88 protein-coding genes and 2 tRNA genes are annotated in these 96,606 nt (G+C 52.3%); 49 read left to right on the top strand and 41 right to left on the bottom strand.

Features of this window, described 5'->3' with window-relative positions; genetic code table 11:
* Together ACPGUT_RS02870 and ACPGUT_RS02865 are read left to right on the top strand one after the other, a co-directional pair.
* On the top strand, nt 1–402 hold a 402-nt coding region (locus tag ACPGUT_RS02870), incomplete at its 5' end, for a transposase (protein WP_423988732.1).
* A 127-nt stretch (nt 403–529) separates the two neighbouring features.
* The gene (locus tag ACPGUT_RS02865; protein WP_423988731.1) at nt 530–1,486 is read left to right on the top strand and encodes a Hint domain-containing protein; all 957 of its coding nucleotides are present in this window, start codon (nt 530–532) and stop codon (nt 1,484–1,486) included.
* Between the two features lie 48 nt (nt 1,487–1,534).
* Here ACPGUT_RS02865 and ACPGUT_RS02860 read toward each other — a convergent pair whose 3' ends face one another.
* A complete protein-coding gene (locus ACPGUT_RS02860; RefSeq protein WP_423988730.1) occupies nt 1,535–3,949 on the bottom strand; it encodes a GcvT family protein in 2,415 nt (804 codons plus the stop codon).
* 299 nt (nt 3,950–4,248) lie between these two features.
* On the opposite strand from ACPGUT_RS02860, the gene ACPGUT_RS02855 reads away from it, so the two are divergent.
* Together ACPGUT_RS02855 and ACPGUT_RS02850 are read left to right on the top strand one after the other, a co-directional pair.
* Complete coding sequence (locus ACPGUT_RS02855; RefSeq protein WP_423988729.1) at nt 4,249–4,725, top strand: YceI family protein; 477 nt, start codon at nt 4,249–4,251, stop codon at nt 4,723–4,725.
* A gap of 92 nt (nt 4,726–4,817) precedes the next feature.
* Nucleotides 4,818–7,232: a GcvT family protein gene (locus tag ACPGUT_RS02850; protein WP_423988728.1), complete on the top strand. Its 2,415-nt coding sequence runs from the start codon at nt 4,818–4,820 to the stop codon at nt 7,230–7,232.
* A 95-nt stretch (nt 7,233–7,327) separates the two neighbouring features.
* On the opposite strand, the gene ACPGUT_RS02845 is transcribed toward ACPGUT_RS02850, so the two are convergent.
* The 5 genes from ACPGUT_RS02845 to ACPGUT_RS02825 form a co-directional block, all read right to left on the bottom strand.
* Complete coding sequence (locus ACPGUT_RS02845; protein WP_423988727.1) at nt 7,328–8,863, bottom strand: trimethylamine methyltransferase family protein; 1,536 nt, start codon at nt 8,861–8,863, stop codon at nt 7,328–7,330.
* A gap of 271 nt (nt 8,864–9,134) precedes the next feature.
* Nucleotides 9,135–10,103 (bottom strand): TPM domain-containing protein, encoded by a 969-nt coding sequence (locus ACPGUT_RS02840; protein WP_423988726.1) that lies wholly within the window; start codon nt 10,101–10,103, stop codon nt 9,135–9,137.
* Nucleotides 10,104–10,135: 32 nt separating this feature from the next.
* Nucleotides 10,136–10,948 (bottom strand): isocitrate lyase/PEP mutase family protein, encoded by an 813-nt coding sequence (locus ACPGUT_RS02835; RefSeq protein WP_423988725.1) that lies wholly within the window; start codon nt 10,946–10,948, stop codon nt 10,136–10,138.
* Nucleotides 10,945–12,003: a bifunctional transcriptional activator/DNA repair enzyme AdaA gene (locus ACPGUT_RS02830; protein ID WP_423988724.1), complete on the bottom strand. Its 1,059-nt coding sequence runs from the start codon at nt 12,001–12,003 to the stop codon at nt 10,945–10,947. The genes ACPGUT_RS02835 and ACPGUT_RS02830 overlap by 4 nt, the downstream gene beginning before the upstream one ends.
* A gap of 55 nt (nt 12,004–12,058) precedes the next feature.
* A complete protein-coding gene (locus tag ACPGUT_RS02825; protein WP_423988723.1) occupies nt 12,059–13,228 on the bottom strand; it encodes a pyridoxal phosphate-dependent aminotransferase in 1,170 nt (389 codons plus the stop codon).
* Nucleotides 13,229–13,332: 104 nt separating this feature from the next.
* On the opposite strand from ACPGUT_RS02825, the gene ACPGUT_RS02820 reads away from it, so the two are divergent.
* The 4 genes from ACPGUT_RS02820 (at nt 13,333) to ACPGUT_RS02805 (ending at nt 17,464) form a co-directional block, all read left to right on the top strand.
* Nucleotides 13,333–13,467 carry a hypothetical protein gene (locus ACPGUT_RS02820; protein ID WP_423988722.1) on the top strand — a complete coding sequence of 45 codons (135 nt, stop codon included), beginning with the start codon at nt 13,333–13,335 and terminating at the stop codon, nt 13,465–13,467.
* Nucleotides 13,468–13,542: 75 nt separating this feature from the next.
* Entirely contained in the window at nt 13,543–14,946 is a 1,404-nt protein-coding gene (cysS, locus tag ACPGUT_RS02815) for a cysteine--tRNA ligase (RefSeq protein ID WP_423988721.1), read from the top strand.
* A gap of 119 nt (nt 14,947–15,065) precedes the next feature.
* Nucleotides 15,066–16,688 carry a citramalate synthase gene (gene cimA, locus ACPGUT_RS02810; protein ID WP_423988720.1) on the top strand — a complete coding sequence of 541 codons (1,623 nt, stop codon included), beginning with the start codon at nt 15,066–15,068 and terminating at the stop codon, nt 16,686–16,688.
* Nucleotides 16,685–17,464: a squalene/phytoene synthase family protein gene (locus tag ACPGUT_RS02805; RefSeq protein ID WP_423988719.1), complete on the top strand. Its 780-nt coding sequence runs from the start codon at nt 16,685–16,687 to the stop codon at nt 17,462–17,464. Before cimA ends, ACPGUT_RS02805 begins: the two co-directional genes overlap by 4 nt.
* Nucleotides 17,465–17,526: 62 nt before the next feature.
* Here the strand turns inward: ACPGUT_RS02805 and ACPGUT_RS02800 are convergent, their stop codons facing one another.
* Complete coding sequence (locus tag ACPGUT_RS02800; protein ID WP_423988718.1) at nt 17,527–18,759, bottom strand: MFS transporter; 1,233 nt, start codon at nt 18,757–18,759, stop codon at nt 17,527–17,529.
* A 127-nt stretch (nt 18,760–18,886) separates the two neighbouring features.
* Here ACPGUT_RS02800 and ACPGUT_RS02795 point away from each other — a divergent pair, with 127 nt between their 5' ends.
* The 3 genes from ACPGUT_RS02795 to ACPGUT_RS02785 all read left to right on the top strand — a co-directional run bounded on the left by ACPGUT_RS02795 (nt 18,887) and on the right by ACPGUT_RS02785 (nt 20,976).
* Entirely contained in the window at nt 18,887–19,522 is a 636-nt protein-coding gene (locus tag ACPGUT_RS02795) for a DNA-3-methyladenine glycosylase family protein (RefSeq protein ID WP_423988717.1), read from the top strand.
* 10 nt (nt 19,523–19,532) lie between these two features.
* On the top strand, nt 19,533–20,204 hold the full coding sequence (locus ACPGUT_RS02790) for an alpha/beta hydrolase (RefSeq protein WP_423988716.1): 672 nt from the start codon (nt 19,533–19,535) through the stop codon (nt 20,202–20,204).
* A 181-nt stretch (nt 20,205–20,385) separates the two neighbouring features.
* The gene (locus ACPGUT_RS02785) at nt 20,386–20,976 is read left to right on the top strand and encodes an HNH endonuclease (protein WP_423988715.1); all 591 of its coding nucleotides are present in this window, start codon (nt 20,386–20,388) and stop codon (nt 20,974–20,976) included.
* Here ACPGUT_RS02785 and ACPGUT_RS02780 read toward each other — a convergent pair.
* Complete coding sequence (locus ACPGUT_RS02780) at nt 20,973–21,923, bottom strand: radical SAM protein (RefSeq protein WP_423988714.1); 951 nt, start codon at nt 21,921–21,923, stop codon at nt 20,973–20,975. The genes ACPGUT_RS02785 and ACPGUT_RS02780 overlap by 4 nt on opposite strands.
* A gap of 232 nt (nt 21,924–22,155) precedes the next feature.
* Between ACPGUT_RS02780 and zwf the strand changes: the two genes are divergently transcribed.
* Genes zwf through pgi form a run of 3 tightly spaced genes read left to right on the top strand, consistent with a single transcriptional unit; the run spans nt 22,156 to nt 25,906 of the window.
* Nucleotides 22,156–23,607, top strand: a complete 1,452-nt coding sequence (zwf, locus tag ACPGUT_RS02775) for a glucose-6-phosphate dehydrogenase (RefSeq protein ID WP_423988713.1) — start codon at nt 22,156–22,158, stop codon at nt 23,605–23,607.
* Entirely contained in the window at nt 23,604–24,278 is a 675-nt protein-coding gene (gene pgl / locus ACPGUT_RS02770; protein ID WP_423988712.1) for a 6-phosphogluconolactonase, read from the top strand. The genes zwf and pgl overlap by 4 nt, the downstream gene beginning before the upstream one ends.
* A 23-nt stretch (nt 24,279–24,301) precedes the next feature.
* Nucleotides 24,302–25,906: a glucose-6-phosphate isomerase gene (gene pgi / locus ACPGUT_RS02765; RefSeq protein WP_423988711.1), complete on the top strand. Its 1,605-nt coding sequence runs from the start codon at nt 24,302–24,304 to the stop codon at nt 25,904–25,906.
* Here pgi and ACPGUT_RS02760 read toward each other — a convergent pair.
* From ACPGUT_RS02760 to ACPGUT_RS02740, 5 genes are all read right to left on the bottom strand, one after another.
* Complete coding sequence (locus ACPGUT_RS02760) at nt 25,903–26,382, bottom strand: acyl-CoA thioesterase (protein ID WP_423988710.1); 480 nt, start codon at nt 26,380–26,382, stop codon at nt 25,903–25,905. The genes pgi and ACPGUT_RS02760 overlap by 4 nt on opposite strands.
* A gap of 92 nt (nt 26,383–26,474) precedes the next feature.
* Nucleotides 26,475–27,344, bottom strand: coding sequence for a calcium-binding protein (locus tag ACPGUT_RS02755; protein ID WP_423988709.1), 870 nt, complete (start codon nt 27,342–27,344; stop codon nt 26,475–26,477).
* 96 nt (nt 27,345–27,440) lie between these two features.
* Nucleotides 27,441–27,514, bottom strand: a tRNA-Gly gene (locus ACPGUT_RS02750).
* A 268-nt stretch (nt 27,515–27,782) separates the two neighbouring features.
* On the bottom strand, nt 27,783–29,843 hold the full coding sequence (locus tag ACPGUT_RS02745) for an ASKHA domain-containing protein (RefSeq protein WP_423988708.1): 2,061 nt from the start codon (nt 29,841–29,843) through the stop codon (nt 27,783–27,785).
* A gap of 105 nt (nt 29,844–29,948) precedes the next feature.
* Nucleotides 29,949–30,929, bottom strand: coding sequence for a Hint domain-containing protein (locus ACPGUT_RS02740; RefSeq protein WP_423988707.1), 981 nt, complete (start codon nt 30,927–30,929; stop codon nt 29,949–29,951).
* Nucleotides 30,930–31,242: 313 nt separating this feature from the next.
* On the opposite strand from ACPGUT_RS02740, the gene ACPGUT_RS02735 reads away from it, so the two are divergent.
* Nucleotides 31,243–31,328, top strand: a tRNA-Leu gene (locus ACPGUT_RS02735).
* A 141-nt stretch (nt 31,329–31,469) separates the two neighbouring features.
* On the opposite strand, the gene ACPGUT_RS02730 is transcribed toward ACPGUT_RS02735, so the two are convergent.
* The 4 genes from ACPGUT_RS02730 to ACPGUT_RS02715 all read right to left on the bottom strand — a co-directional run bounded on the left by ACPGUT_RS02730 (nt 31,470) and on the right by ACPGUT_RS02715 (nt 34,766).
* Nucleotides 31,470–32,057, bottom strand: coding sequence for an SGNH/GDSL hydrolase family protein (locus ACPGUT_RS02730; RefSeq protein ID WP_423988706.1), 588 nt, complete (start codon nt 32,055–32,057; stop codon nt 31,470–31,472).
* Nucleotides 32,058–32,416: 359 nt separating this feature from the next.
* Complete coding sequence (locus tag ACPGUT_RS02725) at nt 32,417–33,484, bottom strand: methyltetrahydrofolate cobalamin methyltransferase (protein WP_423988705.1); 1,068 nt, start codon at nt 33,482–33,484, stop codon at nt 32,417–32,419.
* Nucleotides 33,485–33,493: 9 nt separating this feature from the next.
* The gene (locus ACPGUT_RS02720; RefSeq protein ID WP_423988704.1) at nt 33,494–34,423 is read right to left on the bottom strand and encodes a methylenetetrahydrofolate reductase; all 930 of its coding nucleotides are present in this window, start codon (nt 34,421–34,423) and stop codon (nt 33,494–33,496) included.
* Nucleotides 34,424–34,463: 40 nt separating this feature from the next.
* Entirely contained in the window at nt 34,464–34,766 is a 303-nt protein-coding gene (locus tag ACPGUT_RS02715) for a virulence factor (protein ID WP_423988703.1), read from the bottom strand.
* A gap of 343 nt (nt 34,767–35,109) precedes the next feature.
* Here ACPGUT_RS02715 and ACPGUT_RS02710 point away from each other — a divergent pair, with 343 nt between their 5' ends.
* From ACPGUT_RS02710 to ACPGUT_RS02690, 5 genes are all read left to right on the top strand, one after another.
* Entirely contained in the window at nt 35,110–35,805 is a 696-nt protein-coding gene (locus ACPGUT_RS02710) for an energy-coupling factor ABC transporter ATP-binding protein (protein WP_423988702.1), read from the top strand.
* Nucleotides 35,786–36,406 (top strand): energy-coupling factor transporter transmembrane component T family protein, encoded by a 621-nt coding sequence (locus ACPGUT_RS02705; RefSeq protein ID WP_423988701.1) that lies wholly within the window; start codon nt 35,786–35,788, stop codon nt 36,404–36,406. Before ACPGUT_RS02710 ends, ACPGUT_RS02705 begins: the two co-directional genes overlap by 20 nt.
* 74 nt (nt 36,407–36,480) lie before the next feature.
* Nucleotides 36,481–37,023, top strand: coding sequence for a biotin transporter BioY (locus ACPGUT_RS02700; protein WP_423988700.1), 543 nt, complete (start codon nt 36,481–36,483; stop codon nt 37,021–37,023).
* A 247-nt stretch (nt 37,024–37,270) separates the two neighbouring features.
* The gene (gene aroQ, locus ACPGUT_RS02695; RefSeq protein WP_423988699.1) at nt 37,271–37,714 is read left to right on the top strand and encodes a type II 3-dehydroquinate dehydratase; all 444 of its coding nucleotides are present in this window, start codon (nt 37,271–37,273) and stop codon (nt 37,712–37,714) included.
* A complete protein-coding gene (locus tag ACPGUT_RS02690; protein ID WP_423988698.1) occupies nt 37,711–38,463 on the top strand; it encodes a helix-turn-helix transcriptional regulator in 753 nt (250 codons plus the stop codon). Before aroQ ends, ACPGUT_RS02690 begins: the two co-directional genes overlap by 4 nt.
* Nucleotides 38,464–38,921: 458 nt before the next feature.
* Here ACPGUT_RS02690 and tsf read toward each other — a convergent pair whose 3' ends face one another.
* Together tsf and rpsB are read right to left on the bottom strand one after the other, a co-directional pair.
* Nucleotides 38,922–39,797, bottom strand: a complete 876-nt coding sequence (gene tsf / locus ACPGUT_RS02685; protein ID WP_423988697.1) for a translation elongation factor Ts — start codon at nt 39,795–39,797, stop codon at nt 38,922–38,924.
* 77 nt (nt 39,798–39,874) lie between these two features.
* Complete coding sequence (gene rpsB, locus ACPGUT_RS02680) at nt 39,875–40,645, bottom strand: 30S ribosomal protein S2 (protein WP_423988696.1); 771 nt, start codon at nt 40,643–40,645, stop codon at nt 39,875–39,877.
* 278 nt (nt 40,646–40,923) lie between these two features.
* On the opposite strand from rpsB, the gene ACPGUT_RS02675 reads away from it, so the two are divergent.
* The 3 genes from ACPGUT_RS02675 to ACPGUT_RS02665 are packed head-to-tail and all read left to right on the top strand — an operon-like array spanning nt 40,924 to nt 43,497.
* On the top strand, nt 40,924–41,832 hold the full coding sequence (locus ACPGUT_RS02675) for a PfkB family carbohydrate kinase (protein WP_423988738.1): 909 nt from the start codon (nt 40,924–40,926) through the stop codon (nt 41,830–41,832).
* 13 nt (nt 41,833–41,845) lie between these two features.
* Nucleotides 41,846–42,778, top strand: a complete 933-nt coding sequence (locus ACPGUT_RS02670; protein ID WP_423988695.1) for a pseudouridine-5'-phosphate glycosidase — start codon at nt 41,846–41,848, stop codon at nt 42,776–42,778.
* Nucleotides 42,779–42,807: 29 nt separating this feature from the next.
* Entirely contained in the window at nt 42,808–43,497 is a 690-nt protein-coding gene (locus ACPGUT_RS02665; RefSeq protein WP_423988694.1) for a DUF502 domain-containing protein, read from the top strand.
* A 29-nt stretch (nt 43,498–43,526) separates the two neighbouring features.
* Here ACPGUT_RS02665 and ACPGUT_RS02660 read toward each other — a convergent pair whose 3' ends face one another.
* Nucleotides 43,527–44,300, bottom strand: coding sequence for a 3-hydroxybutyrate dehydrogenase (locus ACPGUT_RS02660; protein WP_423988693.1), 774 nt, complete (start codon nt 44,298–44,300; stop codon nt 43,527–43,529).
* 275 nt (nt 44,301–44,575) lie between these two features.
* On the opposite strand from ACPGUT_RS02660, the gene ACPGUT_RS02655 reads away from it, so the two are divergent.
* From ACPGUT_RS02655 to ACPGUT_RS02630, 6 genes are all read left to right on the top strand, one after another.
* Nucleotides 44,576–46,393: an extracellular solute-binding protein gene (locus ACPGUT_RS02655; RefSeq protein ID WP_423988692.1), complete on the top strand. Its 1,818-nt coding sequence runs from the start codon at nt 44,576–44,578 to the stop codon at nt 46,391–46,393.
* Entirely contained in the window at nt 46,393–46,506 is a 114-nt protein-coding gene (locus ACPGUT_RS02650; protein ID WP_423988691.1) for an entericidin EcnA/B family protein, read from the top strand. Before ACPGUT_RS02655 ends, ACPGUT_RS02650 begins: the two co-directional genes overlap by 1 nt.
* A gap of 79 nt (nt 46,507–46,585) precedes the next feature.
* Nucleotides 46,586–48,109 (top strand): class I adenylate-forming enzyme family protein, encoded by a 1,524-nt coding sequence (locus tag ACPGUT_RS02645; RefSeq protein ID WP_423988690.1) that lies wholly within the window; start codon nt 46,586–46,588, stop codon nt 48,107–48,109.
* Nucleotides 48,106–48,780, top strand: coding sequence for a DsbA family oxidoreductase (locus ACPGUT_RS02640; RefSeq protein ID WP_423988689.1), 675 nt, complete (start codon nt 48,106–48,108; stop codon nt 48,778–48,780). The genes ACPGUT_RS02645 and ACPGUT_RS02640 overlap by 4 nt, the downstream gene beginning before the upstream one ends.
* Nucleotides 48,777–49,280, top strand: coding sequence for a metal-dependent hydrolase (locus ACPGUT_RS02635; RefSeq protein ID WP_423988688.1), 504 nt, complete (start codon nt 48,777–48,779; stop codon nt 49,278–49,280). Before ACPGUT_RS02640 ends, ACPGUT_RS02635 begins: the two co-directional genes overlap by 4 nt.
* Nucleotides 49,270–50,505, top strand: a complete 1,236-nt coding sequence (locus ACPGUT_RS02630) for a multidrug effflux MFS transporter (protein WP_423988687.1) — start codon at nt 49,270–49,272, stop codon at nt 50,503–50,505. Before ACPGUT_RS02635 ends, ACPGUT_RS02630 begins: the two co-directional genes overlap by 11 nt.
* Nucleotides 50,506–50,511: 6 nt before the next feature.
* Here the strand turns inward: ACPGUT_RS02630 and ACPGUT_RS02625 are convergent, their stop codons facing one another.
* The 3 genes from ACPGUT_RS02625 to ACPGUT_RS02615 form a co-directional block, all read right to left on the bottom strand.
* Nucleotides 50,512–50,769: an excalibur calcium-binding domain-containing protein gene (locus tag ACPGUT_RS02625; RefSeq protein ID WP_423988737.1), complete on the bottom strand. Its 258-nt coding sequence runs from the start codon at nt 50,767–50,769 to the stop codon at nt 50,512–50,514.
* Nucleotides 50,770–50,835: 66 nt separating this feature from the next.
* Nucleotides 50,836–54,309, bottom strand: coding sequence for a transcription-repair coupling factor (gene mfd / locus ACPGUT_RS02620; RefSeq protein ID WP_423988736.1), 3,474 nt, complete (start codon nt 54,307–54,309; stop codon nt 50,836–50,838).
* Between the two features lie 29 nt (nt 54,310–54,338).
* Entirely contained in the window at nt 54,339–54,887 is a 549-nt protein-coding gene (locus tag ACPGUT_RS02615) for a component of SufBCD complex (RefSeq protein ID WP_423988686.1), read from the bottom strand.
* Between the two features lie 124 nt (nt 54,888–55,011).
* Between ACPGUT_RS02615 and hemB the strand changes: the two genes are divergently transcribed.
* The 4 genes from hemB to ACPGUT_RS02595 all read left to right on the top strand — a co-directional run bounded on the left by hemB (nt 55,012) and on the right by ACPGUT_RS02595 (nt 58,920).
* Complete coding sequence (gene hemB, locus ACPGUT_RS02610; RefSeq protein ID WP_423988685.1) at nt 55,012–56,016, top strand: porphobilinogen synthase; 1,005 nt, start codon at nt 55,012–55,014, stop codon at nt 56,014–56,016.
* A 201-nt stretch (nt 56,017–56,217) separates the two neighbouring features.
* Complete coding sequence (locus tag ACPGUT_RS02605; protein WP_423988684.1) at nt 56,218–56,652, top strand: universal stress protein; 435 nt, start codon at nt 56,218–56,220, stop codon at nt 56,650–56,652.
* A gap of 22 nt (nt 56,653–56,674) precedes the next feature.
* Entirely contained in the window at nt 56,675–58,177 is a 1,503-nt protein-coding gene (locus tag ACPGUT_RS02600) for an alanine/glycine:cation symporter family protein (RefSeq protein WP_423988683.1), read from the top strand.
* A 173-nt stretch (nt 58,178–58,350) separates the two neighbouring features.
* The gene (locus ACPGUT_RS02595; RefSeq protein WP_423988682.1) at nt 58,351–58,920 is read left to right on the top strand and encodes a YSC84-related protein; all 570 of its coding nucleotides are present in this window, start codon (nt 58,351–58,353) and stop codon (nt 58,918–58,920) included.
* A gap of 53 nt (nt 58,921–58,973) precedes the next feature.
* Here ACPGUT_RS02595 and ACPGUT_RS02590 read toward each other — a convergent pair whose 3' ends face one another.
* Complete coding sequence (locus ACPGUT_RS02590; RefSeq protein WP_423988681.1) at nt 58,974–59,843, bottom strand: NAD(P)-dependent oxidoreductase; 870 nt, start codon at nt 59,841–59,843, stop codon at nt 58,974–58,976.
* A gap of 110 nt (nt 59,844–59,953) precedes the next feature.
* Between ACPGUT_RS02590 and ACPGUT_RS02585 the strand changes: the two genes are divergently transcribed.
* Nucleotides 59,954–62,506, top strand: coding sequence for a penicillin acylase family protein (locus ACPGUT_RS02585; RefSeq protein ID WP_423988680.1), 2,553 nt, complete (start codon nt 59,954–59,956; stop codon nt 62,504–62,506).
* Nucleotides 62,507–62,529: 23 nt separating this feature from the next.
* Here ACPGUT_RS02585 and hflX read toward each other — a convergent pair whose 3' ends face one another.
* The 9 genes from hflX to dusB all read right to left on the bottom strand — a co-directional run bounded on the left by hflX (nt 62,530) and on the right by dusB (nt 74,656).
* Nucleotides 62,530–63,816, bottom strand: a complete 1,287-nt coding sequence (hflX, locus tag ACPGUT_RS02580) for a GTPase HflX (protein WP_423988735.1) — start codon at nt 63,814–63,816, stop codon at nt 62,530–62,532.
* A gap of 9 nt (nt 63,817–63,825) precedes the next feature.
* Entirely contained in the window at nt 63,826–64,062 is a 237-nt protein-coding gene (hfq, locus tag ACPGUT_RS02575; protein WP_039018073.1) for an RNA chaperone Hfq, read from the bottom strand.
* A gap of 181 nt (nt 64,063–64,243) precedes the next feature.
* The gene (locus tag ACPGUT_RS02570) at nt 64,244–65,764 is read right to left on the bottom strand and encodes a TrkH family potassium uptake protein (RefSeq protein WP_423988679.1); all 1,521 of its coding nucleotides are present in this window, start codon (nt 65,762–65,764) and stop codon (nt 64,244–64,246) included.
* Between the two features lie 2 nt (nt 65,765–65,766).
* On the bottom strand, nt 65,767–67,143 hold the full coding sequence (gene trkA / locus ACPGUT_RS02565) for a Trk system potassium transporter TrkA (RefSeq protein WP_423988678.1): 1,377 nt from the start codon (nt 67,141–67,143) through the stop codon (nt 65,767–65,769).
* 88 nt (nt 67,144–67,231) lie between these two features.
* The gene (locus ACPGUT_RS02560) at nt 67,232–68,641 is read right to left on the bottom strand and encodes a sigma-54-dependent transcriptional regulator (protein ID WP_423988677.1); all 1,410 of its coding nucleotides are present in this window, start codon (nt 68,639–68,641) and stop codon (nt 67,232–67,234) included.
* 7 nt (nt 68,642–68,648) lie between these two features.
* Nucleotides 68,649–70,919 (bottom strand): ATP-binding protein, encoded by a 2,271-nt coding sequence (locus ACPGUT_RS02555; RefSeq protein WP_423988676.1) that lies wholly within the window; start codon nt 70,917–70,919, stop codon nt 68,649–68,651.
* Nucleotides 70,920–71,032: 113 nt separating this feature from the next.
* Nucleotides 71,033–72,553, bottom strand: coding sequence for a response regulator (locus tag ACPGUT_RS02550; RefSeq protein ID WP_423988675.1), 1,521 nt, complete (start codon nt 72,551–72,553; stop codon nt 71,033–71,035).
* Complete coding sequence (locus tag ACPGUT_RS02545) at nt 72,553–73,674, bottom strand: two-component system sensor histidine kinase NtrB (protein ID WP_423988674.1); 1,122 nt, start codon at nt 73,672–73,674, stop codon at nt 72,553–72,555. The genes ACPGUT_RS02550 and ACPGUT_RS02545 overlap by 1 nt, the downstream gene beginning before the upstream one ends.
* Nucleotides 73,661–74,656 (bottom strand): tRNA dihydrouridine synthase DusB, encoded by a 996-nt coding sequence (gene dusB / locus ACPGUT_RS02540; RefSeq protein ID WP_423988673.1) that lies wholly within the window; start codon nt 74,654–74,656, stop codon nt 73,661–73,663. Before dusB ends, ACPGUT_RS02545 begins: the two co-directional genes overlap by 14 nt.
* Nucleotides 74,657–74,868: 212 nt before the next feature.
* Between dusB and ispD the strand changes: the two genes are divergently transcribed.
* The 3 genes from ispD to ACPGUT_RS02525 are packed head-to-tail and all read left to right on the top strand — an operon-like array spanning nt 74,869 to nt 77,086.
* Nucleotides 74,869–76,062, top strand: a complete 1,194-nt coding sequence (gene ispD, locus ACPGUT_RS02535) for a 2-C-methyl-D-erythritol 4-phosphate cytidylyltransferase (RefSeq protein WP_423988672.1) — start codon at nt 74,869–74,871, stop codon at nt 76,060–76,062.
* Nucleotides 76,063–76,076: 14 nt separating this feature from the next.
* Nucleotides 76,077–76,580: a phosphatidylglycerophosphatase A family protein gene (locus ACPGUT_RS02530; RefSeq protein ID WP_423988671.1), complete on the top strand. Its 504-nt coding sequence runs from the start codon at nt 76,077–76,079 to the stop codon at nt 76,578–76,580.
* Nucleotides 76,577–77,086 carry a CinA family protein gene (locus ACPGUT_RS02525; protein ID WP_423988670.1) on the top strand — a complete coding sequence of 170 codons (510 nt, stop codon included), beginning with the start codon at nt 76,577–76,579 and terminating at the stop codon, nt 77,084–77,086. The genes ACPGUT_RS02530 and ACPGUT_RS02525 overlap by 4 nt, the downstream gene beginning before the upstream one ends.
* Before the next feature lie 299 nt (nt 77,087–77,385).
* Here ACPGUT_RS02525 and ACPGUT_RS02520 read toward each other — a convergent pair whose 3' ends face one another.
* Nucleotides 77,386–77,838 carry a type II toxin-antitoxin system RatA family toxin gene (locus ACPGUT_RS02520; protein ID WP_423988669.1) on the bottom strand — a complete coding sequence of 151 codons (453 nt, stop codon included), beginning with the start codon at nt 77,836–77,838 and terminating at the stop codon, nt 77,386–77,388.
* Between the two features lie 170 nt (nt 77,839–78,008).
* Here ACPGUT_RS02520 and hpt point away from each other — a divergent pair, with 170 nt between their 5' ends.
* Complete coding sequence (gene hpt, locus ACPGUT_RS02515) at nt 78,009–78,515, top strand: hypoxanthine phosphoribosyltransferase (protein WP_423988734.1); 507 nt, start codon at nt 78,009–78,011, stop codon at nt 78,513–78,515.
* Nucleotides 78,516–78,591: 76 nt separating this feature from the next.
* Here the strand turns inward: hpt and lipA are convergent, their stop codons facing one another.
* The gene (gene lipA / locus ACPGUT_RS02510) at nt 78,592–79,545 is read right to left on the bottom strand and encodes a lipoyl synthase (protein WP_423988668.1); all 954 of its coding nucleotides are present in this window, start codon (nt 79,543–79,545) and stop codon (nt 78,592–78,594) included.
* Nucleotides 79,546–79,742: 197 nt separating this feature from the next.
* Here lipA and ACPGUT_RS02505 point away from each other — a divergent pair, with 197 nt between their 5' ends.
* Complete coding sequence (locus ACPGUT_RS02505; RefSeq protein WP_423988733.1) at nt 79,743–80,276, top strand: peroxiredoxin; 534 nt, start codon at nt 79,743–79,745, stop codon at nt 80,274–80,276.
* Nucleotides 80,277–80,324: 48 nt separating this feature from the next.
* Here ACPGUT_RS02505 and ACPGUT_RS02500 read toward each other — a convergent pair whose 3' ends face one another.
* A complete protein-coding gene (locus tag ACPGUT_RS02500) occupies nt 80,325–81,509 on the bottom strand; it encodes a DUF6456 domain-containing protein (RefSeq protein WP_423988667.1) in 1,185 nt (394 codons plus the stop codon).
* A gap of 217 nt (nt 81,510–81,726) precedes the next feature.
* Between ACPGUT_RS02500 and ACPGUT_RS02495 the strand changes: the two genes are divergently transcribed.
* Nucleotides 81,727–82,017: a DUF6477 family protein gene (locus ACPGUT_RS02495; RefSeq protein ID WP_423988666.1), complete on the top strand. Its 291-nt coding sequence runs from the start codon at nt 81,727–81,729 to the stop codon at nt 82,015–82,017.
* A gap of 16 nt (nt 82,018–82,033) precedes the next feature.
* Here the strand turns inward: ACPGUT_RS02495 and ACPGUT_RS02490 are convergent, their stop codons facing one another.
* The gene (locus ACPGUT_RS02490; RefSeq protein WP_423988665.1) at nt 82,034–83,575 is read right to left on the bottom strand and encodes a trimethylamine methyltransferase family protein; all 1,542 of its coding nucleotides are present in this window, start codon (nt 83,573–83,575) and stop codon (nt 82,034–82,036) included.
* A gap of 138 nt (nt 83,576–83,713) precedes the next feature.
* A complete protein-coding gene (locus tag ACPGUT_RS02485) occupies nt 83,714–84,724 on the bottom strand; it encodes a Hint domain-containing protein (RefSeq protein WP_423988664.1) in 1,011 nt (336 codons plus the stop codon).
* A 211-nt stretch (nt 84,725–84,935) separates the two neighbouring features.
* Here ACPGUT_RS02485 and guaA point away from each other — a divergent pair, with 211 nt between their 5' ends.
* The 8 genes from guaA to ACPGUT_RS02445 all read left to right on the top strand — a co-directional run bounded on the left by guaA (nt 84,936) and on the right by ACPGUT_RS02445 (nt 92,685).
* Nucleotides 84,936–86,492 carry a glutamine-hydrolyzing GMP synthase gene (gene guaA, locus ACPGUT_RS02480; protein WP_423988663.1) on the top strand — a complete coding sequence of 519 codons (1,557 nt, stop codon included), beginning with the start codon at nt 84,936–84,938 and terminating at the stop codon, nt 86,490–86,492.
* Nucleotides 86,493–86,540: 48 nt separating this feature from the next.
* On the top strand, nt 86,541–86,822 hold the full coding sequence (locus tag ACPGUT_RS02475) for a putative quinol monooxygenase (protein ID WP_423988662.1): 282 nt from the start codon (nt 86,541–86,543) through the stop codon (nt 86,820–86,822).
* Nucleotides 86,819–87,490: a YdcF family protein gene (locus ACPGUT_RS02470; protein WP_423988661.1), complete on the top strand. Its 672-nt coding sequence runs from the start codon at nt 86,819–86,821 to the stop codon at nt 87,488–87,490. Before ACPGUT_RS02475 ends, ACPGUT_RS02470 begins: the two co-directional genes overlap by 4 nt.
* 93 nt (nt 87,491–87,583) lie before the next feature.
* Nucleotides 87,584–88,405 carry a DMT family transporter gene (locus ACPGUT_RS02465; RefSeq protein ID WP_423988660.1) on the top strand — a complete coding sequence of 274 codons (822 nt, stop codon included), beginning with the start codon at nt 87,584–87,586 and terminating at the stop codon, nt 88,403–88,405.
* 132 nt (nt 88,406–88,537) lie between these two features.
* Nucleotides 88,538–89,590 (top strand): OmpP1/FadL family transporter, encoded by a 1,053-nt coding sequence (locus tag ACPGUT_RS02460; RefSeq protein ID WP_423988659.1) that lies wholly within the window; start codon nt 88,538–88,540, stop codon nt 89,588–89,590.
* Between the two features lie 145 nt (nt 89,591–89,735).
* The gene (locus ACPGUT_RS02455) at nt 89,736–90,737 is read left to right on the top strand and encodes an ArsJ-associated glyceraldehyde-3-phosphate dehydrogenase (RefSeq protein ID WP_423988658.1); all 1,002 of its coding nucleotides are present in this window, start codon (nt 89,736–89,738) and stop codon (nt 90,735–90,737) included.
* Nucleotides 90,734–91,999: an organoarsenical effux MFS transporter ArsJ gene (arsJ, locus tag ACPGUT_RS02450; protein ID WP_423988657.1), complete on the top strand. Its 1,266-nt coding sequence runs from the start codon at nt 90,734–90,736 to the stop codon at nt 91,997–91,999. Before ACPGUT_RS02455 ends, arsJ begins: the two co-directional genes overlap by 4 nt.
* A 101-nt stretch (nt 92,000–92,100) precedes the next feature.
* Nucleotides 92,101–92,685 (top strand): hypothetical protein, encoded by a 585-nt coding sequence (locus ACPGUT_RS02445; protein ID WP_423988656.1) that lies wholly within the window; start codon nt 92,101–92,103, stop codon nt 92,683–92,685.
* Nucleotides 92,686–92,841: 156 nt separating this feature from the next.
* Here ACPGUT_RS02445 and guaB read toward each other — a convergent pair whose 3' ends face one another.
* Complete coding sequence (guaB, locus tag ACPGUT_RS02440; protein WP_423988655.1) at nt 92,842–94,296, bottom strand: IMP dehydrogenase; 1,455 nt, start codon at nt 94,294–94,296, stop codon at nt 92,842–92,844.
* Nucleotides 94,297–94,601: 305 nt separating this feature from the next.
* Nucleotides 94,602–95,387, bottom strand: a complete 786-nt coding sequence (locus ACPGUT_RS02435; protein ID WP_423988654.1) for an HpcH/HpaI aldolase family protein — start codon at nt 95,385–95,387, stop codon at nt 94,602–94,604.
* A 106-nt stretch (nt 95,388–95,493) separates the two neighbouring features.
* On the opposite strand from ACPGUT_RS02435, the gene ACPGUT_RS02430 reads away from it, so the two are divergent.
* The gene (locus ACPGUT_RS02430) at nt 95,494–96,165 is read left to right on the top strand and encodes a M50 family metallopeptidase (RefSeq protein ID WP_423988653.1); all 672 of its coding nucleotides are present in this window, start codon (nt 95,494–95,496) and stop codon (nt 96,163–96,165) included.
* Between the two features lie 78 nt (nt 96,166–96,243).
* On the opposite strand, the gene ACPGUT_RS02425 is transcribed toward ACPGUT_RS02430, so the two are convergent.
* The coding region (locus tag ACPGUT_RS02425) for a winged helix-turn-helix domain-containing protein (protein WP_423988652.1) at nt 96,244–96,606 on the bottom strand (363 nt) is incomplete at its 5' end.

Here is a 96,606-nt window from a genome sequence, read left to right as displayed (position 1 = left end):
GCAATCCACAACATCTGGCAGGCTGAGACCAAAGAAGATGCGACCAAGGCCTTCGATCTGTTCATCAGAACCTATGAGGCAAAGTATCCCAAGGCGACGCTGTGTCTGCAAAAGGACCGTGAGGAACTCATGGCATTCTTCGACTTCCCAGCACAGCACTGGCAAAGCATCCGCACCAGCAACCCGATCGAATCCGCCTTTGCCACCATCCGCCATCGAACCAAGCGATCCAAGGGCTGTCTGAACCGCGACGGTATGCTGGATATGATGTTCAAACTCGGGCAATGCGCTGAGCAAAACTGGAGGAGATTACGCGGCTTTGACTACCTCGCCAAAGTCATCACAGGCATCCCATTCAAAGACGGAATTGAAGCCACAAACCAAGACCAGATCGCCGCATGACCCACAATCCTCAAACACCAGATTTGACAATAACTCAGACACGGTCGGAGTGTCTGTCAGCACGCCGGACAGTTCCGGTGATGCTTTTTATTACCAAAGTTCGACGAACACTCTGTCAAGTTCGTCTGTGACAGAACCAACCAGCGTATTCATTACGTTTGATCAGGCCGTTACGAACTTGCATTTTGAAGTTTATGATGTTGATCAGGGATCAGGTTGGGATGATAAGGTGACGTTCATTGCACTGGACGCCCTCGGAGCCCCCGTTCCTGTCAATTTCTCAGATCTGATTGCCCACCACCAGGTCAATGCGAACACGGTTGAAGCCGGAGGCAATGATGATCCTGGTGTAGAAGGGTCAGGTGCCCCGGATACAGTTTCAGTGTCGATACCAGGTTCCATTGTCAGCCTTCAGATTATTCATGACAATGGCAGTGATGTGAGCGTTTCTGGTGTCGTCCGGGTGGGGCCGATTTGCTTTGACTTGGATACTACAGTTCCGTGTTTTGCGCCCGATACGATGATCCTAACGCCCACTGGTGAAAAGCGGATTGAAGAGCTGTCAAGCGGTGACAAAGTGATCACCCGTGACAATGGCGTTCAGAAAATCCGTTGGATCGGAAAGAAAACACTGGACTGGAAGCGTCTGTCTGACAGTCCGCATCTTCGCCCCATTGTTATATCAGCAGGAAGCCTTGGCGACGATCTACCTGAACGTGACCTGACCCTAAGCCCTAATCATCGTATATTGGTTTCTAATGATGTTACCTCGATGTACTTTGAAGATCGGGAAGTGCTCGCATCCTGTAAACATCTGGTGAACAACCATGGTATTTCCAAAGTAGACCCGATGTCCGTAACTTATATGCATTTCATATTTGACCGACATGAAATTGTATTGGCGGATGGCGTCTGGACCGAAAGTTTTCAACCCGGCGATTATGCGTTGAAAGGGATTGGAAATGTGCAACGGAAGGAAATTTTTGATATTTTTCCTGAGCTGAGATCATCTAAAGGGCGGGCCGACTATGTTGCAGCCAGAAAAGTGCTTAAGAAGCACGAAGCCAGCCTGATCGTTCCTTAAGGACACAGTTGTGTTTCCAGGACGCGGGATGCGCCCTGGAAGTTTCGTTTAACCACGCATTCGTGCACCATCTGCATCAAATAGGGGTGTCACAATTTGACGGGCTTTGCGCATATGGCCCAGAATTTCGATCTCTGCCTCATTGCCTTCGCGGGCCTGTTCTGCCGGGATCAGGGCCATGGCAATGGATTTCTGCGCATAGTGGCTGTAGCCGCCTGACGTACAGAACCCTTGCACTTCGCCATTGATCCAAACGGGTTCATAAGCATGAACATCGCAATCTTTGGCTTCGACCTCATAGGCGACAAGCGTACGGGCAGAGCCTTCTGCCTTTTCCTTTTCTGCAGCAGCACGACCAATGAAATCATCAGGTTTTTTGAAACTGATGAACCGATCAAGCCCGGTTTCACCTGCAGTATAATCAGGTGAAAATTCCGACAGCCAAGACCCAAAGAACTTATCCAAACGCAAGGACATCATGGCCCGCATCCCAAAGGGTTTCATGCCGTGTTTCTGGCCCTCAATCCACAGGGTGTTCCACAAAGCGCGTTGGTTCATGGCATCTGTATAGATCTCATACCCCAAATCACCCGTGTAACTGACACGCTGTACAATGCATGAAGACATTCCGATTGTGATTTGTTTTACATCAAGGAATTTGAACGCTTCCGCGGATACATCCGCCCGGGTCACCGCTTCTAGAACCTTGCGCGCATTGGGGCCAGCGATCTGGAACCCGGTGCGACGATCAGAGATGTTTTCAACAGTCACGCCGTCCTGTTCGTGTTGTTCAAACCAACGTGTGTGGAAATCTTGCGCGCCATAAGATGCGGTCAATTGGAAGTGATCTTCCGCAAGGCAAGACATGGTGAAATCGCCGATCAAACGCCCTGAATGTGCAAGCATTGGGGTCAGGGACAGGCGCCCAATTTTCGGCACACGACCGGCCATGATTTTGTTCAGCCAAGCGCGGGCATTGGGACCCTTCACATCATATTTACCAAAGTTCTGAACCTCATTGATTCCAACGGCTTCACGAACGGCCTTCACCTCACGCGCTGTGGCGTCAAAGGCGTTGGAACGGCGGAAAGACGGGGTTTCGTAGCGGGGTTCATCGCCTTCGGCGAAGTAATTTGCAACCTCAAGACCATTTTGCTGTCCAAACACCGCGCCCAGTTCCTTTTGGATGTCATACATGGGCGTTGTATTCATTGGACGCGCAGCGGGAAGTTCCTCATTCGGATATACCACGGAGAACCGGTTTTGGTAGTTTTCAATCACCTTTGGCAGGGTGTATCCCGGGGTGATCCATTTGCCAAAACGTGCCACATCCATCGCAAAGACATCGCGTTCAGGTTCGCCTTCGATCATCCATTGCGCCAAGGTCAGGCCAACGCCGCCACCTTGGCTGAAACCAGCCATGACGCCACAAGCAGACCAATAGTTTTTCTTACCCGGAACAGGCCCAACCAAAGGGTTGCCATCCGGTGCAAAGGTGAACGGCCCATGGATCACGGATTTAACGCCAACCTCGGCAAGGGCCGGGAAACGTTTGTAAGCGAACTCAATAGAATCCTCAATCTTATCAAAGTCATCCGGCAAAAGTTCATGGCCAAATTTCCACGGTGTTCCATCAACGGCCCAGGGGCGGCAGGGTTGTTCATAAAAGCCAATACACAGCCCACGACCTTCTTGCCGCAGATAGCTTTCGCCGGCCGGATCCATCACATGCGGATGTTCTTTATCCGCCTCATAGATCAGGGGGATGTCATCGGTGACGATGTATTGGTGCTCCATCGGGTGTAGCGGCAGGTAAACACCAGCCATTTCGCCAACTTCACGCGCCCAAAGACCGCCCGCGTTAACGATATGTTCCGCAATCACGGTGCCTTTGTCGGTCACAACCTCCCAGGTGCCATCGGGCAGTTGGTTGGTTTCTTTTACCATGCAATGTGTTTCAATTTCCGCGCCGCCCATTTTGGCCGCGCGCGCATAGGCGTGCGTCGTGCCGGAAGGGTCAAGGTGCCCATCAAGCGGATCATAAAGACCGCCCAAGATGCCGTCCACATTGGTCGCAGGCGCGATTTTGGCGATTTCTTCGGGGGACAGAATTTCTGTATCAAGGCCCATATGGCGATGCTTGGCACGTTCTGCCTTCAGCATATCCATGCGTTCCTGCGTATCTGCAATTGTCACGCCGCCCACATGGTGTAGGCCACAGGACATGCCTGTAATTTCTTCTAACTCTTTGTAAAGACGGATTGTATAGCCTTGCAAGGCAGCCATATTGGTGTCGCCATTGATGGTGTGGAAGCCACCCGCTGCGTGCCATGTTGAACCTGAAGTTAGTTCTGAGCGTTCCAGAAGCAACACATCAGACCAACCAAATTTCGTCAGGTGATACAGAACAGAGCAGCCGACAACGCCGCCGCCGATAACCACAACACGTGCATGGGTCTTCATGGAATTCCTCCTCAGATGTTTGAAACTTTTGGACAGATTGGCCCGGTTCAGAAAACGCGCATGTAAACCTGCGACAAATTAGGTCGCTTTTAGATAGTCTTCACGCCAACCAATCGACACGGGCTTGTGTCTTGTGAAAAAACAAAGACCTGCAACAATGCGATATGTTTAGATTCATCTCAGTCCATCTTCGCGCCACATGCCGCGATATCATTCGTAGTCCGCTTTTTCTGATTTCCTTTTGTGGACTTTTGGCAGGATCAGGCCCCGCTTTTGCTGCAAACGAAGCATTTCGTATCGTGAGTGATGGCAAAGCCCATTTCAGTTACCATCTGGCCGGACAGCGGACACGCGGATTTATCCCTATTGAATCCGCCGGTCTTCTGTTGGACTTGGATGCACCACAAGATGCTGAAATTATAGTGAACTTTAATGTCGCACGTGCGCGTGCTGGAAATGTACTGGCAACATCGGCCCTGCGTGAGGTAAAAGTTCTCAACATCAAGAGCTTTCCGAATGCACGCTTTGTAAGCCGTAGAATCATGCGCCTTAATGATGGCGCGCGTGTGACGGGTGATTTTACCTTGCGCGGAGAGACAAGAGAGATGGATCTGGATATTTCACTGTTGCGCGATGGTCGTGCCGATGCTGAGCCGTCCATTTTACGGGTGGTGGGGCAGTTTGACCGTCGTGAATATGGTGCAGATGGTTACCCGTGGCTTGTTGACCCGATGATCGAATTAGATTTTCAGCTGGAAATCATCCCTCTGCGTTAGATGGAAAACAATACGACATAAAATGTCGCAAACAGGCTTGGAATATCCGCTTTCCCCGAGGCACCCTATGCGCAACAAAACGGAGAATACCCATGCGCACAGAAGCCCAGGTTGTCGTCATCGGAGGCGGGCTGATCGGTTGCTCGATCCTTTATCATCTTGCAAAACTTGGATGGAAGGACTGCATCCTACTGGAACGCGATGAGCTAACGTCCGGGTCCACATGGCACGCGGCAGCGGGTATTCACGGGTTGCATGACAACAGTAATATCACACGAATTCAGCACTATACGATGAATCTGTATAAAGAACTGGAAGCTGAAACCGGGCAGGGCTGTGGTGTGTTTCAACCAGGTTCTTTGTACTTGGCCCAAACAGAAGCGCGTGAACATCAGCTGCGCCTACAGGAAGCCAAGGCCAAATATTACGGTATGAATTTCCATGAAGTATCCCGTGCAGAGGCTGAAAAACTGCACCCGCTGGTCAATTACGACGGCATCCGCTGTATCATGTATGAACCTGATGGCGGCAATGTTGACCCCTCGGGCGTGACGCAGGCCTATGCTGCCGGTGCCCGCGCAATGGGTGCACAGGTTGAACGGTTCTGCCCGGTTACCGCAACAGAACAACAGCCGGATGGCACATGGATTGTCCGTACCCCAAAGGGCGATATCAAGGCGGAATGGGTTGTGAACGCAGCGGGTCTTTGGGGCCGTGAAGTTGGTGCAATGGCGGGACTGAAACTGCCGCTGATCCCAACAGAACACCAGTATTTCGTGACCGAAGCGATTGCAGAAGTCAAAGCGCATGGCATGCGTTTGCCATCTGTTGCGGACCGTGACGGCGAATACTACCTGCGTCAGGAAGGCGATGGCCTACTGGTTGGTGCTTATGAAAAGAACATGAAGTTCTGGGCCGAAGATGGCACACCGCAGGGGTTTGGGCATGAATTGTTCGCTGACGATCTGGAACGGATCGAAGACAATATTATGCGTGCGATTGATCGTTTGTCTGTGGTCGGTGATGCGGGTATCAAACGTGTGATCAACGGCCCAATGATTTGGTCGCCGGATTCAAATGCGCTGTTTGGTACTGTGCCAGAACTGTCTAACTACTTCTGTTGTAACGGTATTATCCCTGGATTTTCACAATCCGGTGGATTAGGGCTTCTTGCCGCGCAATGGATCATTGAAGGTGAACCTCAATATGATATGTTCGCTTGGGATCTGGCGCGTTTTGGGGATTGGGCTGATGCGAAGTTCACCAAAGCCAAGGTGCAAGATCAATACGCCAACAGGTTCTCTATCCATTTCCCGAATGAGGAACGTTCTGCTGGTCGGCCAGCGCGTGTACGCCCAGCCTATGAAATGCAGAAAGACATGGGCGCGGTCTTTGGTCTGAACTGTGGCTGGGAACACCCGCTGTGGTTTGCCGATAAGCCTGGCGTGACTGATACCAATGGGTTTACCCGTCAGAACTGGTTTGAACCGGTCGCGAATGAAACCAAGATGCTACGCGATCATGTTGGTGTCATCGATATTTCCAACTTTGCCAATTACCGCATCACGGGGCCTGGCGCGCATGACTGGCTGGATGCTTTGCTGGCCAATACCATCCCAACGGAAATTGGGCGGTCTTGCCTTGCGCCACTGATTTCGGTGCGCGGCGGTATTGCGGGTGATTTCACGGTCACAATGCTGGGCGAGGGCGACTATATGATGGTCGGCTCTGGCATGGCGGAACGCTATCATCAGCGGTTCTTTAACGCGGTCCCATTGCCAGAAGGGACTGTGTTCAACAACGTCACGGACACCACCGCAGGGTTTAACATCGCAGGGCCAAAATCACGCGATCTGCTTGCGCGTATGACAAATGTGGATCTATCCCATGAAGCGTTCCGTTTCATGCGCTCACAACAAATCACAGTTGCGGGCGTGGATTGTCTTGCGATCCGTGTCAGCTTTACTGGTGACCTTGGTTGGGAATTGCACTGTGCTGAGGCGGATCAGGTCAAGCTGTATGACGCTTTGATCACTGAGGCGCGCGCAATGAAAGGTGGCCCGGTTGGCGGGCGTGCCTTGGGCGCCTTGCGGATCGAAAAAGGTTACGGGTCTTGGGGGCGCGAATACAGCCCGGAATATTTCCCACAAGAAGTTGGCCTGGAACGCTTGGTGAAACCTGCGAAAAACTTCCTGAACAAAGCCGCTTGGGAAACGATCAAGGACGAAGCGCCGCGTGAACATCTGGTTGGTTTCGAAATAGAGGTCACCAATGCAGACGCCAGCGGCGGTGAACCTGTGTTCATGCCGGATGGCACACCTGCTGGTCGGATCACATCTGGTGCATTTGGGGCATCCGTCGGTAAATCCTTGGCCCTTGGTTTTGTCAAAGCAGATACCGCAAAACCGGGTGACACTGTGGATGTTTTCATTCTAGGTGCACCCCACAAGGCACGCATTCTTGAGCAACCGGCCTTCGATCCCGAAGGCAAACGCCTACGCGGCTGATTTGATAAGGGCGGCAGTTGCAAAACCGCCGCCCTTTCATCTTGCCGGAAATACTCCGGGGGGGGGTGGGGGCTGGCCCCCACATAGCCGATATATCAGCCCAAATGGATCTTGAATTTTGAACGGATCTCTTGATCCAAGACCGGATCAAGGGCCGCACGGGACGGCTCTGCCAAGATCTCTTCTTTCTTCTTTGTCGCCGCTTTCACAAGGTTTGGCTTACCAACCTCAACCCATTCTTTCGGGGATAGACGTTCTGCTGTTTTCGGATAGACGTAATCGCTTTCCATCCGCGCCAGTGTTGCATCTGTTCCTAGGTAATGACCGGGTCCATCAAGGCAGACTTCGCGCATCTGATCCAGTGCCAGAGTCATATCATCCACTTCAATCCCACGTACACAACGCAGGGCATGACCGATAATATCGTCCCCCAAGATCAAGCTTTCATGGCAAAACCCAAGCAATGACGCATGCATGCCCGCTGATTCATAGACCATGTTCAAACCTGACAGCCCCCCCATGATGTTGGATGCCATAGCTTCCCAACCCGCTTGCATATCCGGCAGTTTTGCATCGGTCATGCCTGCTGGTGCTCCACCTGGCAGCCCGTAAAATTTGTGCATTTGTGCACAGGCTGCGGTCAGAAGCGCTTGTTCGCCCGAACCACCAGTCATTGCACCGGACCGCAGATCAAGGCCAAAGGGCCAGGTGCCAAAGATTGCTGGCGCGCCGGGTTTTACAGCGTTTACATAGACGATACCCGCCAGGCATTCTGCAACCGATTGCACTACAGCACCGGCAACGGTGGAAGGTGTCGTCGCACCTGCCATGCCCGCAGACAGCAGCAGGACAGGCATGCCACCTTCAATGACTTTCTCCATAACTTCGCAGCTTTCGGTTGCGAATTTCATCGGTGGAACCACAAAACAGTTGGAGTTGGACACGAAAGGACGCGCACGCCATTCTTCTTCGCCACCAGCAACCATATGCAGCATGTCCAAGCCGCCATCGACATAGCCTGGCTCTGTGAAAGATACTCCAACATGTTTGGTTGTGCCTGAAATCGTGGCGTAGATGGAATTCATATCCATCTCATAGTTGTCAGAAATATCACGGCAGACCATAGGGCGCTGCAGGAAGTGGATATTGTCCAAACGATCGGCGATTTTTGCGGCATCATGCAGATCCTGCACGGTGGAGTCGCGATATTCTTCGGTTTCTACATCAACCAAGCTGACCGCAGCACCCGCAGTGCCATAATGTACACGGTGACCGTTTAGATGCATGTCGTGTTTAGGATCGCGACCGTATAGCGTAACGTCTTTACAGGCTTTCGAAAGGGCATCATCGACCACGGCACGTGGAATGCGAATGCGGTTATCATCGCCGAGGATACAGCCAACACGCACCATGTGGTCGACACCGGATTGCGGTGCATCTGCGAAACCGATGGTTTCAAGTGCTTCAATCGCAGCTTCGTGGATCATGTTGATTTGTTTGTCGGAAAGAACCTTCAGGGACGCGCTTTCCATGCCTGGGCGTACGGAACGCGCTTCCATGGCAACGGGGGCTTCACGAAGGGCTTTACGGGCGGCGCGACCACCGGAACGGCGGGAGGTTTTTGCAGTCATTTTTTTGTCTCGTTTGTAGCAGTAAAGGGAAGGGGGCGTTAGTTCGCGCCCGGTCGTCCGCGTGCTGCGCGGCCCCGTTCTGCTCCAATCGTGATCACGATCAGGGAAATTTTCCAGTCAAGACAATGGACCACGTCGGGCTCCGTTTGAATCAGTTCGTCTGTGAAAAATGCCCCCGTTTTTTCACTGTGGCCCGCGCAATTACGACACAATGTCGCTTTCAGGAAATTTTCGTCTCTTTTTGGGGAATGTCTGGAAAATACATGTGATCCTACCAGCTGCCCGAAGCTCCTCCTCCGCTAGACCGGCCCCCGCCGAAAGAAGAGGAGGACGAGGAAGAGGAGGAAGAGCTGGATGAGGAAGAGGATGACGAAGATGTAGAAGTAGAAGTAGAAGTTGTATGCGCCATTCGACGAACAGCGGCTCTGCGCTGCGCTTGGTAGCTGAGTGTCGCATATGTCCGGGTGGTTTTATAATCGCAAGCTGGGCAGTATTTTATCTCAACATCGCTTCCGCCCTTTGTTTCGCTGGGCGGTGTCAGAACTTCATTTGTGGTGACAACCCCAACCTTTCTGCATTCGGGGCAACGGATACGATTTCGCCTAGCCTGGCGGACCAAGGCTACGATGGATACGAATAATGCAATGATGGATGCCCCCAGAATCTTGAAAAATGTGAGGATTCTCTGACCTTTGTCACGCTGGTAGGCGGCCTTTGACCAGGGTGCGTTTCCTCTACTCAGCGGGAGCGCAATACGATCGATTACCGCACTTGTTCCATTTGCAATCCCGCGGCTGTAGTTGCCGGATTTAAAATGAGGAAGGAACTTAGTTTCGATCACTTCTTTGGCAGTAAGGTCGAAATCCGGCGCATAACCTGAACCAAGTTCAATACGCATTTGGCGTTCTGTCTGTGCCACAAGGATCAGGACCCCATTATTCTGCTCTGCATCACCTATTCCCCAGGCATTGAACACCCCTGTGGTAAAGGCTTCGAACCGGGCCCTTTCTTCAAATTCACGCCAGCTATGCAGGGTTAGAACAGTGACTTCGACGCCAGTATTTTCCTTTAGCTCTGAAAGACTCTGACGGATCTCGCTTTCATCCTCTGGTGTGATCAGATCCGCGTAGTCATTCACGTATATATCTGAGTAATCAGGTATGTCCTGAGCCAGAGTTTGCGCAGGGATTCCTGCGCAAAATAATACCGCTGAAAACAAAAGGGATCTTAAAATAGACACTGGTTAACTCCGACAACGTTCAATGCTGATGCTCAGAACATCAGATTTTCAACAGCGTCGCCAGAAATAGATTTGCCCAGAGCAGAAAAATCACCATTTTCCAGCATATCCACGCCGATATCGCGGATCATACGATGGGTGGCACGCGCCAGAGCCGAACCAAGAGAGATGCGCGCAGCACCAGCCTTGGCAAACTCACTTATGGTCAGTTTTGTGCAGGGGCCTGCCGCAAGAACATTCACAGGTCTGGTAACCGATGCACAGATCCGCGCAAGATCCTTCGGATTGGCCGGCGTCGGCGTATACAAACCATCTGCACCCGCGGCCTCAAAGGCCTGAAGGCGGCGAATGGCTTCCTCCACGTCGTATTTCCCAGTCAGAACGCCATCAGCACGGGCAACAAGGAAGAAATCTTTGTTCAGGCCCCGCGCGGCGTCTGATGCAGCACGGATACGTTCAACGGCAAGATCAAATGCATAAGCTGTGTCAGCCGGCAGGGCTGTGTCTTCAATACAAATCCCCGCAAGGCCAATTTCACCAGCCATGCGTACGGTTTCAGCGCAGGTATCGGGATCTTCGCCAAAACCATTTTCAAAGTCACCGGATACGGGCACATTCACTGCGGCAATCAGATCTTGAGCATGTGCAAGGGACTGGTCGCGGGTGATATGCCCCATGTCCCGCGTGCCAAGAGTAAAGGCAAGCGCGGCAGAACTTGTCGCAATCGCCTTTGCCCCCATGCCCTGCAACATCAAAGCTGAACCCACATCCCAAGCATTGGCCAGAATGAATGGGTTTCCTGGTTGGTGCAATGTACGAAAGATTGTGCCGTGGCCAGTGGTCATGTTGGTGCTCCTGCATATTTCTTTTCGATTTCAATCAGTTGTTCTTTTCGCCAGATCCCACCACCATACCCGGTCAGATTGCCATCTGCACCAATCACCCGGTGGCAAGGAATTACAATCGCAATGGAATTTGCACCATTGGCGCGGGCAACGGCACGGGTGGCTTCGGGGCGTTGCAAATCTGCTGCCAGAGAAGAATAACTGCGGATCTCGCCTGCAGGGATTGCACGCAGCGCCTGCCAGACGTCTTTTTGAAAAGCTGTGCCATGCGGGGCAAGCGGGGTTGTGAATGTCGCAGATATACCATTGAAATAGGCATTCAGTTCATCTTTGATCTGACGGATCGGCGCGGGCGTACCAAACCCGATGCCACCAGGGCAATCTTTCATCAGGCGTTTTAATTCTGTCGGCAGGGCTTTGCGATCAGCGAACTCAAGCAGGTGCAGATGTCGGTTGTCGGCAATTGCGATCATGGGGCCAAGATCGGTTTGAAACCAATCTGCCTGTAGCAACGCATTCTTGCTGAATTCACCCGGGGCGGTTCCGATCAGTTTTGCGAAAGCTGCGCGAAAGGCGGATGGTGAATCAAACCCGGCTTCAAGCTGAGCATCAATTACCCGATGGCCTTCTGATAAAGTGGTAAAACCAGCAGCCAGACGGCGCTGGCGCGCCATTTCCAGAAAGGTCATGCCAAAGATCCGTTTGAAATTGCGTCGTACGGTAGAGGGATCATATCCCATCTGCACAATATCGTTTTCATACCAGCGTCTTGTTGGATCTTTCTCAAGTGCTTTCACTAGATCCGATATCATGGGATCATCCGATAGAACACCCAGGGGGTGACAGCGTTTGCAGGGGCGAAAGCCCGCTTCGATACATTCCGTGACCGAAGGCTTAAACGCACAGTTTTCAGGTTTCGGGTCACGGGCTGGACAACTGAGGCGACAGAAAATTCCGGTGGTGGCAACGCAGACCCAAGCCCGGCCATCCCAGGCTGGGTCGCGTTTTGTCAGGGCTCGATAAAGCACCTTATGATCAGGCAATTGAAACAACATATCGCCTTTCTAATGGCTTCCGGCGCGCGATGACGCCGGAAATCGGGCAGGGATGTTATTTATCCGCTGCAAATTTAATCAGACGTGCAAATGCGTCTTCGAACTGATCATCCGGGATAGTCATCGCCACGCGGATATGGCCGGCAGAAGCCGCACCAAAGCTTTCGCCCGGCATCACCGCGATCATTTCCTGATCCAGCAGGCCTTCTGCGAAGTCCTCGCCCGACAGACCCGTCGCACGGATATCCAGCATCAGATACATCGCACCGCCCGCAGGGATCAGCTTAACCGAGTTTTGCCCCTCCAGCAGAGATTTTGCAATTTCGCGACGACGACGGAAGGGATCTGCGATTTTTTCTTCAAAAGCCGTACCCTGTTCCAGCGCGAATTTGGCAGCGTCCTGAATGAACCCAGCCACACCGTAAGTCGTGTGCGTGGCAAGCGTGATCAGATTGGCAACCACAGCTTCTGGGCCGCAAATCCAACCAATACGTGAACCTGTCATAGCGTGAGATTTTGACATAGAACCAATGACTAATGTGCGTTCCTTCATGTCAAGTAAGGCGCGAGGTGAGATGTGTTCACCTTCCCAAATTTGCGTGTCATAGACTTCATCAGAGATCAGCCAAAGGTCGTGTTTCTTCGCGAAATCCGCAAGCCCTTCAAGGGTTTCACGAGAATAAACAACGCCTGTTGGATTATTGGGGCTGTTGATCATCAGGGATTTAACACCTGGTGTGATCGCAGCTTCTAGATCCGCGATATCAGGCTGGAAATCATTGCGTGACCGCGCCTGAACAGGCAAAGGCACAGCGCCAACACCACGGATCGTACCAGGATAGGTCGCGTAATAGGGGTCAATATACATGGCCGTGTCACCGTGATCGCAAACCGCTGCGTGGCTTGCAAATAGGGCGCTTTGGCCGCCAGGGGTGATCATGATGTTGGCGGGTGTTGTGGGCACACCTGTGCGTTCCTCAATCCGCTTTGCCACGGTTTCCCGCAGCGCATCGGTACCGGGAACCATAGCGTATCCCGTATGACCACCCGATGCTGCCGCATGCATCTTATCAAGGATGATCTGTTCCGTGCGATCGTCGTGTTCGCCAATGGTCAACTCCAGCACAGGCTTGCCAGCTGCTTTCATGCGGCGCGCCTTGATGAAAATGCCCCAGCCGTCGTCTCCGTCGCCGGTCAGTCCGGTGATGCGCTTTGAAAGATCCATATTTATCCCCGAAGTAAGTCGTTTTCGCGAGGCCACCATGGCAGGCCTGATTTGTCAAATAGGGATTAGAGGGGCAGCATATCAAAGTCTGTGATGAAAGCGTCATGAAAGCGCGAATTCGCACTGGACATATGGATTGGCAACGTTATGGTCACCGCTATGAACAAGAACATTTGCATTATCACCTGCATTATCCGCTGACATTGTCACGCGGGCGTTCTTTGTCGTTTTCATCTTGAAATGAAGTTGATATGCCCGCCGCAAGGCCGGTGGTTCCTGTGGACCCGTGCATTCGTATTTCGCTGTGAGGACCTATGACTGAGATTAAGCTGCATAACACAAAGACCCGTAAAAAAGAGGTCTTTACGCCGATTGATGCCAAAAACGTGCGGATGTATCTCTGTGGTCCGACGGTTTATGACCGCGCCCACCTTGGCAATGCGCGCCCGGTGGTGATGTTTGATGTGCTGAACCGTCTGCTGCGGCATGTGTACGGCGCGGATCACGTGACCTATGTGCGTAATTTCACCGATGTGGATGATAAGATCAACGCGACCGCCATGGCCCGCAAAGAAGCGGGTGCAGAAGGCACGTTGGAAGAATTGGTACGCGAACGAAGTGATGAAACCATCGCTTGGTATCTGGAAGATATGAAAGCGCTTGGCACAGATGAACCGGATCACATGCCACGTGCGACGGAATATATCACGCAAATGGTTGCAATGATTGAGGATTTGATCAGCAAAGGCCATGCTTATGAGGCGGAAGGCCATGTGTTGTTCGCGGTCGAAAGCTACAAGGAATACGGTGCGCTGTCGGGACGGTCTGTAGACGACATGATCGCGGGCGCGCGCGTAGAAGTCGCGCCTTATAAGCGCAATCCGATGGATTTTGTCCTGTGGAAGCCGTCAACCGATGATCTTCCTGGCTGGGAAAGCCTCTGGAGCCGTGGTCGCCCGGGCTGGCATATTGAATGTTCCGCCATGGCGGATGAATTGCTGGGTGCAAGCTTTGATATCCACGGCGGCGGCAATGATTTGCAATTCCCGCACCACGAAAACGAGATCGCCCAAAGCTGCTGCGCCAATCCGGATGCGGGCTTTGCGAATGTTTGGCTGCACAATGAGATGTTGCAGGTCGAAGGCAAGAAGATGTCTAAGAGCTTGGGTAATTTCTTCACGGTGCGTGATTTGCTAGACAAGGGGGTAACTGGTCATGTTATCCGTTTTGTATTCTTGCAAACACATTACCGTAAGCCAATGGACTGGACCGAAGAGAAGGCGGCACAGGCCTTGGTCGAGCTGGACAAGTGGCACAAGTTTATAGGGGAGACTGAAGCTGGTGATGTTTCTGAAAAGGTCATCGAAGCCGTTGCAAACGATCTAAATACCGCTGGAGCGATTGCAGAGTTAAGAAAACTTTATACCGAAGGCAATGCTGCAGGCTTGCTTGCTGGTTTGAACTTCCTTGGTCAGAAAACGCTGGATGCTGATGTGATCAATCAGGTCTTGATGAGCGAGCGTGAAACACTCGATGAACTGGCTCAGAAGTTACACGAAATCCGCAATGCGGCGATGGTGTCTAAAGATTTTGCGCCAGTTGACGCGCTGAAGGCCGCTCTCACCGAGGCAGGCGTTCAGATTAAGATGAGTAAAGAAGGGGTGGAGTTGGAACCAGGATCTGGTTTTGACGCTGCAAAATGCGAAATTCTGATTTGACTATGCACAATTAGCCATTCTCGCCCGGCTTGCCCGGGCAGCGCCCGACCCTCCCCACGGGAGGGCGCTTCGCACCCACCCAGGGCCGGGCGATGCCCTAATAATATTGAGAAGAGCCAATGACAAAAGAAAAGCTATTCCTCTACGACACGACTTTGCGCGATGGGCAGCAGACGCAGGGGGTTCAGTTCTCGACCGCTGAGAAACTGCAGATCGCGGCCGCGCTAGATGATCTTGGGATTGATCACATTGAAGGCGGCTGGCCCGGTGCGAACCCAACCGACAGCGAATTCTTTGAGGCCGCACCGAAATATAACGCCACGTTTACGGCCTTTGGCATGACCAAACGGGCAGGGCGTTCGGCTGAAAACGACGATATTCTTGCCGCCGTTATGAACGCCGGAACGCCTGCGGTGTGTCTGGTGGGCAAGGCCTCTGCGTTTCACGTCACCGACGCGCTTGGCATCAGCAAAGACGAAAACACCGAAAACGTGGCGGCCTCTATCGCGCATATCGTGAAAAACGGGCGCGAGGCCCTGTTTGACGCAGAACATTTCTTTGACGGCTATAAATTTGACGCGGATTATGCGCTGGAAAGCGTGCTGGCCGCCTATGGCGCCGGTGCCCGTTGGATCGTCTTATGTGACACAAACGGCGGCACGTTGCCCTCTGAGATATACGCAATTGTGAAAGCGGTGATTGCAGCTGGCGTGCCCGGAGATCATCTGGCAATTCACACCCATAACGACACGGAAAACGCGGTTGCCGGCAGTTTGGCGGCGATTGATGCAGGTGCGCGTCAGGTGCAGGGCACGCTGAATGGTCTGGGCGAACGTTGCGGCAATGCGAACCTCACGACCATCATTCCGACGTTGTTGTTAAAGCCGGAATATGCGGAAAAATTTGAACTGGGCATCAGTCTCGAAAGCCTGAAAAGCCTGACCCATCTGTCGCGCGCCTTGGATGAAATTCTGAACCGTGTGCCTGCGAAACAGGCGGCTTATGTGGGGGCCTCGGCCTTTGCGCATAAATCCGGTCTGCACGCCAGCGCGATTCTGAAAAACCCCATGACCTATGAACATGTGGATCCGGAAAGCGTTGGAAACACACGCATTATTCCCATGTCGAACCAGGCCGGTCAAAGCAATCTGATCAAACGTCTGGGCGATGCTGGTTATGCCGTTGAAAAAGGTGACCCGGCGCTTGGGCGCATTTTGGATCGCATCAAAGCGCGCGAAACCGCAGGCTATTCTTACGACACCGCGCAAGCCAGCTTTGAGCTGATGGCGCTGGATGAACTTGGCAAACTGCCCAAATTCTTTGATGTGGAACGTTATAAGGTGACGGTGGAGCGGCGCAAAAATATGCGCGGTGAAATGGTCACCGTATCTGAGGCCGTCGTGGTCGTGCAAATCGGTGCCGATCGCATGTTGTCGGTCTCCGAAAGCGTTGATGAAAACGGCAATGATCGCGGGCCGATAAACGCGCTGTCCAACGCATTGGCCAAGGATCTTGGCCCGTATCAAGATAGCATTGACGACATGCGTTTGGTCGATTTCAAGGTGCGCATCACTGATGGCGGCACCGAAGCTGTGACCCGCGTGATCATCGACAGCGAAGATAGCCTGGGCAACCGTTGGTCCACCGTCGGGGTCAGTCCGAACATAGTTGACGCCAGCTTCGAGGCGCTGCTTGAAGCGATCACATGGAAACTGGTGCATGACAAGGTGCGCGCGGCGTGAGCCCGCTGTCAGACGATATTAGCGCCTGTGCGGAGCTTGTGCAAAAATCGGATCCTGATCGATTTCTAGCAGTGATGAGCATCGCGCCAGAACAACGTGCGCCGCTTTTTGTACTTTATGCTTTCAATCTTGAAATCGCCCGTGCGGCCTGGGCCAGCCAGGAACCTATGGTCGGCCAAATGCGTCTGCAATTCTGGCGCGATGTTGTGGAAAGCGCTGCGGGTGACGCAGCCGCACGCGCCCACGACGTTGCCCGCCCCCTAACACAGCTGATCCGGGAAAAGAAACTGGATACAGAAGCGCTTGATCAGATGATTACGGCACGTTGGTGGGATCTCAACAAAGATGGTTTCGACAGCGAAGACGCATTTCAACAACACCTTCAGGCCACATATGGAAACCTTCTATGGTTGACAGCGCAAGCTCTGGGTGCGGGTGTTGATACCAAAGAGCTATTGATAAATCTTGGCGCAGCTTATGGTCTTGCCAGCTGGTTTCAGGCGGTGCCGGAACTTGAGAAACACAATCGTCAGCCGTTGTATGATGGGCGCCCGACGGCCATTGTGGAACTGGCTCAAACGGCCCTCACGGATTTGAAAACGGCAAAACCACCGCGCGCTCCTTGGGTAATGGCCCTGCGCACGGCCTGGCAGGCGGAACCGCTTCTGAAACTTGCGGGTAAAGAACCAAAGCGTGTAGCCGACGGCACGCTCGCTCTGTCCGAGTTCCACAAAAAAAGTCGCCTGTTTCTGAAAACAATGACAGGTCGCGCGTAACCTTTTTCATCTTTCTGAAAATACTCTGGGGGATCCAAAGGGGGCTAGCCCCCTTTGCCTGCTTAAACAGATACGTCCTCAGGATCGCGCAAGGCCAACCACAACAAGGCACCGCCCGCCAGCATTAGGAAAGGCGCCATTGCCAGGTTCACTGCCTGCCAACCTGCTTGGGCACCCCCACCAGAACAATTCATAAGACCACCAGATGCCAGTGACGCCATGGTGACACAGCCAAAAACGATCATATCGTTCAGGCCCTGCACACGTCCACGTTCCGCATCATCATACGCACCGGCAAGCATTGTGGTGGCGCCGATAAAGCCGAAGTTCCAGCCAATACCCAGCAAGACCAGCGCGATAAAGAAATTGGCAAGCGTCACACCGGACAAGGCAACAACGCCTGCGCCCAGCAAGATCACAAGGCCTGTGGCGACAATATTGCGTGTTCCAAAGCGGGCGATCAGATGGCCGGTGAAGAAGCTTGGCACATACATGGCCAGCACGTGTGCAGACACGATGTCCGCCTCTTCGCCGTTCACGAAACCGCAACCAACAACCGCCAGCGGTGTTGACGTCATCACAAGGTTCATCAAAGCGTAGGACACCATGGCGCAGATGATTGCGACAGCGATCACAGGGTCTTTCAACAATTCGCGTTTGCTGCGGCCCTTTGGGGCGTCTGCGGCAGGGGGAACGGGTTTGGGGATGCTAAGGAAGAAGAACAAAAGCGACCCGATCGCGTTTACCGCAATCACCCCCATATATGTGCCAGCGAACAAAACCGGCATGGCTTCCTTTGTGACTTTGACCAATTGTGGCCCAATGATTGCAGCCAATAGCCCACCTGCCATAACCCAAGAAATCGCTTTCGGGCGGAACTCAGCTGTCGCGGTATCGGCCGCAGCAAAGCGATAGAACCCGTGCGCAGACATATAGACGCCGGTAAAAAGTGAACCGAGACAGAAAATCAGGAAACTGCTTTCGTATAGCCCCCAGAGACTGATCGCGCCGCCAACACCGCCAAAGACAGCCCCGGTGAAAAATCCTGCTGCGCGCCCGCATTTCTGCATGAATGCGCTCATCGGTTGGGCAGCTAGCATTGATCCAAGAACGATCAATGTAATAGGGAGGGTCGCAAAGCAGGGGTTTGAAGCAAGCTGCTGTCCAGCAAGACCACCGACGGTAAAGATCATCGGCATTTGCGCCCCCAGGAAGGCTTGGGCGGCAATCAGGATGAAAACATTGCGTTTCACCTGCGGATCAATCGGGGCGGGGGCAGCGGATGCAGTATTCATGACGCAAGCCGTAGCCCGGATTGAAAGGAAGGAAAAGCGCAATTTATATGTACACCAGTGAAATCTTGTAATGAAGAATCTGAGACGTCTTCTATGATCGCGTTGGATTAAGTGTCCGGGGGATGGAATGACTGAAAAAATACGCAAAATAGGGTCAGATCAATGCGTGTCTGAAGGGGCGCAATGGTTGGCTGATATCGTGCCCGAATTTGCAACGGTTTTGCCGGACCTTGTTCCATTGCCTTTGCGTTTGCGCGCAGATGGATTTCCGGCGCTTGTCGATGCAATCATTGGCCAACAGATTTCCATATCAGCGGCCAGCGCTATTGCCCAACGTATGAAGGATGCAAATCTTACAGGCCCTGATCAAATCCTTGCGGCCAGTGATGAAGAATTGCGCGCAGCCGGGCAGTCTGTGCAAAAAATAAAATACCTACGCGCCCTGGCCAAGGCCGATCTGGATTATACATCTTTTCATGACATGACGTCGGTAGAGGTGATCAAAACCCTGACGGCTTTGCCGGGGATCGGTCCTTGGACTGCAGAAATATATACTATGTTTTCACTTGGGCATGCGGATGTGTTTCCTGCCGGGGATCTGGCACTTCAGGAGGCCGCAAAGGTTTTGTTTGATTTACCAGAACGTCCCAAGCCCACGGAAATGCGGGACATGGCGCAGGCTTGGTCCCCCTGGAGATCAGTTGCAGCGCGCCTTCTTTGGGCCTACTACCGAGATATTAAAAAACGTGATGGCATCAGATAAGGGCAGCGATATGCGGGAACTTGAATTCAAAAAGCGTGAGGCACACAGCGGTACCACGAAATCAGTTGTGATTTTTTTGCACGGATATGGTGCGGATGGCGCTGACCTTCTTGGGCTTGCAGATCCGCTGGGCCCGCATATGCCAGACACGACCTTCTATGCGCCTGACGCACCGGAACAGCCTGCGGGCATGCCTATGGGGCGTCAATGGTTTTCCATTCCATGGATCGATGGTTCCAGCGAAGAAGAGAGTGCCGCTGGCCTTGAACGCGCGGCAGACGATTTGAATGCCTTCATTGATATTGTCCTGCAGGCCGAAGAAATTACCCCGTCAGAACTGGTTCTGCTTGGGTTTTCTCAGGGCACAATGATGGCCCTGCATGTCGCGCCGCGTCGTGAATACAAAATGGCAGGTGTTGTCGGTTTTTCCGGGCGTCTGCTGGCTCCGGAACGGCTTGAGGCTGATTTCATTACCCGACCACCGGTTCTGCTGATCCACGGTGATCAAGATGACGTTGTGCCACCACAATCCATGGGAGAAGCGGGGGATGCGCTGCAAAATGCTGGTTTTGATGTATACGCCCACGTGATGGAAGGCACAGCACACGGGATTTCACAGGATGGGCTTTCTGTTGCCCTGACCTTCATGCGTGAAATGCTGGGGTATACCGACGCCGGGTAAATGTCACAAATCTGAAACTTCCGGATGGTATATTAAAACCCAGAGATACCATATAACGGGGTTGTCAGATACCTTACACCATATATAGTTGATCTGAGACGGGGCGGTGAACCCGCCCCAAAACCATCCGGTTTGGGGTCATTTGCAGCGGGTCCCGACCGGCAGACGGGCGGTGATACGAATGGACTGCGGGATAAGTGACAATAATGCAGGAAATGTGCAGGGCCTCAGAACGTTGGTTCTGAATGCGAATATGCAACCCCTGAGCTGGGCACCACTGTCGGTGTGGAGCTGGCAGACCGCCTTTGTTGCAGTGCATCAGGAACGCGTCATTCAGGTTAAAACCTATGATGACATCGAAGTTCATTCCGCCAATCAAAGCTTTGATGTTCCGGCTGTTGTTGCCCTTAAAAGTTACCATCAGCGCAAAAAGGCAGGATTTACACGATATAATCTGTTTTTACGGGATGAATTCCGTTGTCAGTATTGTGGGGAACGCTTTGCGGCAAAAGACCTGACATTTGATCACGTGGTTCCGCGCAGCAAAGGTGGCGGGTCAAACTGGCATAATATTGTGGCCTGTTGTTCCAGAGACAACCTTCGTAAAGCCAATAGAACACCCAAACAGGCGGGGATGAAGTTACTGCGTGAACCCTTTGAACCCAATGGGTTTCAACTGGATTCTGCTGCGCGCAGACAGCCACTTGCCAAGTCTGTGTTGCATAACAGCTGGATGGATTTTCTGTATTGGGACGCCGAATTGGAAAGCTAAGCTGAACAGCTTGCCCCGCCAAGTACACAGAACTTGGCGCAATGCGGATGGTTCAGGGATACATCCTGTTCCGCATCTTTCAGAGTTTCCCCAAGATCAAATCCCTCTGCATAGGGCAACAACGTGCAGGCGATTACTGACGGGGCCTGACCACGGCGTTTCACCACCATGCGAGAGTTTGAACACATGACGTCTGACGGGGATTTATTGAGAATCCCCCAGCAATCCACAGTAATTTCTGGTACATCTAATGTATCATCCATTTCTGGAAAAAGAACTGTTTTTCCAGGATTATACGGGTCAATGTTAAAGCATTCTTTTTTATATAATGCGGCATATCCCGCGCGGGCAGACGCATCATCTTCATTCCAAAGCTGACGTCCGGCGGCTGCAAGTTGCGCGCCAATGGAAGACAGCCAGCGCATGCCTTCAAGAGTTTTTTCAAAACTGCCCACGCCACGCATTTTATCATGATTTTCTGCGGCCCAGTGATCAAGGGATACACGGAATGTCAGCTTTTCGCCAAACTCCTGAACCAAAGATTCAATTCCAGATTTCACAGATTTCCGCATCATCGGACGCATGGCATTGGTCAGAACTAAGACTTCATAGCCCCGTTCCAGGGCCGCGCGGCACATGCTATTGAATTCAGGGTTCATATAGGGTTCGCCACCGGTAAAGGCAATTTCGCGCACACCCCAGTTGCGTGTTTCCAGCTGATCAAGATAATCCGTAACTTCGGCTTCACTCAGGTAGACAAGCGCGTCATTTGTCGGAGAACTCAGAATGTAACAATTCACACATTCGATATTGCACAGCGTGCCGGTATTGAACCACAGGGTTTGAGGGTTCTTCAGGGGCACAGTTGCACGTGTTTCACCCTTGGCGGTGTGCAGAGGATCCTGAAATTTGCCTGAAACTTCTAGCGTGATTGCTTGATCGTCCATATTACTTTTCGCCCCGGGAATTGTGCTTTTCTATTGATACCCTGGCATTTCACGGCCGAAAAGATGTTCCTGTGTCCATGACGCCATTGTGATGCCGGCTCAACCTGCTAAAGTCGCGGCAAAGCATGCGAATGCTGGCGGAAACTGTTACAACGTTTGCGCCAATATATTTGGTATGCGCAAATTGTAGCAGGGGATTTTTACCCCTGATTTCTGGAATATAGAGGTCAGAATGGTTTCACGCGTCATACCGGTAGAGGTTTTTGATCTGGTGATTTTCGGTGGTACAGGTGATCTGGCCCGACGCAAGATTCTACCTGGTCTGTATCGTCGCTTCCTTGCTGGTCAATTGCCTGAAGGTGCACGCATCATTGGGGCAGCGCGGGCGGATTTCGATGACGCGGGATATCGTCAATTTGTGAACGACGCGATCTGCGAATTTGTCAAAAGTTCGCGACATGACAAAGCCCATATTGATGAATTTCTAAGCCGTATCAAATATTTACCTGTAGATGCCTTGGGAGATGCGGGATGGCAGGGGCTTGCATCACTGATGCGACCAAATGTAATCCGCGCTTTCTATTTTTCCGTTGCACCAAGGCTGTTTGGCCCCTTGGCAGAACGTTTACATGATCACGGCATTGCGGATGCTGAAAGCCGGATCGTTGTGGAAAAACCATTTGGCCGTGACCTGAAATCAGCAAAGGCGCTGAACGCAGTTCTGGCCGAAAGTTTTGACGAACATCAGATCTATCGTATCGACCATTATCTTGGCAAAGAGACCGTTCAGAACCTGATGGCCGTTCGGTTTGGCAATATGCTGTTTGAACCACTTTGGAACAGCCAATACGTTGATCACATTCAGATTACTGTTGCCGAAAGCGTCGGGGTTGGCGGCCGCGGCAGTTATTACGACAAATCCGGTGCGATCCGCGATATGGTGCAGAACCACCTGATGCAATTGCTATGCCTGATCGCGATGGAACCCCCCAGTGAATTTGAACCGGATGCTGTGCGCGATGAAAAGCTGAAAGTTATCCGTGCCTTAGACGCACCCGATCAACAGGATATCGTACGTGGGCAGTACCGTTCTGGGGAAGACACACCGTCATATCGTGATGATGCGGAAAACGATGAAAGCACAACAGAAAGCTTTATTGCGATGAAGCTTGGGATTTCGAATTGGCGTTGGAAGGGGACCCCGATTTATCTGCGGACCGGCAAACGCCTGCGTGAACGGACCAGTGAAATCGCCGTTGTGTTCAAAGATCCACCACATTCCATTTTTGGCGAACAAGAGGGGCGTCGGGGCAATGTGTTGGTCATCCGTCTGCAGCCGAATGAAGGTATGAACCTGCGCGTTACGATCAAAGAACCGGGACCTGGCGGGATGCGCCTGATAGAAGTCCCGCTAGACATGAGTTTCGCAGAGGCCCTGGCCGATGGTGACGATATTCCTGATGCATATGAACGCCTTATCATGGATGTGATGCGAGGAAATCAAACCTTGTTCATGCGCGGGGATGAAGTCGAAGCTGCCTGGGCATGGACCGATCCAATCATTCAGGCCTGGGAAGATGCACGGAAAAAACCTGTAGAATATGACCCGGGCGGATCCGGCCCGGATGACAGCCTAATGTTACTGCACCGCGATGGGCGCCGCTGGAGAGAGATTAAAGCATGAAGATAATCAAATACGCAGACGCCGAAATGATGATGATCGAAGTGGCGCAGGAAATTGCTTCGGATTTGGAAACGGCGCTTGAAGCCAATGGCAAAGCGTCATTTGCGGTCCCCGGTGGCACCACGCCTGCGCCTTTGTTTGATGTGCTCTGTGCAGCAGATATTGACTGGGAAAATGTCACGATTGTTCAGACTGACGAACGCTGGGTACCGGACAGTTCGCCCCGTTCCAATGCAAAGCTGATCCGCGAACATCTTCTGGCAGATCGGGCAGCAAAAGCCAAATTTGTATCGCTTTATAATCATTGTGAAACGCCTTCAGACGAAATCGAAGACACCCGTGCAAAAGTTGCGGATCTGATGCCGCTGTCCGTTGTTCTTCTGGGCGTTGGGGCTGATATGCATACGGCAAGCCTGTTTCCTGGCGGGGATAACCTTGCTCTGGCAATCGATCCTGCCGCCCCCCTTGTGATGCCAATGCAGGTTGCCAATCAGGCAGAACCACGCATTACATTGACGGAACCAGCCCTGAATTCGGCGATGCACAAACATATTGTGGTGACCGGTGATGATAAACTGAACGCTTTAAAGCAGGCACAAGGTCTGTCCGCGATGAAGGCACCGGTCACCCGGATTTGGGGTGGTGCACGTATTCACTGGGCCCGTGACTAATTTAAAAAAAACGAGATAACCACATGTGGAATAAACTTAAATCCGAAGCAAACGCTGCGGAAAACATTCGTATTTCCGATTTGTTTTCTGAGACCGCGCGGGCAAACAAATTCTCTGTATCTGCGCTTGGTATGCTGTTTGACTATTCAAAAACGACCTTAAGGGAATCCAGTCTTTCCTGCCTGACCGACATGCTGGCCACCTGTGGTTTTCAGTCCAGACGTGAAGCTATGTTTTCAGGTGTTCATATAAACGAAACCGAAGACCGCGCCGTTTTGCATACAGCCTTGCGGGCAAATGCAGCGGACAAAATCACCGAAGATGGCGAAAATGTTGTGCCTGCTGTTCATAAAACTCTGTCTCGTATGCAGGCGTTTTCCAACAGTCTGCGTAACGGCAGCTTTCAGGGGCAGGGCGGAGCGATCACTGATGTGGTGAACATTGGGATCGGTGGATCCGACCTAGGCCCTGCGATGGCCTGTATTGCGCTGAAACCCTACCATGACGGCCCCCGCACCCATTTTGTTTCCAATGTGGATGGGGCGCATATTCATGAGGTTTTGCAGGATCTTGATCCAGAAACAACACTGATCCTTGTGGCGTCCAAAACATTCACCACCATCGAAACCATGACCAACGCGCAAACTGCGCGGGACTGGATGGCGCGCGATGTGCGTGATCCCGGTGCGCAATTCGCGGCTTTGTCTAGCAACCTGGAAAAAACGGCGGAATGGGGCATTCCGGCGGAACGTGTCTTTGGGTTTGAAGACTGGGTCGGCGGGCGGTATTCGCTTTGGGGGCCGATTGGCCTGACAATCATGATCGCGATTGGCGCGGACCGGTTTGCTGAGTTTTTGACAGGCGCCCGCGAGATGGATGATCATTTCCGAACGGCGCCATTGCTGGAAAACATGCCTGTGATGCTGGCTTTGACCGGGATTTGGCACAATCAGGGCCTAGGCTATGGCACTCGGGCGGTCTTGCCCTATGACCAACGCCTACAGCGTTTGCCTGCATACCTTCAACAGCTTGAGATGGAGAGCAACGGCAAATCTGTTTGTATGGGTGGTTCTGATACGCCGGTGCATACCGGGCCAGTTGTCTGGGGGGAACCCGGCACCAATGGTCAACACGCATTCTATCAGCTTATTCATCAGGGCACACGGGTTATTCCCTGTGAATTCCTGTTGGCGGCGAAAGGGCATGAAGAGGATCTTGCGCATCAACATGAGTTGCTGGTCGCCAATTGTCTGGCTCAATCCGAGGCATTGATGTTGGGGCGATCCCTTGACGTTGCACGGTCACGGATGGCGGCAAAAGGGTTTGAAGGTGCCGAACTGGAACGCCAAGCACGCCACCGGGTTTTCCCCGGAAACCGTCCTTCGACAACCTTGCTTTACCCACAACTCACACCTTCGATGCTTGGCAAAATCATTGCACTTTATGAACATCGGGTGTTTGTGGAAGGTGTCCTGCTTGGCATCAATTCATACGATCAATGGGGCGTGGAGCTGGGCAAAGAATTGGCCGTTGCTTTGCAACCTATTGTGTCTGGGGCAGAAGACAGCACTGGCAAAGACGCATCCACCATAGGTCTGGTGGATTACATTAAGGTGAACAGGAATTAAGCAGAGGGCAGGGCGCCATCCAAGGTGATAAAACGTTGTTTCAGATCATCTGACAGCGGGCGCTTACCACTGCCGTCGGGTTCAAGGGACACAACAACGGCTTCGCCCGTGGCCCGTAACCCATCAGACCAAAGCGCGTATTCCATTGTGAAACTAGTGTTTCTGAACTCTTTTGTCCGGGCGGTGACCAGATAGTCTTCGCCCATATGCATTTCCCGCTTATAGTCAGCCGAAACATTTTTAACCACAAGGCGCGGATTATCGGATGTTGCTGAATAATCCGAAAGGCCCCATTCCTGCATATAGCGGACACGTATGTTTTCAAACCAGGAGAAATACACCACATTGTTCACGTGGTTCAGGCTGTCAAGTTCGTGAAAATGAACCCGATCAGCCATGCCATAAGGCCATTCGCCTTCGCATCCAAAACGGGACATTTCAACAGGTGAAAGCGGTGTATGATAACGGGTTTCCATAGGGCGCAGTTAGCCTGGGAAGACAACGATTTTCAAGGGGCAAGAAGGGGTGCCTAATCGAAATTGGCAACCCTTGATTTTCTAACTGGATATTAGGCAACATCACTAGCAGAACGTTCTGCGGTTGAAAGCTTGACATCTACACTGTTAAAATCGATTCCAGTCAATATAACCGTCGGTTCTTTGTCGATCAGAACAGTTGTCGTGTTCACGTCGGGATCATAAGAAAAATCAATCATAGGTTCTGCTGTACCTTTTGGTATGCTGAAAATGATGTTTTCACTGGCTTCGTAATCCTCAATCGTCACGGGGTTCCCTGGCGTAATCCAATCTCCCACAACGAATGTATCCATTCCTTGTTCACCTTTGGCGACATCATTCCCACCCAGAATAAAAGTGTCGTCGCCTTTGCCGCCATCCACTATATCTTTTTCTTGGTCCGCATTGTCCGGATCAAAAAGGCCTTCGACTTTTTCGTCCAACTGTTCATCAGTTGCATTCGGGTTGTTCAGCGCAAAGGAAATGGCGCCCTGAAGTACAGTGTCGTCAATACCACCAGAACTTATAAGTAAATCATCACCAGAATCTCCTTTCAGGTGATCTTCGCCAGTGCCACCGGCCAGCAAATCATCATCTGCTCCACCACGTAGGAAATCATCTCCGTCACCGCCAGACAGAATATCTTCGCCATCGCCTCCAAACAATCTATCATTGCCGCTGTTTCCAACAAGAAAATCATTTCCTGCCTTACCAAAGAGCTGGTCATCACCGGCTGCTCCTTTAAGGGAGTCAACGGATGCGTCTCCGACTTCCAGACGATCAGTAGCTTCCTGACCTTGAGGATCCGGTGTATTCCCGCCGTCGTTATTATCATCAGGATCACTGTCTTTGCTGCCTCCGTCGTCGAAAATCAACACACCACCAGCCAGCAAACCCAAAAACATCAACGCTACAGAACCCATCGGAAACCCCTAAAAGAAACAACAAAATTATTATGACATTGATCTGTATCATTGGTCAATGAAAGTAGGGTTTTTGCAGTCAAACATAAAGGGAAGTGGAGCGGGTGAAGGGAATCGAACCCTCGTATTCAGCTTGGGAAGCTGCTGCTCTACCATTGAGCTACACCCGCAACGTGGTCTGACTATCTTTGTAGGAAGATGCGGTCAAGAGGATACTAAATCAGCTTAGGCTCAATTAACGGGTCATTCCGCCAAGGGGAGACCCAGAATGTCATTCTGTCCTTGCGACTTTTGGTTTCTGCGATGTAGATCGGCTCTTTGTCACAATCCGGGCGGTTCGCTGACGTGAAACCTTATATCCGCGGCAATCCTCAGATCTGAATACAGCAGGCGATTATTCAGATCTGAGAAAGCTATCGTTACGACCAAGAGCGATGATTAACCCCGGCGACGTCTGCGACGTCCGCCTCCATCGCCACCGCCAGTGTTATAATTCACGTCCGGCAGTGTCACATGCGTACCAAGGATGGGGAACGGATCGGATGAATTCGGAATCGCGCTTGCATTTACGAAGTGGCTTTGGAAGCTTGGCTCAATAGCGGTTTCAATCTTTATGATATTGCGGACTATTTCCTCAATCTCGCCACGCGCAGCCACATTCAAAAGCGCGATGCGTGCGCCGGTGCCTGCGGCGTTGCCCGCGCTTGTGACCTTGTCGATCTCGCAATCCGGAATCATACCCAGAACCATCGCGTGTTTTGGGCTGATATGGGCGCCGAAAGCGCCGGCCAAAACAACACGATCAACCGTGTCGGTGCCGAATTTATCCATTAAAAGACGTGCGCCGGAATACAGCGCAGCCTTTGCCATCTGGATTGCACGGATGTCAGGGTTGGTGACCGTAATCAATGGGCCGCCATCTGCAGTGCCGTCCCAGATGGTATAGGAATTGGTGCGTCCGTCTGCAAAGCAGCGTGTGCTCCCGACCTGTTCAGCGGACCCGATGAGGCCTGAGGCATCCAGAATGCCTGCCATGCGCATTTCTGCGACCGCCTCAATAATACCAGATCCGCAGATACCGGTGATGCCAGAGGTTGCGACAGCCTCAGCAAACCCGGGTTCATCTGACCAGATTTCCGAGCCGATCACGCGAAAACGCGGTTCTTTGGTTTCAGAGTTAATCTCAACGCGTTCAATCGCGCCAGGGGCTGCACGTTGACCGGACGAAATCTGTGCGCCCTCAAAGGCGGGGCCAGTGGGGGAAGAACAGGCATAAACCTTTTCTTTATTGCCCAGTTGAATTTCCGCGTTGGTGCCCACATCCACGAGAAGAACAAGGTCTTCGGATTTGTCTGGTGCTTCCGACAATGTGACAGCGGCCGCGTCAGCACCGACGTGGCCCGCGATGGAAGGCAAGATATAGGCGCGCGCTGATGGGTGGATTGTAAGACCCAAGGTAGAGGCACGCACTGAGAGCGCTTCTGAGGTGCACAGGGCAAAGGGCGCCTGGCCCAACTCATAAGGATCGATTCCCAAGAAGAGATGGTGCATCACAGGGTTCATCACAAAGACCACATCCATGATCTGATCTGTGCCGATCTCGGCCTCAATCGCGATTTGGGTGAACAGGGCATTCATGCCTTCACGCACAGCGCGGGTCATTTCGGCGGCACCGCCTTCGTTCATCATGGAATAGCTGACGCGGCTCATCAGATCTTCGCCAAAGCGGATCTGCGGGTTCATAATGCCGGACGATGCGACGACTTCACCAGTTGTCAGATCACAAAGATGGGCGGCGATGGTGGTGGAACCAAGGTCAACAGCAAGGCCATAAAGCGGGGTTTCATGGTAGCCAGGCCAGACCTGAAGGATCGCAGGCTTTTGTGCGCCAGTACCTTCGGTGATACCTGTAGAAACAGCGCAGGTCACTTTCCAATCGCCTTTACGAAGGGTGGTTTGCAAGCTTTGAAGAACATGAAGGTCGGCATCAATGCCTTTGATATCAAAATGTTTTTCCAAAGCTTGCCGCAGACGTTCCAGATCGCCAGACGGCTCGTGCATGTCAGGTTGTTCGACCTCGACATAATAACGGCGTACTGCCGGATTAATCATAATGTCGCGGGCTTCGGCCCGTTTGCGCACGACCTGACGGTGCACCTGACTGCCTGCTGGCACATCGATGACAACGTCGGATTGAATGGTCGCCTGACATCCTAAGCGTCGGCCTTTGGTCAATCCGCGTTTATCGTCATAGCGTTGTTCAACTTTGTTCCATTCCGACAGAGCGGTTTCTGCAACCGTCACACCATGTTTTGGAAATTCACCAAAAGAGGGTTCAACCTGGCATTTTGAACATATCCCGCGTCCGCCGCAGACGGAATCAAGATCAACGCCCAACTGCCGGGCGGCAGTCAGTACCGGGGTTCCGGTGGGAAAGTGCCCGCGTTTGCCGGATGGGGTGAAAATCACGAGAGGGTCGGTGGAGTTCTCAGAAGTCATTGGCCTGCCTGTAAGTCGCGTCTTTGCGTCAGCATACAAGGCCTAGCGGGCTTAGACACCCTGCGCGCGGCATTATTCCTGTCGCAAACGGCGTTTGAAGCGGCTTTAGGCAGAATTTTTGCAGACGTATGAGGCCAGCAAGGATTTATCGTTGCGCAAGTGACGCTTTATCAATTGCTTTTGTTGACGGTTGCGCGGGATGGGGCGTGCGCTTGCTGGCATTTTGCCATCACTCAGTTCAGGAAAAAGATGGTAAATCTCGGAACGTGCCTCTTCGGGAACCGATTGCATGGCTTGAACCCCGGTGAAAAGGCTTTCGCTGGGGGTGCCTTCCGCCAGAATGACGCTGTGTTGATCAAAAAGAAGATGAATGTATTCAATCGCCTGCACAGTGGTATCAATGAATATTCCTGGAAGTTCAGTCAGCCGGATCGCCGCAATCAGCACATCATTTGTACCAAACATTCGTTTTGCGATCGGAGAACTGACCAGCATTCGGTGCTGGCGAGACACAAGCAGATCTCGCACAGGCAGACCGCCCCCCATGGCCCCCGCAGTGATACGGACAGGTCGCAATTGTGGGTGATCCCGCAGTTCCTGTCTGGACAGAAAACGATGACCAATCCATTTCAGTTCAAGGGCATCACCATTGGCCGAACGGATTAAATCGCCCGGCTTAAGCGTGGAAATGTCCTGGGGGCCAAACAAAGCTTCGATACGCGTACCAGCTGTAAAGCAAGGGATCTGGGGCAGGGTGGATGGATCAAGGCCGTTGGCGCCCTGATCCTTATTGGATGTTGAATACACAATCCCAGCGGCAGGGATCTGTGACATCGCAAAGATACGTAAGCCATTGTCCAGTTCAATCCGCCAGACCTCAATAACATCGCCATTGGTGCCGGTATAAGTTGCTGTCCATTCCACATAGCAGGCGTCCATAGAAACCAACGTACCAGATGCGTCAGTGACCGTTGCGATCTGATTGGAATCATTGGGCGTTTCGTTGGAAATTGTATCGCCATCGATCGTATTGTCATCATCATCGATACTGACATTCAACAACTGGGCCGGATCCGTATTTGACATGACAAAGGGATCATTGCCCCCGCCAGGCGGATCGCTGAATGCACTAATGGGAAACCCCAAAAAGGTTGCTATGACTGCCACTGCCTGACTGCCTTACGTGTTACTGCCTGTGTGTGTGGCGAATTCCGCCATCATTGTTAACGTAGGAATAACACAAAAGGAGCAGTTTTAGCCAGTATAAATCCTAAGTTGAGTTAATCTCAGATTTTCACAGCAACTAAAAAATATTCGACGGAATGTGGTTTGGTGTGAATTTCCAGATTGACCCCACATTCCAGTGAGGTTACATCGTGAGAGCTTGCTACAAAAGCAGGCCCGAGTGGCGGAATGGTAGACGCAGGGGATTCAAAATCCCCCGCTGGTAACAGCGTGTGGGTTCGAGTCCCACCTCGGGCACCAAAAAACGAATTTCTTCCAAAAACATAGTTGAATTTCGCATATCACCTAACAAGTCATCCAGTTTTTAGACCGGAAACTCTGTTCTAGTTCAGTTCGCCAACTCTATCTTCGGGTGTGGCTTGGTGGCAGTGACGCTAGGTCTTACTGATGTATCAATGCGGAGATACGAGCAGCTATTGCTGCGCTGCCCTTTGGGGAGGGGTGTATTCTTGCGGCCGAGTGATAGGTCAGGTCGCCATGGGGCACCAGATCCTGAAGCGATAGGAAAAATAACCGATTTGTTGTACGCGCCATGTGGGAAATACGTTGTTCCAGTTCGGAACCGGAACTTGCACAGTGTTCAATCATACTGCTGCGACCAGGGCTGCGGAGATATCCGGTATAGATGACCTTAGCATCAGTCGTCTGAAGCAAAAAATGTATCAGATCGGGAATTGCCCCCCAGTCATGATTCCGATCAATCAATCGTCTGATGTGTGCGTCACAGGCATTACATCCACAGCCAAACAACAGATCATTTCCCCCCCCATTCAATACAATCCAATCCCAATCACCATCAAGGAATTGAGATGGGATATTCCCCCGTATTCCAGCCAGAGGCCTGACCTGGGTAAAATAGGACGCACCATTTCGAGATTGATCTGCCACAAACCCATTGGTTTCCCGCGCAAGATAATCTGCGACGGATCTTCCCGTGCTTCTGTTCCAGGCTAACATTGAATCGCCCATGAATAACACGCGGGGAGGCTCGGCAGCTTGAATAGGCGTAGCTAGAATGATGTAAGTGCACGCAATCCAGAGCAGTGATAATTTCCCAAACTTAAGTATATACGAAACAACGCTGCGCGAAAAGTTGACATAATATTTCCCATATATCAAACCCTTACAAAACACCTACTGAACCCTTTCACCTGAAATTATCCGCTGTCTGAGAGAAGTTTACATATCTCTGCCTGCTGAATTACAAATCGCACATATGAAACACACAATCAAGGGTTGTGTTTCTTGATGGAAATGAAAGTAAAAGGTAAACAGAATAAAAAAGGCCCGCAGAAAATACGGGCCTTTTTATATTATTTCTTAACGGATCAGCCCCGACGACGGCGACGACCTCCGCGACCGCCTGCGTCCCCTGGAACGATGACTTTATTGGTGCGGATCCATTCTGCACCAGACGCATCATTGTCAGTCAGGAAGTTGGCGGCGCGGATGGCTTCCATTTCCTTACCAGCGCGCGGCAAGGTGGAACCGATACCGAACATCTGACAGAAAGCTTCGTCATCCATATCCGCAGGCAGAATAATGCCAGCGGCTTCAACAGCTGCTTTTTTCTCAGCCAATTTCTTTGGACCGACGGGCAGGGCGACTGGGTTCATGATCGCGGACGTCATGCCACAGGCCATCGCCATCGGCAGGAAGGCGTTGTTGATGCCGTGACGGTTTGGCAGGCCAAAGGAAATATTGGACGCACCACACGTGGTGTTCACGCCAAGCTCTTCACGCAGACGACGCACAAGTGAGAACACCTGCAGACCAGCTGTGCCCATCGCACCGATTGGCATCACAAGCGGGTCAACCACGATGTCATGGGCCGGGATGCCAAAATCAGCGGCGCGTTCAACGATTTTCTTTGCAACCGCGAAACGCACTTCTGGGTCTTCGGAAATACCCGTGTCATCGTTGGAAATCGCCACAACTGGCACGTTGTATTTCTTAACAAGCGGCAGAACCATCTCAAGGCGTTCTTCTTCACCGGTGACGGAATTCAGAAGCGGGCGACCTTCAGCCGCCGCAAGGCCACGTTCCAGCGCGCCTGGCACAGAGCTGTCAATACACAGCGGTGCATCCACAACGGATTGAACGATCTTAACCATTTCTTCCATCAGGGGCGGTTCAACAAAGTTGTTGTCCGCGTAACGGGGATCTTCGGCCATTTTGTTAGAAAAAACAGCGCCAGAGTTGATATCAAGGATGGTCGCACCAGCGGCAACCTGAGCGATCGCATCGGCTTCCACGCGGGAAAAATCGCCTTGCTCCAGCTCAGCCGCAAGAATTTTGCGGCCAGTTGGGTTGATGCGTTCGCCAATCACGCAGAAGGGTTCGTCAAAACCCAGAATGGCGGTTTTTGTTTTGCTTTCGACAACTGTACGGGTCATGATTTTCTCTTATTTTTGGTTAACGGGAACGCCAGAAGCGCCGCCATGTGTGATCGCCCAGTTGGCGTTGGTTTTGATGCCACCAAGAGGGAAGAAATGCACCTTCTCGATGTTGAAATCAGGGTTTGCAGCTTTGTGGGCAGCAAGATCTGTGATGAACTGATCAGGTTCAAACGGCAGCAACAATTTGGTGACGTCTTTCGCACGTTTCTGCAGCACTTTCAGAGAGGCGCCCACACCACATGCGATAGAAAATTTGATCAGCGTCTGCAGTTTCGCAGGGCCCGCCACACCGATGTGAACCGGGATATCGATGCCGGCTTCGACCAAGCTGTCAGCCCATTCAATCACAGGTCCGGCTTCAAAGCAGAACTGTGTCGCAAGCGCCATTTTCGCATCGGTGCGCTTGGAGAATTCTTGTTTCCAACCAAGGGCTTCCATCACGAGTTTCGTGCTGCCATCGCGATCAATATCTTTGTTGCCTTCGGGGTGACCCGCGACGTGCAAGCGCTTGAATCCAGCTTTGTCAAACAGGCCAGTTTCCAGCAATTGCATAGAGGAATGAAAATCACCATGTGGTTTATCAACGCCGCCCGCCAGTAGCAGGGCTTGGTTCACATTGGCTTCGCCTTGGTAACGCGCGATCCAGTCCGCCAACGTTGCTTCGTCTTTGATGATGCGCGCGGGGAAATGCGGCATCACATCATAGCCTTCAGCGTTCAGGCGGGCCGCAGTTTCAACCATTTCTTCAATGGGCGTGCCTTCGATATGGGCAACATATACGCGGGTGCCCTGTGGCAAAAGATCGCGAAAATCGTCCACTTTCGCGGCGGTGCGCGGCATCACTTCGATGGAATAGCCGTCAAGGAACGCTTCAACTTCCGGAGAAACGATCACCGGTTCTTCCGCGGCTTTCTTTTTGAATGGCAAAAGCGACATGATCGCCTCCTTTATCGTGTGTGTCAGGTGCATAGCAGCTTCAGCTCTCTGCGTGTCCGTCGTTTGCAATCAGGGCCTTCAGGCGTTCCTGGTCGTATTCCGCATCAAGGCGCGCGGCTTCGGATTTGGCGATCTCGTCCTGATCACCTTCCATGGGGTAGGGGTCTGCTTTACGGAAACCTGCAAGATAAGCATCTGCGTCTTTCGCATTCACTTTCATGGCAGCCCTGTCGATTGCCTGCTCAAAACGTTCAGGCAGTGCTGCCTTTGCGCCACGGCGGCCTTTCCCGACGATGACCTGCGCAGGCATGTCTCTCCAGTAAACGATAGTTACATCTGGCATTGCGATTCCTTCCCCTTATTCTTCGCTTTTAGTCCCTGTAACCGGACAAAATGGGTTTGTTTTCGACACACTCCGCCATAAGAGCGACTCCGCTCTCAGGCCAGACGTTACGGACATGCATGTTTTCTGGACCGAAATCGCCATTGGGAACAGTCAGAACGTCTTCATAATCTTTATGTGAAATCTGATGGGTTCCCTGTTTTCGCAATGATCCCGATAAAAACAGGGTGCAGTATTTCTGTATTCCCTGTTGTCCTAACGCTGTGGGCAGTATGAATACGGTGAATCAGGGCCGCTCAGGATCAAAAGTTTGACCGTTTTGCACGATACACAGGATATTCAGGTGACTTCGCTCCGGTTTTTCCGGGGCAAACGCTGCGTTCTGAATTTGCCTGAACTTAAAATCCAGGAACGCCGTGTCGGTGTTATTGGCCGCAATGGGTCAGGGAAGACTTCTTTTGTTAGAATTCTGGCGGGACTTTTAAAACCAGATGAAGGTGCCGTTAAAATCAACGGGTCAGACATGTTCCGGGATCGAAAAGCGGCCATTCGCGAAGTTGGTATTTTATTTCAGAACCCCGACCATCAAATCATTTTTCCAACAGTTGGGGAAGAGATCGCGTTTGGTCTGAAACAGCTTGGCCAATCCGGGGATAACCTTGTGGATAACTGCAGGATGATTTTGCGCCGGTTTGGAAAAGACGATTGGTATGATCGGCCAGTTCACGCCTTATCAGGCGGCCAGAGACACCTTGTCTGCCTGATGTCTGTACTTGCCATGACGCCGGGAACCATCCTTCTTGATGAACCTTTTGCCGGACTTGATATACCTACGACACGTGCCCTTAACAGGGCAATTGATGGGTTGGAAGAACAAGTCATTATGATCACTCATGACCCTGACAGACTGCAAAGCTTTGACCGGATCATCTGGATAGAGAACGGCGAAATTGAAACAGACGGTACACCGGAAGATGTATTGCCTTTGTATATGAAGGCCATGAACCTAGAGGGAAAAGATGCTTTCGCTGACCTCTGAAAACCGAACCTTTTATCATTCAATTCCGGCGGGATTGAAACTGCTGCTTCTCCTTGTGGCATCTGTATTATTGTTCATTTTTCCTGATGTTACGATACAGGTTGTGACCTTTGGAATGGCTGCGTTTCTTTTTATTATAGGTGGATTTTCATTCTTCCTTGAAGGTCTGAAACACCTGATACGCATCTGGCCCGTGGTCTTTTGTATTGGCCTGTGGCATCTCTTGAGCCAAGATTATGAAACAGGGGCAGCGCTTATTTTGAGATTAGGCACAGTCATTGCACTTGCCAATCTTGTAACCATGACAACACCGCTGACTGAAATGATTTCGGTCTTACACAGGCTCACATTTCCTATGCGACGCTTTGGTATCTCAACCAAGCCTGGCGAAATTGCCGTTGCAATGGTGATACGTTTTATACCGGTTCTTTCTGAGAAATCCGATGCGATCCGGGAAAGCTGGCGCGCCAGAAGTGCACGCAGGGCAGGGTGGCATATTGTGACTCCGATTGCACTTGTAGCGATTGATGATGCTGAACAGGTTTCAGAGGCTCTCCGGGCCCGTGGAGGACTATCTTCGCCACCTGATACTTGTGGATAACAATTCCTAAAAACCGATCTATACTGTGGATAACATCCACATCTCACCTCAAAACCATGACAGGAAACGCGACAATGGAAAGAAATGTAACCTATATAGCCTTGTTGGCAGCGCTCACGGCGGTGCTGGGACTGATCCCATCCATTCAACTGATCCCAGGAGTGCCGATTTCTCTGCAGCTTATGGGCGTAATGTTGTGTGGTATCATTCTTGGGTCGAAGCGTGGCGCTTTGGCTGTAATCCTATTCCTTGTTCTTGCTGCGATTGGACTTCCCATTCTGACAGGTGCACGTGGTGGGCTGGCGCCGTTTGCTGGGGCGACAGCAGGTTTTCTTTACGGCTATGTTCTGGCGGCATTTGTGACTGGGTTTATCTTTGAACGTTGGACCTCAAATCTTCTGACAGGCGCAATCGTTGCATCCTTGGTTGGTGGGGTTCTGGTTCTGTATCCCATTGGAATTGTTTGGCTTGCATCCTACTTGGACAAATCTGTGATCGACATGAGCAAGTCGATGCTGGTGTTCATTCCGGTAGATATCGTCAAGGCGGTGATTGTCGGCCTGATCACGGCGCAGATCGCGAACGCAAGACCAGGGGCATTACTGTCACGCTCGTAATTCCAGCAAAAAGTCAGGCAGGGCATCCTAGGGGTGGTCTGCCTGTTGTACAGTTTCCTGGATTTTATCTGAATGATTAGCGCTCATAATTGGTATTATGTAAATAAAATTCATAATAAACCTAACCAATTTGACAACACCGAGAAAAAAATGACGTATTTAATCAATTTATCACGCCGGTTCTTTGAAAAGCTCGACAAATCCACCTGTTACGAACTAAGGTTTAACTGAGGAATGAGGACACCACGTGAATATTTTGCTATTAAATGGACCGAATTTAAACCTGTTGGGAACCCGCCAGACTGATGTATATGGCGGCACGACGCTTGATGAAATCGAACAAAACGCCATTGAACACGCCAAGGCACTTGGGTTTGAACTGACATGTTTACAATCTAACCATGAAGGCGTTTTGATTGATGCGATCCACGACGCCAGAACCCATGCCAAAGGTATTATTTTGAACGCCGGCGCATTTACCCATACATCAGTCGCATTAATGGATGCAATTTCGTCTGTTAAACTACCCGTTGTCGAGGTGCATCTGTCTAACATTCACGCACGTGAAGCGTTCCGGCATAAAAGCTTTATCGCCCCCGTTGCCTTGGGACAGATCGCAGGCTTTGGCCCCAACAGTTATATCCTGGCAATTGATGCGCTTACATCTCACCTGAAAGCACCAGACCGATGATTGCCGAGCATCTTGAAAAACTGACGGCGTGTCAGTGCCTCGAAGATGTCTGGACACTGCACCTGAATAAAATGCTCGAATATGGTTTCGATCGCATTATGTATGGATATACCAGATACCGGAATGGTCGGTCGCTTGGCGATCAAGATGATTTGCTTTTGTTATCAAATCATTCCACGACCTATCTTGATGTCTTTTTTGGCGAAAAACTGTATTATAATGCGCCGATGGTGCGTTGGTCCCTTGAAAATGAGGGTGCATGTTCTTGGAGCTGGATGGCCGATCAGATCCAGTCCGGAGGTTTCACAGAAAGTGAAATGAAAGTCGTTGATTTCAATCGTCGGCTTGGCGTGACATCTGGCTATACGATCAGCTTTAAGTCTGTTTCTTACCGAGAACGAGGTGGAATTGCACTGACTGCGCCATCGGACATTTCGCAGGATGTTGTTGACGAGATCTGGGCAGAACATGGTCAGGATATTCTTGTGATGAACAATGTCGCGCATCTCAAGATCATAAATATGCCTTGGTTCGGTCAGCGACGCCCCCTTACCCAGCGTCAGCGCGAAGTGTTGGAATGGGTCGGCGAAGGAAAAACCATGCAGGACATCGCCTGCATTATGGGGCTAACTCCGGCGACTGTTGAAAAACATCTGCGACTGGCCCGTGGTGCGCTTGATGTGGAAACCACGGCGCAAGCGGTATTGAAAGCATCGGTTCAGAAACAGATGTTCCTTGTAGATGCTTGATGTAATTTGAATTTCTTTTGCCCGGTTGCACCTAAATTTTGAATTTGAATATCCTCCTATAGGAATAGTTAACCCAAGGTAAGGAATCCCATACTTATATTTTGCATCAAATAAGGGCATAGTTAAGGTGTTCCGTCGTGGTGGCAATTTAGCCTTGGAACTTACGAAACAGCAGTCCTTGCAATACCGAGGCTCCTGCTTTTTCCCGGGAAACCGGATCGCCGGTTGGTGTAGGATAGACTATATCAACCGGCACATCTGATGTCTTAATCCTCATCCCGAGACATGGATAGAACAGCGACCTTCCATCCCGGAGGGTCGCTTTTTCTGTTATACCAAACCAAATCATGTGATCGTCAGCGCTATTCTCAGAAGTTATGTCCCATGCAATAGTCCAGACATGAAAAGGCCGGACAGTCCCCTGCCCGGCCTTTTTAAGCTAACATCGCGCTGGGTGATTAACCCTGAGCTGCCTTAGCAACTTCTGCAGCGAAATCTTCTTCTTTTTTCTCGATGCCTTCGCCAACTTCCATGCGAACAAAAGCAGTGATTTCAACACCAGCTTCTTTCGCAGCAGCTTCAACAGTCAGATCTGGGTTCACAACGAACGCCTGGCCCAGAAGAGTAACTTCGGACATGAATTTCTTCATGCGGCCAACGATCATTTTCTCGATCACAGCTTCTGGCTTGCCAGATTCACGTGCGATGTCGATTTGAACCTGACGTTCTTTTTCAACAACAGATGCGTCCAGATCAGCTTCGGACAAAGATGCGGGGTTTGCAGCCGCAATGTGCATTGCCAGCTGTTTGCCAATACCGTTGTCAGCGCCTTTCAGGCCCACAAGAACACCGATTTTGCCCATGCCGTCGGTCACAGAGTTGTGGATGTATGAAACAACAGTTTCACCTTCAACAACAGCCATACGACGTAGAGACATGTTCTCGCCGATGGTTGCAACAGCGTCAGTGATCATGGCTTCAACAGGCTTGCCGTCAACTTCGGTCGCAGCCAGTGCTTCAACAGTGTCAACACCGGTTGCCGCAGCAGCGATCTTGCCAACCATGCCCTGGAAGTCAGCGTTTTTGCCAACAAAGTCAGTTTCGGAGTTCACTTCAACAGCAACGCCTTTGCCGCCTTCAACTGCAACGGCAACAAGGCCTTCAGCAGCGATACGACCGGATTTTTTAGCAGCCTTCGCAAGACCTTTGGTGCGAAGCCAATCAACTGCGGCCTCCATGTCACCATTGGTTTCAGTCAGGGCTTTTTTCGCGTCCATCATGCCAGCGCCGGTGGAATCGCGGAGTTCTTTAACCAATTTAGCGGTAATCGCCATGTCGGCTCTCCTTGAGAGTAGTCTGAATAGGAAAATCCGGGAAGACATACATCTTCCCGGTATCAGTTTTGTGAAGCTTAAGCTTCAGCAGGTGCTTCTTCAGCGATGGTTTCTTCCAAAGAAGCTTCCATTTCGCCAAGATCCATACCAGCTGCGCCCATCTGAGCGGTCATACCGTCCAGTGCCGCACGTGCCGCGAGATCGGTGTAAAGTGCAATTGCACGTGCCGCATCATCGTTGCCTGGGATAACGTAATCAACGCCAGCAGGGTTTGCGTTTGTATCAACGATACCAACAACAGGAATGCCCAGCTTTTTCGCTTCTGCGATTGCAAGGGATTCTTTGTTTACGTCGATGACGAACAGCAGATCAGGAACACCGCCCATGTCACGGATGCCGCCCAGAGATGCCTGAAGCTTCTGCTGGTCACGTTCCATGCCAAGACGTTCTTTCTTGGTCAGACCTTCTGCGCCTTCGGACAGTTTTTCGTCGATGGACTTCAGACGGTTGATAGAGTTGGAAACAGTTTTCCAGTTGGTGAGCGTGCCCCCCAACCAACGGTGGTTCATGTAGTACTGAGCGGATTTCTCAGCAGCGTCTGCGATTGCAGAAGCAGCCTGACGCTTAGTTCCAACGAACAGTACACGGCCGCCTTTAGCAACAGTTTCACGAACTGCATTCAGAGCTGCGTCCAGCATAGGAACAGTCTGTGTCAGATCGAAAATGTGGATGCCATTGCGTGAGCCATAGATGTACTCTTGCATACGTGGGTTCCAGCGCTGTGTCTGGTGACCAAAGTGTACACCAGCTTCTAGCAGCTGGCGAATTGTAAATTCTGGAATAGCCATATCGGTTTCCTTTTCCGGTTTACGCCTTGACGAAGCCAATCAGGGAGATGCTCTCCCAACCGGTGGACTTTCAGGGATGTCTCCCCCTCTGGCCCGGACTTCGTCTGTGAAGTGGGGCGGCTATACCTGCCTTCCCTGCCCCTTGCAAGGCCCGCAATCACGAAAAACATATGCAAACAGCAGTTTCTTGCCGGAAAACACCGATAAACACGAATTTCCCCGGCAATTCCTATGTCACCCCTTGCAAAGCAGGCCCGGCCCTGCGACCTATCACCGCTATGACAGCTTTGCAAAATAATGATCAGCCACGCGTTCTTTGTGTTGGCGCAATCCTCTGGGATGTGATCGGTCGAACCGACCGACATATGCGCGTGGGTTCTGATGTGCCGGGGCGTATCCTGCGTATCCCTGGCGGTGTTGCGATGAATATCGCTATGACATTCACCCGTTTTTCCCTGACGCCCGTTCTTTTAGGCGCAATCGGGCGTGATGAAGCGGGCGAAGAACTGATGCGGGCCGCTAGGTCCATGGGAATGGTTACACAACATCTGTACCGGTCCGAGGATCTGCCGACCGACGTTTATATGGCCATCGAGGGTGCAAACGGCCTGATCGCTGCTATTGCTGATGCACATTCACTTGAGGCCGCGGGTGCCAAAATTCTGCGCCCCATGGAAGATGGCACATTTGGTGCTGCGCATGCTCCTTTTGAAGGCACCATTGCACTTGATGGCAACCTGACACTGGCCCTGCTTGAAGAAATTGCGCACAGCCCCCTGTTTTCAAAGGCAGACCTGCGCATTGCCCCCGCATCCCCCGGCAAAGCTGAACGCCTGTTGCCCCTGATGAACCATCCTAGCGCGACCTTCTATGTAAACTTGGAAGAAGCAGGGCTTCTTCTGAAGAAGGATTTTGAAAACGCCTCTGACGCGGCCCGCGCCCTGACCGATCGGGGTGCCGCACGTGCTATGGTATCTGATGGTGGTCGCCCAGCCGGTTTCTCTGCCAATGGCAAAGTCATCTCACAAGCCCCACCAGAAGTCATGGTCACCCGCGTCACGGGGGCAGGTGATACATTCATGGCCGCCCATATTGCGGCTGAACTGCGTGGCGATGCGCCAGAAGATGCCCTTGCATCTGCGTTGAAAGCTGCCGCCAACTACGTTTCCGGGAACTCCCCGCAATAGAACCGAGAATAAAATGAACAACACCTCCCTGCCCCTTGTTTTTTCACAGGAAGTATCCGCCGCACTCACAACCGGTGCACCACTTGTGGCCTTGGAAAGCACCATTATCACCCATGGCATGCCCTGGCCGCAGAATGTTGAAACAGCCCGTCGAGTGGAAGCAACGATCCGTGAAAATGGCGCAGTCCCTGCGACCATCGCAATTATGAACGGTAAAATCCATATTGGCCTGTCAGACGCTGAACTGGAAGAACTGGGTCAGGCACAGGATGTTGCCAAACTTTCCCGTGCGGATCTGGCTGCGCGACTGGTCACCGGCGGGTACGGCGCAACAACTGTGGCCGCCACCATGATCTGCGCACATCTGGCCGGCATTTCTGTTTTCGCCACCGGCGGCATTGGCGGGGTTCATAAAGGTGCGGAAGAAACCTTTGATGTTTCCGCAGACCTAAGAGAGCTTTCCGAAACTCCGGTCACCGTGGTCGCTGCGGGTGCGAAGGCAATCCTTGATCTTCCTAAAACACTGGAAGTTCTTGAAACTTTGGGTGTTCCTGTTATCGCCCATGGTCAAGATGACTTCCCGGCGTTCTGGTCGCGGTCTTCCGGCATGAAGGCGCCCGTGCGTATGGATGATCCTTTAGACATTGCGCGCGCACAAAAGATGCGTACACAACTTGGCCTGCCCGGTGGACAACTCGTCGCGAACCCTATTCCGGAAACATCCGAAATCGCGGCTGAAACACTCGCCCCGGTTATTGCACAGGCAATTTCCGAGGCCGACAAGCAAGGTGTCGCGGCCAAATCTGTCACGCCTTTCCTACTGCAGCGTATCTTTGAACTGACCGAAGGCAAATCTCTTGCCGCGAATATCGATCTTGTTCTGAATAACGCGCGCCTTGCGGCTAAAATCGCAGCTGGGCTGGCAGAACCTCAAGACGCTTCCTAATTCATAATAATGACAAAACAGGCCACACAATGACTGATGACAATAAAGAAGACCGGCGCCACCGCCCTTCCCGTTTTGCCGGGCTGCGCGCCAGCTTTCTGACGGGTCTGGTCGTCATTGCCCCAATCTTCCTGACAGCCTGGCTGATCTGGAACCTTGTAGGCTGGATCGACAGCTGGGTTTTACCTTTTGTCCCAGCAGAACTGATGCCGGAACAGTATATCGGTATCAACCTGCGCGGCCTTGGTGTGATCATCTTTCTGATCTTCACCGCAATTGTCGGCTGGATGGCCAAAGGCCTATTTGGCCGGTCGTTGCTTGGCATGGGTGAACGTATTGTGGATCGTATGCCTGTGGTAAGATCGATCTATAATGGATTGAAACAAATAGCTGAAACCGTTTTCAGTCAGGCCGATAATACCTTCAAAAAAGCCTGCCTAATCGAATACCCCCGCAAGGGCCTCTGGGCGATCGCCTTTATCTCGACGTCTGCCAAAGGCGAGATTAAAAAGGACATTCCAGAAGATGACGACATTATGTCCGTCTTCCTACCAACAACCCCAAACCCAACTTCTGGTTTTCTGTTGTTTGTACCACGTAAAGACATCGTGGAACTGGAAATGACAGTAGAGGATGCTGCGAAACTGGTGATTTCAGCCGGTCTGGTTTACCCGAACAGTAAAGACCCGTCTCAACCTCCTGAAATTACCGGAAAATAAGGCGCGGGGCTTTTGCCCCGCTCTTTTGATTAAAGTGCTGTCCAGCCGCCATCGACAGAGATCGATGTTCCGGTGATTTGCGCGGCGGCATCAGAACACAGGAACACAGCAGTACCGCCCATTTGTTCTGTGGTGGCAAATTCGCCAGATGGCTGACGCTGCAGCATAACCTTAGAAATCACCTCTTCGCGGCTCATACCATGCACTTCCATCTGATCCGGGATCTGTTTTTCAACAATCGGCGTCAGAACATATCCAGGACAGATCGCATTACAGGTGATCCCCTGTCCGGCCGTTTCCAGGCCAATCGTTTTCGTCAGACCAATGACCCCATGTTTCGCAGCCACATAAGCCGATTTATAAGGTGATGCAGTCAAACCGTGAGCAGAAGCAATATTTACAATCCGCCCCCAGCCCTTTTCGCGCATCCCAGGCAATGCAGCCGCCGTTGTGTGAAAGGCAGAACTTAGATTGATCGCGATGATACTGTCCCAGCGTGCGGTTGGAAAATCTTCGACCGGGCTTACGAACTGAATACCTGCGTTGTTCACCAAGATATCACACCCGTCTGCCTGCTCAACTAATGCCCGACATTGGTCCCCATCAGACATATCCGCCTGAATATATGTGACATTGGATCCATATTTCTTGCTTAGCATCGCCGCCAGCGCATGATCAGAATCATCATTTGTGAAGGAATTCAGAACCACATCGGCACCCGCTTTTGCCAGTTCTTCCGCAACCCCCAGCCCAATTCCTGAATTGGATCCGGTTACAATCGCTCTTTTGCCTGTCAGTGTCATCTTTCCCCCATAAAATAAGCGTTTTCTTCGGCTACTATACAAAACACTGACGATGGGGAAAGCCTGTAATAAGGACAGATCAGCGCATAAAAAAACGCCCGCGCGAAGCGGGCGTAAAGTTATTGAGGCAGGTTTCATACAGGCAAGAAACCTATCGAGCAGTGAGTCTTTTATAAGCGATCTGCCGCCTTCGGCCAAGCTAAAAGTTTGAATTACCCACAGGTGCCGGTATATCCTGGGGATAACTATATATACGGGCAGAGGGAAAACACCGCATGACACCAGCATTTGCAGGCAATATCCGCCTAATCGCCGCAGCTTTTGGCATGGCAGCGATCGGCAGCATGGCTATGGCAGAACCGCAACATGGAATCGCAATGTATGGTGATCCTGCCCTGCCCGCTGATTTTACAGCTTTGCCCTATGCCAATCCGGATGCCCCAAACGGCGGCCGTATCATCACCGGCGAAGTTGGTGGCTTTGATTCTCTCAACCCCCATATACAAAAAGGAACAGTTCCTTGGCAGTTGCGCTTTCTTGCATATGAAAGCCTGATGGGCCGGAATTGGGATGAACCTTTCTCGCTTTACGGCGTTCTGGCTGAAACCATCGAAACCGCGCCGGATCGCAGCTGGGTTGAATTCACTCTGCGTCCCGAAGCGCGTTTTTCTGACGGCAGCGCTGTGACGGTTGAAGATGTGCTCTGGTCTTACGAAACCCTTGGCACCGAAGGCCACGGGCGATACCGCGGTCTCTGGACCAAAGTCGCAAGCGCCAAAGCGGTTTCTGACAATACAGTGCGCTTTACCTTTACTCAGCCCGAACCAGAACTGGCCCTGATCATCGGCATGCGTCCGATCCTGCAAAAGGCACAATGGGAAAATGTGGAATTCACCGAGAGCGGCCTTGATAATATCCCGCTGACCACCGCTCCTTATGTGATCTCAGATTTTGATGCCGGGCGTTCTGTGACCCTGACCCGCAATCCTGATTACTGGGGCAATGATCTTCCTTTCCGCCGTGGCACCAATAATCTTGATGAAATCAAACTGGAATTCTTCAGCGATGCATCCGTGATGTTCGAAGCGTTTAAGGCCGGTGAAATCAATACCTTCCGCGAAACCAATACGGAAAAATGGCGCACACAGTTTGATTTTCCTGCCGTGCAAAATGGCGACATGGTGCTGTCAGAGATCCCGCATCAACGCCCCACGGGCATTGTCGGTTACGTTATGAACACCCGCAAACCGCAGTTTTCCGACTGGCGTGTACGTGAGGCCATGATCACCCTGTTTAATTACCCGTTCATCAGTGAAACCCTTGTCGGTTCAGATGCACCGCGCGTGTCGTCTTATTTTTCAAACTCAGTTTTGGGGATGTCACAGGGGCCCGCAGAAGGCGAAGTTCTGGCCCTGCTTGAGCCCCATGCAGAAACACTTCTGCCTGGTGCGCTGGAAGGTTACACCTTGCCTGAGGGCAGCACATCTGAACGCAACAGACGTGATCTTCGCCGTGCGATTTCTTTGTTCGAAGACGCAGGCTGGACCGTTCAGGACGGTATTTTGAAAGATGAAAATGGCGAAGCGTTCACCTTTGAAATCCTGTTAAGTCAGGGCAGCAGCGAAGTTCAGTCTTCCATCGATATTTATGCAGAATCTCTGGCGCGTGTTGGTATCACCCCGACCATCACCGTCGTCGACAGCGCCCAATATAAAGAACGCACTGATAATTTCGATTTTGGCATGACCTATTATCGCCGTGGTCTGTCGCTGTCCCCGGGCAATGAGCAACTACAATATTGGGGGATCGAAGCGGCATCCACCGCAGGATCACGCAACTGGATGGGGGCCACCAATCCCGCAACAGAGGCCATGATCGACGCGCTTCTTAACGCAGAAACTCAGGACGGTTTCCGCGCAGCCACCCGCGCGCTGGATCGCACACTAACAACCGGACGCTATGTCATTCCGGTCTGGCACAATCCACAAAGCTATATTGCCCATGTAAAAGAACTGCGCTATCCGAATGCGCTGCCAATCTATGGTGACTGGCTTGGTTTTCAACCTGATGTATGGTGGTGGGAGGAAGAATAATGCTGCGTATTATATTGATTTCACTTACGCTTGCCCTGCCCGCATGTGGTACAGTTGAAGGCATCGGAAATGATGTCTCAGCCGGAGCACGAACGGTAAAAGGCTGGTTTTAGGTTCAAAGGGCGTCTGAACAGGCGCCCTTTTTTCTGCCGCCCCCTTGCAACCTGCGCTTTGCAGGCGTAGCCAGTTTTTATGCTTTCCGAATTTAAAAATGGCACGCCACCAGCGCTGCCCACTTCATTCAATATGGCCGCCTGGGTTTTGCAACATGCCGTTGATCTTGGCGACAAACCTGCGCTGGAAGTGATCCGTGCAGGGGCGAAAGACAGCCTCAGCTTTTCACAGGTTGAAAGCGCCGTACGTGGCATTGGTACTGGCTTGCTGTCCGATGGATTAAAACCGGGCGACACAGTGTTGATGCGCCTAGATAATACACCAGAATTCCCGCTGTGTTATCTGGCTTGTATTGCTGTTGGTCTCATCCCTGTGCCCACCGCGGCCCAACTTACGGGGCCCGAGGTTGCGAAACTCTGTTCCGTGGTAAATCCGTCAACGATCATCGCAAGCCCAGGCGTTCCCCTTCCTGATGTCCCCCCGTGCAAAGTGTTGATGGCTGATGACTTGAAAGCAATGCACAGCCTACCTCCTGCGGATTATGACATGGGCGATCCACATCGTCTGGCCTATATTATTTTCACATCCGGTACCTCAGGCGTTCAACGCGCGGTCTGTCATGCCCATCGCGCTATTCTTGCCCGTCAGATGATGATGCAAGGCTGGTATGGGCTGACGCAACAGGATCGCCTGATGCATGCGGGTGCGTTCAACTGGACTTACACCCTTGGCACTGGCCTGATGGATCCCTGGACCATCGGTGCAACCGCCCTTATTCCCGAACCAGGCACATCCGCCAGCGCACTTCCAGCGCTGATGTCCGAACATAGAGCAACGATTTTCGCTGCTGCACCAGGTGTTTATCGTCAACTGTTGAAGGATGAACAAAACCTTACTCTGCCAGAGTTGCGACATGGCCTTTCCGCCGGTGAAAAACTGCCAAACAGCACACGCAAGGCTTGGAACAACGCAACAAATACCAAGATTTTCGAAGCCTTTGGCATGTCTGAATGTTCTACCTTTATATCTGGTGCGCCAGGTTATCCTGCACCGGCTGGCAGCCTAGGTCGTCCACAACCTGGGCGTCATGTCGCTATTCTCGGACCCGACAATCAGCCAGTGCCAATGGGACAGGAAGGCGAAATATGTGTTTGCCGTGACGATCCCGGATTAATGCTAACCTATCTTAATGCTCCGGATGACACAGCCATGCGTTTCTCTGGACGGTGGTTTCGCACCGGTGACAGTGGATCAATGGATGACACCGGTGCGATCACTTATTTGGGGCGTGCAGATGATATGATGAACGCCGGTGGTTTTCGGGTGTCTCCAATCGAGGTTGAATCTGCGCTGACGCAACATCCTGATGTGCAGGAATGCGCGGTTGTGGAATTGCCAGTAAAAGCAGATGTTAGCGTAATCGCGGCCTTTTATGTGGCACAGAACGACCCCGGGGAAGACGTGTTGAAACCCTGGCTGTCCGACCACCTGGCCCATTATAAAATGCCCCGTATGTTCATACCCGTATCTGCTGTACCTCGCGGCGCAAACAACAAAATCCTGCGCCGAAAATTGCGCGAAGACTGGAAGGCAAGCCAATGATTAAACTTGATATTATTTCAGATCCAATCTGTCCGTGGTGTTTTATCGGCAAAACCTATCTGGACCGTGCTTTGGAAAAATACCCAGACCACCCCTTCACAATTGAATGGCATCCGTTCCAGTTAAATCCTGATATGCCCGCTGAAGGCATGGATCGCCGTGCCTATCTAGAGGGCAAATTCGGCGGCAAGGAAGGCGCCTTAAGGGCTTATACGCCCATTGTTGAACACGCCAAGAAGATCGGCCTTGAGATCAATTTTGAGGATATTCAACGTACGCCGAACACGTTGGATGCCCATCGCCTGATCCATTGGGCGGGTATTGAAGGCAAACAGACCGTTGTGAAATCTGCCCTGCTCAAAGCCTATTTCACCGATGGTCGTGATATTGGCAACAAGGACGTCCTGTCTGAGATCGCAGAAGAATGCACCATGGATAAAATGGTTGTGGGTCATCTGCTGAAATCTGATGCGGATGCCGATGATATCCGTCAGCGTGACACCCATGCCCGTGAACGTGGCGTCACCGGCGTACCTTGCTTTATCATTGATAATCAACATGTTCTTTCCGGTGCGCAACCGCCAGAGCTGTGGGGGAATGTGATTGAAGAAATCATGGAGCAGCTGGAAAATCAGCCTGCAGACACGCCGGATGAAACGGACGAGGCATGATCACTGCCCACCTGCCTTCTGGTTACCTATTGGCAAAACTGACGCGCACTCCGCGATTGTTGATGCCATTTGCGATCCTGGGGGCCGTTCTTCCAGACTTTGATATGTTCTGGTTTCACTTGGTCGATAACCGCGCATTTCATCACCATAAATACTGGGTGCATGTGCCCGGGTTCTGGCTGCCTGTGGCAGTATTCACCCTGGCGTTCCTGTATCTTTTTATCCGCCCACGCTTGAAGTTTCCGGTAATGCAGGCCGCTTATCTGTTCTTCGCAGCGATCCTGTTGCATTTGATCTTGGACAGTTTCACCGGCAGTATCATGTGGCTTTGGCCCTTTGATCACACCCTGTACGAACTTGTGAAAGTATCCGCCCAATATGACAATTGGGTCTGGTCTTTTATCCTACACTGGACATTCTCTGCCGAAGTAATGATCTGGTTCACTGCAATTTACCTATATTTTAAACCTCTCCCCGAAAGCTCTTCTGATGCAATCTGATACGACACATCCCGATATGCCTCCGCGCCTGCCCATGGCAGAATTCGTGGCCCTGATTGCGATGCTATTTTCGACAATCGCCTTTTCCATTGATGCCATGCTGCCAGGCCTGCCTTCGATCGCACAAGAACTAACCCCAGGGGATATCAACCGTGCACAGCTTGTGGTTACAAGCTTTGTTTTTGGCATGGGCGTTGGTACGTTTTTCACCGGCCCGTTGTCTGATGCATTTGGGCGACGTCCGGTTCTTTTGGGCGGTGTCGCGGTCTATATCTTTGGGGCATTTCTGGCATGGTACAGTCAATCCGCAGAAGGTCTCTTCGCCGGGCGTGCGCTTCAGGGGCTTGGCGCGGCCGGGCCACGTGTTGTTGCCATGGCGATGGTGCGTGATCTTTACTCGGGACGTCAGATGGCAAAACTGATGTCATTTGCCATGATCGTCTTTTCCCTTGTCCCAGCCATTGCGCCGGCCCTTGGCGCACTGATCATTGCACTTAGCTCCTGGCGCGGGATCTTTATGGCGTTTATGATATTTTCGATAACTTCAGCGATCTGGGTCTATTTGCGTCAGGGTGAAACCCTGCCCCGTGATCAACGTATTCCGCTGCAGGCCGGCCGTTTTGTCTATGCCCTCCGGGAAGCTTTCAGCAACCGTATGTTCGTGCTTTCAACCCTGGTGCAAACCCTGATCTTTGGCCTGTTAATGGCCCTGATTTCATCGACCCATCAAATCTACGACATACAATTTCACCGCGAGGCAGAGTTCCCCTTCTGGTTTGGTGCATCTGCTGCGATTTCTGCCAGTGCAAGCCTGATAAACGCTAAACTTGTGGTGCGTCTCGGCATGCGTGCGTTGATTGCGGGCGCGCTACTCGTACAGCTTTGTGTGTCTCTGGTCATGATCATCATGACCGCTGCTGATCTGTGGCCCACATGGCTTGCGTTTCCGGCCTGGTTCTTTTGGTCTACATCATTGTTCTTTATGCTTGGCTTTACCATGGGCAACCTGAACGCCTTGGCGATGGAACCAATGGGCCATATTGCGGGCATGGCAGCGTCAATTATCGGTGCAGTTTCAACAGTCATCGGGGTTGCAATTGCCGCCCCGATCGGCCTGGCGTTCAACGGCAGCTTCCTTCCGCTGGCGGTGGGCGCAGTTGTCTGTACTGGTCTGGGTTGGCTGATTATGGGACAGATCAAAAAACTGGAACGCGTCAGCCAGTGACATAAATTAACGACAGCGACTGCTGCACAGGCTTTCACAAGGAATGCCATCGCCGTCCCCATCCCGGCGGCGATGGCCACAGACGGTCAATTTGTAACAAGCTTCTGCACAGCTTGAAATCTGTCCGCATGTTTTTCGCGAACAATCCCAATTTTGCGCCAAAAGAAATGTCCTAAGTTCAGACACGGTTTGTGTCGGTTCATTTGGGGTTTCGGGGCTGGCCAACGCGTTGCCAGAGATAAAGGCGGAGGCAACACAGGCCATAAGAATAGTCTTTTTCATAATGCAAAAAGACCTAACACCTTCAGGTTGCATCTGGCATGCGACACGTTAACCTTTTTTAACGGTTTTGGCTTTCTCTGCTTTTACCTTTTCCGCCAGATCCCGGGCAATCGCAAATGCTCCTTTGATCTTATCAGCCGTTTTCGCCCAATCCCTGCGCACGACAATCTTATTGTCACGTATCTTGGCCAACCCGTTCTGGGCGGCGATGAATTCAACAAGGCCCTGGGGGGACGCGAATTTATCGTTATGGAATTGAATGGTTGCACCTTTTGGTCCACCATCCAGCTTTGCGATCCCTGCCCGCTTACACATAGCTTTGATGCGCACGACCAGCATCAATGTATTAACCTCTTTCGGCAGCTTCCCAAATCGGTCAATCAGTTCTGCGGCGAAACCTTCCAATTCAACTTTTGTGGTCAACCCAGACAGACGGCGATATAGGCCAAGGCGCACATCCAGATCCTGTACATAGGTTTCCGGGATCAGCACAGGCACACCAAGGTTAATCACAGGTGACCATTGGCCGTCATCATCCGTCAAACCTTCCATTTGGCCGGATTTGATCTTGGCAACGGCTTCTTCCAGCATGCTCTGGTACAACTCATAGCCGACTTCACGCATCTGGCCTGATTGTTCTTCGCCAATCAAATTGCCCGCACCGCGAATATCCAGATCCTGGCTGGCCAGCGTAAAGCCCGCGCCAAGGCTATCAAGACTGCCAATCACCCGCAGGCGTTTCTGCGCCGTCTGGGTCAGCGGAATGCGTGGACGTGTCGTCAGATAGGCGTAAGCCCTTGTTTTGGAACGTCCTACACGCCCACGGATCTGGTACAATTGCGCAAGACCAAACATGTCGGCTCGGTGTATGATCATTGTGTTGGCCGTTGGAATATCGAGGCCGCTTTCCACAATTGTCGTCGCCAAAAGCACGTCATATTTGCCGTCATAAAAGGCATTCATCCGGTCATCCAGCTCGCCCGCGGCCATCTGTCCACTGGCGGTGACAAAGCTGATTTCCGGCACGTGATCGGTCAGGAAATCCTCAATCTCTTTCAGATCCTTAATCCGCGGCACGACGTAAAAACTCTGCCCGCCGCGATAATGTTCCCGCAACAACGCCTCGCGGATGGTGACGCCGTCAAATTCACTGACATAGGTTCGAATTGCCAGGCGATCCACGGGTGGTGTCCCAATGACGGACAGTTCACGCACACCCGACAAAGACATTTGCAAAGTTCGTGGGATTGGCGTTGCTGTTAGGGTCAATACGTGAATGTCGGATCGCATGGATTTCAGGCGTTCCTTATGGGTCACGCCGAAATGCTGTTCTTCATCAATGACAAGCAAGCCAAGGTTCTGAAAACGTATGTTTTTCGCTAAAAGTGCATGGGTACCGATAACGATATCAACGGTGCCTTCCGCCATGCCTTTGCGTGTATTTTCGGCCTCTTTTGCTGTGGCAAATTTAGACAGTTGATGAACTTCAATCGGGAACCCCCGGAAGCGTTCAGAAAAGCTTTTGAAATGTTGCCGCGCAAGCAGCGTTGTGGGCGCAATCACGGCAACCTGTGTGCCGGACATTGCCGCAACAAAGGCTGCACGCATGGCGACCTCGGTTTTGCCAAAGCCCACATCACCACAAACCAGACGATCCATGGGTTGCCCCGACGCGAGATCCGCCAACACATCCTCAATGGCGCCCAGCTGATCATCTGTTTCTTGATATGGAAAACGGGCGGCAAAGGCTTCCCAGATTTCCTGGGGTGGTTCCATAATCTGCCCAGACCGCAAAGCCCGTTCTGCGGCAATACGGATTAATTTGTCCGCAATCTGACGAATGCGTTCTTTCAGCTTGGCTTTCTTCGCCTGCCAAGCCCCACCACCCAGTTTATCCAACAGACCTTCGTCTGCACCGAACTTTGACAGAAGTTCAATATTTTCAACGGGAAGGAACAGGCGATCGCCACCGGCATATTCCAATGCGATACAATCATGCGGCGCGCTCATGGCGGTGACAGTTTCAAGCCCGTTGTAACGCCCGACCCCGTGATCGACATGCACGACAAGATCACCAGGCGACAGGCTTTGCGCCTCAGTTAGAAAGTTTTCAGCACGCCGTTTGCGCTTTGGTGCCCGTATCAGACGATCCCCCAGAACATCCTGTTCCGAAATCACGGTCAGTCCCGGGCTTTCAAACCCTGCTTCCAAGGGCCAAATCGCAAGAAACACGCCACCTTCGCCCTCAGGTATGTCGCGGAAATCCTTAATCTCAGTGATCCCAGTCAGCCCTTCATCGGCCATCAAACCACCAAGACGTTCCCGTGCACCTTCAGACCATGAGGCAATCACAACCTGTCCGGTTAAACGTTTTACCTGAACATGATCTTTCAGAGCGCTGAAAAGGCTTACGTTTTCGACCTGTCGTTCAGGTGCGAAGTTTCGACCAATGCGACCGCCTGCATCAATTAACCCAGGTCCTGGTGCCTGCTGCAAAGGTGACAACTGAAGCACGCGACTGTCTTGTACAGAAACGTCAAATGCATCCGCATCCAGATACATTTTTGCAGGCGGAACCGGCTTGTAAATTGTATCAATGCGATTGCGGTCTTTCATGGCAATCTGGCGGGTTTCATATTGATCTACGATCATATCCCAACGGGACCGGATCATCGCATTTACCTGATCATCCAGCGCAATTGTGGCATCAGGAAGGTAGTCAAACAGGGTTTCCAGCCGATCATGGAAAAATGGCAACCAATGTTCGACACCGGCATATTTCATGCCTGCGCTTACATGTTCATACAGTGGGTCATCCGTACCAGCAGCGCCGAATTCGATACGGTAATTCTGCCGGAACCGTGTGATAGCGGCCTCATCCAAGATGACCTCAGACACAGGTGCAAGTTCAATTTTATCAAGCTGTTGTGTGGTGCGTTGTGTCGCGGGATCAAAGTGACGGGCCCCATCCAGAATATCACCAAAGAAATCCAAACGCACAGGTTGCCCGCCGTCCCCGCCTGTGGGGGGAAAGATATCCACAATCCCGCCGCGCAAGGCGTAATCGCCGGGTTCCATCACAGTCGAAGTTTGCGAAAACCCCATGCGCACAAGAAAATCCCGCAGTGCCGTTTCGTTTACGCGTTCACCAACACGCGCGGTGAAACTTGCGCTTTCCAACACTTCGCGCGCAGGGATCTTCTGTGTGGCAGCCTTTAATGTGGTCAAAAGAACAAACGGCGCTTTGACACCTTGCGACAGCCCCGCAAGTGTTGCCATACGCGCAGCGGAAATCGCTGCATTTGGTGAAATACGGTCATAAGCCAGGCAATCCCAGGCCGGAAAATCCAAAACCGTTAACTGTGGTGCAAAAAAAGCAAGCGCGGCCCGCATCTGCGCCAATCGCTTGTCATCGCGCGCGATATGGATCACGGCGCATTGTTTTTTCTCAGCTTCCCGCGCAATCAGCAGTGCATCGCTGCCTTCCGGCGTGCCGCCACATGTGATCTTTTCACCTGCCATCATTACAGCCCCTGTCAGTGGAATACGGTTCAGACACCAAGAACCGTTGCGGAAATATTCTGATACATGCCCCACATTGAAGTTACCAGAATGGAAAACATACCGATCAGCTGAATGTTCAGTCGCAACCGCGCCAACATGTTGATCAAGTCAACGCCGCGGATCTGATTACGCCTAACCGCCAAAGCCGCGCGAACAGATAGAAACATCACGGCGGAAAGTGGAAACAGCAATAAAAACAACGCCTGTGAAAATTCCAGCCAGAATATAAATCCCAGTGTAAACAGGCTGCTCAGCATGAAAAACAACACAATCAACATCACAAACCCACCGATTTCAGACACAGTGTTCAACCGGTTCGTGTTGATACGGATCAGGGCTTCTAGATCTTTGGTGGTCTGATCGGCATCTTCCATGCCGCGGCTGATCTGATTGCGGGCGCGTTGAACGATATCATAGGGCACGCCCAACACCCAATGGCTGGCGGACGACCACATCACCGCAAGGACGATCCAATACCAAAGATTAGAAAAAGATCGCATATCGATCAGTTCAAAGACGCTTTGATAAATATCCACAAGGACCCCTTACCTGGTGAAACATGTTCGTTTGCAAACATGGAAGTTGCCCTATCTGACATATGCCAGCTTGAGCCCGGGTGCAATCCATGCGAACCCTATCATGATTGAAATGAGGTTCACGATGTCTTCCACCAAAATCACCCCATCCTTTCCGCTGTCACGTCCGCGTAGATTGCGCAGTTCAGATGCATTGCGCCGCATGGTACGTGAGAACACATTAACGCCGGATGATCTCATCTGGCCTGTCTTTGTGACTGCGGGAAAAAATCAACGTGATGCAATTGTTTCGATGCCGGGTGTCGAACGCCTATCGATCGATTTGCTGGTTCAGGCTGCAAAAGATGCGTTTAACCTGGGGATACCGGCGATTTGCATTTTCCCTTACACGGATCCTTCCTTAAAAACCGAAGATTGTGCCGAAGCTTGGAATCCGGACAACCTGTCAAACCAAGCTATTCGCGCGATCAAAGACGCGGTGCCTGAGATGATGATCATGACGGATATCGCGCTGGACCCTTATAACATCAACGGTCATGACGGTTATGTTGTTGATGGAAAAATTGTGAATGATCAAACAGTTGAAGCCCTTGTAAAAATGGCAATCGCCCAAGCCGAAGCCGGTGCCGATATCCTTGGCCCGTCTGATATGATGGATGGTCGTATTGGTGCGATGCGCAATGCGCTGGAAACTGAAGGGCATCAGAATGTGTCGATTCTTAGCTATACTGCAAAATATGCATCTGCATTTTACGGGCCCTTCCGGGATGCTGTTGGTGCCTCTGGTGCGCTGAAGGGGGATAAGAAAACCTATCAAATGGATCCAGCCAATTCGGACGAGGCCATGCGCCTTGTTGCGCGGGACCTGTCTGAAGGGGCGGATATGATCATGGTCAAACCCGGCATGCCTTATCTGGATATCTGCCACCGGGCGAAATCCGAATTTGGCGTGCCTGTATTTGCCTACCAGGTGTCCGGTGAATACGCGATGATCAAAGCCGCCGCACAAAACGGCTGGGTCGATGGTGAAAAGGTGATGATGGAAAGCCTGATGGGCTTTAAACGGGCCGGATGTGATGGTGTGCTGACCTATTTCGCACCCGAGGTCGCAAAGCTGCTTCAGGGCTGATTTCCCCTAAAGACACAAAAACGCCATGAAAAAGGACCGTATCCGACAGGATCGGTCCATTTTTTTTGGATTTTGCGTCAAACTGGTTATACCGCCCTTCCCTTTGGTCAATCAGGCTGAACCCATCTGAGACATTTTCGCACACAGTGACGGCAGAGATCGTCAGGCGAACATGTCGTATCAACATAACGAGGGAAAATAATGTCAAATACAGTTTTACTGGCCGTGGACGGGAGTGACGGAAGTCACCGCGCAACCGCCCATGCCATTGCCCGGGCAAAGCTTGGCGGATCTAAGATCCTGCTGGCTTATGTGATCGAATGGTCAGCCTATTCATTTAATACGCCAGAAGAGAACGCCGAACGTCATAAACGCCGCGAGCTGGAAATTGAAAAAGCCACATCTCTGGTTGTGAACCCGGGTGCAGATCGCTTGCGTGAGGCTGGCGTCGAAGTTGAAACCATCGTTCAGCACGGCCCACCCGCAGAAACGCTGATCCGTCTGGCAAAAGAACATGATGTTGCACAGATCGTGATCGGGCGTCGGGGCGAAAGTGGGATCAAGTCGCTGATCTTTGGCTCAGTTGCAGGCAATCTGATCCAGACCTCACCCGTTCCCGTCGTTGTTGTGCCGTAAGGCAAGGTAGAAAGGACATAATATGAAACGCGTTCTGCTGTCCCTTGTGGCACTTATACTATTTACACTCCCTGTCAGCGCCGGAATTGACGAAACCATTAACGAAATCACAAAACCGCTGGCCTCCTTTATCGGGTCCGTGGTGTTTGTCAAAATCCCTCTGTTCGGTGCAGAGCTGCCGATCGTTGTGCTTTGGCTTGTGATCGGTGCGGTGTTTTTCACCGTCTACATGGGCTTTATCAATCTGCGCGGCTTTGGTCATGCGATCAAACTTGTACGTGGCGATTATGCCGATCCGAATTCATCCGGCGAAGTCAGCCACTTTCAGGCACTAGCGACGGCCGTTTCTGGCACCGTAGGCATTGGTAACATCGGCGGTGTTGCGGTTGCGGTGACCGTTGGTGGTGCTGGTGCAACCTTTTGGCTGATCGTTGCAGGTCTTCTGGGCATGTCAACGAAGTTCGTTGAATGTACTTTGGGTGTGAAATACCGCCTTGAGAACGAAGATGGTTCCGTATCCGGTGGTCCAATGTACTACCTTGATAAGGGCTTTTCTGAACTTGGCATGGCTGGTTTTGGCCGTTTCATGGGCATCTTCTATGCGGTTGGTATCTGTATCGGCGCGCTTGGCATTGGCAATATGTTCCAATCAAACCAAGCATATGTTCAGCTGAATACTGTTGCGAACGGCGCACTTGATGGCATGGGCTGGCTTGTAGGTCTGATCCTGGCTGCGGTTGTTTTCGCTGTGATCATCGGCGGCATCAAATCCATCGCACGCGTTACAGAAAAAGTCGTGCCGTTCATGGCAGTCTTTTACTGTGCCTTTGCAATCATTGTGATCCTGATGAACTTCACAGCCCTGCCACAGGCGATTTCAAACATCTTCACGGGTGCCTTCACAGGTGAAGGCGTCGCCGGGGGTGCGCTTGGTGCTTTGATCATTGGTTTCCAACGTGCTGTTTTCTCAAACGAGGCCGGCATCGGTTCCGCTTCTATCGCCCACTCTGCTGTGAAAACATCTGAACCCGTGACCGAAGGTTATGTTTCCCTGCTGGAACCCTTCATCGATACCATCGTGATCTGTACGATCACTGCTTTGGTGATTGGTACAAGCCAAGTGATGGATCCAAACTTTGCGGGCGACGCAACCGGTGTTGCAATGACATCTGCAGCGTTTGAACGCCAGTTCTCATGGTTCCCAACGCCGCTTGCGATCGCAGCCCTGCTGTTCGCTTTTTCAACCATGATCTCTTGGTCCTACTACGGCCTGAAGGGCTGGACATACCTGTTTGGCGAAGGCGCAAGCAGCCAGATGGTTTACAAAGTCATCTTCTGTGTATTCGTCGCTTTGGGCTGCATGGTTCAGCTTGGTCCGATCCTCGATATCTCTGATGCGCTGGTCTTCTTGATCTGTGTGCCAAACATCTTGGGTCTGTATTTCCTCGCACCTATCGTGAAGAAAGAAATGCAGAAATATCAGGCAAAACTGGACAGTGGTGAAATCAAAAGCTACCGCGACTGATTTCTGACACATCGACCAAAGCCCCGCCTCCAGAACTGGTCGCGGGGCTTTTTTTATGCAGGGATCCGCCATTTCAGCTCCAAAAACGCAAATCACCGTGACAGGTCAGTTTTTTTCATTTAGCCTGCGTTTTAAGGGTGAAAACACCCACAGCAATTCAGAGGCGGAACAAAATGAGCACTCTTAAAACACTGACTTCCCGGCGTGGATTTATTCTTGGAACCGGCGCACTGGCAACAACGGCGGCCTGTGGCAATGGCGTTGGTTCAAACGGATCCAGTCGCATTGATGCCCGTGTATCCCAGACTGTACAACATATGTATTCCCAATTTCCCGGAACCCGCGATCTTGCCCGGAAATCTGTTGGCATGCTGGTCATGCCCCTGATCACCGAAGCCGGGTTTGGCATTGGCGGGTCTTTTGGCCGCGGGGCGTTGCAGATTGATGGCGGCACTGTGGATTACTATTCCGCGGCATCCGGCAGCTTTGGTCTGCAGATCGGCGCGAAACAATTCGCCCATGTCCTGTTCTTCATGACCAATGAGGCGCTTTATGATTTCCGCAATAGCCATGGCTGGGCTGCGGGGGCTGATTTGGAATATGCCGTATCCGATCAGGGCGGAGATGTTTCCGCCGATACAACGACTGCGCTGTCTCCGGTTATCGCTGCGATCTTCGGCCAGGCTGGTCTGCACATTGGTGCAACCCTAGAAGGCACAAAATATACCCGCATCATTCCATAGATCCGGAACAGTCCTGAATGAAAAGCCGCCTTGTTTCAGGCGGCTTTTTTATTTTACAGCTTTTGCAAGCGCTTAAACAGGCTTGAAGTGTCCCAGCGGCCCCCACCCATTTTCTGCACATCTTTATAGAACTGGTCTACCAACGCGGTCACCGGCAGGCTTGCACCGTTTTCATCCGCCGCATCCAGACAGATCCCCAGATCCTTGCGCATCCAGTCGACAGCAAACCCATGATCAAAATGATCGTCCAACATGGTTTCATGACGGTTTACCATCTGCCAACTGCCAGCGGCGCCTTTGCTAATCACTTCAACAATTGCTCGCCCATCCAGCCCGGCTTTATCTGCAAAATGCAGCGCTTCGGATAGGCCCTGCACCAAACCTGCAATAGCGATTTGATTGCACATTTTGGCTTTCTGCCCGTCACCACTTTCGCCAATACGGCGACAGATGCTGGAAAACGCGTCAATTGCGTGTTCCGCACGGTCGTAATCGGCCTGCGCACCGCCACACATCACGGACAACACACCGTTTTCCGCTCCGGCCTGACCACCAGACACAGGCGCATCAATAAACCCAATGCCGCTTTGTACCGCAATTGCGTGCAACTCTTTTGTCACAACCTCAGACACTGTGGTGTGATCGATGAACAGGCTGCCCTCTGCCATACCAGCAAAAGCACCGTCATCGCCCAGACAAACAGCGCGCAGGTCATCATCATTGCCAACGCAACAGAAAACCATTTCAGCACCCGCCACAGCTTCGCGCGGAGTCGGCGCAAAATTGCCACCGTGTTCATCCGCCCAGGCCTGCGCTTTTGTGGTTGTTCTGTTGTATACACACAGCTCATACCCCTTAGAAGCCAGGTGTCCCGCCATCGGATACCCCATCACACCCAGCCCCAGAAATGCCAGTTTACCCATGATCTTCCCCATTTCTTTGAATTGCTTTTCACATGTCCATTTCGTAATGAAGTGGAAACATAAAAAGGTCAATTCCGACACCCCCGGAATGCAGTTATAAAGGCAGTTACATGGCGCGACTTATTCGCTGGACGTTCAGAACTTTTGCATCCCTTTGCGTCTTGGCTGTCTGTGCGGTTCTGATGGTCTGGTATCTGGCAACGCGATCCCTGCCCGATTATGACATGGATTACAGCCTGACGGGGCTGACTGGCCCTGTTGAGATCATCCGCACCAACGCCGCTGTACCCCATATTTTTGCTGAAACCGATCAGGATGCTTGGTTTGCCCTTGGTTTTGTCCATGCACAGGACAGGATCTGGCAAATGGTTATCGCACGGCGCACATCCCAAGGCCGCCTATCCGAAGTGTTCGGCGCTGACACTGCAGATACGGATGAAATCATGCGCCGCCTTGGTCTCTATACCGCTGCGCAGCGTTCTGTAGACGCCATTGATCCCAGTTCCATGACCGTTCTGAACGCATATTCTGCGGGTGTGAATGCTTGGATTGAGACCATCAACACCCAAGCTCTGGGTCGTGGTGCGCCAGAATTCTTCTTATTTCCGGGCACAGTGGAACCCTGGCAACCCGCCGACAGCATCGCCCTTGTTAAACTGATGGCGCTGCGCATGTCCGGACAACTAGAACAGGATATTCTGCGCACCCGTGCGGCGTTGCGCCTGTCCCCCGAACAGCTGGCGGATCTTTTGCCCGATGTGCCCGGAGAAGCCATCGGAGCCCTGCCTGGATATGCGGACCAACAAAGCGCCCTGCAACGCCCAACCACAGTTGCATCGGTATTTGATGAAATTCAGGGCGTTGCCACACTTCGTGGCGCCTTTGGTTCTGCAGGATCAGAACTGGGCACGCATATTTCATCGCCAGATCTGCCCCTGTCTCCTTTTCCCCGCCGTGCTTTCGCTGGGGCCTCAAACGTTTTTGCCGCAGCGCCTTCACGTTCGGCCTCCGGTGCAACGCTGTTGGCCAATGATCCGCATTTCGATCTTTCCGCACCCTCTGTCTGGTATCTTGCCAGAATGGAGTTGTCCGATGGGGGCCTGATTGGTGCAACTCTACCAGGTATCCCTGGTGTGTTATCTGGTCGGACAGATCATCTGGCTTGGGGGTTTACCGCAAGCACATTGGATGATCTTGATATCTTCCTCGAGGAAACCAATCCCGACAACAGCAATGAGTATCGATCCGCAGCTGGTTTCACTGCGTTTTCAGAACGTCAGGATAGAATACTGATCAAAGGGTCCTCTCCCCGCAACATCACCCTCCGCTGGAGCGAAAACGGCCCTATCATTCCCAACTGGCACTATAATGTTGGCGATATTACCCCTCCTGGTTTCCAGGCCGCGATCTCATGGACCGCACTGTCACCTTCCGACACAACCATCGAAACCTTTATCAAACTGGCGTCTGCTTCAAACATCGACGACGCGCTTGATGCAGGCGAAAGCTATATCGCGCCATCGATCAATCTGACGTTTGCTGAACCCACGCGCATCGCCATGAAAACCCTCGGAGCATTTCCCAAACGGTCTTTCCGCCAAATCGGCCAAGGGCGTATTCCAGCGATGGGCGCAGTTGCGGAAAATCAATGGCAGGGCCGTCTGCCCTATGACGCCAATCCCGAATTTATTGAACCGACCGGTGGGATCCTTGGCAATACAAACAACAAAATCACCGATGCGCCCTTTCCCCGGCATATGACGTTCAACTGGGGGGACAGTCAGCGGGTGCAGCGTTGGAAATTCCTGATGCAGAACAGACGTGTACATACACGTGACAGTTTCATCGATGTCCAACTTGATGAGGTTTCCACAGCCGCACGCACCCTTTTGTCCCTTGTTGGGGCGGAACTTTGGTACAACGGCACACCTGCCCCCGCAGGCACAGCAGAACGTCGTCGCCAGAAAGCGCTGGAACTTTTGTCCGTGTGGAATGGGGAAATGAACGAACACCTGCCTGAACCCCTGCTATACGCAACTTGGATGCGCCATCTACAAGATCGCCTGATCCGGGATGAGCTGGGGGATCTTGCGGATGAATTCAAAAGCCTTGAACCGCTGTTTTTAGAACGCGTCTTCCGTGACATCGATGGGGCCGCACGTTGGTGTGATGTGGTTCAGTCATCGACTGTGGAAACCTGCCCTGAAATGGCGCAGGCTGCGCTTGATGAATCCCTGATCTGGATCGAAGAAAACATCGGTGGCACACCAGAAAGCCAGCGTTGGGGCGATCAGCACGAAGCCTGGCAGGATCACGATGTTCTGGGTAAAAACACAATGCTGGGCTGGGTCGTGAATATTCGCCAATCCACCAGCGGCGGTGACGAAGCCCTCATGCGGGGCCGCATGATTGGCACAGGCGAAAATCCCTATGCCAATATTCATGCTGCAGGCTATCGCGGTGTCTATGACTTTGCCGATCCGGACAGTTCCGTTTTCATCCTGTCCACAGGCCAGTCAGGACATCCGTTGTCGCGCTTTTATGACAATCTGGGAGAGCTGTGGAGACGGGGTGAATACATCCCTATGTCCCTTGATCCGGAACTTGCGCGTGCCGCAAATGCAGGCACCTCCACGCTAACACCTATTGTTTCTTCTGAATGAAAATAAATGGATACCGGGAAAAACTAAAGTTCCCGGTATCTCTTTTTCTGTCGTGCCGTCCAAAGAAGATCCAGATGAAATCCGTCTTCTTCCTGACGTTCAGCTTCCACCACGCCCTGTTCAAACAACCACGCACGTTTGCGCCCGTCAGACCATGGCAAGACAATGGTTTCTTCGGTTTTTGGATCCGTCAGACTGTCAGACACCACCTCAAGAAGGTCATCCAAGCCCTGCCCGGTTAAAGCGGAAATCGCGAAATGGTCGTCCGAACGTTCAGCCCGGATCATGAGCGCTTCACGGCTGGCGTCATCCACAAGATCCAGCTTGTTCCAGACTTCAATCTGTTTGGTGTCTTCCCCAATGCCCAGCGTTGACAGAATTTCGGCCACATCTTTGGCCTGGGTTTCTGTGTCTGGGTGGGAAATGTCACGCACGTGCAAGATTAGGTCTGCGCTCAGAACTTCTTCAAGCGTCGCCCGGAAAGATGCCACCAGTTCGGTCGGAAGTTCCGAAATAAAACCAACGGTATCAGACAGGATCACATCGCGGCCAGATGGCAGTTTCACCGACCGCATTGTTGGATCAAGGGTTGCAAACAGCATGTCCTTGGCCATGACTTTTGCGCCGGTCAGATAATTGAACAGCGTCGATTTCCCGGCGTTGGTATAGCCAACCAGCGCAACAATTGGATAAGGCACTTTTGCCCGGGCAGATCTGTGCAGATCCCGGGTTTTTACAACCTTTTCCAGCTGTCGACGTAGACGCACAATTTGATCATCAATGGCCCGACGGTCCGCTTCGATCTGGGTTTCCCCAGGACCGCCAACAAAACCCAGCCCGCCCCGCTGGCGTTCCAAGTGTGTCCAGGCCCGAACAAGACGGGTCCGTTGATATGACAGTGCCGCCATTTCCACCTGAAGCACACCTTCACGGGTTTGCGCGCGGTCCGAGAAGATCTCAAGGATCAGCCCCGTCCGGTCCAGAATTTTGACGCTCCAGGCTTTTTCAAGGTTGCGCTGTTGCACAGGCGTCAGAGGCCCGTCAACAATCACAAGTTCCACCTCATTATCGGCCAGCATATTACCCAGCTCGTTGGTTTTTCCGGAACCAAACAAAAAGCCAGGGCGCACTTTTGGCAAAGGCACAATTGTCTGACCAGCAACTTCAAGACCGGGCAAGGCCGCGGTCAAAGCCACACCTTCCCCCAAAGCATGTTCAGCGGAACGACGGCCGCTGTCTTTGCGCGGGTCAGATGATTTTATATCGGGATGCAGCACCCAGGCACGGGTGGGCTGTTCCTGTCGGTCAATCGTCAAAGGTTACTCTTCTTCACCTTCGTACAGGCTGATCGGCTGGGACGGCATGATTGTTGAAATCGCACCTTTAAACACCAGCTGTGATTGCCCGTCACGACGCAACAGCACACAGAAATTATCAAACCAAGAGATAACCCCTTGAAGTTTAACACCATTGATCAGGAAGATCGTCACAGGAACCTTGCTTTTACGCACATGGTTAAGGAATGTTTCCTGAAGGTTTTGCTTATCGGCAGCCATAGGTTTTACCTTTTTTGTTCTTCTCGCCGGTCTGAAATCCGTCAGAAGACTGACATATCAGACTGTTTTTCTTGTTCAGTTCGGGGCGTGTCCGGAAACCTCACCCCTCCGTCGGGTCTATTTCAGCCTGAAAACAAAGCAATATGCAACATCCTTTTGCAGAATTTATGCATTGTTTTCCCTATTTGCGCCAGAAATCGGGGTTCAGCAGTGCTATAATTGCCAGGGTTTCCATCCGGCCCATGATCATTGCGACGCCCGCAATCACCTGACCACCACTGGAAAGTTCAGCCCAGGAATGGGCATCTGTGGCAACAACATCCGGTAATGGGCCCGTGGTGGACAGCGCCGCAACCGCAAAAACAAAGGCCGATTCAAAATCCAGCCCGGTCAACGCCAGGGCAAGACTGATCCCCGCAATGCTGACCGCCATCATCATAAAGAAGATCCAGGCCATATAGGCCCCTTGCCGCCCCAAGTGTCGTGTATCTTCGCCGACACCGGACACAATATGCGGATGCACCAGGGTCTCCATTTCCTGAAGGCCATGTTTATAAAGCGCATAGACCCGCAGCAGTTTCACACCACCAGCCGTCGTCGCAACACCACCTCCAACCATGGCAAGCCCCAGCAGGATCAAGCCAGGCGTTGGCAGACCTGACCAGCCACGCGCATCAGACCAGGCAACACTTTCAAATCCAGTGGTCGTCAGGAAGGACAAAACCGTGAATGCTGCGCCCCAAAACGCGCTGATCGCCGCAGTCAGGTTCTCCTGGTCGTTGAATTCCAACGCCCCCCACCAGTGGCGGGCAAACAAAAGGGTCGGCACCGTCAGAACCAAAGCAATTCCCATGCGAAATTCCGGGTCTTTCGGCAGACGCAACAGGCTGTCTTTCTGGGTTTCCGGTGCAAATGTCAGCCGTGAGATTGCAAAGAACAGAAAGATAAAGATCAGCATTTCCCCCGGAAAACCACTGCGCGCACCTTCAATCCCACCGACCGGCGAAATGCCACTTGTGGAAAGCGTCGCCATCGCGTGACACAAGGCAACAAAGCCTCTGTCACCACTGATAAACAGGAACGCCCACAACGCCACCGTCAGCCCCACATAGATTGGCCCAAGATGACGTGCATGATGCGCCAGACGTTTCGCAGGCGAGGCTTCACTGCCAATCCAGGTGAAATAGGTTCCGGTTCGGCTGCCACGGGATCGCGCGGTGACTTCAAATCCACCAAGATTCAGCGGCGCAAGGATGGCAATCGCCACCAGCCAAATGAAAAAGCCGCCCATCCAACCCACAAGGCTACGCCAGAAATGCAGGCTGCGTGGCAGGCGTGAGGGATCATCAAACAATGTCGCCCCGGTGGTGGTAAACGACGACAACATTTCAAAGTAAGCATTTGAAAAGCTGGTATTTTGCAGAGCTTCATAGAAAGGCACAGCCAGCATCACCGGCATAAATACCCAAGCGCCAACCAGCGACAGAAGGTGACTTTGCAGAACCGAACGCCCACGGTTGCTGTCTGTCGCAATCGCGATCAGAGCCGTCAGAATAAAGAACAAAACACCGCCATACAGGAAAACCCGCGCAACATGATCTTCGTCGAGCAGAACCGCCATAAAAGAAACTGGCAACATCGACAGGGCGGCTATCCCCATCAAAATAACCATGAACGGTAGGCGAAGGATCCGGTTCAGCATGATCAGAAGAAATCTACGGAAACCTGAAGCAGACGTTCGACTTCGGCCACATCCGCGGCCATCGCAAACATCGCAATCACATCGCCTTCATCAATGCGTGTCCCGCCCGTAGGACGCATCACTTTGTCCCCTTTTCGCAAAGCCCCAATCAGCACGCCTTCCGGAAAATCAATGTCACGGATGTTATGCCCACATATGGGCGATGTAGACAAAACCTGTGCTTCGATTACTTCGGCTTCGGCGTTACCGATTGAATAAATCTCGCGCACCCGGCCATGCCGGATATGGCGCAGAATAGAACTGACAGTGGTCACACGTGGGTTGATATATGCATCAATGTTCAGGGGCTGCATCAACGAGGTCAGGGTTGGATCATTGATCAGACAAATCGCCATTGGGCATCCCGCCGCCTTGGCGCGCACAGCCGTCAGTAGGTTCACCTTATCATCGTCCGTCACCGTCAGAACCGCATCGGCAGAGGTAATATTAGCCTCAGCCAACAGATCCGAATTCATCCCGTCTCCGTTCAGAACGATGGTCCGTTCCAGCGCATCCGCCGCGATTTCAGCGACGTCGCGATCCATTTCAATCACACGCGCCCGGATACGGCTTTTTTCCTGTTCCAGCGCGTGAGCAACAGCAAGGCCAACATTCCCCCCGCCAACGATCACCACACGTTCCTGTTTTTTCGACGATTTCCCAAACACATCCAGGGTGCGGGTCAGATCATCACGTAGGGTGAAAACATAAATCTCATCCCCAGCAAACAGCTGATCCCCGGCTTCAGGTGCAAACAGTGATCCCTCACGCCGCACACCAACAACCGTTGCGGACAGTGTCGAAAACAGATCGGTCAGTTGACGCAATGGTGTGTTCAGAACCGGACAATCTTCGTCCAATATGATGCCCAACATATCCACGCTGCCATCAAGAAAACTTTCGCGGTCAAAGGCAGATGGCGCGGTCAGGCGTTTTAGCGCGGCCTCTGCCACTTCGCGTTCCGGGCTGATCACCACGTCAATCGGCATGTGATCACGGCGATAAAGATCCGAATAGATCGCATCAAGATATGACTGGCTGCGCAAACGTGCGATTTTGCGTGGAATGGAAAAAACCGAATGGGCAACCTGACAGATCACCATATTGACCTCATCCGAATAGGTCGCAGCAATGATCATATCTGCATCACGCGCACCGGCCCGGGTCAGAATATCGGGATAGGACGCGGAACCTGCAATGCCCTGCACATCCAGCGTATCCGTGGCACGTCGGACCAATTCTGGATTGTTATCAACAACGGTTACATCGTTGTTTTCACCAGATAAATGCCGGGCAATTTGCCAGCCAACCTGCCCTGCTCCGCAGATGATAACTTTCATCACACTATCCTTTTGTGCCACATATTGCGCTGGTTTTCGTCGTCATAACATCAGTTGCAAGTCAGAAACAGCCCAACTGTATTGCAGCCTATTCTACAGCTTCGGTTTCATCCACATGGGCAACGCGCGCCCCGGCTTTGCTAGAGGTCACAACATTCAGTGACTTTAGCTTGCGATGCAACGCCGAACGTTCCATGCCTACAAAGTTAGCCGTCTTCGAAATATTGCCGCCAAACCGGTTGATCTGTGTCATCAGGTATTCCCGTTCAAACAACTCACGCGCTTCGCGCAAGGGCAATGTCGCCAGGGTGCCGGATAGAATAACACGACCGTTCTCTGCGGGTTCATCACTGCCTTGTGGCAGCTCGGAGACTTCGATAACGCCGCTATTTCCTTCAAGGATCAGAATACGTTCCAGCAGGTTCTTAAGCTGACGCACATTCCCAGGCCACAGGCTGGTCTGCAGGGCTGCACATGCATCCTCAGAAAGTTCTCGCAACGGCAGACCCTGACTTTCGTTCAGACGTGCGATGAAGTATTCGGCCAGTTCCGGAATATCTTCACGACGGTCTTCCAGTGAGGGCACAGAGATCGGCACAACATTCAGCCGGTGGTAAAGTTCTTCCCGGAAACTGCCCTTGGCAATTTCTTCAACCAGATCTTTATTGGTGCTGGAAATCACCCGGACATCCACAAGTACTTCCTGCTTGCCACCTTCCCGCATGAACTTTTGATCCACAAGAACGCGCAGAATTTTTGACTGCGTCCCCAAAGGCATATCAGCAACTTCATCAAAGAACAGAACCCCGCCATTGGCCTGCTCCAGTAGACCAGGTTCAACGCTGCCATCGGGGTTTTCGCTGCCAAACAGAACCTCTTCCATGCGATCGGGTTCGATGGATGCTGAATTCACAGAGACAAAGGGTGCTTCATTGCGGTTGGATTCCGCATGCACGTAGCGTGCAGCAATCTCTTTACCTGATCCGGCAGGCCCGGTCAGCATCACACGACCGTTGGATTTGGTCACTTTATCCAGCTGTGATTTCAATGCTTTAAAGGCAGGACTGCTGCCCACCATTTCATCCGAACTGTCGTCCTGACGCTTTAGTTCCTGGTTTTCGTGGCGCAGCTTTGATGCTTCCATAGCGCGGCGCACAACCACCATCAACTGGTCGATATTGAAGGGTTTTTCAATGAAATCATAGGCACCCTGGCGGATCGCAGCGACGGCAATTTCAATGTTGCCATGCCCCGAAATGATCACCACAGGAATGCTTGGCTTTTCACGCTTAATGGTTTTTAGGATATCAATCCCGTCCATATTGCTGTCTTTCAGCCAGATATCGAGCACCATAAGCGCCGGCGGGTTTTCTTCCACCAGTTTCATGCATTCATCTGAGTTTTTCGCCAGACGCGTCGAATAGCCTTCATCCTGCAAAATGTCGGAAATCAACTCTCTGATATCGCGTTCATCATCCACAATAAGAATGTCGTTCATAGGAACCTCACACTGCTTTCTTTGTTTCTGTGGCCGCAGCTTCGGTCAAAGGCAAAAGGACAATCGCCTTTGCACCTCTGTGGCTACAGCCTTCAAATTCATCCGCATCGGTCAGTTCAAGCGAACCGCCGTGCTCTTCGATAATCTTTTTGACAATAGGCAGGCCAAGACCTGTCCCACTGTCACGTGTTGTTACATAGGGTTCAAACAGACGCGCCCGATCTTCAGGCAGGCCATTCCCATTGTCACTGATTACGATTTCCATCTGATCGCCTCTCACGTTCAGAGTCACATGTACCCTTGGCCGGTAATGCGGCGTGGCACGGTTGTTTTCGATAAAGGTAGTTGTCGCTTCACCGGCGTTTTTAATCAGATTTGTTAGGGCCTGAGAAATCATCGTCTGATCAAATTCCGCCATAAGGGCCTGATCCGGCAGCAAAGATGTGACGTCCACATTTTCCTGGCCGCTTTGCTGCAAAGTCACGGCGTCGCGAACCAATGCTGTCATGTCAGCCGTGCGACGTTCAGGTTCAGGCATACGCGCAAACTGTGAAAACTCATCCACAATACGGCGTAGATCGCCTGTCTGACGAATAATCACATCCGCCAGCTGAACAAGCGTTGCCCCATCATCAGCAGACAATTTGGGTTCGTATTTGCGTTTCATCCGTTCAGCAGACAGCTGAATCGGTGTCAAAGGGTTCTTAATTTCATGGGCAATGCGCCGTGCCACGTCACCCCAAGCCGCCATTCGCTGGGCGGATACAAGATCGGACACGTCATCAAAGGCGATCACATAGCCTTCCTCTGCGCCTTCTTTATTGCGACGGGTTGCCATCCGAACCAGAAGAATTTCCTGTTTTCCGTGCCGGGTCACACGGATTTCTTCCTGAATGACATCCCGCTCTGTGCCTTGTAGTTTTTCAAACAAGGACGAAAATTCAGGCACTGCGACTGAAATGGCATCAGGGGCTGCGTCTTCTGCATCATGTGGGTGCATGGACAAAATACCTGTCGCGGCACGGTTCACGAACGCAATATTTCCTTCGTTGTCCAGCCCGATCAGCCCCGCAGTGACCGACGATAGAACAGAGTCAAACAACCGTCGCCGACGTTCGATCTGGCGGGTATTTTCAATCAGATTGTCACGTTGCGCCCGCAGCTGCAGGGTCATCTGGTTAAAAATCCGGCTCAGCATCGCGATTTCATCGTCGCCTTCTTCTTCCCGCACCTGCACGTCAAAATCACCTGCACCAACCTTTTGCGCGGCACCAGCAAGCTGTCCAACAGGACGCGCCAGACGTTCAGCAAACCACAGGCCAAGCCAGATGGCTGCAAGAATGAGAATAACGGCAAACCCCAAATAAAGCAGGCCAAATTCAAACAACAGGCGCCCACGTTCACTTTCCAGCTGCTGATACAGCCCGGCGGTTTCGCGGGTGTCATCCAACAAAGACAGCAATTCGCCGTCAACCGTCCGGCTGACATAAAGCATATGATCCGGATAGTTGCGCAACGCGATCAATACCCTGAATTCATTGTTTTCCCAGTCCTGAATAACCGGAACTTCACCGATCAGGGCTTTCGCAAGAATTTGGGGCTGAATAGATTCAAAATTAAACAGATATGATTGGAAACCACGGCTGCGCAACGCCCCGGCCCCATCCACCACAAAAGCTTCCTTCAGCCCCCGTTGAACTTGGGCCTGACCCTGAGACAAAACAGCTTGCAATTCGCCATCTGACAGCAAGACCCCGCGTCGGCTGCGTTCATCTTCCAGATATCGCGCCAATGCACGTGCATCCCGGGTCAGATCACGGCGGTGCTCCGCTTCATAGGCCTCCGCAGCACTCAGCGAAGATCCGACAACTGTGCGTACACGATCTGAAAACCAGCCTTCCAATCCAAAGTTGATTGTAAGCGCCGCAAAAACCGCCACAAGAACCGCAGGCAACAAAGCCACGATTGCAAACACACCGGTCAAGCGCAGGTGAAGACGGGATCCAGCGGACCGCGCCCGTCTCGCCGAAATCATCTGGGCAATACGTTGTAAAACAAGGGTCGCGATCGCCAGAACGTAAATGAAATCGATCAGCAGAACAGGTCGCAACCAATGTTCGTTTCCAACCGTTTCAAATGGTCCCAAGACGAGGAAAGTCAGCACAGCAAGAATTGGGCCGAGAACCACAAGCCCCAGCGTAAACATTGTCTGAACGCGCCGACGTTTGCGCAGCATATTCAGTTTATTCAGCGTTGCGTGTCTGCCGCGCAGCTGCATGTCCGTCCCTACCCATGATGTGCCGGACAGAGCGATTTCTTCTCACTGCCTGGCGCCGCCAAAATCGGTGACTTTTTTGTATTGAAACATATTCGTCACTCTATGTTGCCGTTTTACATCATTTTGCGACCGCGTGTCACGCGAATATCCAGATCTGTCAATTTCTTGCGCAGGGTATTTCGGTTAATCCCCAGAAGTTCAGCACATTTCGCCTGATTTCCATGGGTGTTTTCCAGGGAAATTTCGAACAATGGGATCTCCAGCTCACGCAAAATACGTTGATATAACCCAGGCGGAGGCAACGTATCCTGGTGTAAATCAAAGTAACGACGTAGATGGCGCGCAACACTTTCCCCCAGATTATCGCTGTGTGGATCGACTGCGGGGCCCGCCCCACCTGATGTTCCATGTCTCGGATCACCAGGCAAAACCCCGCCGATCAACGTTTCTGGCCTGTGAGAACGAAAAGAACTGCCCCCATGTGAATCCAGATCCTGTTGCAAAGCTAGCTTCACATCATCCCCGGAAATAACCGTATTTGAACCAATCGCCACAATCTGCCGGATGGTGTTTTTGAGCTCACGTATATTGCCCGGCCACCGGTGGTTTTTCAAAGCAACTTCCGCCTCCGGGCTTAAGGCGCGTGCAATGCCGTTGCTGCGCCCAACGCCAGGCCCCTGATCATCAAGGTCATTCGCCTGCAGAAATTCTTCTGCCAGAACGACAATATCCCCGCGGCGATCCTGCAACGCAGGAACGTGAATTTCGACCCCCTTCAACCGATAATACAGATCCTGACGGAACTCTCCGGCTGTCAGATACTGCGACAAATCATGCTGGCTTGTGGCAATCAAACGGGGCGCAACGCTGTCGGAAATACTGTTCAACCGGTCCAGAAACCGGTTCAACTTCAGTTGCTCATCGGCGGTGTAATCGGCAGGCTCATCCAGTATAAGTGTCCCCCCGGACAGCGCCGTCAGCAATGCATCTTCATCCGCCCTGATCCCGGGCAACGTTGGATCCAGCACGATGACCGCCCGTTCGGACCGTTCCCCCAGACTGTGAATGGCCCGTGCAACCCGGGATTTACCGGAACCGCTGGCACCGGAAACAAGCACAGGAATATCTGTATTCGTAATGCGCGCTATGGTCTGAAATACGGATTGCATTTCCACCGAACGACCGCTCAACGCGATCTGATGCCCCTCATTCGCTGCTTTAGCTGTAGGAACAGGTGTTTTAACGCCCTGTGGTGCTTTTGCCTGCCCTGGCGTTTCCTTCAAAGCCATCGCAGACCGATGCATCAGATCCGGCAGATCAAACGGTTTCGGCAGATAATCCCAGGCCGCAGCTTCATTCGCACGAATTGCCGTCATGATGGTGTTTTGGGCAGAAATCACAATGACAGGCAAACCTGGCCGCAGCTCTGCGATCCGAGGGATCATTTCGATACCGTTTCCATCGGGCATCGCCACGTCGGTGATCACCAGATCCCCCTTACCTTCGGCCACCCAACGCATCAGGGTTGTCAGCGAAGACGTCGCATGCACCTGCATGCCAGCGCGTGTCATGGCCTGGGATAAAACCGTGCGGATTGTACGGTCATCATCCGCAATTAATACTGTTCCGTCCATCACTTATCCCCCATCTTTAATTCTGATATCTGGCCAGATTTCCCAGCATCTGCCAACGGCAGAGAAATTGAAAAACACGTTTGCCCCGGTTCAGATACAACGCGGATCAGCCCGCCGTGCATCTCTACAATATGCTGCACCAATGCCAGCCCAAGCCCGGTTCCGTTCTGCTTGCCGCTGACAAAAGGATCAAAGATCCCGGCCAGTAGCGCGTCCGGAATACCGCAGCCATTGTCTGTGATCTCAACATGCAGTGGCAGTGTCTCAACACCACCGTCTGGCATGGATCGGCGCAGCCCCTGTTCGTAAAAACTGCGTATATGTATTTCGGGATTATGCTTGGCTGATGTTGTCTTATTCAAGGCCTCAGCGGCGTTCTTTAAAAGGTTCAGAAACACCTGAACCAACTTATCCGCATCCCCTTTGGTATCCGGCAACGAAGGATCATAGGCCCGGGTTATCTTTACGTCTTTGGCAAACCCGAGACTTGCAGACTGTACAGCCCGATCCAGAACATCATGAATGTTCACGGGCGTGCCGTCCGGCGGCAATACATTGCCAAATACTTCGACTTGCGACAACAATTTCACGATACGCTGACATTCGCCAACAATCAGATCTGTCAGTTCAGAAACTTCTTCATTTCCAGACATTTCAATCAGTTGGGCCGCACCGGTGATCCCTGCCAAAGGGTTCTTAATTTCATGGGCCAACATATCTGCCATGCCAACCACCGACCGCGTCACTCCATCAGGGGATGACAGGTTCTGAACCTTTGCCGGGGTTTCAGATGTCTGAAAAATAACCAAAAAACCTGCATCCACCGGCAAGACCTGCGCATGACATTCCAGCTGTGGGGCATTTCGAAACCTCAGCTTCATATCATTCACAGTCACCCCGGGTTTGCCGCTGCGAATATGGTTCAAAAGGTCTGTGATTGGCGGATGTGCTTCCATGATCTGATCAGGCAACGCCGCTAACATACCACGTTCTGATAGATGAAAACGCACCTGCGCCGCTGGGTTGGAACGCAGAATACAACCGCCGGCATCCAGCATCAGCATCGGAGACGGCAAAATTGACCAAAGCTCTTCTGAGGGAATGATATCAGCGCGTGTCATCACAGGCCTCGCTTTCCTGTTCAGTCAGCGCATCACTCAGCAAGGACAGAACCGTCGCAGGGGAACGTTCTGTCAGAACGGCGCGCCGCAGCTGGGCCCCTGTACCTGCTTCGTCCATATACCAACCCAGATGTTTGCGCGCGGTTCGGTTGCCAAGATCCGCACCGTAAAATGACAACATCGCCTCATAGTGCCCCGCGACCATATCAACCAGATCAGCCCCCACTGGTACGATGGGCGATGGCGTGCCGTATATAGACGCCGCGACCTGCGCCAACAGCCAAGGTCGCCCCTGCGCGCCGCGCCCAATCATAACACCATCAGCAGACGAAAGTCTCATCGCTTCAACAGCATCCGCATCGCTTTTAATGTCGCCATTTGCGACAACCGGAATGGAAACCGCCCGCTTTACGGCCCGAATAGCAGCCCAATCTGCCTTGCCTTTGTAAAATTGACAGCGCGTGCGCCCGTGAATTGTCAGCATCTGAATGCCCGCCGCTTCCGCCCGTCGCGCCAGCTCTGGCGCATTCAGCATTGTGTCATCCCAGCCAAGTCTGGTTTTCAAAGTAACGGGCAGATTTGTCGCGGCAACCACCGCTTCGATCAAGGTCAGGGCATGATCCAGATCTTTCAGCAATGCAGAACCGGAATATCCGTTCACAACCTTCTTTGCCGGACATCCCATATTAATATCGATAATACGGGCACCATTTCCTTCGACAATGCGTGCGGCTTCGGCCATCCAAGATGCTTCGCGCCCTGCCAGCTGAACCGACGTATTTTCCACTTGAAAACCAAGTTCGGCTTTTTCGCGCACACCAGGTTTGCTTTGCACCATTTCCTGGCTTGCAACCATTTCGCTGACAACAAGGCCTGCACCAAAACCGGATACAAGATTGCGAAACGGAAGATCCGTGATCCCCGCAAGCGGCGCCAGTAAAACAGGCGCATCAATCGCAATATTGCCAATTTTCAAAGTCACAGCATGATCCCTTCACGTCTCTGAACCACTGCAAGTCAGCAAACATCAATTGCCGCGCAGCAAAATACGCCTAAACCCTAGACGTGTGCACAAATTATAGGCAAAAACCACAGCACATGCATCATAATTAATCAAATAGCGGAAGCCAATTGCCCCCAGGGCAGCGAATGCATAGACAGGACAAAACGAAACTACATCTTCTCCCGGGTCTCATGCAAAAGACAAAAAATGCTGTCATCATTGTTTCTGCCGGTTCCGGCACACGGGCCGCTGCGGGTAGATCCGACGCCTTGCCCAAACAATACCAGGATCTGTCTGGTCAACCGATTGCAGCATACAGCATCGATCAGTTTGCCCGCCACAGCGACATTGATCTGATTGTTCTGGTGATCCGACCATCAGACCGAGAATTCGTAGAAACGAACATTAAGTACGCAACACAACCCCATGTAATTATTCAAGATGGCGGCAAAGAACGAGATCAATCCGTTCGCATGGGACTGGCCCGTATCCCTGATGATTTTGACAATGTTCTTATCCACGATGCCGCCCGCCCCTTGGTATGTGAGAAAATCATTTCTGACGTCTTAAATGCCTTGCAACACACCCCAGGTGCGGCTCCGGCTTTGCCTGTAACCGATGCCCTATGGTACGGCAGCAGCAATCAGGTTGAGGCCAGCAAAAGCCGACAAAACCTGTGGCGCGCACAAACCCCGCAGGGATTTCACCTGCAAGCCATCCGTCAAGCCCATGCTAACTGCTCTATACAGGCCGCTGATGATGTGGAAGTTGCCCGCACTCACGGACTTGAAATCCGGATTGTTCCGGGATCTGAAGACAACATAAAAATCACCCATCCAGAAGATTTCGCCCGTGCGGAACTTCTGTTGAACAAAAACCGGACGGCACAAATGGATATACGAACAGGCAACGGATATGATGTCCACAAATTCGGAACCCGCGAAGATGGCGCGAATGATTACGTCACCTTGTGCGGCATTCAGGTGCCCCACACCACCGGGCTTTTGGGCCATTCAGATGCTGACGTCGGCATGCACGCCATCACAGATGCCATTTATGGTGCGCTTGCGGAAGGTGACATCGGGCGTCATTTCCCCCCGTCCGAAGCCGAATGGAAGAACGCTGACAGCCGCATCTTCCTAAAACATGCTGTTGATCTTGCCCAAGGAAAAGGGTTTTCCATCAGCAATATAGATTGCACCTTGGTTTGCGAATTTCCAAAGATTGGGCCCGTTGCAGATAAGATGCGCCATTGCCTTGCCGAAATAACGGGCCTTGATCTGGAACGCATTTCGGTCAAAGCCACCACATCTGAAAAACTGGGCTTTACCGGACGTGGTGAAGGCATTGCGTCCATCGCGACGACAACTTTAATCAAACTGTAAAAGGCTGCAAAGCGATGCAAAAAACAATAGCCCGATCGATTGCTGTCTTCTTTGGTGCCGGTCTTCTCAAACCCGCACCCGGCACATGGGGATCTGTTGCCGCTGTCTTTACCGGATGGGGGCTGCATAGTCTTGGCGGAACAAACCTGTTGGCCTTTGGTGTGGTTGCATCCTTTCTGATCGGTTGGTGGGCAACCGCTGTGTCCACCCGCGGCCAAGATGATCATGACCCGTCAGAAATCGTGATTGATGAGGTCGCCGGACAATGGCTGGCCTTGCTGCCGGTATCCATCGGCGCATCCCATGCCGGCGTGGCTTTTGGCGCGCTTTGGCCCGGGATACTGGTGGCTTTTGTCGCATTTCGTCTCTTTGATATCACCAAGCCTGGTCCGGTTGGCTGGGCCGATCGCCGGGATGATTCACTTGGTGTGATGCTGGATGATGTCATCGCCGGCGTTCTGGCCGCTATTGCGGTTATGATCGGGGCCGCTATCAGCCATGGGATACCTGCCCTGTGAACGCCCCAGATCAGCTGATATTACTGATAGAAACAGCCCTTTCGACGGGTAAAACGCTGACCTGTGCAGAAAGTTGTACCGGTGGAATGCTGGCTGCCGCCCTGACGGAACGTCCCGGATCATCTGCGGCGTTTGAATATGGGTTTGTGACCTATTCCAACACCGCAAAACAGAAACTGTTGAGCGTGCAGCCCGCGACACTTTCGCAATTCGGTGCTGTGTCTGAGCAGGTTGTCCGTGAAATGGCCACTGGTGCAATCAAGGCCTCTGGTGCAAATCTGTCCGTTGCCATCAGCGGCATCGCAGGACCCGGCGGATCTGATCACAAACCAGAAGGTCGCGTATGCTTTGCCACGGCCAACACATCACACGACTCATGCCTTCAGGTATTTAGCGAAACCGTCGAATTCGGGGCATTGGGGCGTGAAAACGTCAGATTATCCGCAAGAGATCACGCAATCCAATTGCTGCTGAATGCCTTGAATACGGGCAAAGGCTTACGTTAGGTCACCCCAACATCAATTGGCGACGCGATTTTGCCCAATTCTTCATCAAAACGTTACGAAATCGCCCACTCATTACAATTATATATTGGTTTTCGCACGGATCTCTGCTTTCATAACGAAAGCGAACAGTGTGTGGTGCAATTTTGGCGGTCGTTTACGCTTTAACCGAGTAATTCGGTTACCTCTTCCCACCATATATCTATCGCCAACTTTCGCGCCCGACTTCTTGTCGACCTTTCTCTCTCTCTGGCGCGTAGCGGGTCTTTCTTCGGAAACAGGAAAGGCCCGTTTTATTTTTTTCAACCGTAGAGATCTTTGGCACGTGCTTCATAGGCGCGCACAATCCGTTGCATCGCTTCGTTAAAAACAACGCCGATCAGTTTTTGCAAAACGATATTGCGGAATTCAAAGTCGACGTAAAATTCAACCTCACACCCGCCACCTGACAAATCCCGAAACTGCCAATGTGATTTCAGATATCGGAACGGTCCGTCGAGATATTCCATCTCAATGCGATGCTTTTGTGGGTAAAGATGCACACGGCTGCCAAAGCGTTCGCGAAACAATTTGAAGGAAATCACCAGATCTGCCTCCATCACTTCTCCGGATGTGTCCGGCAAAGGTTTCCGACTGCGAATACGCGCGGCTGAACACCAGGGCAGAAATTTCGGATAAGACGAAACATCGCCCACCAGATCATACATCTGATCAGCGGAATATGGCAGGGTTCTTGTTTCACTGTGCGTCGGCATAGGGCTTGTTTACGTCCACTTCAAAAAAGATTCCATGGCAAAATCGACGCATTTCACGCGAATGGTTGACCGGCCCCCCTTTCAGTCGCTACACGAGGCATGCCCATCGATAAAAGCCGTGAAAAGGAAGCCACGTGACAACTTCAGGCCCCGACTATGTCATCGATCAGATGATTTCCGCCAAATCCATTGCGGCCCGCATCGAAGATCTTGCCTGCGAAATCAAAGACGAATTCAAAGGCACCGATAAACTTGTTGTTGTCGGCCTGTTGCGCGGATCTTTCGTGTTCATCGCGGATCTTGTGCGCGAACTGGATCTGCCCGTCGAAGTCGACTTTCTAGAAGCGTCATCTTATGGCGATGGTATGGAAAGCTCGCGCGAAGTGCGTATTTTGAAAGATCTGCGTGGTGAAATTGGCGGGCGTGATGTGCTTTTGGTCGAAGATATCGTGGATACCGGGTTCACCCTGAAACATGTGACCGCCCTGCTGCACACCAGAAAACCGAATAAACTAAAGACCATCGCCCTGCTGGACAAACCGTCCCGCCGCGAAGTTGAAATCCGCGCCGACTGGACCGGGTTTGAGATCCCCGATGAATTTGTTGTGGGCTATGGCATCGACTATGCTCAGCGCAACCGCAACCTGGGTTTCATCGGCAAAGTGCGCTTCGTCTGATCCAATACAAAAACAAATCTGATGTCCCTGAATGCACAACCGCATTCAGGGCTTTTTCATGAATTGGTAAAAACCGTCAGCCCTTGCCAAGCTTCTCAAGCCGCGCGGCACGCAGCTGTGCGAAATCATCCCCCGCGTGATAGCTGGACCGCGTCAAAGGCGTTGCCGACACCATCAAAAACCCTTTTCCATAAGCGGCTTTCTCATAGGTTTTAAATTCATCCGGCGTCACGAAACGATCCACCGCGTGGTGTTTCGGCGTGGGCTGCAAGTATTGCCCAATGGTCAGGAAATCGATGTCGGCCGCGCGCATGTCTTCCATGACCTGCATCACCGCCTGACGCCCTTCGCCCAGACCCACCATAATGCCGGATTTCGTGAACATGGACGGATCCAGTTCCTTCACGCGCTGCAACAGACGCAGAGAATGGAAATACCGCGCACCGGGGCGTACCTCAGGATAAAGGCCAGGCACAGTTTCCAGATTGTGGTTAAACACGTCAGGCTTTGCCGCAACAACAACCTCAAGCGCCTCGGGCGCACAGCGAATAAAATCTGGCGTCAGAATTTCGATGGTCGTGCTGGGCGATTGTTGACGTACGGCGCGGATGGTCTGGGCAAAATGTTCCGCCCCGCCATCTTCCACATCATCACGATCCACAGAGGTGATCACCACATGGTTCAGGCCCAGTTTTTTCACGGCTGATGCCACACGGCCCGGTTCAAACACATCCAACGCTTCGGGCGGTTTGCCCGTCGCAATATTACAGAAGGTACAGGCACGGGTGCAGACCTCGCCCATAATCATCATGGTGGCATGGCCCTGTGACCAGCATTCCCCCACGTTGGGGCAACCTGCTTCTTCGCAAACCGTCACCAGCCCATTGTCACGCATGATCTTATGGGTTTCTGCATAGCCTTTGCCACCTGGGGCTTTGACACGGATCCAGTCAGGTTTTTTGACCCGCACCGTATCAGGATTTTTGGCTTTTTCCGGGTGACGTTCGGCTGGAACTTTGAGATCACGCATATCTGGCATCCTTACTGGGCTTATCTAACAGGTAGCGAAGATCTGCCGGATTTACCAGTGCCTGCACAAAGATTGCGCGCCTGTGTCATACGGGGAATTGAATGGAACTTAGAATCGTTTTAAACGCCATCGGGAAACGATTGGTCAGCCCCCGCCAGACCAGACAAACAGACCTTAATTCAGCAAAGGAATATCCGATGAAATCCGGACAGAAACTGCCAGAAGTAACCTTCAAAACACGTGTACGCGACGAAAGCATCGGCGGTGACAACCCCTTCCGTTGGGAAGACAAAACCACCGCTGACTACTTCAAAGGCAAACGCGTTGTATTGTTCTCCCTGCCCGGCGCGTTCACACCGACCTGCTCTACTTACCAGCTTCCTGGTTATGAAAACGGCTTTTCTGACTTCCAAGCTGAAGGCATCGACAGCATCTACTGCATGTCTGTGAACGACAGCTTTGTGATGAACAAATGGGCGAAAGACCAGAACATCTCAAACGTCAACGTTATCCCTGACGGCTGTGGCGAATTCACACGCAAAATGGGCATGCTGGTTGAGAAAAGCAACCTGGGCTTTGGCATGCGTTCTTGGCGCTACGCCGCTGTTATCAACGACGGCGTTGTAGAAGCATGGTTCGAAGAGCCAGGCCTTGCAGACAACCACGGTGAAGATCCATATGGTGAATCTTCCCCTGAAACAGTTCTGAACTGGCTGAAGAAAAGCGCGTAAGCTTTTATTATCTTAAAGAAAAGGCCCGCTGCATGCGGGCCTTTTTTATTAACCGATCATCGGGCCGAACCGCCCGTGGGTTTCATCGTAATGGCGTTTCAACCGTTGCAACGCGATCCTTAGAACAACCTTTCCAGATCGCGCGGACCATCCCATACGCTTCTCAGCTGTCTCCATCCCTTCAAGATAACAACAGCAGCGTAAAACCACATCCCCCAGCCCCGGGCCGAGATGTTCCAGCGCACCGGACACACGACGACGCGCTTCATCCGGACCATGGCCAACACCGCTGTCCGCACCAAAACTGCCCCGACCGCCACCGGTCAGAAAACGCTCCCAGTTTTGGGCCACACGCGGCCCCATCTGCGCCAGTTCGAAATCTTCCCGCAGACGTTCCCCCGCATGCACCAGATCATCCGATAGAAAAGGTTTACCATCCTTATCGCGGCGACGGGCCAGACCCGCCAACGGGCTTTCAGCGATATTATATCGGATGTGACGTGGTTTTTCATCTTCACAGCCGCTGGCGATCTGTTTCTTGCCCCAGATACGATGCTGATCCCCAAAACTTGCCTGCATGTCTGCAAAACCCGGTTGTTCCGGATCCGTCACGCTGATCATCCGTTTCAATGCGGCGCGGCCTGTGGTCGTCATCTTATATTGCGTGACTTTTCCCTTGGCAGAACAGGTAATCCAGTCTTTCAGGGCCATCGACTGGGCGATTTCGCGGTCCGCGACTGCGGTGCGCGCTGATTTGCCCCCAGGCAAGCTGCGCACAACCACCGCTTTGTCCAGATCCCCCGCAACAACAAGAACAGCCCCGGTTTCAGAAAGACGGCTAAGAATACGACGCTCGTCTTTTTCCTGACGCATGGTTTTCGCTTTACATCCAGCAGATTCCCCCTGTTTTTTGGGTTGAATAGCGGCGGCTTTTGAATGTGGTACAGTCATTGGCGAGGTATCCTTATGTCGAGGCTCAGCAGAAGAGCGGGATACCTGAAAATATGTCTGCCCAAGACGGCCAAGCGCTTCGTCCACCAGTATGTCTTCGCGCTGGGTTTCAAGGCGTCTGACCTGGCGCATAACCGTGGATGCATGGCAGTTGTTTTTACGGGCCAATTCCCGGATCGAAAAACCACCTACCGTATGAAGCAGATAGTTTCTGACCGCACCAGGAACCCATCTGGGAAGTTCAGCGAAACCAATAACGTCCGTATTAGCCTGCTTTTTCATTCCTTCTGCGCCCTTTCTTCAAAGCCATACCAGAGACTTCGACTTATGCAACTTATGAGTGCACTGGTTACTTGTTGGTTAATATTTTCAGGTGTCCTAAGCATTGTCGATAAGTTCTAAACACCTTGGAAACCCATCGAACGGTGGTTTTCAGATCACGCAACACACGCTATGATTGCATTACATTTCTCTGGAAACGAACCAAAGGAATGAAGATATGACTGATCTGATGACTTTACTAAACGCCTTACGCCGCCCCCGTCTTTTGATCCGCGCCGCGCGTTTTGGATTAACACATTACAGCCGCGATCGGGATCTGACGCGTCTGGTTCAGGATGAAAAACTACCAGGCCCTGGGCGCGCTGTCACACAGCTGATGAATGTCGAAAATGACATGGAAGAGAAACGTAAAACGGGCGATGCATCTTACAGCATCGCCCGTCATGTAGAACTCCTAGTTGCACTCATGGCTGAAATTCAGATCCTGCGGTCACGTCGCGCGGGATGACAGTTCAGCCCAGGCATCAGATAAATGCGTCTGGTTCCGCAGCTTTCTTACGCGCAACATAATCATCCAGCGCTTCACGGGTCGCGGGATCCATTGCAGGCTGCTGATAATCGTTCAGCAGCTTTTCAACACGGGCTTTGGCAAGGGTCACGGTGTCGCGTGCGCCTTCCTCATCCCAGGTTTCAAATGGCTTATAGTCCAACAGATCGGTGCGCCAGAAGGCAGACTGATAGTTGGCCTGCGTGTGCGCACACCCCAGATAGTGACCACCCGGCCCCACTTCACGGATCGCATCCATGGCCTGACCGTTTTCAGACACATCCACGCCTTTGGCAAGGTTGTGCAAGACACCCAGTTGATCCGCATCCATCACGAATTTTTCAAAGGAAGATACAAGACCACCTTCCAGCCAACCGCAAGAATGCAGCATAAAGTTCACGCCACCCAGCAAAGCTGCGTTATGGGTGTGGGCGGTTTCATATGCCGCCTGCGCATCAGGCAGTTTAGATCCGCAAAGACCACCACCGGAACGGAACGGCAGACCAAGACGACGGGCCAACTGACCTGCGCCATATAGGATCTGTGATGCTTCCGGTGTGCCAAATGTCGGCGCCCCGGAATTCATATCGATAGATGTCACGAAACAACCAAAGATCACCGGCGCACCTTTGCGCACAAGCTGGCTGTATGCGATACCGGCCAGAACTTCGGCCAGAACCTGTGTCAATGTACCCGCAACAGAAACCGGCGCCATAGCACCACCAACGATGAACGGCGAAATAATGCAGCCCTGCCCGGCTTTGGCGTAGATATCCAGCGCCCCAACCATGATCGGATCAAAGGTCAACGGAGAGTTGATGTTAATCAGTGACGTCATAACCGCGTTCTGATCAACGAATTCATCGCCAAACAAGATTTTCGACATTTCAACTGAATCAGCAGCACGGGATGGTTCCGTCACAGACCCCATGTAAGGCTTGTCAGACAGTGTCATATGCGCGTGCAGCATATCCAGGTGACGCTTGTTCACCGGAACATCTGTTGGTTCGCACACCGTACCACCCGAATGGTGCAGCCATTTGGACATATAGCCCAGCTTTACGAATTTGTTGAAATCGTCCATCGTTGCATAACGGCGACCACCATCCGCATCCCGCACAAAGGGCGGGCCATAAACGGGCGCAAGCACCAGGTTATTGCCACCAATCACAACGGATTTTTCCGGGTTGCGGGCGTGTTGGGTATAGCTGGAAGGCGCGGTTTTAATCAGTTCGCGGCACAGGCCACGCGGGATACGCACACGTTCGCCATCAATTTCGGCCCCTGCTTCACGCCAAAGCTCCAGCGCTTCCGGGCATTCAACAAAGTTCACACCAATTTCGGCCAGAACGGTTTCTGCGTTCTCTTCGATGATGGACAGCGCTTCTTCATTCAGAATCTCAAGGTTCGGAATGTTGCGCTCGATGTATTTAGCGGTTTCAATGTTAACGGCTGTACGTTCTGCGCGGCGGGCTGCGCCACCACCACCACGTGCGCGTCTGCGGGCTGTTTCTGCCATCTGTCTTCTCCCGGAATGTCGTTTGAGATATGTTTAGACCGGGAAAATGTCGCGTATAAGGGAAAATACGGCCTCTGACAGGCGAAAGCGACATTTCCCCTGCGGCTTTCGTATTAAAACCAGAATTCGCACGTCAATTTACGCGCAAGCGCAGTCCTCTGCAAAGATATCGCGGGCCAGTGGGGCGAAAATCCCCCTCGACATTGCTTTCACCTCATATGACTTCATAACCGGCAAAGCTGTGTCGCCATAACTGCCTGCATCCGTTTCCAGTTCCGGGAACACTTCATATAATTCGCACAAGGCGGCGTCATCAAACCCTTTCAATACGGAATCCCCTGGATATAGGCTTTCACATAACATCCCTTCCACATCCAATATCTCATGCTGATCAAACAACAGGTGATAATAGGTGACGGGCTGAAAATCCGTCTCCTGTGTGACACCGTCGATATCGGTCAATGCCTTGGCTGCTGACAGCATAACCCGATGGCTCAGAAACAGTTCCAGATTTCCTCCGGTCACGGCAACCCTATGCTGGGGTGAAAGCCAAAGGTCATTTTCAGGATGCCCCACACCCAGACAATGCGCCCGGAAACGGATCGGGGAAAGATGAGGAGAAGCTTTCAGATCGTCTGACGATAATTTACGTCTTCCGATCCATTTGATCGGCTTAACATCCCCATTTGCCAGTTTTACCAAATCACCACGTCTTAGATCAGAAACACAGCGTTTTCCAAAAGGCGTGTCAAACATGGCGCTTTCTGTAAAGCAGACGAAATCCGGCAATGTGGAATAATCCGTCGGTGGCGTTGGGGGCGCAAATCCGTTTGCGGTATTGGCAATCACGTCGCCTACAGTCACCGAACCGCTGTTCACAAACATATAGGGGGTGCCAGACCACTGGATCAGCGTGAACGTAACGGGTTGCCCCCCCACCGTACCGGATCGGGCCTCAAACACCTGAAAATTCGTTGAATTGCTAATGCCAGGCACACCGGAAAGATCCAACTGGGCCGTGCCGTTGGAATCCGGGTCTTCAATAAAACTGTCGTCATCCGTAATCGGAACGACATATGAATTTGTGACCGTCACATTGGTAAATGAGAACGGATCCCCACTGAGGGAATACAACACAAGTGTGTTCATTGCCTGAAACCTGTTACCGCCAAAAGCGCTGCTACGCCGTATATTTATTTTTTATTAACGGTAGTAAGACACATCTTTAAGGAGAAAATCAACCTTTGGTTAACCGAACCCGCACAAACGCAACCTTTAACAATTTTGCGAAACTGGTAAAATGCGGTCTCCGTGGCTTTTGCAGCTTGCTTCGTCTTCACGCACAATTTAATGCATGCACATGACACAGCACCATGAAAACCTCCTGATCATCGACTTCGGCAGCCAGGTCACGCAGCTTATCGCGCGTCGCCTGCGTGAGCTCGGGGTTTATTGCGAAATTCATCCTTATCAAAACGTCACCATGGCGTTTGTTAAGGAATTTGCTCCAAAAGCCATCATCTTCTCCGGCGGCCCGGACAGCGTGACCCGCGAAGGATCGCCTCGCGCACCTGAAGGCATCTTTGATTACGGCGTACCAATCCTTGGCATCTGCTACGGTCAACAGGTGATGATGCATCAGCTGGGCGGCAAAGTCGAAAGCGGTCACGGCACCGCAGAATTCGGCCGCGCTTTTGTCACCCCCGCCAACAAGCTTGATATTCTGGACGGTTGGTTCTCTGACGGCGACGAACAAGTCTGGATGAGTCACGGCGACCATGTCTCTGAAATCGCTCCGGGTTTTGAGGTTTACGGAACCTCCCCGAATGCGCCATATGCCATCACGGCGGACGCATCACGTCATTTCTATGCGGTGCAATTCCACCCCGAAGTGCACCATACCCCCCGCGGTGCAAAGCTGTATGAAAACTTTGTGAAACTTGCCGGTTTCTCGGGTGACTGGACAATGGGTGCCTATCGTCAGCAGATGATCGACAAGATCCGCGAACAGGTTGGCGATAAGAACGTCATCTGTGGTCTCTCCGGCGGTGTTGACAGCTCCGTTGCGGCGGTTTTGATCCACGAAGCGATCGGCGATCAACTGACCTGTGTGTTTGTAGATCACGGCCTGCTGCGCCAAGGTGAATCTGAAGAAGTCGTCACCATGTTCCGCGACAATTACAACATGCAGCTGATCCACGCGGATGAGCAAGAGTTGTTCCTGGGCGAACTTGAAGGTCAATCTGATCCCGAAACCAAACGCAAGATCATCGGCAAGCTGTTCATTGACGTGTTCCAGAAACACGCTGACACGATAGATGGCGCTGAATTCCTCGCCCAGGGCACGCTGTACCCTGATGTGATCGAATCCGTTTCCTTCTCTGGTGGCCCTTCCGTGACCATCAAATCACACCACAATGTGGGCGGCCTGCCTGAAAAGATGGGTCTGAAACTGGTCGAACCATTGCGTGAGCTGTTCAAAGACGAAGTGCGTGCGCTGGGCCGTGAACTTGGCCTGCCTGCAAGCTTCATCGGTCGTCATCCCTTCCCGGGACCAGGCCTCGCGATCCGCTGCCCGGGTGAAATCACCCGTCCAAAGCTGGAAATCCTGCGCAAAGCCGACGCCGTTTACATCGACCAGATCCGTAAACATGGCCTTTACGATGATATCTGGCAGGCCTTTGTTGCGATCCTTCCGGTGAAAACCGTTGGCGTGATGGGCGATGGCCGGACCTATGATTACGCCTGCGCCCTGCGCGCGGTGACATCTGTCGACGGCATGACAGCGGATTACTACCCGTTCAGCCATGAATTCCTTGGTGAAACCGCAACCCGGATCATCAATGAAGTCGAAGGCATCAACCGCGTGACCTATGACATCACATCAAAACCTCCTGGCACCATCGAGTGGGAGTAATCTTCCCGGGCCACCTGCCCTGAAGATATAGACAAAAGGACCCGCGCCGTGAAAATTCAGCTGAATGGGTACATTCTTGTGCCAGATGACCGACTGGATGCCGTGCGCGCGGGCCTTATTGACCACATCCGCCTGACCCATCAGGAACCCGGATGCATCTCCTTTGAAGTCACGGAAAACCCTGACGTTCCCGGACGTTTTGATGTGGCTGAAGTGTTCACAGATCAGGCCTCCTTTGACGCCCATCAGGCACGCACCAAAGCATCGGTCTGGGCAGATATCACTGCCGGCATTCCCCGCGACTATGAAATAACAGAGGTTTCCGATTGATTAAGCTGTTTCGCCGCAGTCTGGCATTGCTTATCTGTGTTTTCGTTTCTCTGCTTGTTTTCATTCCCTCCTTTGCCTGGCTTCAGGATCGCTTTGAACCGGACATATTTTCCTCTGCTGATGTTATCATGGTGTTTGGCGCGGGTATGGATGCGGATGGCACCTTACATTCCTCTACAATTCTGCGCGTCGAAAAAGCTGTTACACTATACCAACAACGTGTTGCCCCGCGCCTGCATATGAGCGGCGGCATGGCCCGGGATAACGGCCCCGCTGCAGGCAATCAAATGCGTGAACTGGCTGTATCGATGGGTGTTCCAGCAGCGGCAATCACAAGCGAAACGAAATCTCTATCCACACTGCAGAACGCGTTGTTTTCCTTGCCAGACTTACCCCAGAACGGGCGCATTATCGCTGTATCTGAAGGCTTTCATCTGCCCCGCGTCTGGGCTTCGCTACACTGGGCCGCATGGAATGACCGGCGCATCTTTGATGTCGCGCTTTCAAATTCAGAACCTTTCCGCAGCACCAGTCCAAGTCTAAACTGGCCCCAAGGCGCTATGGTCTGGCGCGAGGTTCTGGCCACCGGTTTTAACACCCTGCGCGTCTTGGCCTGGCAGATGGCCCCTTTGGTCAATGCAAAAAATCGTCACGCCTGGCTTGAATAAGCTTGCAGCGCGACTGCATTTCATCATTCTGCCCGCATGACACAGCCCACGCCCCCCCCCCAACGCCCCGCAATCCTGACCGCAGCCTTCTGGATGTCAGGTTCCATCATTTCCTTTACCCTGATGGCCATTGCCGGGCGTGAACTGGCAAGTGATCTTGATACGTTCGAATTGATGCTCTGGAGATCCGTCATAGGCGTAATCATCGTTCTAACGATCGGGGGCTATGCCGGAACATTGAAACAGGTGAACACCCGACATCTCGACCGACATATCTTCCGCAATATCGCGCATTTCACCGGTCAGAACCTATGGTTCTTTGCCCTGCCTCTGATTCCGCTGGCGCAGGTGTTTGCTTTGGAATTCACTGTACCCGTTTGGGTCATGATCTTTGCAGCCGTATTTCTGGGTGAGAAAATGACACCAATACGCCTGCTGTCTGTGCTTCTGGGCTTTGCCGGAATTCTTCTTGTTGCGCGCCCCGACAATGCCAGCATTTCCCCGGGTTTCATTGCCGCAGCCCTTGCCGCCATTGGGTTTGCCATCACAACCACCCTGACCAAGCAAATGACACGTCATGACAGCATCACCAAGATCATGTTCTGGCTGGTCGTCACACAAACGGTATTTGGTCTGATAACCGCGGGTTATGACGGCAACATCACCCTGCCCGCAGCCAACACCGCGCCTTGGTTGATTCTGGTCGGGATCTGCGGCCTTCTTGCGCATTTTTGCATTGCAAGAGCCCTAGCTGTCGCACCCGCGATGATTGTCTCTCCCATCGACTTTGCACGTCTGCCCATCATCGTTGTGGTTGGAATCGTGTTGTACAATGAACCCATCGAACTGACGGCAATCATCGGCGCCTTGATCATCTTTGCCGCCAATTATCTGAATATCCTGAACGAATCCTGAAACCTGCGCTGATTGTGTACAATTTGTAACTCAATTCAGGCGATTTACGTTTACGTGGGGTTAATAATTGACCCAAGGCCTCTGATCGGCAAGACTTTGCTTAATCATAAGAAAATAAACAGGGATGATGAAATGAACAAACTGATGAGCACAGTTGCCCTTCTGGCACTGACCACATCTGGGGCGATTGCTGGCGGTATTGAGCGTGTAGCCCCCTCGACGGGAATTCTGTTTGAAGACGGTGAATACGCAGAATTTTCCATCAGCAGTGTAAGCCCTACAATCTCCGGCTCCATCGGTGGTGGCGCGGTTCCCAGTGGTGACATGGCCCAAGCCTACCAGAACTGGTCTTTTGGCTACAAACGAGATCTTAGCGACCAGCTCGCGCTCGCGGTAACGGTGAATCAACCCTATGGCGCCAGCGTAGCCTACCCTTCAGCTGCCGCACCATATCCGTTCAACGGCGCAACTGCTGAACTCTCAACTTTGGCCGTAAACGGTATGCTACGCTACCGTATGCCTAATAATGTTAGCGTATTTGGCGGCATCCGATTGCAGTCCATGAAGGGCGACATTTCCTTGCCTACCGGAGGCGGTCCATATGCGTTGAACGTTCCCGCAGAATGGGATGTAGGATACGCGCTTGGGGTCGCTTACGAACGGCCTGACATCGCATTGCGAGTCGCGTTAAGCTATAATTCAGAGATCACCCATGGTTTCAGTGACAACACAGGAAATCCCTTTGACGTCGTGACACCACAGTCCGTCAACCTGGAATTCCAGTCTGGAATTGCGCAGAATACACTCCTATTTGGATCCATTCATTGGGTGGATTGGGCGACTACAGATATTACACCGCCAGAATATCCAGGCGGTGCTCTTGTGGATTATACAGAGAGCACAACAACATATAACCTCGGTATCGGACGGAAGTTTAATGAGACTTGGTCTGGCGCAGTGATGGTTGGATATGAACCATCCGGTGGAACTCCTACAGGGAATCTTGGGCCAACAGATGGTAACACCAGCATCGGTCTCGCGGCCACTTGGACACAAGACAACGTCAAAATCACTGGCGGAATTCGCTATATTGATATCGGCGATGCAACGACATCCACCATCAATGCATCATTCACCGACAACCACGCAGTTGCCGCTGGCATTAAGATGTCCGTGAACTTCTAAGTTTACCTAACTTTAAGCTTTGAAAGCCCGGGGCAATTGCTCCGGGCTTTTTCGTTTTTGTCACAAAACTTTTCCTTTTAAATCACCAATCCATGATTTATGGATTTTGAAGAGAGTAACGAACACACACCCGCCGGAGATCCCCATGACAACTTATGCAATCAATGGCTTGGGCCGTATGGGAAAACTGGCTCTGCGTCCCCTGTTAGAAAGCGGTGCAAAAGTTGCGTTCCTGAATGATGCGGTGGGCAATCCGGAAATGCACGCGCATCTGCTGGAATTTGATACAGTGCATGGTCGCTGGGATGCCGTGTTTTCCCATGACGACAGCAGCATCACCATCGACGGCAACAACATCCCCGTCACCTGTACCCGCAACCTAAACGATCTGCCGCTTGATGGTGTGGATGTGGTCATTGAATGTACGGGGGCTTTCAAAACTGCTGACGCGTTGCAACCTTACTTTGATGCAGGCGTGAAGAAGATCGTCGTCTCCGCTCCGGTCAAAGAAGACACCGCCGCGAATATCGTATTCGGTGTGAATGATAATATTTACAATTCAGATGAACATCGCATCGTAACTGCAGCAAGTTGCACAACAAATTGTCTCGCACCAGTGGTGAAAGTTGTCCTGGAAGAATTCGGTATTCGTCATGGTTCCATGACCACCATTCATGACGTGACCAACACCCAGACCATCGTGGATCGTCCCGCAAAAGATCTGCGTCGTGCGCGATCTGCTCTGAATTCCCTGATCCCGACCACCACTGGATCCGCCAAGGCCATCACCCAGATCTTTCCGCAACTCACCGGCAAGCTGAACGGCCATGCGGTACGCGTGCCCCTGCTGAACGCTTCGCTCACAGATATGGTGTTTGAACTGGAACGCGAAACAACCGTAGAAGAGGTCAACGCAGCGTTCAAACTTGCGTCCGAAGGCCCGCTGAAAGGCATCCTAGGTTACGAGGAACGCCCGCTTGTCTCCTGCGATTACACCAATGACCCGCGTTCCACGATCGTCGATGCGCCTTCCACCATGGTTGTGAATGGCACCCAGCTGAAAATCTACGCCTGGTATGACAATGAATGGGGCTATGCGCACCGCCTGGTAGATGTGGCCCGTATGGTCGGCAACAGCCTGTCATGACACCCACGCGGGAAAATGGCATGGCGGCCTATGTCGCCGTCACCGCTGCCTATTGGGCCTTTATGCTCTCTGACGGCGCCCTGCGCATGTTGGTGCTTCTGCATTTTCACAGCCTCGGATTTCCCCCCGTCAAACTGGCCTTTCTCTTCGTGTTCTACGAAATCGCGGGTGTCATCACAAACCTGTCCGCCGGATGGATCGCGGCGCGTTTTGGCCTGACATCAACGCTTTACGCGGGTCTCTTCATCCAGATTTGTGCCCTTGTCGCGCTGGCACAGCTGAACCCAGACTGGGCGATGCTGTTCTCTGTCATCTTCGTCATGCTGGTTCAGGGCGCATCTGGCGTGGCCAAAGATCTTGCGAAAATGTCGTCAAAATCTGCGGTCAAACTACTGGCACCGACTGAGGGCGACGGTCTCTTCCGCTGGGTCGCTATGCTGACGGGCTCCAAAAATGCCGTCAAAGGTCTTGGCTTCCTTCTGGGCGCTGCATTGCTTGCGCTCTGGGGCTATTACGCGGCGATCTGGGGCATGGCGGGCGTGTTGGCGCTGATCCTGCTGCTGATCATCTGGAAAATGCCTGCGGGCCTGCCTGCGGGCCGCAAGGATGCGAAGTTTTCCGAAGTCTTTTCCAAAAATCGCAATATCAACTGGCTTAGCTTCGCCCGGGTCTTTCTGTTCGGCGCACGCGACGTCTGGTTCGTCGTTGGCATCCCGGTTTATTTCCACTCGGTCCTGTCCGATGGCACCCATGAAGGCGCACGCACAGCTTTCTTCCTTGTCGGCACATTCATGGCGATCTGGGTGATCCTTTACGGCGGCGTTCAGGCCAGCGCACCCAAGCTTTTGCGCGCCGCAACCCGCAGCCAGGATGAATTGACCCATCTTGCCCAACGCTGGGTCTTCCTGCTGGCCTTTGTGCCCGCCACACTTGCCTTGACGGTCTGGATGGTCGATATGCCCGCCGCCTGGCTGACCGCTTTGCTGGTTCTGGGCCTTCTGATCTTCGGGGCGCTCTTTGCGGTGAACTCAAGCCTGCATTCCTACCTGATCCTCGCCTTCACCACGGGGGATCGCGTGACCATGGATGTGGGGTTCTACTACATGGCCAACGCCGCGGGTCGCCTTCTGGGCACGGTGCTCTCCGGCATCAGCTACCAGCTCGGAGGCCTCCCCGCCTGCCTCGGCACCGCTGCGGTTCTGTTGTTGGTCAGTGCGCTTGGGGCGGGAAAACTAAACACCAACGTAAACCTTAACCGATAACAGCTTCGAGTCTAAAATCACCGATGCTGTGCAGCGCACCAACGTCCGCTATATAATTATTTGGCTTTCTAAGTTGCAGCCAAACAGTGTAGTCTCAATATATGTTTGGAAAGAAGAAAAACGACAAGTTCGATGCAATTGCGGAGAAGCTCAAGAGAGCAAAAATTGCAACAGAAACAACTGACTGGAAACGAACAACTGAAGTCGTTGTCGGGGGGCTAGTATCGCTCGGTTTCTACGAAAGCAAAGATAGCCCCCAACTTGATAAGTTGTTGGCAATTGGCTCCCAAGGACACACGGTTATTGACTGCCTTTCTGGACAAATCGTCTATCGAAACCGTGAGCAGGACGGCTATGATCAAGAAACACTTTCTGCATGGGATTTGAGTGGTGGAACAACCGAACCCATCAGAATGAGTGGGATAGATGGCGGCGGGCTCAAGCTCTGTACAAAGGATGGATGGTCCGTTGAAGCGGTTCCAATCGCTTGGCCGATTTACCATTACATCCTGCAGCACCCAGGAAGTTCAATTTACACTGATCAATTAATTGGAAGAGAATCCAAGTTTGAATTGCTCGACTTTGACTACAAGCAAATGGCATGGGGTTTTTCAAACTCTGGCAACTCTTTGCTGCTTACAAGTTCGAGTGACATAACAGTATGGACAAGAGCCAAACCCATTTGACGGCACCAACTTTGGTCTAAAACGAAAGAAGACATTGGCGCAGCCGCCGCGAAAGCGCGCTTTGTCCGCATAGCTGACGTTACAAGCCACCTATTCTCCAAATAAAAGCGGCGCGAAGTTTCCCTCGCGCCGCTTTTATTTTACATCATCCGCAGATCAGCCAACCCGGTAGTTCGGCGCTTCGCGTGTGATCTGCACGTCATGCACATGGCTTTCTTTCAGGCCGGCGCCGGTGATCTTCACGAAGTTACAGTTGGTGTTCATCTCAGACACCGTCGCGCAGCCGGTATAACCCATCGCAGCCCGCAGGCCGCCAACCAGCTGATGCACAACCGTGCCTGCCGGGCCTTTATAAGCCACCTGCCCCTCAATGCCTTCCGGCACCAATTTGTCGCTGGCGGCGTCTTTTTGGAAGTACCGATCCGCAGATCCACGCGCCATCGCACCAAGGCTGCCCATACCGCGATAGGATTTGAACGAACGCCCTTGGTACAAGATGATCTCACCGGGGCTTTCATCCGTGCCTGCAATCATCGATCCAACCATGGCACAGGATGCCCCCGCCGCAATCGCTTTGGCAAAGTCACCAGAGAATTTGATGCCACCATCGGCGATAATCGGAATACCCGCTTCGCGGCCAACTTTCGCCGCATCCATAATCGCGGTCAGCTGGGGCACCCCCACACCAGCCACCATGCGTGTGGTACAGATAGAACCTGGGCCAATGCCCACTTTCACACCATCCGCGCCCGCATCAATCAGCGCACGTACCGCATCACCCGTTGCGACATTGCCCGCAACGATCTGTGTGGCACCGGCAATGGCCTTGGCACGTTTCACGGCCTCAATAACGCCCTCATGGTGACCATGTGCTGTATCGATCACCACAATGTCCGCACCCGCGTCAATCAGGGCCTCTGTACGGGCAAAACCGCTGTCCCCGACAGAGGACGCCGCAGCGACACGCAGACGACCAAGATCATCCTTACAGGCGTCCGGGTTCAGAACCGCTTGTTCCGTGTCCTTCAGGGTCAGCAGACCGGTCAGCTTGCCTGCCTCATCCACAACCAGCAGCTTTTCGATCCGGCGCACCTTCATCAGGCTTTTCGCCTCATCCAGATCCGCAGGCTCTTGCAGCATCGCAAGGTTACCGGTGGTCATCATCACAGACACAGGCGTCGCATCATCAGAGGCAAAACGCATATCCCGGTTGGTCACGATGCCAACAACACGCCCGTCATGATCCACAACCGGGAAACCTGTGACACGATAGCGTTCTTGCAGTGCCTTTGCATCTGCCAGCGTCTGATCCGCAGTCAGCGTAATCGGGTTATAGACGATCCCACTTTCAAAACGTTTCACACGACGCACTTCGCGGGCTTGTTCTTCGAGGTTGAGGTTCTTGTGAATAACCCCCATTCCGCCGGATTGCGCCATGGCAATCGCCATGCGCGCCTCGGTCACTGTATCCATCGCACTGGACAAAAGCGGGATGTTCAAGCGAATGCTGGGCGTCACAAAAGTGCTGGTATCAGCCGTTGACGGCAACACATTTGATGCGGCCGGTACAAGTAGAACATCGTCGAAGGTGAGTGCCTCGCGAATTTCCATGGGGGTCTCTCCAAGGTTGGTTCGTTTGACGCGTCCCTATCTCATGAATCGCACACTATGGAAAGCGCTATTTCACAGAATGCGGGATCTTTCCGATTTCGCGTGCGAAAGACATGGGATTACTCATAATCCTTACCCGAATATAGGATTTCAGCACAGCAGCGCCAGGGCGATTGCTCTTCTGTATCATCCCGGTTTTTCATATAGGCGTATGAGCAGGCCGCGGCACGTTCAAGGAATGTTGCAATGGTTCCGTTCGCCCATCCCCGCACACCAATGCGAGTTTCTCGTTTAGGGTTTGCATCTTAAATTGCCCCCTTGGCATCAACTGCCAATTTACGTGCTGCCGCCGCAAATAATGCCAAATCACCCCCCACACCAATAAACTGAAACCCCTGATTGATAAGCTTTGAAGTGTCTCTGACATCAAACGTCACCGTGCCCAAAGGTTTCCCCGCCGCCTGAATCCGCGCGCAGATATGCGCGATCGCCTCTTTCACCTCAGGGGCGCCAGGGTTGCCCGGGTATCCCATATCCGCCGACAAATCCGCAGGCCCGATAAAGACGCCATCAACGCCCGGCGTTGCCGCAATCGCATCGATATTTTCAAGCGCTGCCCGGCTTTCCGCCTGAACAAAGCAAAACACCTGATCATTGGCCTCAGCCACGTAATTCTCATAGGCACCATAGCCCGAGGCCCGCGCCTGATAGGCCCCCATGCCCCGTGTGCCCTGCCCGTCCACCCAGCCGGGATAACGGCAGGCCGCAGCCACCCGCGCAGCATCGTCAGCCGTATGCACCATGGGCACCACCAGTGTCTGCACACCGATATCCAAGGCCCGTTTGATCAGCCAATCTTCGGCCGAAGCCACCCGCATCACAGCACTTGCCTGCCCGCCATCCATCGCCTGCAATTGTGCAAGGGCCATATCATCAGAATTCGGGTTGTGTTCGCCATCAATCAAGCACCAATCAAACCCCGCCCGCGCCGCGATTTCAGCCAACGCCGCATGGCCAGCCCCCATCCAAAGCCCAGCAGTGGTGTCCCCGGCCAAAAGTCGCTGTTTCAACACGTTTTCTTTTGTTTTCATAATGCCCGCCCCTGGTGTTATAGAAAGTGTTACAGATGGTTTTGCTCAGATCAGCACATTCGCAGCACAAACTCAAACTTTGCCTGACACAGGAGCCACGACTTCGATGCAGATATTTCGTAATCACTGGCAGTTGTTGCTTTTGACATTGATTATTGTTTATTTTTGGAACGCCCCCTGGCTGACGCCATTAAAGATCCTTGTGGTTTTCTTTCATGAGTTTTCCCATGCGATCGCCGCAGTCCTGACCGGTGGTCGCGTTGCAGAGTTTGAAATCAACCCCATGCAGGGCGGTCATGTCATTGCGCTTGGGGGAAGTAGTTTCTGGCTTTCCACATCTGGTTATCTTGGGTCCCTGCTCTGCGGGGTTCTGCTTTTTGCGATTTCTGTCAACAGCCGGCTAGACCGGTATGCGTTGGCCGCACTTGGCATATTGATGGTGTTGGTTACCTTGCTCTGGATACGTAGCGGATTTGCTGTGGCCTTTACGCTTGGCACTGCAATGACCCTTCTGCTTATTGCCCGCGCTGCGCCGCACAATCTCTGTGATTTCACGCTGCGGGTCATCGGTATGGCCAGTATGATCTATGTGCCCTGGGACATCTGGGACGATACAATCCGGCGCTCAGGTGCTATGTCGGATGCACGTATCCTAGCGCTGAACATCGGTGGAACCACATTAATGTGGGGCATTATCTGGTTTCTTATCAGCCTGCTGATTATTGCTGCTACGTTCCGCTACGTATTGCGCGGAAACAGCAATCTCACTCTGCGTTAAAACCTTAACACTGCGCACGCATGATATGCATAGATTGTGCATATCATGTGCATGCTTTGTGCATCGGAAAAACCGACCTTAACCCAGGGCATATCCCGCGCCGCGCACCGTGCGCAACGGGTCCTCGCCCCCGGCCTTCATCAGGGCTTTGCGCAGACGTCCGATGTGCACATCAACCGTACGCGTATCCACATAAATATCACGCCCCCAGACACGATCCAGAAGCTGTTCTCTTGACCAGACACGCCCGGGTTTTTCCATGAAGGTCGTCAACAGACGGTATTCAGTCGGCCCCAGTTTCACAGGGGTTTCACCTCGAAACACCTTGTGACTTTCCGCATCCAACATGATGTCTTCAAACGACAATTTCTCCCCAACCGTCGCAGGGCGTGACCGGCGCAACTGGTTGCGCACACGCGCCATAAGTTCCGCAATGGAATA

Source organism: Halocynthiibacter sp., assembly GCF_049608145.1.
Classification (GTDB): Bacteria; Pseudomonadota; Alphaproteobacteria; order Rhodobacterales; family Rhodobacteraceae; genus Halocynthiibacter.
This window is presented reverse-complemented; position numbering and strand designations above follow the sequence as displayed.

Coding starts and splice junctions, on each gene's coding strand:
- ACPGUT_RS02605 (WP_423988684.1), top strand. CDS start 56,218: ATGTCAAATACAGTTTTACTGGCCGTGGACGGGAGTGACGGAAGTCAC.
- ACPGUT_RS02675 (WP_423988738.1), top strand. CDS start 40,924: ATGACAGCTTTGCAAAATAATGATCAGCCACGCGTTCTTTGTGTTGGC.
- cimA (WP_423988720.1), top strand. CDS start 15,066: ATGACAAAAGAAAAGCTATTCCTCTACGACACGACTTTGCGCGATGGG.
- ACPGUT_RS02790 (WP_423988716.1), top strand. CDS start 19,533: ATGCGGGAACTTGAATTCAAAAAGCGTGAGGCACACAGCGGTACCACG.
- ACPGUT_RS02485 (WP_423988664.1), bottom strand. CDS start 84,724: ATGAACACACTTGTGTTGTATTCCCTCAGTGGGGATCCGTTCTCATTT.
- ACPGUT_RS02595 (WP_423988682.1), top strand. CDS start 58,351: ATGAGCACTCTTAAAACACTGACTTCCCGGCGTGGATTTATTCTTGGA.
- trkA (WP_423988678.1), bottom strand. CDS start 67,143: ATGAAAGTTATCATCTGCGGAGCAGGGCAGGTTGGCTGGCAAATTGCC.
- ACPGUT_RS02835 (WP_423988725.1), bottom strand. CDS start 10,948: ATGACCACTGGCCACGGCACAATCTTTCGTACATTGCACCAACCAGGA.
- ACPGUT_RS02760 (WP_423988710.1), bottom strand. CDS start 26,382: ATGGAAACCCGTTATCATACACCGCTTTCACCTGTTGAAATGTCCCGT.
- ACPGUT_RS02555 (WP_423988676.1), bottom strand. CDS start 70,919: ATGCAGCTGCGCGGCAGACACGCAACGCTGAATAAACTGAATATGCTG.
- ACPGUT_RS02700 (WP_423988700.1), top strand. CDS start 36,481: ATGGAAAGAAATGTAACCTATATAGCCTTGTTGGCAGCGCTCACGGCG.
- ACPGUT_RS02730 (WP_423988706.1), bottom strand. CDS start 32,057: ATGGGCGATTCAATGTTAGCCTGGAACAGAAGCACGGGAAGATCCGTC.
- ACPGUT_RS02780 (WP_423988714.1), bottom strand. CDS start 21,923: ATGGACGATCAAGCAATCACGCTAGAAGTTTCAGGCAAATTTCAGGAT.
- ACPGUT_RS02670 (WP_423988695.1), top strand. CDS start 41,846: ATGAACAACACCTCCCTGCCCCTTGTTTTTTCACAGGAAGTATCCGCC.
- ACPGUT_RS02745 (WP_423988708.1), bottom strand. CDS start 29,843: ATGACTTCTGAGAACTCCACCGACCCTCTCGTGATTTTCACCCCATCC.
- ACPGUT_RS02740 (WP_423988707.1), bottom strand. CDS start 30,929: ATGTCAAATACGGATCCGGCCCAGTTGTTGAATGTCAGTATCGATGAT.
- pgi (WP_423988711.1), top strand. CDS start 24,302: ATGTGGAATAAACTTAAATCCGAAGCAAACGCTGCGGAAAACATTCGT.
- ACPGUT_RS02640 (WP_423988689.1), top strand. CDS start 48,106: ATGATTAAACTTGATATTATTTCAGATCCAATCTGTCCGTGGTGTTTT.
- ACPGUT_RS02495 (WP_423988666.1), top strand. CDS start 81,727: ATGACTGATCTGATGACTTTACTAAACGCCTTACGCCGCCCCCGTCTT.
- ACPGUT_RS02585 (WP_423988680.1), top strand. CDS start 59,954: ATGGCGCGACTTATTCGCTGGACGTTCAGAACTTTTGCATCCCTTTGC.
- cysS (WP_423988721.1), top strand. CDS start 13,543: ATGACTGAGATTAAGCTGCATAACACAAAGACCCGTAAAAAAGAGGTC.
- hemB (WP_423988685.1), top strand. CDS start 55,012: ATGTCTTCCACCAAAATCACCCCATCCTTTCCGCTGTCACGTCCGCGT.
- ACPGUT_RS02795 (WP_423988717.1), top strand. CDS start 18,887: ATGACTGAAAAAATACGCAAAATAGGGTCAGATCAATGCGTGTCTGAA.
- ACPGUT_RS02860 (WP_423988730.1), bottom strand. CDS start 3,949: ATGAAGACCCATGCACGTGTTGTGGTTATCGGCGGCGGCGTTGTCGGC.
- ACPGUT_RS02530 (WP_423988671.1), top strand. CDS start 76,077: ATGCAAAAAACAATAGCCCGATCGATTGCTGTCTTCTTTGGTGCCGGT.
- tsf (WP_423988697.1), bottom strand. CDS start 39,797: ATGGCGATTACCGCTAAATTGGTTAAAGAACTCCGCGATTCCACCGGC.
- ACPGUT_RS02490 (WP_423988665.1), bottom strand. CDS start 83,575: ATGGCAGAAACAGCCCGCAGACGCGCACGTGGTGGTGGTGGCGCAGCC.
- ACPGUT_RS02635 (WP_423988688.1), top strand. CDS start 48,777: ATGATCACTGCCCACCTGCCTTCTGGTTACCTATTGGCAAAACTGACG.
- ACPGUT_RS02720 (WP_423988704.1), bottom strand. CDS start 34,423: ATGTCGCTTTTGCCATTCAAAAAGAAAGCCGCGGAAGAACCGGTGATC.
- ACPGUT_RS02550 (WP_423988675.1), bottom strand. CDS start 72,553: ATGGACGGAACAGTATTAATTGCGGATGATGACCGTACAATCCGCACG.
- ACPGUT_RS02715 (WP_423988703.1), bottom strand. CDS start 34,766: ATGCCAGATGTAACTATCGTTTACTGGAGAGACATGCCTGCGCAGGTC.
- ACPGUT_RS02625 (WP_423988737.1), bottom strand. CDS start 50,769: ATGGCCTGTGTTGCCTCCGCCTTTATCTCTGGCAACGCGTTGGCCAGC.
- mfd (WP_423988736.1), bottom strand. CDS start 54,309: ATGGCAGGTGAAAAGATCACATGTGGCGGCACGCCGGAAGGCAGCGAT.
- ACPGUT_RS02600 (WP_423988683.1), top strand. CDS start 56,675: ATGAAACGCGTTCTGCTGTCCCTTGTGGCACTTATACTATTTACACTC.
- ACPGUT_RS02650 (WP_423988691.1), top strand. CDS start 46,393: ATGCTGCGTATTATATTGATTTCACTTACGCTTGCCCTGCCCGCATGT.
- ACPGUT_RS02800 (WP_423988718.1), bottom strand. CDS start 18,759: ATGAATACTGCATCCGCTGCCCCCGCCCCGATTGATCCGCAGGTGAAA.
- hpt (WP_423988734.1), top strand. CDS start 78,009: ATGATTTCCGCCAAATCCATTGCGGCCCGCATCGAAGATCTTGCCTGC.
- arsJ (WP_423988657.1), top strand. CDS start 90,734: ATGACACCCACGCGGGAAAATGGCATGGCGGCCTATGTCGCCGTCACC.
- ACPGUT_RS02645 (WP_423988690.1), top strand. CDS start 46,586: ATGCTTTCCGAATTTAAAAATGGCACGCCACCAGCGCTGCCCACTTCA.
- zwf (WP_423988713.1), top strand. CDS start 22,156: ATGGTTTCACGCGTCATACCGGTAGAGGTTTTTGATCTGGTGATTTTC.
- ACPGUT_RS02520 (WP_423988669.1), bottom strand. CDS start 77,838: ATGCCGACGCACAGTGAAACAAGAACCCTGCCATATTCCGCTGATCAG.
- hfq (WP_039018073.1), bottom strand. CDS start 64,062: ATGGCTGCCGATAAGCAAAACCTTCAGGAAACATTCCTTAACCATGTG.
- ACPGUT_RS02465 (WP_423988660.1), top strand. CDS start 87,584: ATGTCAGGTTCCATCATTTCCTTTACCCTGATGGCCATTGCCGGGCGT.
- ACPGUT_RS02455 (WP_423988658.1), top strand. CDS start 89,736: ATGACAACTTATGCAATCAATGGCTTGGGCCGTATGGGAAAACTGGCT.
- guaB (WP_423988655.1), bottom strand. CDS start 94,296: ATGGAAATTCGCGAGGCACTCACCTTCGACGATGTTCTACTTGTACCG.
- ACPGUT_RS02830 (WP_423988724.1), bottom strand. CDS start 12,003: ATGTTGTTTCAATTGCCTGATCATAAGGTGCTTTATCGAGCCCTGACA.
- rpsB (WP_423988696.1), bottom strand. CDS start 40,645: ATGGCTATTCCAGAATTTACAATTCGCCAGCTGCTAGAAGCTGGTGTA.
- ACPGUT_RS02850 (WP_423988728.1), top strand. CDS start 4,818: ATGCGCACAGAAGCCCAGGTTGTCGTCATCGGAGGCGGGCTGATCGGT.
- ACPGUT_RS02660 (WP_423988693.1), bottom strand. CDS start 44,300: ATGACACTGACAGGCAAAAGAGCGATTGTAACCGGATCCAATTCAGGA.
- ACPGUT_RS02545 (WP_423988674.1), bottom strand. CDS start 73,674: ATGACACGCGCTGATATCATTCCCTCAGAAGAGCTTTGGTCAATTTTG.
- ACPGUT_RS02445 (WP_423988656.1), top strand. CDS start 92,101: ATGTTTGGAAAGAAGAAAAACGACAAGTTCGATGCAATTGCGGAGAAG.
- ACPGUT_RS02690 (WP_423988698.1), top strand. CDS start 37,711: ATGATTGCCGAGCATCTTGAAAAACTGACGGCGTGTCAGTGCCTCGAA.
- ACPGUT_RS02570 (WP_423988679.1), bottom strand. CDS start 65,764: ATGCTGAACCGGATCCTTCGCCTACCGTTCATGGTTATTTTGATGGGG.
- ACPGUT_RS02430 (WP_423988653.1), top strand. CDS start 95,494: ATGCAGATATTTCGTAATCACTGGCAGTTGTTGCTTTTGACATTGATT.
- ACPGUT_RS02460 (WP_423988659.1), top strand. CDS start 88,538: ATGAACAAACTGATGAGCACAGTTGCCCTTCTGGCACTGACCACATCT.
- ispD (WP_423988672.1), top strand. CDS start 74,869: ATGCAAAAGACAAAAAATGCTGTCATCATTGTTTCTGCCGGTTCCGGC.
- ACPGUT_RS02560 (WP_423988677.1), bottom strand. CDS start 68,641: ATGAACGACATTCTTATTGTGGATGATGAACGCGATATCAGAGAGTTG.
- ACPGUT_RS02725 (WP_423988705.1), bottom strand. CDS start 33,484: ATGACCCGTACAGTTGTCGAAAGCAAAACAAAAACCGCCATTCTGGGT.
- ACPGUT_RS02655 (WP_423988692.1), top strand. CDS start 44,576: ATGACACCAGCATTTGCAGGCAATATCCGCCTAATCGCCGCAGCTTTT.
- ACPGUT_RS02785 (WP_423988715.1), top strand. CDS start 20,386: ATGGACTGCGGGATAAGTGACAATAATGCAGGAAATGTGCAGGGCCTC.
- ACPGUT_RS02590 (WP_423988681.1), bottom strand. CDS start 59,843: ATGGGTAAACTGGCATTTCTGGGGCTGGGTGTGATGGGGTATCCGATG.
- lipA (WP_423988668.1), bottom strand. CDS start 79,545: ATGCGTGATCTCAAAGTTCCAGCCGAACGTCACCCGGAAAAAGCCAAA.
- ACPGUT_RS02665 (WP_423988694.1), top strand. CDS start 42,808: ATGACTGATGACAATAAAGAAGACCGGCGCCACCGCCCTTCCCGTTTT.
- pgl (WP_423988712.1), top strand. CDS start 23,604: ATGAAGATAATCAAATACGCAGACGCCGAAATGATGATGATCGAAGTG.
- ACPGUT_RS02630 (WP_423988687.1), top strand. CDS start 49,270: ATGCAATCTGATACGACACATCCCGATATGCCTCCGCGCCTGCCCATG.
- ACPGUT_RS02505 (WP_423988733.1), top strand. CDS start 79,743: ATGAAATCCGGACAGAAACTGCCAGAAGTAACCTTCAAAACACGTGTA.
- guaA (WP_423988663.1), top strand. CDS start 84,936: ATGACACAGCACCATGAAAACCTCCTGATCATCGACTTCGGCAGCCAG.
- ACPGUT_RS02820 (WP_423988722.1), top strand. CDS start 13,333: ATGAAAGCGCGAATTCGCACTGGACATATGGATTGGCAACGTTATGGT.
- ACPGUT_RS02500 (WP_423988667.1), bottom strand. CDS start 81,509: ATGAAAAAGCAGGCTAATACGGACGTTATTGGTTTCGCTGAACTTCCC.
- ACPGUT_RS02845 (WP_423988727.1), bottom strand. CDS start 8,863: ATGACTGCAAAAACCTCCCGCCGTTCCGGTGGTCGCGCCGCCCGTAAA.
- ACPGUT_RS02705 (WP_423988701.1), top strand. CDS start 35,786: ATGCTTTCGCTGACCTCTGAAAACCGAACCTTTTATCATTCAATTCCG.
- ACPGUT_RS02755 (WP_423988709.1), bottom strand. CDS start 27,344: ATGGGTTCTGTAGCGTTGATGTTTTTGGGTTTGCTGGCTGGTGGTGTG.
- ACPGUT_RS02825 (WP_423988723.1), bottom strand. CDS start 13,228: ATGGATCTTTCAAAGCGCATCACCGGACTGACCGGCGACGGAGACGAC.
- ACPGUT_RS02435 (WP_423988654.1), bottom strand. CDS start 95,387: ATGAAAACAAAAGAAAACGTGTTGAAACAGCGACTTTTGGCCGGGGAC.